Origin of the sequence: Klenkia soli (genome assembly GCF_900103975.1) — a bacterium.
Taxonomy (GTDB): Bacteria; Actinomycetota; Actinomycetes; order Mycobacteriales; family Geodermatophilaceae; genus Klenkia; species Klenkia soli.
The window spans coordinates 241,274-336,070 of the sequence record NZ_FNIR01000005.1 but is presented as its reverse complement, the minus strand read 5'-3'; the positions used below and the strand labels follow the sequence as shown (position 1 = coordinate 336,070).

The 94,797-nt window shown below is 74.5% G+C and carries 94 protein-coding genes, 1 tRNA gene and 1 riboswitch (1 of these 96 running past the window's edge); of the genes, 62 read left to right on the top strand and 33 right to left on the bottom strand.

Annotated features, from left to right (window positions below; all coding sequences use genetic code 11):
- The 10 genes from BLS67_RS10215 to BLS67_RS10170 all read left to right on the top strand — a co-directional run.
- Positions 1-668 (top strand): putative PEP-binding protein (locus BLS67_RS10215; protein ID WP_341350143.1); only part of this gene is annotated, 668 nt, incomplete at its 5' end.
- Between the two features lie 213 nt (positions 669-881).
- Entirely contained in the window at positions 882-1,871 is a 990-nt protein-coding gene (locus BLS67_RS10210; RefSeq protein ID WP_091244159.1) for a sugar-binding transcriptional regulator, read from the top strand.
- Entirely contained in the window at positions 1,868-2,296 is a 429-nt protein-coding gene (locus tag BLS67_RS23770) for a transcriptional regulator GutM (RefSeq protein WP_091244156.1), read from the top strand. Before BLS67_RS10210 ends, BLS67_RS23770 begins: the two co-directional genes overlap by 4 nt.
- Positions 2,297-2,428: 132 nt before the next feature.
- Positions 2,429-3,031 carry a PTS glucitol/sorbitol transporter subunit IIC gene (gene srlA / locus BLS67_RS10200; RefSeq protein WP_091244153.1) on the top strand — a complete coding sequence of 201 codons (603 nt, stop codon included), beginning with the start codon at positions 2,429-2,431 and terminating at the stop codon, positions 3,029-3,031.
- Positions 3,028-3,621 carry a PTS glucitol/sorbitol transporter subunit IIB gene (locus BLS67_RS10195; RefSeq protein ID WP_091244149.1) on the top strand — a complete coding sequence of 198 codons (594 nt, stop codon included), beginning with the start codon at positions 3,028-3,030 and terminating at the stop codon, positions 3,619-3,621. Before srlA ends, BLS67_RS10195 begins: the two co-directional genes overlap by 4 nt.
- 44 nt (positions 3,622-3,665) lie before the next feature.
- Positions 3,666-4,037: a PTS glucitol/sorbitol transporter subunit IIB gene (locus tag BLS67_RS10190; protein ID WP_091244146.1), complete on the top strand. Its 372-nt coding sequence runs from the start codon at positions 3,666-3,668 to the stop codon at positions 4,035-4,037.
- Entirely contained in the window at positions 4,034-4,462 is a 429-nt protein-coding gene (locus BLS67_RS10185; RefSeq protein ID WP_091244143.1) for a PTS glucitol/sorbitol transporter subunit IIA, read from the top strand. Before BLS67_RS10190 ends, BLS67_RS10185 begins: the two co-directional genes overlap by 4 nt.
- Positions 4,459-5,790 (top strand): NAD(P)H-dependent oxidoreductase, encoded by a 1,332-nt coding sequence (locus BLS67_RS10180; protein ID WP_109504736.1) that lies wholly within the window; start codon positions 4,459-4,461, stop codon positions 5,788-5,790. Before BLS67_RS10185 ends, BLS67_RS10180 begins: the two co-directional genes overlap by 4 nt.
- Before the next feature lie 18 nt (positions 5,791-5,808).
- Entirely contained in the window at positions 5,809-6,561 is a 753-nt protein-coding gene (locus BLS67_RS10175) for an IspD/TarI family cytidylyltransferase (protein ID WP_091244140.1), read from the top strand.
- A gap of 1 nt (position 6,562) precedes the next feature.
- A complete protein-coding gene (locus tag BLS67_RS10170; RefSeq protein WP_091244137.1) occupies positions 6,563-6,877 on the top strand; it encodes a hypothetical protein in 315 nt (104 codons plus the stop codon).
- Positions 6,878-6,891: 14 nt separating this feature from the next.
- Here the strand turns inward: BLS67_RS10170 and BLS67_RS10165 are convergent, their stop codons facing one another.
- Positions 6,892-7,548 carry a 2-C-methyl-D-erythritol 4-phosphate cytidylyltransferase gene (locus BLS67_RS10165; protein ID WP_091244133.1) on the bottom strand — a complete coding sequence of 219 codons (657 nt, stop codon included), beginning with the start codon at positions 7,546-7,548 and terminating at the stop codon, positions 6,892-6,894.
- A 71-nt stretch (positions 7,549-7,619) separates the two neighbouring features.
- Here BLS67_RS10165 and cysS point away from each other — a divergent pair, with 71 nt between their 5' ends.
- Genes cysS through BLS67_RS10145 form a run of 4 tightly spaced genes read left to right on the top strand, consistent with a single transcriptional unit; the run spans position 7,620 to position 10,979 of the window.
- Complete coding sequence (cysS, locus tag BLS67_RS10160; RefSeq protein ID WP_091244130.1) at positions 7,620-9,020, top strand: cysteine--tRNA ligase; 1,401 nt, start codon at positions 7,620-7,622, stop codon at positions 9,018-9,020.
- Positions 9,021-9,067: 47 nt separating this feature from the next.
- On the top strand, positions 9,068-10,036 hold the full coding sequence (gene rlmB / locus BLS67_RS10155; protein WP_091244128.1) for a 23S rRNA (guanosine(2251)-2'-O)-methyltransferase RlmB: 969 nt from the start codon (positions 9,068-9,070) through the stop codon (positions 10,034-10,036).
- Positions 10,033-10,404 carry a cupin domain-containing protein gene (locus tag BLS67_RS10150; RefSeq protein WP_091244125.1) on the top strand — a complete coding sequence of 124 codons (372 nt, stop codon included), beginning with the start codon at positions 10,033-10,035 and terminating at the stop codon, positions 10,402-10,404. The genes rlmB and BLS67_RS10150 overlap by 4 nt, the downstream gene beginning before the upstream one ends.
- On the top strand, positions 10,401-10,979 hold the full coding sequence (locus BLS67_RS10145) for a hypothetical protein (protein WP_131801715.1): 579 nt from the start codon (positions 10,401-10,403) through the stop codon (positions 10,977-10,979). Before BLS67_RS10150 ends, BLS67_RS10145 begins: the two co-directional genes overlap by 4 nt.
- A gap of 9 nt (positions 10,980-10,988) precedes the next feature.
- Here the strand turns inward: BLS67_RS10145 and BLS67_RS10140 are convergent, their stop codons facing one another.
- Together BLS67_RS10140 and BLS67_RS10135 are read right to left on the bottom strand one after the other, a co-directional pair.
- A complete protein-coding gene (locus tag BLS67_RS10140; protein WP_242653966.1) occupies positions 10,989-12,257 on the bottom strand; it encodes a DUF445 domain-containing protein in 1,269 nt (422 codons plus the stop codon).
- Positions 12,258-12,398: 141 nt separating this feature from the next.
- Entirely contained in the window at positions 12,399-13,793 is a 1,395-nt protein-coding gene (locus BLS67_RS10135) for a trypsin-like peptidase domain-containing protein (RefSeq protein ID WP_242653965.1), read from the bottom strand.
- Between the two features lie 194 nt (positions 13,794-13,987).
- Between BLS67_RS10135 and BLS67_RS10130 the strand changes: the two genes are divergently transcribed.
- The 3 genes from BLS67_RS10130 to BLS67_RS10120 all read left to right on the top strand — a co-directional run bounded on the left by BLS67_RS10130 (position 13,988) and on the right by BLS67_RS10120 (position 14,793).
- Positions 13,988-14,407, top strand: a complete 420-nt coding sequence (locus BLS67_RS10130; protein WP_091244115.1) for a hypothetical protein — start codon at positions 13,988-13,990, stop codon at positions 14,405-14,407.
- Between the two features lie 18 nt (positions 14,408-14,425).
- Positions 14,426-14,500 (top strand) — tRNA-Thr (locus BLS67_RS10125).
- A gap of 86 nt (positions 14,501-14,586) precedes the next feature.
- On the top strand, positions 14,587-14,793 hold the full coding sequence (locus tag BLS67_RS10120; protein WP_091244111.1) for a dodecin: 207 nt from the start codon (positions 14,587-14,589) through the stop codon (positions 14,791-14,793).
- A gap of 78 nt (positions 14,794-14,871) precedes the next feature.
- Here BLS67_RS10120 and BLS67_RS10115 read toward each other — a convergent pair whose 3' ends face one another.
- Positions 14,872-15,270 carry a DUF5313 family protein gene (locus BLS67_RS10115; protein ID WP_091244108.1) on the bottom strand — a complete coding sequence of 133 codons (399 nt, stop codon included), beginning with the start codon at positions 15,268-15,270 and terminating at the stop codon, positions 14,872-14,874.
- A gap of 123 nt (positions 15,271-15,393) precedes the next feature.
- Between BLS67_RS10115 and BLS67_RS10110 the strand changes: the two genes are divergently transcribed.
- The 4 genes from BLS67_RS10110 to BLS67_RS10095 all read left to right on the top strand — a co-directional run bounded on the left by BLS67_RS10110 (position 15,394) and on the right by BLS67_RS10095 (position 17,651).
- Positions 15,394-16,155 carry a DeoR/GlpR family DNA-binding transcription regulator gene (locus BLS67_RS10110; RefSeq protein WP_091244105.1) on the top strand — a complete coding sequence of 254 codons (762 nt, stop codon included), beginning with the start codon at positions 15,394-15,396 and terminating at the stop codon, positions 16,153-16,155.
- 69 nt (positions 16,156-16,224) lie between these two features.
- Positions 16,225-16,533, top strand: coding sequence for a PTS lactose transporter subunit IIB (locus BLS67_RS10105; protein WP_091244102.1), 309 nt, complete (start codon positions 16,225-16,227; stop codon positions 16,531-16,533).
- 4 nt (positions 16,534-16,537) lie between these two features.
- Entirely contained in the window at positions 16,538-16,984 is a 447-nt protein-coding gene (locus BLS67_RS10100; RefSeq protein ID WP_091244098.1) for a PTS mannitol transporter subunit IIA, read from the top strand.
- 28 nt (positions 16,985-17,012) lie between these two features.
- The gene (locus tag BLS67_RS10095) at positions 17,013-17,651 is read left to right on the top strand and encodes a hypothetical protein (RefSeq protein WP_091244095.1); all 639 of its coding nucleotides are present in this window, start codon (positions 17,013-17,015) and stop codon (positions 17,649-17,651) included.
- 1 nt (position 17,652) lies between these two features.
- Here BLS67_RS10095 and BLS67_RS10090 read toward each other — a convergent pair whose 3' ends face one another.
- A complete protein-coding gene (locus tag BLS67_RS10090) occupies positions 17,653-19,290 on the bottom strand; it encodes a Na+/H+ antiporter (protein WP_091244092.1) in 1,638 nt (545 codons plus the stop codon).
- 95 nt (positions 19,291-19,385) lie between these two features.
- Here BLS67_RS10090 and rarD point away from each other — a divergent pair, with 95 nt between their 5' ends.
- The 5 genes from rarD (at position 19,386) to BLS67_RS10065 (ending at position 26,128) form a co-directional block, all read left to right on the top strand.
- Positions 19,386-20,300, top strand: coding sequence for an EamA family transporter RarD (gene rarD / locus BLS67_RS10085; protein WP_091244089.1), 915 nt, complete (start codon positions 19,386-19,388; stop codon positions 20,298-20,300).
- Positions 20,301-20,343: 43 nt separating this feature from the next.
- The gene (locus BLS67_RS10080; RefSeq protein ID WP_091244086.1) at positions 20,344-20,700 is read left to right on the top strand and encodes a DUF3263 domain-containing protein; all 357 of its coding nucleotides are present in this window, start codon (positions 20,344-20,346) and stop codon (positions 20,698-20,700) included.
- Positions 20,701-20,721: 21 nt separating this feature from the next.
- Positions 20,722-22,320, top strand: a complete 1,599-nt coding sequence (locus BLS67_RS10075; RefSeq protein ID WP_091244083.1) for a LytR C-terminal domain-containing protein — start codon at positions 20,722-20,724, stop codon at positions 22,318-22,320.
- 98 nt (positions 22,321-22,418) lie between these two features.
- Complete coding sequence (locus BLS67_RS10070) at positions 22,419-25,268, top strand: alpha/beta fold hydrolase (protein WP_242653964.1); 2,850 nt, start codon at positions 22,419-22,421, stop codon at positions 25,266-25,268.
- Positions 25,265-26,128, top strand: a complete 864-nt coding sequence (locus BLS67_RS10065) for an ABC transporter permease (protein WP_091244077.1) — start codon at positions 25,265-25,267, stop codon at positions 26,126-26,128. Before BLS67_RS10070 ends, BLS67_RS10065 begins: the two co-directional genes overlap by 4 nt.
- On the opposite strand, the gene BLS67_RS10060 is transcribed toward BLS67_RS10065, so the two are convergent.
- Positions 26,118-26,942, bottom strand: a complete 825-nt coding sequence (locus BLS67_RS10060) for an HAD family hydrolase (RefSeq protein ID WP_091244261.1) — start codon at positions 26,940-26,942, stop codon at positions 26,118-26,120. The genes BLS67_RS10065 and BLS67_RS10060 overlap by 11 nt on opposite strands.
- Positions 26,943-26,974: 32 nt before the next feature.
- Positions 26,975-27,093, top strand: a riboswitch (SAM riboswitch).
- Between the two features lie 12 nt (positions 27,094-27,105).
- Here BLS67_RS10060 and thrC point away from each other — a divergent pair.
- The 10 genes from thrC to BLS67_RS10010 all read left to right on the top strand — a co-directional run bounded on the left by thrC (position 27,106) and on the right by BLS67_RS10010 (position 38,377).
- Positions 27,106-28,383: a threonine synthase gene (gene thrC / locus BLS67_RS10055; RefSeq protein WP_091244074.1), complete on the top strand. Its 1,278-nt coding sequence runs from the start codon at positions 27,106-27,108 to the stop codon at positions 28,381-28,383.
- 128 nt (positions 28,384-28,511) lie between these two features.
- Positions 28,512-29,471 (top strand): GAF domain-containing protein, encoded by a 960-nt coding sequence (locus BLS67_RS10050; protein WP_091244071.1) that lies wholly within the window; start codon positions 28,512-28,514, stop codon positions 29,469-29,471.
- 92 nt (positions 29,472-29,563) lie between these two features.
- Complete coding sequence (locus BLS67_RS10045; protein ID WP_131801714.1) at positions 29,564-30,625, top strand: GAF domain-containing protein; 1,062 nt, start codon at positions 29,564-29,566, stop codon at positions 30,623-30,625.
- Positions 30,622-31,227, top strand: coding sequence for an archaeosortase/exosortase family protein (locus BLS67_RS10040; protein WP_091244065.1), 606 nt, complete (start codon positions 30,622-30,624; stop codon positions 31,225-31,227). Before BLS67_RS10045 ends, BLS67_RS10040 begins: the two co-directional genes overlap by 4 nt.
- Complete coding sequence (locus tag BLS67_RS10035) at positions 31,224-32,990, top strand: glycosyltransferase family 2 protein (RefSeq protein ID WP_091244062.1); 1,767 nt, start codon at positions 31,224-31,226, stop codon at positions 32,988-32,990. Before BLS67_RS10040 ends, BLS67_RS10035 begins: the two co-directional genes overlap by 4 nt.
- The gene (locus BLS67_RS10030; protein WP_091244059.1) at positions 32,987-33,829 is read left to right on the top strand and encodes a choice-of-anchor P family protein; all 843 of its coding nucleotides are present in this window, start codon (positions 32,987-32,989) and stop codon (positions 33,827-33,829) included. The genes BLS67_RS10035 and BLS67_RS10030 overlap by 4 nt, the downstream gene beginning before the upstream one ends.
- On the top strand, positions 33,826-34,944 hold the full coding sequence (wecB, locus tag BLS67_RS10025; RefSeq protein WP_207500463.1) for a non-hydrolyzing UDP-N-acetylglucosamine 2-epimerase: 1,119 nt from the start codon (positions 33,826-33,828) through the stop codon (positions 34,942-34,944). Before BLS67_RS10030 ends, wecB begins: the two co-directional genes overlap by 4 nt.
- Positions 34,945-34,972: 28 nt before the next feature.
- On the top strand, positions 34,973-35,410 hold the full coding sequence (locus BLS67_RS10020) for a hypothetical protein (protein ID WP_091244055.1): 438 nt from the start codon (positions 34,973-34,975) through the stop codon (positions 35,408-35,410).
- 186 nt (positions 35,411-35,596) lie between these two features.
- Positions 35,597-37,222 (top strand): chaperonin GroEL, encoded by a 1,626-nt coding sequence (gene groL / locus BLS67_RS10015; protein WP_091244051.1) that lies wholly within the window; start codon positions 35,597-35,599, stop codon positions 37,220-37,222.
- Positions 37,223-37,372: 150 nt separating this feature from the next.
- Complete coding sequence (locus tag BLS67_RS10010) at positions 37,373-38,377, top strand: iron-siderophore ABC transporter substrate-binding protein (RefSeq protein ID WP_091244047.1); 1,005 nt, start codon at positions 37,373-37,375, stop codon at positions 38,375-38,377.
- Between the two features lie 67 nt (positions 38,378-38,444).
- Here the strand turns inward: BLS67_RS10010 and BLS67_RS10005 are convergent, their stop codons facing one another.
- Together BLS67_RS10005 and BLS67_RS10000 are read right to left on the bottom strand one after the other, a co-directional pair.
- Entirely contained in the window at positions 38,445-39,440 is a 996-nt protein-coding gene (locus BLS67_RS10005) for a Gfo/Idh/MocA family protein (protein WP_091244044.1), read from the bottom strand.
- The gene (locus BLS67_RS10000; RefSeq protein ID WP_091244041.1) at positions 39,437-39,787 is read right to left on the bottom strand and encodes a bleomycin resistance protein; all 351 of its coding nucleotides are present in this window, start codon (positions 39,785-39,787) and stop codon (positions 39,437-39,439) included. The genes BLS67_RS10005 and BLS67_RS10000 overlap by 4 nt, the downstream gene beginning before the upstream one ends.
- Positions 39,788-39,804: 17 nt before the next feature.
- Here BLS67_RS10000 and BLS67_RS09995 point away from each other — a divergent pair, with 17 nt between their 5' ends.
- Entirely contained in the window at positions 39,805-40,092 is a 288-nt protein-coding gene (locus BLS67_RS09995) for a DUF4031 domain-containing protein (protein ID WP_091244038.1), read from the top strand.
- Here BLS67_RS09995 and BLS67_RS09990 read toward each other — a convergent pair.
- Positions 40,052-40,672, bottom strand: coding sequence for an HD domain-containing protein (locus BLS67_RS09990; RefSeq protein WP_091244035.1), 621 nt, complete (start codon positions 40,670-40,672; stop codon positions 40,052-40,054). The two genes, BLS67_RS09995 and BLS67_RS09990, sit on opposite strands and share 41 nt — an antisense overlap.
- On the bottom strand, positions 40,669-41,937 hold the full coding sequence (locus BLS67_RS09985; RefSeq protein ID WP_207500462.1) for an ArgE/DapE family deacylase: 1,269 nt from the start codon (positions 41,935-41,937) through the stop codon (positions 40,669-40,671). Before BLS67_RS09985 ends, BLS67_RS09990 begins: the two co-directional genes overlap by 4 nt.
- A gap of 31 nt (positions 41,938-41,968) precedes the next feature.
- Between BLS67_RS09985 and BLS67_RS09980 the strand changes: the two genes are divergently transcribed.
- On the top strand, positions 41,969-42,778 hold the full coding sequence (locus BLS67_RS09980) for an LURP-one-related family protein (protein ID WP_091244030.1): 810 nt from the start codon (positions 41,969-41,971) through the stop codon (positions 42,776-42,778).
- Positions 42,779-42,968: 190 nt separating this feature from the next.
- On the opposite strand, the gene BLS67_RS09975 is transcribed toward BLS67_RS09980, so the two are convergent.
- Complete coding sequence (locus BLS67_RS09975) at positions 42,969-44,399, bottom strand: glucose-6-phosphate dehydrogenase (RefSeq protein WP_242653963.1); 1,431 nt, start codon at positions 44,397-44,399, stop codon at positions 42,969-42,971.
- Positions 44,400-44,529: 130 nt separating this feature from the next.
- On the opposite strand from BLS67_RS09975, the gene BLS67_RS09970 reads away from it, so the two are divergent.
- The 4 genes from BLS67_RS09970 (at position 44,530) to BLS67_RS09955 (ending at position 47,563) form a co-directional block, all read left to right on the top strand.
- Complete coding sequence (locus tag BLS67_RS09970) at positions 44,530-45,075, top strand: DUF7282 domain-containing protein (RefSeq protein WP_091244024.1); 546 nt, start codon at positions 44,530-44,532, stop codon at positions 45,073-45,075.
- Between the two features lie 83 nt (positions 45,076-45,158).
- Positions 45,159-46,445, top strand: a complete 1,287-nt coding sequence (locus BLS67_RS09965) for an MFS transporter (RefSeq protein WP_091244020.1) — start codon at positions 45,159-45,161, stop codon at positions 46,443-46,445.
- 19 nt (positions 46,446-46,464) lie between these two features.
- Entirely contained in the window at positions 46,465-47,064 is a 600-nt protein-coding gene (locus BLS67_RS09960) for a DapH/DapD/GlmU-related protein (RefSeq protein WP_165617539.1), read from the top strand.
- A gap of 4 nt (positions 47,065-47,068) precedes the next feature.
- Complete coding sequence (locus BLS67_RS09955) at positions 47,069-47,563, top strand: cupin domain-containing protein (protein WP_242653962.1); 495 nt, start codon at positions 47,069-47,071, stop codon at positions 47,561-47,563.
- On the opposite strand, the gene BLS67_RS09950 is transcribed toward BLS67_RS09955, so the two are convergent.
- The 7 genes from BLS67_RS09950 to BLS67_RS09920 all read right to left on the bottom strand — a co-directional run bounded on the left by BLS67_RS09950 (position 47,560) and on the right by BLS67_RS09920 (position 57,696).
- A complete protein-coding gene (locus BLS67_RS09950; RefSeq protein ID WP_242653961.1) occupies positions 47,560-49,323 on the bottom strand; it encodes a DEAD/DEAH box helicase in 1,764 nt (587 codons plus the stop codon). The genes BLS67_RS09955 and BLS67_RS09950 overlap by 4 nt on opposite strands.
- Before the next feature lie 154 nt (positions 49,324-49,477).
- A complete protein-coding gene (locus BLS67_RS09945; protein WP_479723812.1) occupies positions 49,478-50,248 on the bottom strand; it encodes an amino acid ABC transporter ATP-binding protein in 771 nt (256 codons plus the stop codon).
- Positions 50,245-51,192, bottom strand: coding sequence for an amino acid ABC transporter permease (locus BLS67_RS09940; protein ID WP_242653960.1), 948 nt, complete (start codon positions 51,190-51,192; stop codon positions 50,245-50,247). The genes BLS67_RS09945 and BLS67_RS09940 overlap by 4 nt, the downstream gene beginning before the upstream one ends.
- 7 nt (positions 51,193-51,199) lie before the next feature.
- The gene (locus BLS67_RS09935; protein WP_091244010.1) at positions 51,200-52,129 is read right to left on the bottom strand and encodes an ABC transporter substrate-binding protein; all 930 of its coding nucleotides are present in this window, start codon (positions 52,127-52,129) and stop codon (positions 51,200-51,202) included.
- A 98-nt stretch (positions 52,130-52,227) separates the two neighbouring features.
- Positions 52,228-53,913, bottom strand: a complete 1,686-nt coding sequence (locus BLS67_RS09930) for a DNA repair helicase XPB (RefSeq protein WP_091244008.1) — start codon at positions 53,911-53,913, stop codon at positions 52,228-52,230.
- 148 nt (positions 53,914-54,061) lie between these two features.
- Positions 54,062-55,345, bottom strand: a complete 1,284-nt coding sequence (locus BLS67_RS09925) for an SAM-dependent methyltransferase (protein ID WP_091244004.1) — start codon at positions 55,343-55,345, stop codon at positions 54,062-54,064.
- A gap of 110 nt (positions 55,346-55,455) precedes the next feature.
- On the bottom strand, positions 55,456-57,696 hold the full coding sequence (locus BLS67_RS09920; RefSeq protein WP_091244001.1) for a helicase C-terminal domain-containing protein: 2,241 nt from the start codon (positions 57,694-57,696) through the stop codon (positions 55,456-55,458).
- A 50-nt stretch (positions 57,697-57,746) separates the two neighbouring features.
- Between BLS67_RS09920 and BLS67_RS09915 the strand changes: the two genes are divergently transcribed.
- Positions 57,747-58,283 (top strand): GNAT family N-acetyltransferase, encoded by a 537-nt coding sequence (locus BLS67_RS09915; protein WP_207500461.1) that lies wholly within the window; start codon positions 57,747-57,749, stop codon positions 58,281-58,283.
- Positions 58,284-58,374: 91 nt separating this feature from the next.
- Here the strand turns inward: BLS67_RS09915 and BLS67_RS09910 are convergent, their stop codons facing one another.
- Positions 58,375-59,601 carry an MFS transporter gene (locus tag BLS67_RS09910; protein ID WP_091243999.1) on the bottom strand — a complete coding sequence of 409 codons (1,227 nt, stop codon included), beginning with the start codon at positions 59,599-59,601 and terminating at the stop codon, positions 58,375-58,377.
- Between the two features lie 267 nt (positions 59,602-59,868).
- On the opposite strand from BLS67_RS09910, the gene BLS67_RS09905 reads away from it, so the two are divergent.
- Together BLS67_RS09905 and BLS67_RS09900 are read left to right on the top strand one after the other, a co-directional pair.
- A complete protein-coding gene (locus tag BLS67_RS09905) occupies positions 59,869-60,096 on the top strand; it encodes a hypothetical protein (protein WP_091243996.1) in 228 nt (75 codons plus the stop codon).
- On the top strand, positions 60,093-61,739 hold the full coding sequence (locus tag BLS67_RS09900; protein WP_091243993.1) for an AMP-binding protein: 1,647 nt from the start codon (positions 60,093-60,095) through the stop codon (positions 61,737-61,739). The genes BLS67_RS09905 and BLS67_RS09900 overlap by 4 nt, the downstream gene beginning before the upstream one ends.
- Positions 61,740-61,815: 76 nt before the next feature.
- Here the strand turns inward: BLS67_RS09900 and BLS67_RS09895 are convergent, their stop codons facing one another.
- Positions 61,816-62,145 (bottom strand): hypothetical protein, encoded by a 330-nt coding sequence (locus tag BLS67_RS09895; RefSeq protein WP_091243990.1) that lies wholly within the window; start codon positions 62,143-62,145, stop codon positions 61,816-61,818.
- Between the two features lie 148 nt (positions 62,146-62,293).
- Here BLS67_RS09895 and BLS67_RS25050 point away from each other — a divergent pair, with 148 nt between their 5' ends.
- Positions 62,294-62,677 (top strand): cold-shock protein, encoded by a 384-nt coding sequence (locus BLS67_RS25050; protein ID WP_091243988.1) that lies wholly within the window; start codon positions 62,294-62,296, stop codon positions 62,675-62,677.
- 7 nt (positions 62,678-62,684) lie between these two features.
- On the opposite strand, the gene BLS67_RS09885 is transcribed toward BLS67_RS25050, so the two are convergent.
- Both BLS67_RS09885 and BLS67_RS09880 read right to left on the bottom strand, forming a co-directional pair.
- A complete protein-coding gene (locus BLS67_RS09885) occupies positions 62,685-63,239 on the bottom strand; it encodes a DUF2771 family protein (RefSeq protein WP_091243984.1) in 555 nt (184 codons plus the stop codon).
- Positions 63,236-64,798 (bottom strand): MFS transporter, encoded by a 1,563-nt coding sequence (locus tag BLS67_RS09880; RefSeq protein ID WP_207500460.1) that lies wholly within the window; start codon positions 64,796-64,798, stop codon positions 63,236-63,238. Before BLS67_RS09880 ends, BLS67_RS09885 begins: the two co-directional genes overlap by 4 nt.
- A gap of 152 nt (positions 64,799-64,950) precedes the next feature.
- Here BLS67_RS09880 and BLS67_RS09875 point away from each other — a divergent pair, with 152 nt between their 5' ends.
- A complete protein-coding gene (locus tag BLS67_RS09875; protein WP_242653959.1) occupies positions 64,951-65,754 on the top strand; it encodes a DUF3027 domain-containing protein in 804 nt (267 codons plus the stop codon).
- On the opposite strand, the gene BLS67_RS09870 is transcribed toward BLS67_RS09875, so the two are convergent.
- Positions 65,751-65,954, bottom strand: a complete 204-nt coding sequence (locus BLS67_RS09870) for a DUF2530 domain-containing protein (RefSeq protein WP_091243978.1) — start codon at positions 65,952-65,954, stop codon at positions 65,751-65,753. The two genes, BLS67_RS09875 and BLS67_RS09870, sit on opposite strands and share 4 nt — an antisense overlap.
- A gap of 58 nt (positions 65,955-66,012) precedes the next feature.
- Here BLS67_RS09870 and BLS67_RS09865 point away from each other — a divergent pair, with 58 nt between their 5' ends.
- The 5 genes from BLS67_RS09865 to thpR all read left to right on the top strand — a co-directional run bounded on the left by BLS67_RS09865 (position 66,013) and on the right by thpR (position 70,479).
- Complete coding sequence (locus BLS67_RS09865) at positions 66,013-67,509, top strand: NCS2 family permease (protein WP_091243976.1); 1,497 nt, start codon at positions 66,013-66,015, stop codon at positions 67,507-67,509.
- A gap of 57 nt (positions 67,510-67,566) precedes the next feature.
- Positions 67,567-68,001: a MarR family winged helix-turn-helix transcriptional regulator gene (locus tag BLS67_RS09860; protein WP_091243973.1), complete on the top strand. Its 435-nt coding sequence runs from the start codon at positions 67,567-67,569 to the stop codon at positions 67,999-68,001.
- Between the two features lie 68 nt (positions 68,002-68,069).
- On the top strand, positions 68,070-69,419 hold the full coding sequence (locus tag BLS67_RS09855; protein WP_091243969.1) for an MFS transporter: 1,350 nt from the start codon (positions 68,070-68,072) through the stop codon (positions 69,417-69,419).
- A 44-nt stretch (positions 69,420-69,463) separates the two neighbouring features.
- Positions 69,464-69,925, top strand: a complete 462-nt coding sequence (locus tag BLS67_RS23765; RefSeq protein ID WP_165617524.1) for a hypothetical protein — start codon at positions 69,464-69,466, stop codon at positions 69,923-69,925.
- Entirely contained in the window at positions 69,922-70,479 is a 558-nt protein-coding gene (thpR, locus tag BLS67_RS09845) for an RNA 2',3'-cyclic phosphodiesterase (protein ID WP_091244245.1), read from the top strand. Before BLS67_RS23765 ends, thpR begins: the two co-directional genes overlap by 4 nt.
- Here thpR and BLS67_RS09840 read toward each other — a convergent pair.
- Complete coding sequence (locus BLS67_RS09840) at positions 70,467-71,435, bottom strand: aldo/keto reductase (protein WP_091243964.1); 969 nt, start codon at positions 71,433-71,435, stop codon at positions 70,467-70,469. The two genes, thpR and BLS67_RS09840, sit on opposite strands and share 13 nt — an antisense overlap.
- A 27-nt stretch (positions 71,436-71,462) precedes the next feature.
- Here BLS67_RS09840 and BLS67_RS09835 point away from each other — a divergent pair, with 27 nt between their 5' ends.
- Complete coding sequence (locus BLS67_RS09835) at positions 71,463-72,266, top strand: thioesterase family protein (RefSeq protein WP_242653957.1); 804 nt, start codon at positions 71,463-71,465, stop codon at positions 72,264-72,266.
- 19 nt (positions 72,267-72,285) lie between these two features.
- Here BLS67_RS09835 and BLS67_RS23760 read toward each other — a convergent pair whose 3' ends face one another.
- The 5 genes from BLS67_RS23760 to BLS67_RS09810 all read right to left on the bottom strand — a co-directional run bounded on the left by BLS67_RS23760 (position 72,286) and on the right by BLS67_RS09810 (position 78,714).
- Entirely contained in the window at positions 72,286-74,901 is a 2,616-nt protein-coding gene (locus tag BLS67_RS23760) for a hypothetical protein (RefSeq protein ID WP_091243960.1), read from the bottom strand.
- A 2-nt stretch (positions 74,902-74,903) separates the two neighbouring features.
- Positions 74,904-75,569: an ABC transporter ATP-binding protein gene (locus BLS67_RS09825; protein WP_091243957.1), complete on the bottom strand. Its 666-nt coding sequence runs from the start codon at positions 75,567-75,569 to the stop codon at positions 74,904-74,906.
- Positions 75,566-76,249 (bottom strand): ABC transporter ATP-binding protein, encoded by a 684-nt coding sequence (locus BLS67_RS09820; RefSeq protein ID WP_091243954.1) that lies wholly within the window; start codon positions 76,247-76,249, stop codon positions 75,566-75,568. Before BLS67_RS09820 ends, BLS67_RS09825 begins: the two co-directional genes overlap by 4 nt.
- Positions 76,250-76,259: 10 nt before the next feature.
- On the bottom strand, positions 76,260-77,684 hold the full coding sequence (locus BLS67_RS09815; RefSeq protein ID WP_091243951.1) for an MFS transporter: 1,425 nt from the start codon (positions 77,682-77,684) through the stop codon (positions 76,260-76,262).
- A 91-nt stretch (positions 77,685-77,775) separates the two neighbouring features.
- Entirely contained in the window at positions 77,776-78,714 is a 939-nt protein-coding gene (locus tag BLS67_RS09810) for an NAD(P)/FAD-dependent oxidoreductase (protein ID WP_242653956.1), read from the bottom strand.
- 80 nt (positions 78,715-78,794) lie between these two features.
- Between BLS67_RS09810 and BLS67_RS09805 the strand changes: the two genes are divergently transcribed.
- Positions 78,795-79,577, top strand: a complete 783-nt coding sequence (locus BLS67_RS09805; RefSeq protein ID WP_091243944.1) for a TrmH family RNA methyltransferase — start codon at positions 78,795-78,797, stop codon at positions 79,575-79,577.
- Here the strand turns inward: BLS67_RS09805 and BLS67_RS09800 are convergent, their stop codons facing one another.
- Together BLS67_RS09800 and sepH are read right to left on the bottom strand one after the other, a co-directional pair.
- Positions 79,578-80,054, bottom strand: a complete 477-nt coding sequence (locus tag BLS67_RS09800; protein ID WP_091243941.1) for a YflT domain-containing protein — start codon at positions 80,052-80,054, stop codon at positions 79,578-79,580. It lies immediately after the preceding gene.
- A gap of 162 nt (positions 80,055-80,216) precedes the next feature.
- Positions 80,217-81,110 carry a septation protein SepH gene (gene sepH / locus BLS67_RS09795; RefSeq protein ID WP_091243938.1) on the bottom strand — a complete coding sequence of 298 codons (894 nt, stop codon included), beginning with the start codon at positions 81,108-81,110 and terminating at the stop codon, positions 80,217-80,219.
- A 175-nt stretch (positions 81,111-81,285) separates the two neighbouring features.
- Between sepH and BLS67_RS09790 the strand changes: the two genes are divergently transcribed.
- The 3 genes from BLS67_RS09790 (at position 81,286) to BLS67_RS09780 (ending at position 86,489) form a co-directional block, all read left to right on the top strand.
- The gene (locus BLS67_RS09790) at positions 81,286-83,070 is read left to right on the top strand and encodes an N-acetylglutaminylglutamine amidotransferase (RefSeq protein ID WP_091243935.1); all 1,785 of its coding nucleotides are present in this window, start codon (positions 81,286-81,288) and stop codon (positions 83,068-83,070) included.
- 76 nt (positions 83,071-83,146) lie between these two features.
- Positions 83,147-85,000 carry a S9 family peptidase gene (locus BLS67_RS09785; protein ID WP_091243932.1) on the top strand — a complete coding sequence of 618 codons (1,854 nt, stop codon included), beginning with the start codon at positions 83,147-83,149 and terminating at the stop codon, positions 84,998-85,000.
- A 7-nt stretch (positions 85,001-85,007) separates the two neighbouring features.
- Positions 85,008-86,489, top strand: a complete 1,482-nt coding sequence (locus BLS67_RS09780) for a circularly permuted type 2 ATP-grasp protein (RefSeq protein ID WP_091244239.1) — start codon at positions 85,008-85,010, stop codon at positions 86,487-86,489.
- A 44-nt stretch (positions 86,490-86,533) separates the two neighbouring features.
- Here BLS67_RS09780 and serC read toward each other — a convergent pair whose 3' ends face one another.
- Both serC and BLS67_RS09770 read right to left on the bottom strand, forming a co-directional pair.
- Positions 86,534-87,649, bottom strand: coding sequence for a phosphoserine transaminase (gene serC / locus BLS67_RS09775; protein WP_091243929.1), 1,116 nt, complete (start codon positions 87,647-87,649; stop codon positions 86,534-86,536).
- Complete coding sequence (locus BLS67_RS09770; protein WP_091243925.1) at positions 87,646-88,776, bottom strand: citrate synthase 2; 1,131 nt, start codon at positions 88,774-88,776, stop codon at positions 87,646-87,648. Before BLS67_RS09770 ends, serC begins: the two co-directional genes overlap by 4 nt.
- Positions 88,777-88,943: 167 nt before the next feature.
- On the opposite strand from BLS67_RS09770, the gene pdxH reads away from it, so the two are divergent.
- From pdxH to BLS67_RS09745, 5 genes are all read left to right on the top strand, one after another.
- Positions 88,944-89,579, top strand: a complete 636-nt coding sequence (pdxH, locus tag BLS67_RS09765; RefSeq protein ID WP_091243922.1) for a pyridoxamine 5'-phosphate oxidase — start codon at positions 88,944-88,946, stop codon at positions 89,577-89,579.
- Positions 89,576-90,877, top strand: a complete 1,302-nt coding sequence (locus BLS67_RS09760) for an MFS transporter (protein ID WP_091243919.1) — start codon at positions 89,576-89,578, stop codon at positions 90,875-90,877. The genes pdxH and BLS67_RS09760 overlap by 4 nt, the downstream gene beginning before the upstream one ends.
- A gap of 22 nt (positions 90,878-90,899) precedes the next feature.
- On the top strand, positions 90,900-92,072 hold the full coding sequence (locus BLS67_RS09755; protein WP_091243915.1) for a glucose-1-phosphate adenylyltransferase family protein: 1,173 nt from the start codon (positions 90,900-90,902) through the stop codon (positions 92,070-92,072).
- Between the two features lie 175 nt (positions 92,073-92,247).
- Positions 92,248-93,840 carry an ABC transporter substrate-binding protein gene (locus tag BLS67_RS09750; RefSeq protein WP_207500459.1) on the top strand — a complete coding sequence of 531 codons (1,593 nt, stop codon included), beginning with the start codon at positions 92,248-92,250 and terminating at the stop codon, positions 93,838-93,840.
- Between the two features lie 31 nt (positions 93,841-93,871).
- Positions 93,872-94,797, top strand: partial view of an ABC transporter permease gene (locus BLS67_RS09745; protein ID WP_091243912.1) — the 5' portion only. Its footprint extends 16 nt past the window's final position; only the first 926 of its 942 coding nucleotides appear in the window; the start codon lies at positions 93,872-93,874; its stop codon lies beyond the right edge, outside the window.

Genomic DNA, 94,797 nt, shown 5'->3' with positions numbered 1-94,797 from the left:
CCCCGGAGCCGGTGATCGTGCGGATGAGTGACTTCAAGTCCAACGAGTACGCCAACCTGCTGGGTGGGGAGGCCTACGAGCCGCACGAGGAGAACCCGATGCTGGGCTACCGGGGGGCGTCCCGGTACTTGTCGGCGGACTTCGCGGAGTGCTTCGCGATGGAGTGCGCGGCGTTGAAGCACGTGCGGGACGAGATGGGTCTGACGAACGTCAAGATCATGATCCCGTTCGTGCGGACGGTGGCCGAGATCGAGGGCGTGGTGGAGCTGCTGGCCTCCCACGGGTTGGTGCGGGGGGACAACGACCTGTCGGTGGTGATGATGTGCGAGCTGCCCTCCAACGCGCTGCTGGCTGATGAGTTCCTAGACCACGTGGACGGGTTCTCGATCGGCTCGAACGACATGACGCAGCTGGTGCTGGGTCTGGACCGGGACTCCTCGCTGGTGGCGGCGACGTTCGACGAGCGCAACCCCGCCGTGCTCAAGGTGCTGGAGATGGCCATCAGCGCGTGCCTGGCCCGCGGGAAGTACGTGGGCATCTGCGGTCAGGGTCCCTCCGACCACCCCGACCTCGCGCAGTGGCTGGTGGAGCAGGGCATCGAGTCGATGTCGCTGAACCCCGACACCGTCGTCGACACCTGGCTCGCCATCGCCAAGGCCGGCAGCTGACGCACCTCCGGCGGCCCTGAGCGGCCGCAGGACCGCCGCAGGGCGGGTGGCCCACCCCGCCGGGTGGGCCACCCGCCCTGCGTGGTCCCGGCGCCGTGTGCACCGATGTGCAAGAAAAACGGGAAAAAGTGCACGCCCTACTTGTCGGTGACAGCAGTCACATGCCACTCTTCGTCGCGCACAACGGTGCGCCCAACGTGAACGGAGGTGACGATGCCCGCTCCCCGAGAGGTCGAGGCGCTCGTCGCCGCTGCCCGGCTGTACTACCTGGAGAACCTCTCCCAGGCCGAGGTCGCGCAGCGGTTGGGCACCAGCCGCAGCAACGTCTCGCGCATGCTCGCCTCCGCCGTCGAGCAGGGTGTGGTCGAGATCCGGGTCAACGACCCGGCCGGCCGCGAGCGCCAGCTCGAGGACGCGCTCCGCGACCGGTTCGGCCTCCGTTCGGTGCGGGTCGCCCAGCGCACCGCCGTCGGCCACGCCGACGAGCAGGTCGGCACCCAGGCCGGCCGGTTCCTCCTCAGCGAGCTCCGCGACGGCATGACCGTCGCGCTGTCCTGGGGGAGCGCCCTGCAGTCGATGGTGTGGCACACCACCGCCGAGCACGACTACGCGGTGCGGCTGGTCCAGCTCGTGGGCGGGTTGTCGGCGGTGGACAACGAGGTCTCCGGGCACGAGCTGGTCCGGGAGCTCGCCTCCCGGCTGGGTGCCACCTACCGCTACCTGCACGCCCCGGCCACGCTGACGACGGCCAGCGCCCGCGACGCCCTCGCCGAGGAGGCCTCGGTGGAGCAGGCGCTCGCCGAGGCCCGCCGCGCCGACATCGCCTTCGTCGGCATCGGCACGCCGTCCCACGGCTCGTCGGCCTCGGTGCTCACCGCGCTGGCCCTCGACGCCGAGGAGGCCGCCCAGCTGCGCAAGGCCGAGCCGGTCGGCGACATCGCGGCCCGCTACTTCGACGCCCAGGGCGAGCCGGTCATGGGCGCCGTCCACGAGCGCGTGCTCGCGGTCACCCTGGCCGACCTGGCCGCCATCCCGACCGTCGTCGGCGTGGCCTGCGGCCGGGTCAAGGCCGCCGGTGTGCTGGGTGCGCTGCGCGGCCGGCTGATCGACGTCCTCGTCTGCGACGAGAGCCTGGCCCGCGCCGTCCTCGCGCTGGGCCGCGAGACCGACCCCGACATCGACGAGAGCGAGGCCCCCCGATGAGCTGGTGGCTGCTGTTGGTCCCCGTGGTGCTCGGCACCGTCGTTCAGCTGTGGCTGACGGCCAAGCAGACGACCGCCTGGGCGCAGGAGTTGCGGCGGATCCGCCCGCTGGGCGCCACCGCCGTCGGCAGCGGGGGCCGTCGCTACCGCGGCGGCAAGGCGTTCGTCGCCCTCGCGGTCGCCGACAAGCGGGTCACGGGCGCCTTCTCCCTCCGCGGCTTCACCACCTTCGCCCGCCCCGCGCCGCTGCCCGCCCTGGTGGGCGTGCGGCTGGCCGTGGTGGCCGGCGACCGGCCCCTCGAGGGCCTCACGAACTCCGAGCGGATCGCCGCTCGGGAGGCGGCCGGGATGCTCCGGACCGCCCTGGCCGACGGACCCGGTGCCACGAGCCCCGCCGGGCCCCCGGTCAGCGCCGGGACGACCTAGGCCGCCCCCCGGCGAGACCCGCCGGGACGCCGCCCCGCTCCACCGCACGACCGACCCACCGCAGCACCGGGAACGGTCCCTCAGCCGTGCCCGCGACCACCTCACCCACGCTCCCCAGGAGGGACGCCCGCCATGCTCGTTCTGGCAGCAGACGCACCCCAGGGAGAGGACCCCACCGGCTTCTTCGGTGTCCTCGCCCATGCCGCCGAGTGGTTCATCGGCCTGTTCCAGGCCGGTGCCACGAACTTCGTCGGCCTGCTCGTCGGCATCATCCCGCTGCTCATCGTCCTGCTCACCGCCGTCAACGCCCTGGTCCGGGCGATCGGCGTCGAGCGGATCGAGCGGTTCGGCGAGATGGCCGCCCGCCCCGGGATCCAGTGGTACCCCGTGCGGTACCTGCTCCTCCCGGTGCTCTCGGTCTTCTTCCTGACCAACCCGATGTGCTACACGATGGGCCGCTTCCTGCCCGAGAAGTACAAGCCGGCCTTCTACGACTCCTCGGTGTCCTTCGTGCACCCGATCCTGGGCCTGTTCCCGCACGCCAACCCCGGTGAGCTCTTCGTCTACTACGGCATCGCCGCCGGCATCACCACCCTCGGCTTCGGCCTCGGCGACCTCGCCGTCCGCTTCCTGCTCGTCGGCCTCGTCGTGATCCTCATCCGCGGCGTCGTCACCGAGCTCATCACCGCCCGCCTGCTGGCCCGCAACACCCGCAACGAAGGAGTCGTGGCATGAGCGCCACCACCGAGACCCGCAAGCCGAGCAAGGGCGTCGGGGCAGCGAACAAGGCCAGCAGCGTGCTGGTGCGCGTGGGCAAGGCCGTCGGCGGCGTCGTCGGCGTGCTCTACCAGGCTGGCCGCGACACGATCGACACGGTCATCCGCAACATCATCCCGTTCATGGCCTTCGTGTCGGTGATCGTCGGCATCGTCAACTACACCGGCCTGGGCAACCTGCTGGCGAACTTCGTCGCCCCCCTGGCGTCGAGCCTGATCGGGCTGCTGGCCATCTGCATCTTCTGCGCGATCCCCGTGCTGTCGCCGGTGCTCGGCCCCGGCGCGGTCATCGCGCAGGTCGTCGGCGTGCTGCTGGGCACCCGCATCGGGCAGGGCGACATCCCGCCGCAGTACGCCCTGCCGGCCCTGTTCGCCATCAACCCGCAGGTCGGCTGCGACTTCATCCCCGTCGGCCTGGCCCTCGGCGAGGCCGAGCCGGAGACCGTCGAGGCCGGCGTCCCGGCGGTGCTGTTCAGCCGCCTGGTCACCGGACCCATCGCCGTCGTCATCGCGTACTTCGCCAGCTTCGGCCTGTACTCGTCCAACTGACCCACCCCGCACCACCGCACACGACTGCACCAGAGGAGCACGAGATGCCCGAGTACAAGTCCGTCACCATCAGCAAGGGCCGGGGCGGCTGGGGAGGCCCCCTCACCATCACCCCGACCGACGAGCGGCCGCTGGTCTACAGCGTCACCGGCGGTGGCATCCACCCGGTGGCCGCCCGGATCGCCGAGCTGACCGGGGGCCAGGCGTTCGACGGCTTCAAGAGCTCCGCCCCGTTCGACAAGATCGCCGTGGCCGTCATCGACTGCGGCGGCACCGCCCGGGTCGGCGTCTACCCGATGAAGAAGGTCATGACCGTCGACGTCCACGCGACGTCGCCGTCGGGCCCGCTGGCCTCCTTCATCAAGGAGGACATCTTCGTCTCCGGCGTCGGCGTCGCGGACGTGGTCGAGAAGTGACCGCGCCCGAGGTGACGGTGGAGGAGGAGGTCCTCTACTCCTCCACCGTCACCGCGGTCGGGGAGCAGGTCGGCATGTTCGTCGGGGACCACGGCATCCTGGTCCTCTTCGGCGCCGACTCCCCGGCCGAGCTGCACGAGTTCTCCGCGATCCACGAGGCGACGGTGGCCAGCGCCGGCCCGCGCCCCGGTGACGTCGTCGAGCTCGGGAGCACCCGCATCCCCGTGCTCGCCGTCGGCTCCGTCGTCGAGGCCAACCTGGTGAACCTGGGCCACATCGACTTCAAGGCCAACGGCTCGACCGAGGCCGACATGCCCGGCGACTGCAACCTGCCCGTCGGCAGCCTCGTGCTGCCCCAGCCGGGCGACACCTTCCGCATCCTGCGACCGGCCGGCCCGGTCGCCACCCCCGAGGACCCCTCATGAGCTACAGCTCCCGGCTCGCCGCCCTGGCCGCCGAGCGCGGCCGCCCGGTCCGCATCGCGCTCGTCGGTGCCGGCCAGATGGGCCGCGGGTTCGCCGCCCAGGCCCACCGCATGACCGGTGTGCACGTCTCCGCCGTCGTGGACGTCGTCGCCGAGCGCGCCTCCGAGGCCCTGGTCGGCACCGGGCAGCAGCCGGTGATCAGCCGGGACCTCGACGAGGTCGTCCGGGTGGTCGAGAGCGGGGGCGCCGTGGCCCTCGACGACCTCTCGCTGCTCACCGACCTGCCCGTCGACGTCGTCGTCGAGGCCACCGGCGTGCCCGAGATCGGCGCCCAGGTCGCCGTCCGGTGCCTGCTCGCCGGCAAGGACATCGCCACCCTGAACGTCGAGTCCGACGTGACCATCGGCCGCCTGCTGCACGACCTGGCGCAGTCGACGGGTGCGATCTACTCCATCTGCCGCGGCGACGAGCCGGTCGAGTGCAAGATCCTCGTCGACTACGCCCGCGACCTCTCGATGGAGGTGGTCATGGCCGGCAAGGGCAAGAACAACGCGCTGGACCCGACCGCCACCCCGGCCTCGCTGACCGAGGAGGCGAAGGCCAAGGGCATGAACCCGAAGATGCTGTGCAGCTTCGTCGACGGCTCCAAGGCCATGATCGAGATGGCTGCGCTGGCCAACACCACCGGCCTGGGCGTCTCGACCCGCGGCATGCACGGCCCGGCGTCGACCGTGCCGACCCTGCAGGACACCTTCGCCCTCGTCGAGGACGGCGGGGTGCTGGAGAAGGCCGGCGTCGTCGACTACTGCACCGGCCCGGTGGCGCCCGGCGTCTTCGTCGTCGTCCGCACCGACGACCCCTACGTCAACCACGAGCTGTCCTACCTGAAGATGGGCGCGGGCCCGTACTTCGCGCTTTACCGGCCGTACCACCTGGCCAGCGTCGAGGCCCCGCTCACCGTGGCCGAGATGGTCGTCGACCGGCGGGCCAGCCTGACGTCGGAGTTCTGGACCGCCGAGGTCGGCGCGGTGACCAAGGCCGACCTGGCCGCGGGCAGCGTGCTCGAGGGCGTGGGCGGTGCGCACGTGCACGGCCTGATCGAGGACGCCGGCGACTTCGCCGCGGGCAACCGGGTGCCGCTGGGCGTCATCGCCGGCGCGCGGCTGGTCCGCGACGTCCCGGCCGGTGAGTACCTGACCTACGACGACGTCGAGCTGGCGCCGGACTCGGTCATCGTGGCGCTGCGCAAGCTGCAGGACTCGACCCCGGCCGGCACCGCGCCGGGCGAGGCCGACCTGGTGGCGGCGCTGGGCGGCGTCCCGGCCTGACCGTCCTAGGCTGGTCGGGTGACCGGCCAGCCGACCCCGCCGCGGGCAGCCCTCGTGCTGCTCGCGGCGGGTACGGGTTCGCGGACGGGGCACCGCACGAACAAGGTGTTCCTGCCGCTGGCCGGCCGGCGGGTCTTCGTCTGGACCCTCGACGCCACCGCGCACGACCCCGGCATCGGCCCCGTGGTGCTGGTCGTCCGCGCCGACGAGGTCGAGGCCGCGCAGGCCGTCCTGGCCCGCGAGGCCCCCGGCCGCGACGTCCGGGTGGTGGTCGGCGGGGCCAGCCGGCACGCGTCGGAGTGGAGCGCGGTGCAGGAGCTGCTGCCGTCGATCGAGCAGGGGGAGGTGGACGTCGTGCTGATCCACGATGCCGCCCGCCCGCTGAGCGGCCCCCGTCTGTTCCGCGACGTCGCCGATGCCGCACGGCGGCACGGCGGGGCGGTCCCCGGCCGCCGGCAGCCCGGGTTGCTGCACCGCGACGGGCTCGCCGTCCGGGCGGGGGAGGCCGTCGGCGTGCAGACCCCGCAGGGCTTCACCGCCCGCGAGCTGGTCGGCGCCTACCGCGCGGCCGCCGAGGCCGGGTTCGAGGGCTCCGACACCGCGGCCAGCATCGAGCGCTTCGCCCCGCAGGTGCGCATCTGCAACGTGCCGGGCAGCTCGACCAACATCAAGATCACCTACGCCGAGGACCTCTTCCTCGCCGAGGCGCTGCTGGCCCGGTCGTCGTTCGACGTGCGGCGGCTCGGGCCCGGGGCAGCAGGGGGGAGCTGACGTGGAGGAGCCGGAGTACGCCGACCTGACCTGCACGGCCTGCGGCCGCACCGCCGAGCACGAGCTGCGGCACGTGGGCCGGCTGCTGGCCACCACCACCTGCACCGCGTGCGGGCACGTCGTCGAGGTCGTGCCCCGGTCGATGCTGACCGGCTACCTGCACGACCTCGAGCACCGGGTCACCAGCAAGCCGGTGCGCATGGTCCGTCGGGCGCGCCGCGACCCCCTGCGGTTCGCCCGCGAGCTGCCCGGTGCCCTGCTGCGCCAGCCCGGCAAGCTGCTCGACGAGCTGGGCACCCTGCTCCGCGGCCGCTGAGCCCCTGTCGTTCCTCAGCGCTCGCGGAGGCGGCCGCGCAGGCCGTGCAGGCACTCCATGAGGACGACGTCGTCGGCGTCGGTCAGGCGTCGCCCGGCGGAGGGCACCTCGAAGGGCACCACCGTGCCCGCCCCCTCGAGCGCCTCGAGCACCGCGGTCAGGTCGGCCAGCTGACCGGCCTCGGGGAGCGCTGCGGCCAGGACGTCGAGCAGGCCGGCGCCGACCACGACCGGCGAGGCCAGCGCGCGGAGGGCGTCGCGGTCGACGGTGCCCACGACGGCGCCGTCGACGACCTCCTTGACCGTGTCGGTGACCGGCCGGACGCCGACCACCACGGCGCGCGGCCCGGCGGCGGCCAGCAGCTGCACGGCCTCGCGGACCGACGAGGCCGGCAGCAGCGGGCAGTGCGCGTCGTGCAGCACCAGGCCGTCGACGGCCAGGGACCGCCAGTGCTCGCCGGGGTGCAGGCCGAGCGCACCGGCCAGCCCGCGGCCGAGCACGCGCACCTGCACGGTGCCCACGCCGGACAGCGTGTCGACGCCGTGCGCGGGCAGCGGGCGCCCCTGCAGGCGGAGGTCGGTGATGCCCGCGGGGTTCTCCACGACCAGGCCGAGCAGGCCGGTGGCCCGCGCGGGGCCGCGGGAGGGCGCGGGGGCGCCGGTCGGGGGCATCCCGCTCACGTTACCCAGGAGCGTCGGTCGCGCGGACCGGGAGGTCGGGTGGGGTCCGTACACTCCGGGCAGTGAGCCTCCGCCTGTACGACACGGCCGCGCACGCCGTGCGCGACTTCACGCCCCTGCGTGCCGGCGAGGTGTCGATGTACGTGTGCGGGCTGACCGTGCAGGGCCCGCCGCACATCGGGCACGTGCGGGCGGCGCTGGCCTTCGACGTGCTGCGCCGCTGGCTCACCCACGCCGGGCTCGACGTCACCTTCGTCCGCAACGTCACCGACGTCGACGACAAGATCCTGGCCAAGGCCGAGGCCAACGGCGTCCAGTGGTGGGACTGGGCCTACCGCAACGAGCTGGCCTGCACCCGCGCCTACGAGGTGCTCGGCACGCTGCCCCCCACCTACGAGCCGCGGGCCACCGGGCACGTGCCCGAGATGATCGCGATGATCGCCCGGCTGGTCGAGCGCGGGCACGCCTACGCCGCCGGCGGCGACGTGTACTTCGACGTCCGGTCCTGGCCGGCCTACGGCGAGCTGACCGGGCAGAAGCTGGCCGACCTGCAGCCGGCGGCCGACTCCGACACCGACGACCTCAAGCGCGACCCCCGCGACTTCGCCCTCTGGAAGGCGCACAAGCCCACCGACCCGGCCACCGCCTCCTGGGACACCCCGTGGGGACGCGGCCGGCCGGGCTGGCACCTGGAGTGCTCGGCCATGGCGCACAAGTACCTGGGCGCGGAGTTCGACCTGCACGGCGGTGGGCTGGACCTGCGCTTCCCGCACCACGAGAACGAGCAGGCGCAGTCCCGCGCCGCCGGCGACCCGTTCACCCGGTACTGGCTGCACAACGGCTGGGTCACCCTGGGCGGGGAGAAGATGAGCAAGTCGATGGGCAACACCGCCCTCGTCGACGACGTCGTCACCCGGGTGCGCCCGGTCGAGCTGCGCTACTACCTGGTCGCCCCGCACTACCGGTCCACGATCGAGTTCACCGACGCGGCGCTGGCCGAGGCCGGGCAGGCCTACCGCCGGCTGGAGTCCTTCGTCCGCCGGTCGGTCGAGCGGGTCGGGTCGGTCGAGGTCGGGTCGCTGCCGGCGGCGTTCGTCGAGGCCCTCGACGACGACCTCGGCACCCCGGCCGCGATCGCCGTCGCCCACGAGCACGCCCGGGCCGGCAACACCGCCCTGGCCGACGGCGACGACGAGGCCGTGCGCCGCGAGCTCGGCGCCGTCCGGTCGATGCTCGGCGTCCTCGGGCTCGACCCGCTGGACCCGCACTGGGCCGACGGCGGTGCCGACGACCGGCTGACCGAGGTCACCGACGGCCTGGTGCGGTTGGCCCTCGACCAGCGCGCGGCCGCCCGGGCCCGCAAGGACTACGCGGCGGCCGACGCCATCCGCGACCAGTTGACCACCCTCGGCGTCGTCGTCGAGGACACCCCGTCCGGTCCGCGCTGGGAGCTCTCCCGGTGAACCGCACGGCAGCAGCACGATGAGCCACAGGAAGAGGTGACCCGCTGATGGCGGGCAACAGCCAGCGACGCGGCCGATCGGCCGGCGCCGGGAAGAAGACGGCGACCAGCGGCACGGGCGGCAAGAACCGCCGGTCCCTGGCCGGCCGCGGAGCCACCCCGAAGGCCGAGGACCGGCCCTACCACCCGGCGTACAAGGCGGCGAAGCAGGCCGCGGCGCGGCGGGACAACCGGGCCCGGGTGACCAAGCGCAACGAGGAGCAGCCCGAGCTGCTGCTGGGTCGCAACCCCGTGGTCGAGGCGCTGCGCGCGCGGATCCCGGCGACTGCGCTCTACGTGGTCACCGGCGACACCAGCCGCGGCGGCACCGACGAGCGCATCGCCGAGTCCGTGCAGCTGGCCGCCGACCGCGGGCTGCCGCTGCTCGAGGTCGGGCGCGCCGAGTTCGACCGCATGAGCGACGGTGCCCTGCACCAGGGCATCGGCCTGATGGTGCCGCCCTACGACTACGCGCACCCCGACGACCTGGTCGACATCGCCCGCAACGGCAACCGGCCGCCGCTGGTGGTGGCGCTGGACGGCATCACCGACCCGCGCAACCTGGGTGCCGTCGTCCGGTCCGCCGCGGCGTTCGACGCGCACGGCGTGGTCGTGCCGCAGCGGCGGGCGGTCGGCATGACCGCCTCGGCCTGGCGCACCTCCGCCGGTGCCGCGGCCCGGGTCCGGGTGGCCCGCGCGGTCAACCTGGCCCGTGCCCTGGCCTCCTACCAGGACGCCGGTCTGACCACCGTCGGCCTGGCCGGGGACGAGGCCGACATGGACCTGCACGAGTTCACCGGGTTCGCCGACCCGCTGGCCCTGGTCGTGGGCAACGAGGGCACCGGGCTGTCCCGGTTGGTGCGCGAGCGCTGCGACGTCGTCCTCCGCATCCCGATGACCAAGGACACCGAGTCGCTCAACGTCAGCGTCGCCGCGAGCATCGCCCTCTACGCAGCGGCCGCCGCCCGCCGCCGGTGACGTCCCGGCCGGCCACCGCCATCCGGCTGGAGCTGGCCGCCCACCCCGAGGGCGGCTGGTTCCGGCGCACCTGGACCGGGCCGGCCGGGGACGGCGGGCGTCCGCAGGCCACCGCGATCCTGTTCCTGCTGGCGGCGGGGGAGTCCTCGGCGTGGCACACCGTGGACGCCGACGAGCTGTGGCTCTGGCACGGCCCCGGGCTCCTGCGCCTGCACGTGGGGGACGCCGCCGTCGTCCTGGGCCCGGAGGAGCCGCAGTGCCTCGTCCCGGCCGGGGTGCGGCAGCGGGCCGAGCCGGTAGCCGACGAGGTGCTGGTGAGCTGCGTGGTCTCGCCCGGCTTCGAGTGGTCCGGGTTCACCCTCGGATGAGGCCGGGGAGCTTCGCCGAGGCCCTGAGCGAGGAGTGGAGCCGGTGGGTGCTCGAGCACGGCCTGCCCGAGCCACCCGCGGCGCTGCAGGACGGCGAGTCCGTGCCGGTGGCCTGGTGGACCGGGCCGGACTCGGCGGCGGTGCTGCACGTGCGCCGCTGGCCCCCGGAGGACCTGCAGGACGCCGATGACTCCGACGAGCCCTGGACCGAGGTCGACGTCCAGCTGTTCGAGCGGGTCGGCGACGCCTGGGAGACCGGCCCGAGCGGTGGGGCGGGCGGCTGGTCCGCCCCGACCCTGACCGGGCTGGAGGTCGCGGCCGACCACGCGGACCTCGGCGGCGTCGTCGGCGGGTCAGCCGGGGGGCTCGAGCTGATCGCGCTCTGGGGCGAGGCCGGCGCGGCGGCGGCCACGGTGGAGGTCGAGCAGGACGGCGTCACGACCAGCCGCGCCCTCACCGGGACCCCCGGGTGGGTCGTGGTCTCCGGGGCGGTGCGGGGCGGGTTCCGCGCGCGGGTCCGCGACGCCTCGGGACGGGTGCTCGTCGAGGCGGTGGCCCCGCCCGAGGACTGGTGACGTGCCGCGTCAGCCCAGGAGCTGCGCGATCGAGTAGATGACCAGGCCGGCCAGGCCGCCGACGACGGTGCCGTTGACCCGGATCCACTGCAGGTCGCGGCCGACCTGCAGCTCGATGCGGCGGCTGGTCTCCTCGGTGTCCCAGCGGGCGACCGTGGTGCTGACCAGCTCCGCGGCGTCCCCGCTGAAGCGCTGCACGGCCCACCGCGCGGCCCGCCGGGTCTGCTCCTGCACCTTCGTGCGGACCGTCTCGTCCTCGCGCAGCAGGCGGGCGCCCCGCCGGACGACGTCGGCGACCCGGGCCCGCAGCACGGAGTCGGGGTCGTCGGCGGCGGTCAGCAGCGCGGTCTTGGCGGTGCCCCACAGGCCGGCCGACCAGGTGCGGACGGCGGGGTGGTCCAGCAGGTCGGCCTTGAACTCCTCGACCTTCGCCGCGGTCGCCGGATCGGTGCGCAGCGCCTGCACGTAGGCCCGCAGCCGTGCGTCGTAGGAGCGTCGCAGCTCGTGCTGCGGGTCGGCACCGACCTCGGCCAGGAAGCGCTGCACGCCGTCGAAGGCCCGCACGAAGACCCGGTCGTCGACCCAGTCGGGCACCCAGACCGGCGAGGCGTCGGAGAGCTGCGCGCGGAACAGCGACCGGTTGTCGCGCAGGAACCCGGCCAGCCCGGTGAGCCCGGCCGACAGGACGTCCTGGTGCTTGTCGCCGTCGACGACGGCCTCGATCACCCGGGCCAGGACGGGCGCGGCCGGCGTCTCGCGCGCCTTCCGGTCGACCAGCGACCCCACCGCCTCCTGCACCACGTCGTCGTCGAGCAGGTCGAACAACGCCCGGACGGCGGTCCCGGCGTCCGCGGCCAGCCGCTCGGCCCGCCCGGGCGCACCGAGGAACTCGCCGATCCGGCCCGGGACGTCGTAGGCGGCGAGCCGCTCGTCGACCACCGCCGGGGTCAGGAAGTTCTCCTGCACGAAGACGCCGAGGCTCTCGCCGATCTGGTCCTTCTTGCGCGGGATGATCGCGGTGTGCGGGATCGGCAGCCGCAACGGGTGCCGGAAGAGCGCGGTGACGGCGAACCAGTCGGCCAGCGCACCCACCATCGAGGCCTCGGCGGTGGCCCGGACGTAGCCGACCCAGGTGCGGTCGCCGCCGAGCAGGACGCAGGCCAGGAAGACCAGCGCGGCGGCCACGAACAGCCCGGTGGCCAGGCGCTTCATCTTCGCCAGGTCGCTGGCCCGGGCCGGGTCGTCCAGGGCGCCGGTCAGCGGGAGGGGTGCGGCCACGGAGTCCAGCGTAGGGATCGGCTCCGCGGGGCCGCCGTCCTCACGAACGGTGCGCCGACCGCGCCACCGTTCGTGCAGTCGGCCCCCCGGTGATCAGGTCACCTGATCACCGGGGGGCCGGCCGTCCCTCGTCGTCGTCCGTCAGCTGGAGGCGGTGCCCAGGGTGACGTCGACGGTGCTGGTGCTGCTCCCGCGGCGGACGGTCAGCGAGACCTCGTCCCCCGGGGAGGCGCTGCGCACCGCGGCGGTGAGCTCGGTGGACGTGGTGATCTCGCGGTCGCCGACCGCGGTGATCACATCGCCGACCTGCAGGCCGGCCTCCGCCGCCGGCCCGTCGGCGGCGACCTGGGCGACCTGGGCGCCCTCGCCGACCTCGGAGCCGCTCTGCGAGGCGGTCTGCGCGCTCACCCCGAGCAGCGCGTGGGTCGCGCTGCCGGTCTGGATGATCTGCTGGGCGACCCGCTGCGCGGTGTCCGAGGGGATCGCGAAGCCCACCCCGATGTTGCCGCTCTGCGACTCCTGCGAGCTCTGGCCGCTGGCCACCGTGGCGATCGCCGAGTTGATGCCGATGACCTCGCCGGCGGCGTTCACCAGGGCCCCGCCGGAATTGCCGGGGTTGATGGCAGCGTCGGTCTGGATGGCGTCGATGACGGTGGTGTTGGTGTCCGAGCCGGTGGCCACGGCGCGGTCCAGCGCGCTGACGATGCCGGTGGTGACGGTGTTGGACAGCCCCAGCGGTGCGCCGATGGCCACGGCCTGGTCACCCACCTGCACCTTGGTCGAGTCGGCGAAGGTGGCCGGGGTGAGGCCCGACGCGTCGCTGAGCTTGATCACGGCCAGGTCGGAGGTCGGGTCGGTGCCGACCACGGTCGCGTCGTAGAGCTTGCCGTCCGACGTCGTCACCTGGACCGTCGCCGAGGTGGTGCTGCTGTCGAGGGTGACCACGTGGTTGTTGGTGAGCACGTAGCCGTCGTCGGTGAGGACGACGCCGGACCCCGACCCGGAGCCCGACCCGTCGGCGACGTAGACGGTGACCACGCTGGGCTCCGCCTTGGCCGCGGCGGCCGTGGCCGACGTGGCGTTCTGCGGGTCGGTGATGACGACGTTCTGCGCGGCGGTGGCCGACGTGCTCGAGCTGGACGGGTTGCCCAGCAGGGTCACCACGCCGGCCCCGGCGCCGCCGCCGATGAGGGCGCCGGCGGCCAGCCCGGCCACCGCGATCCGCCAGCGACCCGTGCGTCGGGGCGCGGCCGGGGGCAGGGTGCCGGTCGGACCACCGGGGGTGAACAGCGGGGGCAGGCCACCGCCGTGCTGCGTGCCGCCGAAGGGACCACCGGCCGGGACGTCGAACACCGGCTGCTGGACGTGCTGGCCGGTCCACCCCTGGTGGGGTGGAACGGCCTGGGGCGCGGTCGGGTACCGGGGGGCGGCCGGCTGCTGGGGGCCCATGGCCGGGAAGTGCGGCTGCGCCGGCGCGCCCGGGTAGCGGTTGACGTGCTGTCCGTTCTCGTCGCCCGGACGGTGCTGCTCGGTCACTGTGGTTCCTCCCCACGACGCGAGGGCTTCTCCGCTCGCAGGGACCACCATCGGCGCCCCGCGTAGGTGGTGGCTGCACGTGGCCTGTGAGGTGTCTGGACGGCGGGGTCCGCCGGTGCGGCGCCGGCCAATCCGGACCCCCGGGTTGCTGCGAACCCCCGCTGCCCGTCCCGACCCGCGCCGAAGGGGTGCCTGTGCCCGAGCGCCCCGCCGCCGTCCTCTCCGTGGTCGCCATCGCGGTGCTCGCCGTCGTCGCGGCGACCGCCCTGGCCGGGTGGGCCGTGGTGTCGGTCGGGCTGGCCGTGGTCGGCGGCGCGGGTGTGGGGGCCGTGGCCGTGCGGGCGTGGCGGCGGCGCGCCGCGAGCAGTGCGGCGGCTCCCGTGCTCCCGCCGGTGACGACGCTGTCCACCGACCTGCTCGGCCGGGAGTGGCTGCGCACCTCGTCGGCGCTGGGCGGACCGCTCGCGGCCGCGACCCGTCAGGCGGTGGCCACCCGGCGGCAGGACACCCTCGACGAGCTCGAACGACGGGACCCCGCGGGGTTCGCCCGGTGGCTGGCCGACGACAGCCCGGTGAGCCGCAACCCGGCCGAGTTCGTGCACGGCCCCGGGTAACGTGCTCGCGGCACCTGCGCCCCGTTAGCTCAGTGGTAGAGCACCCGCCTTGTAAGCGGAAGGTCGTCCGTTCAATCCGGACACGGGGCTCCACCCGTCGGCCTGCGGAACCCCGGGCGCCGTGTGAGGGTCGGTCGGTGTCCCGGGGTCGGCCCGGGTCCGGGCCAGGGGAGACCAGCATGAGCGACCACGTGTACCGGCTGACCGAGGTCGTCGGCAGCAGCACGACCAGCGTCGACGACGCCATCCGGGCGGCGGTGTCCAAGGCGTCCGAGACGGTGCGCAACATCGAGTGGTTCCAGACCCAGGAGGTCCGCGGCCACGTCACCGACGGCGCCGTCGAGTACTTCCAGGTCACCGTCAAGATCGGCTTCCGCGTCGAATGAGGAAGGACCCGACCGCCCCCCGCAGCGCGCTCCGCGCGCCGCGGGACCCTGCGGTCGGGCCGTACGGGCTGCGCCCGCTCAGTCGTAGGAGCCGGCGCCGTCCTGGCGGTAGCGGGCGCCGCGCTCCACCGCGCGGCGCTCGGCGCGGGCCTCGCGGATCCGTCGCGTCGTGCCCGGCGGCCAGCCGGCCTTCACCGCCCGGTGCTCGCTGGTCTCGGTCATGTAGGCCGCGGAGAACAGCAGCCCGAGCAGCACCCCGCCGCCGCAGGCCGAGACCCGGTAGGCCAGCGGCACGGGGACGACGAGCAGCACGGCCACCAGCACCGGGGTCAGCTGGACCACGGCGCGGAGCAGGTGCCGGCGTGCCCAGCCGGGCCCGGTGGTGTCGGCCAGCACCCAGTCCTTGAACGCCGGCGGGAGTCCGCCGCCGAGGGCGTACCAGGTCCACTGCACCGGGTTGGGGCGTCGGTGGGCCATGGCACCCCTGACCATAGGCGGCTGACGGTCGGCTGTCCGCCACCTGCGGAAGCGCCGATCCGCCTTGACGGGGCCCGTTCGGGCCCGTATGCACGCCTGGAGCCGGTCGAGCAGGGGGAGCGCGTGTACGCGGAGGAACGCCAGGAGCACATCCTGCGGGCGGCCCGGGCCATCGGCCGGGTCGACGTCGGTGAGCTGGCCGTCGAGCTGGACGTCGCCCCCGAGACGATCCGCAAGGACCTCACCGCCCTCGAGCGGGTCGGCGTCCTGCGGCGCGTGCACGGCGGGGCCATCCCGGTCGAGCGGCTGGGCTTCGAGCCGCCGGTGGCCGCGCGCGACGTGGTGCTGACCGCCGAGAAGGAGCGCATCGCCAAGGCCGCGATCGCCGAGCTCCCCGAGGAGGGGGCGGTGCTGATCGACGCCGGCACCACCACTGCGCGGCTGGGCGACCTGATGCCCACCGACCGCGAGCTCACCGTGGTGACCAACGCGCTGTCGCTGGCCGGCCGGCTGGCCGCCTTCCCGAACCTCACCGTCCTGCTGCTGGGCGGCCGGGTGCGCAGCCGCACGCTGGCCTCGGTCGACCCGTGGGCGATGTCGGCCCTGTCGGGCATCTACGTGGACCTCGCGCTGCTGGCCACCAACGGGGTGTCGGTCGAGCGCGGCCTCACCACCCCCGACCCCGCCGAGGCGGCGGTGAAGACCGCCATGGTCGCCGCGGCCCGGCGGGTGGTGCTGCTGGCCGACCACACCAAGGTCGGCCGGGACCACTTCGCCCGGTTCGCCGAGCTCGACGCGGTCGACCTGCTGATCACCGACACCGGCCTCGACGAGCGCACGGCCGCCGAGCTGGCCGAGGCCGGGCCCCGGGTGCAGCGGGTCTGACCCCCCGGTCCCGCCGTCGAGGTGGGAAGCTGAGCCGGTCCTCGTCCCGACGTCCCCAGGAGCTCCACCGTGCCCAGCATCGAAGGCGCCCAGGTCCGCAAGCTCGTCATCGCGTGCGACGCGGGCATGGGCAGCAGCGTGCTCATGGCCAACCAGCTGAAGAAGCGGCTGCGGGACAACGGCGTGACCATCGAGCACAGCCCGATCGACGCCATCCCGGCCGACGCCGACCTGGTGCTCACCCACACCAAGCTGGCCGACCGCACCCGCGCGCACGCCGGCGACCGGCCGGTCGTGGCGTTCACCGACTTCATCGGCGACCCCGCGGTCGACGGCGTCGTGGCGGCCATCCACGGCGGCACGACCATCGACGGCTGACCCGGTGGCCGAGCTCGACGCCCTGCTGCACCCCAGCCGGATCCGGCTGGACGGCCGGGCCGCCGACCGCACCGAGGCCGTGCGGCAGGCCGGCGACCTGCTGGTCGCCGCCGGCGCCGTGACCCCGGCGTACGTGGCCAGCATGCTCGAGCGCGAGGAGTCGGTCTCGACCTACATGGGCGAGGGCGTGGCCATCCCGCACGGCACGAACTCCGGCAAGGAGGCGGTGCTGGCCGATGCGCTGACCGTCGTCCGGTACCCCGACGGCGTCGACTGGGGCAACGGCACGGCCCAGGTCGTCATCGGCATCGCCGCGGTCGGCGAGGGCCACCTGCCGGTCCTGGCCGCGCTGGCCGACGTCCTGGTCGACCCCGAGCGGGCCGCCCGGCTGCGGGCGGCGTCGTCGGTGGACGAGGTGCTGGAGCTGCTCACCGCCGTCGACGAGGACTGATCGCTCCCGGGGCTGGCACGATGCCCCGGTGCACCCGCAGAACCCGTACCCGCCGCCGCCCGGCCTCGTCGCCCCCCTCGGCCCGCCGCAGCGCGTCCCGGCCGGCGCCCGGACCACCGCGGTGGTCCTGCTGGGCGCAGCGCTGGTGGGCCTGTCGACCTTCGGGGGCTACGAGGTCGCGCGGAACGGCGGCGGCAGGTTGCAGGTCCTGCTGTGGTTCCTGCCGGCGATCGCCTGCCTGGTGGCGCTGACCACGCTGCTGCAGGACACCGTCTACTCGGTGCGCTCCGACGGGTGGGTGCTCGAGGGCACCGGCCTGCTGGGCCGGCAGGGCATCGACCTGACCCGGCTGATCTCGGTCACCTCGACCGCGACCGGCCGCGCGGTGCAGCTGGTGCTGCGGGACGACGTCGCGGGGGTCACGGTCGACGCCAACGGCCTGCGCAAGGCCGGGCCCGCGGTCCTCGACGTGGTGGGGCGGGCCGTGTGGGCCGGGCAGGAGCAGGGGCGCTACGTGGTGCCCCGGGCCGCCGCCGGGGTGTGGGGCATGCCCACCCGCCCCGATGCACCGGCCACCGGGCGGACCGGCACCGCGGGGAAGGCGCTGGCCGTCGTCGGGCTGCTGCTCGTGGGCACCGTCGTCGGGGTGGTCCTGGCGCTGGCGTGACTCAGAGCCGGCCGACCCACGAGTTGGCGGTCGCGGCCTCCTCGTAGTCCAGCTCCTGGAGCACGGCGCGCATCACCTCGTCGGCCAGGTGGCCCTTGTCGCGCTCCTCCATCAGCACCCGGCGCTGCACCTGGATGATCTCCTGCCGCACGCGGTGGAAGGTGCGGGCGCGCTTGCGGTCCCGGTCGGTCTCCTCGCTCTCCTCGGCGCGCATCGAGGCCGACATGGACCGGGCCCGGGCCAGCAGCGGCCCGCGGATCCGCTCGGCCACCGCGTGCGCCCGCTCGGCACCCACCCGTTCGGCCAGCTCCTGCTCGAGCTCGGCGACCCGTTCCAGCGCCGCCGCGGTGGCCCGCTCGGCCAGGTGCACCTCGGCGGCGGCGTCGCGACGGGCCTGGTCGGGGTCGGTGACACCCAGCACGCGGATCAGCCAGGGGAGGCTGAGGCCCTGCACCAGCAGCGTGCCGATGGTGACCACGTAGGCCAGCAGCTGCAGCACGTCGCGGTCGGGGAAGTCCTCGGGGACGGCGGCCGCCGCGGCCAGGGTCACCACGCCCCGCATGCCGGTCCAGGAGATGACGGCCTGCTGCCGCCAGCTGGGCCGGTGGGACCGCGACCGTCGGCGCCGCCAGGGCCGGGGCACGCGCCGCAGCGCCTCGACCAGGTACACGAACAGCGGCCGGACGACGACCGCCGTCACCAGCACGGCCAGCCCCGCCCCGGCCAGCGCCCAGTTCGACCGGGCGGAGGCCTCGGCCGACTCCGCGACGTAGCGCAGCTGCAGCCCGATGAGGGCGAAGACGACCGCCTGCAGCAGCAGGTCCAGCGACGACCACAGCGGGCGCTCCTGGAGGCGGCTGGCGTACCCGGCCTCGGGGGAGCGGTGCCCGAGGTAGAGACCGGCGGCCACCACCGCGAGCACCCCGGAGCCGGACAGCTCCTCGGCCAGCAGGTAGGCCCCGAACGGGACGACGACGCCCAGCACGGAGGTGACCACCGGGTCGGCGAGGCGGACCCGCACGAGGTGCACCGCCCAGCCGATGGCCAGGCCGAGGGCGACCCCGACGGTGACGGCCAACCCGAACGTGGCGGCGGCGTCGGAGGCGTCGAGCCCCAGCAGCACCCCGCCGGCGCCGAACACCGCGGCCAGGGCGACCTTGTAGAAGGTCAGCGAGGCGGCGTCGTTGATCAGGCTCTCGCCCGACAGCACGGTCATCACCGGCCGCGGGAGACCCAGCTGCCGACCGATGGCGGCCGCCGAGACGGCGTCGGGCGGCGCCACGACCGCACCCAGCACCAGCGCGGCCGGCAGGCTCAACCCGGGGACGACGGCGTGCGCCACCAGGGCCACCGCGACGGCCGTGACCACCACCAGCCCCACGCCCAGCTGCACGATCGGTCGGAGCAGGGCGCGGAGGTCGGCGTAGGAGACCTCGAGCGCGGCGGAGTACAGCAGGGGCGGCAGGACGACGGCCAGCAGCAGGTCGCCGTCGATGGCGAACTGCGGCACCCCGGGCACGAAGCTGGCGGCGAACCCGACCAGCACCAGGAGCAGCGGGGCCTGCCACCCGAGCCTGCGGGCCAGGGCGGTCACGCCCACGGCGCCGACGGCCAGGGCCAGCAGCGGTGCCACGTCCACGCGGTGGGGTCCTCTCGTCGAGCCGGTGTGCGGTCCCACCATGCCCGGGTCGGTCCGCCCGGGGACTGTCGGACCCCCGACCTAGTGTTCGGGTCATGAGCGAGCGGCGCACCGGGGTCCTCACGGGCCTGGCGGCCTACGGGCTGTGGGGGCTGTTCCCGTTGTACTTCCCGCTGCTCGAGCCGGCCGGCGGGGTCGAGATCGTCGCGCACCGCATCGTGTGGTCGCTGCTGTTCGTCGCGCTGCTGCTCACGGTGCTGCGCGGCTGGGCGGCGGTGCGCCGCGCGGCCGCCGATCGCCGCACCCTGCTGATCCTGGCCGGTGCCGCGGTGCTGATCACCGGCAACTGGCTGACCTTCGTCATCGCGGTCAACGCCGGCCACGTCGTCGAGACCTCGCTGGGCTACTTCATCAACCCGCTGGTCAGCGTGCTGCTGGGGGTCTGCTTCCTGGGCGAGCGGCTGCGGCGGCTGCAGTGGGTCGCCGTCGGCACCGCGGCGGTCGCGGTGGCCATCCTCACCGTCGAGTACGGCCGCCCGCCGTGGATCGCGATCCTGCTGGCCGGCACCTTCGCCACCTACGGGCTGCTGAAGAAGCTGGTCCGCGTCGACGCCGCCCCGGGGTTGTTCCTCGAGACCCTGCTGCTGGTCGGCCCCGCGCTGGTCGTGCTCGTCGTGCTGCAGGCCCGTGGTGGCGGGTCGCTGGGCGAGGCCGGTGCCGGCCACGTCCTGCTGCTGGCCAGCTCGGGCATCGCCACCGCCGTCCCGCTGCTGCTGTTCGCCGCTTCCACGCGGCGCATCCCGCTGTCCACCGTCGGGCTGCTGCAGTACGTCACCCCGCTGATGCAGCTGGCCATCGGCGTCTTCGTCAACGGCGAACCCATGCCGCCGGCCCGGTTGGCCGGGTTCGTGGTGGTCTGGGTCGCGTTGGCGATCTTCACCGTCGACAGCCTGCGGGCCACCCGGTCCAGCCGCCGTGCCCTCCCCGAACCCGCGCCGGCCGGCCTGTGAACGCCGCCCCCGTCCCGCCCGCCACCTGGAAGGTCGTCCCCCGATGAGCAGCGACGCCGCCCACGCCCCCCGCCCCGACGGGTCCGTCGAGCCGGCCCCCCGTCCCGGGGGGCCGGTCGAGACCACGCCGCAGGGCGACGCCGACCCCTCGGGGCTGCCGCGCCGTGAACGCGACGTGCTGGCCTTCGAGCGGCAGTGGTGGCGCTACGCCGGCGCCAAGGAGGCGGCGATCAAGGAGCAGTTCGGGCTCTCGGCGACCCGGTACTACCAGGTCCTGAACAGCGTCATCGACCGCCCCGAGGCGCTGGTCGTCGACCCGCTGCTGGTCCGGCGGCTGCGCCGCATGCGTGCGACCCGGCAGCGGCAGCGCTCGGCCAGGACCCTGGGCGTCGACCTCTGACGCCCACTAGGCTCGATCACCGTGGGGAGGCATGGAGTACCGGACGGTGAGCCGCCCTCGGCTCCCGACGAGCAGCCCACGACCGGCGCCTGGCCCGACGACGACGAGCTGACGACGCTGGGCCGGCGCACCCGGGCCGAACGCCGCCGCGACGGCCAGCTGCCGCGGGGCGAGGACCCCATGTCCGGGCGTGGCCCGGGGGCTCCCGGTGCCGACCAGCCCGCCGGTTCCCGGCCACCGGCCCAGGCCGGCCCGCGCACCTACGTCACCGGCATCCCGGCCGCTCCCGCCCCGCGGCCCGACGTCCCCCGGTCTGACATCCCCCGGTCTGATGCCTCCCGGACGGATGGCCCCCGGCGGGCGGCGCCGGCGCGGGACACCGCACCGCCGGTCAGCCGTGGGCCGGCCACCCCGCCGCCCCCGCCGCCCGCGCGCGGCCCCGGGGCACCCCCGCCGGTGCGCGGCCCCGGTACGCCCCCGCCCCCTGCCGACCGGGCCACCCGCGCACAGCCCACGCCGCCCCCGCCGACGCGGGGCCTGCCCACCCCGGTGCCGCCCCCCGCCGAGCAGGCACCGGCAGCCGGGGGCGAGGGCCCGCGCACGTCGGTGGACCCCCTGCCGGGCAGCCGCCCACCGGCCGCCCGGGCGCCCGAGACCTCCAGCCTGCCGGCCTGGGCGACCTCGCTGGGCCCGCCGACGCCGCCGCCGGGCACCGAGACCGCCCGCGAGACCGCGCCCGAGCCGGCTCCCTGGACCGGCCCCGAGCGCCGATCCGCCGACCGCCCCGAGGGCGTCCCCGCCACGGGGGACCGGCGCGGTGCGCGCACGCACTCGGTGCCCGAGCGGCCCCCGCTCCCCAGCCTGCCCCCGCCCGGTCCGGCGGCCGCGCCCGCACCGGGTCCCACGGCCGGCCCGGGTACCAGCCCAGGAGCGGCGGCCCCCGCGGGCCGGCGGTCACCCGAGCGCTCGACCGAGCCGGGCAGCGGCGAGACCGGGGTCATCGGCGGCCGGGCCGCCAGCCGGGCCGAGCGGCAGGCGGTCGACGTCGTGCGGCGCCGCGAGGAACGCCGGCAGGGCATCACCCCCATCCCGCCGCTGCCCGACGAGGGCCGGCGCGGATCCCGGGGCCTCGTGCTCGGGTTGGTGGCGGCCGTGGTCATCGCCCTGGTGCTGCTGGGGGTGTGGTCCTTCCAGCGCCCCGGCACCGAGGAGTCGGCCAGCAGCGCGCCGGCCACCACCTCGTCCGCCGCGCCGGCCTCCAGCAGCCAGGCGCCGGCCACCTCGGCGCCGGCCCCGACGTCCGCCGTGCCGACCGGCCCGGTCTTCGCGCCGGTCACGGTGCTGAACGCGACCACCGTGAACGGACTGGCCGGGGCCATCGGCGCGGCGCTGTCCGCAGGCGGCTGGGAGATCCGGGGCGAGGACTCCTACACGACCGGCGACGTCGCCGTGACCACCGTCTTCTACACCGCCGGCGACGTCCAGCAGCAGGCAGCCGCGGCCACCCTGCAGGCGCAGTTCCCCGACATCCTCGGCGGTCCCTCCGAGCGGTTCTTCGACGTCGCCGGCGAGCCCGACCCCGGCATCGTCGTCGTCGCCACCGGCAACTGGCAGCCCTGACCCGGCCCGTCCGGCACAGCTCGCGCACAGGTTGCGCGCCGGCGGAACACAGCCCGTCCGCCGTCCGTTCAGCTGCCGTGCGCCCCACCGCCGGGCTCGTGCGTCACCGCCCGCGCTCCGGCGCCCGCGCGGCGCTCGCTGCCCTCACCACCGCCCTGCTCAGCGCCGCCCTGCTGGCGGTGCCGCTCGCCGTCCCCTCGGCCAGCCCGGCTCGGGCCGCCGAGGACGTCACCACCGAGGACGCCACGGTGCCCTCGGGGAGCGGTGAGGACGCCGTCGAGCTCGACACCACCGTGTACGTGCCGGCCTCGGCCACGGGCGACGACCCGGCCCCCGCGGTGGTGCTGGCGCACGGCTTCGGCGGGAGCAAGCAGTCGGTGGCCGACGACGCCCGCGACCTCGCCGGCCGGGGCTACGTGGTGCTGACCTACTCGGCCCGCGGCTTCGGCTCGAGCACCGGGCAGATCGGCCTGGACGACCCCCGCTACGAGGTCGCCGACCTGTCCACGATGCTCGACCTCCTGGCGCAGCGCGACGACGTCCAGCTCGACGCCCCCGGCGACCCCCGGGTGGGCGTGGCGGGTGCCAGCTACGGCGGGGCCCTCTCGCTGCTCGGGGCGGCCTACGACGACCGGGTCGACGCCATCGCCCCCCAGATCACCTGGAACTCCCTGACCACCGCGCTCTTCCCGTCGCAGGCCGGCGCGGTCGACGGCGCCACGCCGGCGGTCACCCCCTCCACCGGCGACAGCGGGGTGTTCAAGCGGCTGTGGTCGGGGCTGTTCTTCGGGGCCGGGTCGGTGCCGACCGGCGACGGCCTGCTCGCCTCGCTCACCGGCGGCGCGACCACCGGCGGCGGCGCGGGCGTCCCCGACGTCGACCCCTCGACCCTGGACTCCGCCGCGGTCGAGCAGGCGTTGACCTGCGGCCGGTTCCGGGCCGACATCTGCGCGGCCTACCAGGTCGCGGCCGCCAGCGGCACGCTCACCCCGGACATCGCCGCCGTGCTCGACCGCTCCTCGCCGGCCGGCGTGCTCGACCGGATCACCGCGCCCACGCTGCTCGTGCAGGGCACCCAGGACTCCCTCTTCGGGCTCGGCCAGGCCGACGCCAACGCCCGCGGCATCGCGGCGAACGGCACCCCGGTGAAGGTCGTCTGGTACGACGGCGGCCACGACGCCAGCGCCTCCGAGGGCGACACCGCCGACCTCCGCGACCTGGTCGCCGGCTGGTTCGACTTCCACCTCCGCGGCGACGGCACCGACCCCGGCACGGGCTTCACCTTCCCGGTGCCCACCGGTGTGGGGGCGGCGGTCGGCAGCGTGCAGGGCGGCAGCCGCACCGAGACGGCCACCGACTACCCGGGCCTGGCCGGTGACGAGGTGCAGCGGACCGACGTCCCGCTGTCGGGTACGACCTTCCCGGTCGTCACACCACCGGGCGGCAACCCGGCGGCCATCACGACGGTGCCCGGCCTCGGCGCGGTCACCGCCGCCCTGGGCGGGACGACGGTCGAGATCCCGGGCCAGTTCGCGGCCTTCGACTCCGAGCCCCTGACCGACGCGGTCGACGTGGTGGGTGCCTCGACGGTCACCCTCGCGGTCTCCTCGCCGACCGGGACCGCGACGCTGTTCGCCAAGCTCTACGACGTCTCGGCCGACGGCAGCCAGACCCTGCCCTCGGGGCTCGTGGCGCCGTTGGCGCTGACCGGGCTGTCGACCGACCCGACCGCGCCCACCGAGGTCGAGGTCACGCTGCCCGGCATCGTGCACCGGTTCGAGACCGGCCACACGATGCGGGTGCTGGTCTCCTCCACCGACCAGGCCTTCGCCGCCCCGGCCGAGTCCGGCGTCTACGCCGTGGGCCTGGCCGACGGCGCCGTGCTGGCCGCGCCGGACGTCGACGGCACGGTCACCAGCACCTCCGGGGCGACCCGCTGGTGGGTGCTGCTGGGGGTGCTGGCCGCCCTCGGCGTGGCCGGGGTGGTCGTCGCGAAGCTCTGGGGCGCCCGGCGTCGACGGCAGCTGTCGGTCGTCGAGCCCGACGGCGAGGACGTACCGCTGCGGTTCACCGGTGTCACCAAGAGCTACAAGGACGGCTTCACCGCCGTCCGCGACCTGTCCTTCGAGGTCCGGCGCGGCCAGGTGCTCGGGCTGCTGGGCCCCAACGGCGCGGGCAAGACCACCTCGCTGCGCATGCTGATGGGCCTGATCCGGCCGAGCGAGGGCACCATCTCGGTCTTCGGCCACCCGGCCACCGCGGGCGCCCCGGTGCTGTCCCGGCTGGGGTCCTTCGTCGAGGGCACCGGCCTGCAGCCGCACCTGTCCGGCCGGGACAACCTCGAGCTGTACTGGGCGGCCACGGGGCGGCCCCTCGAGGACGCCCACCTCGACGAGGCGGTCGAGATCGCCGGCCTCGGGACGGCGCTGGACAAGCGGGTGCGCTCCTACTCCCAGGGCATGCGGCAGCGGGTGGCGATCGCCCAGGCCATGCTCGGGCTGCCCGACCTCCTGGTGCTCGACGAGCCGACCAACGGGCTGGACCCGCCGCAGATCCACGCGATGCGGCAGGTGCTGCACGACTACGCGGCCACCGGCCGCACGGTCATCGTCTCCAGCCACCTGCTGGCCGAGATCGAGCAGACCTGCTCGCACGTGGTCGTGATGGCCAAGGGCCAGAAGGTCGCCGAGGGCACGGTCGAGGAGATCATCGGCACCGGGGGAGCGGTGCTGCTGGTCGTCCAGGGCGACCCCGAGCGCGCCGCCGAGGTGCTCACCGGCCTCGGTGCGACCGTCGAGCGGGCCGACGAGGGCCTGGTGGTCGAGCTGGGTGACCTGTCCCGGGCGGAGGCCGTCGCGGCGCTGGTCGAGGCCGGTGTCGGCGTCGACCAGATCAGCCCGCGTCGTCGGCTCGAGGACGCGTTCCTGTCGCTGGTGGGGGAGTCATGAGCACGGTGCAGTCGACCGGCGCGGTCGCCGGGTACCGGCCCGAGCGCACGCTCCGGCTGTCGGTGGAGCTGCGCCGGCAGTTCAAGCGGCGGCGCACGATCGGCGTCTTCGCGCTGATGGTCGCGCTGCCGCTGGTGCTCATCGCGGCCCTGCAGCTGGGTGCCTCGGAGGACGCGCAGGCCAACAGCCGGCTCAACCTGGTCGACGTCGCGACGGCGTCCGGGTTGAACTTCACCCTGTTCGTGCTGTTCGCCACGACCTCGTTCTTCCTGGTGGTGGTCTACGCGCTGTTCTTCGGCGACACGGTGGCCAGCGAGGCACAGTGGGGGTCGTTGCGGTACGCGCTGGCCACCCCGGTGCCCCGCATGCGGCTGCTCCGGCAGAAGTGGCTGGCCGCGCTGGTGACCAGCGTGGCCGCCCTGGTCACCGTCACCGTGGTCGCCCTCGTCGCCGGCGGGATCGCCTTCGGGTTCGGGGACATCCGCACCCCGATCGGGATCAGCATCGCCCAGGGCGACGGGCTGCTGCGGCTGGCCGGCATCGTCGGCTACCTCGCCGTCCACCTGCTGGTCGTCGGCACGCTGGCGTTCTGGCTGTCCACGATCACCGACGCGCCGCTGGCCGCCGTCGGCGGGTCGGTGTTCACGATGTTCGTCTTCGCGATCCTCGACCAGGTCGAGCAGCTGGGCAGCATCCGTGACTACTTCCCGACCGCGGAGGAGTTCGCCTGGACCGACCTGCTGCAGACCCCGGTCGACAGCGGCGACCTGTACCGCGGGGTCATCCAGTCGCTGCTCTACGCGGCGGTCTTCACCGCGCTGGCCTTCCGCCACTTCGCCCGCCGCGACGTCACGAGCTGAGGGACTCCCGCACGGCCTGCGCCCAGCCCAGGCCCATCGCGCCGTCCGTCGCGGTCGTGTTCGGCAGGGTGGCCATCGCCTGGGCCATGCCGGGGACGGCGGCGCCGTTGGCGGTGACGAACAACCGCCCGACGGCGGGGGCCATCTCCAGGTCGCTGACCGAGTCGCCGATCGCCACGGCGTCGGCGGGGTCCAGGCCGCGGCGGGCGAGGTCCCAGGCGATGGCGTGGCCCTTGCCGATGCCGCGCGGCATCAGGTGGTAGACGTGCGGGTCGCCCTCGACCGCCAGGGTCACCCGTGACGTGCGCGGCACCCGGCCGTTGTCCTTGAGGGTCAGCCACCCCCACCCGCGGTCGGCCAGCCAGGCGTCGACCTCGGCGGTGTCGACCCGCCCGCGCAGCATCGCGTCGCCGGTGTGCGTGGCCGACCACGGCGCGTGCCACTCCAGCCGGCCGGGCCGGGCCGCGAGCAGCGCGTCGACCACGCCGAGGTCGGCCATGACCTCCACCGGGCCGCGTCCGGCGAACTCCGCGGGCAGGTCACCGGTCAGCAGGTGGGTCTCCCGTCCGCCGGCCCAGCTGACCAGGGAGCCCAGCTCCGCGATGTGGCCGTCGACGGCGAAGACACGCCCGGCCTCCTGCAGCTGCGCGTGGGTGCGCCCGGAGACCAGCACCAGGGGGACGCCGGCGGCGTGCAGCTCCAGCAGCGCCGTCCAGGGCCGGTCGGTGAGCTCCCCGGCGGCGGTGTGAACGAACGACCCGCGCGGGCCGACCATCGTGCCGTCGAGGTCGGTGTAGACGATTGCTGCGGGCACGGCGTCCATCCTGCAGTAGGGTCCAGGCGTTCCACTCATCCAGAGGGGCAGAGGGACACGGCCCGACGAAGCCCCGGCAACCACTGCGCGAGCAGCAGGTGCCCCATCCGTCCTGCGCGGGTCGACGACCCCGGCGCAGGGAAGATGAGGAGGTAGTCGTCGCATGACCCTGACCGCACCCGCCCCCACCGGCATCCCGGCCAACCCCGCGCGTGGCCTGGTGTGCCGCAACTGCGGCGCCACGTTCGGGCTGATCGCCGAGCACGCCTGCGCCGAGTGCTTCGGCCCGCTCGAGGTCGACTACGACCCCGAGCTCATGCGCGCGGTCACCCGTGAGCAGATCGAGGCCGGCCCGCACAACATCTGGCGGTACGCCCCGCTGCTGCCCACCGGCCAGGACCCCGCCAGCCGGGTCAGCCTCGACCCGGGCATGACCCCGCTGGTCCGCGCGCAGCGGCTGGGCGACGAGCTCGGCTTCACCGCGCCGCTGTGGGTCAAGGACGACTCGGCGAACCCCACGCACTCCTTCAAGGACCGCGTGGTCAGCCTGGCCGCCACCGCGGCCAAGGGCTTCGGCTACGCGAAGATCGCCTGCGCCTCCACCGGCAACCTGGCCAACTCGGTCGCCGCGCACGCCGCCCGCAACGGCATCCCCTCGTACGTCTTCGTGCCCAGCGACCTCGAGCCGGGCAAGATCGTGCAGTCGGCGGTGTACGGCCAGGCGCTGATCGCCGTCGACGGCTCCTACGACGACGTCAACCGGCTGACCAGCGAGCTGGCCGAGACCGACGAGTTCGAGGACGCCGCCTTCGTCAACCAGAACGTGCGCCCCTACTACGCCGAGGGCTCCAAGACCGTCGGCTACGAGATCGCCGAGCAGCTGGGCTGGCGCATCCCGGCCCAGGTGGTCATCCCCATGGCGTCGGGGTCGCTGCTGACCAAGGTCGACAAGGCCTGGAAGGAGCTGGTGGCCGCCGGCATCGTCGCGGACACCCCCTGGAAGGTCTTCGGCGCCCAGTCGGCCGGCTGCGACCCGATCGCCACGGCCTTCGACAACGGCTGGGACGTCGTCAAGCCGGTCAAGCCCACCGGCATCGCGAAGTCGCTGAACATCGGCAACCCCGCCGACGGCCCCTACGCCCTCGACGCCATCCGCCGCACCGGTGGCTCGGTCGGCCGGGTCGGGGACGACGAGATCGTGGCCGGCATCCGCGACCTGGCCCGCACCACGGGCGTGTTCGCCGAGACCGCCGGCGGGGTGACCACGGCCGTGCTCCGGCAGCTCGTGGAGCGCGGCCTGCTCGACCCGGCGCAGGAGACCGTGGTGCTCAACACCGGTGAGGGCCTCAAGACCCTCGACCCGCTCGCGCCGGTCGTCGGGCCCACCCACCGGGTGCAGCCGTCGCTGCGCTCCCTGCGCGAGGCCGGCCTGATCGCCTGAGGTGACCGACCCGGCCGGCCTCCCCCCGACGGGGGACGCCGGCCGGAGCGCTCAAGGTTCCACCCCGCACGACGATGTAGAACGTATTCGTCCGGAACAGATCCGGACGCATCGCCGCGGGAGGGTCCATGAGCATGTTCGGCTGGTCCGGGGGCGCCGCGGCGGCGGTGCCGCCCGGGCGCGGCTCCGACCTGGGATCGGTCTTCGCGGCGTCGGCCGCGACGGCCGTGGCGGAGCTGAGCGCCACCGAGACCTTCGACGGGTTCGCCGTCGCCCGGATGACCGACCGGTCCTGGACCGGGCTCGCCGCCCGGTCCGGCGCGCTGCCCGACGTCACCGGGCTGTCCTTCCCGGTGGGCCAGAGCGCCTGCCACCACCTGCTGGTCGACCGGCTGCCGGTGCTGGCCCGCGACCTGCGGCGGCACCGCAACCCCGTGCTGCGGACGATGGCCCGCGAGCACGGCGTGACGAGCTACGTGGGTGCGCCCCTCCGGCGGGCGGACGGCCGGCTGCTCGGCAGCGTGTGCGGCTACACCGTCGACCGGTGGGCCGGGTCCGACCCGGGCGGGCTCGCCGGCCGGGTCGGCGACGCGGCCGACGCGCTGGGGCGGCAGCTGTCCGCGGCCCTGGACGCCGTCGCCGACGACCGCCGGGCCGCCTACGACCGGGCCCTCGCCAGCCGGGACGACGTCACCGGCCTGCCCGACCGCCGCGGCTGGGGTCTGCTGCTGCAGGACGAGGACGACCGCGCGCGGCACCTGGCGGAGGACCTCTCGGTCGTCGTGCTCGACGTGGGGCTGGTGCGCTCGGTCCGCGGTGTGCGACGCGCCGCCCACGTGCTGCGCGACGAGCTCGGCGACGTCTCGCTCAGCCGGCTCGGCAACCGGCAGTTCGGCGTCGTCGGCGGGGACCTGGCGCAGCTGGACCCCGCGGCCACGGCGACCCGGGCGCAGGACGCGCTGCGGGCTGCGGGCTACGCCGCGACCAGCGGGTGGGCGGTCCGCGAGCCGCTGGAGAGCGTCGTCAGCACCTGGTGGCGCGCGGAGGACGCGTTGGTGCGCGTGCGGTCGGGGTCGGCCGCCGGCTGACCAGGTGCCAGGTCCCCGGACTCCTGCCGATAGGGAGATCGTAGATCCGGAACGAAAGCATGCGAGAACAGAGGTGAGTGGCGGTGCGCCAGATGGAGTCTCAGGCCCCGGCCGCCCGTGGGTGGGTCGACGAGCTGGTCATCGCCCCGTCGGTGCAGGTGCTCGACACCCGCACGGCCGGACCGTCGCTGCCCGCCGTCGGGTCCGTCTGGTCCCGGGGCACGCTGCCCGGAGCCGACGCGGCCCTGGCGCTGCTGGGCAGCCTGGGAGGTGTGGACGCCTGGGCCGTCACCCGGATCACCGAGGACACCTGGACCGGTCTCGCGGTCCAGACCACCCCGCAGGCCGCTGATCCCGCGTCGCGGTGGACCCGTACCCGGGCCGCCCAGTACGAGGTCGGCACCCCCATCTCGCGGGACCGGTCGCTGTGCCACCACCTGCTGGCCGGCCCGCAGCCGATCACGGTCTCCGACCTGCGCCGCAGCCCCGAGCCCGACCTGCGCCGGATCGCCGACGGCTGGGGCCTGCACGGCTACCTCGGCATCGCGCTGATGTCCCCCGACGGACGCCAGCTGGGTTCGCTCGCCGGTCTCAGCGCCTCCCCGGTGGACCCCGGCGACCGGGACTGGTCGCAGCTGCTGGCCGTGCAGGCCACCGCGCTGCAGGCCTCCCTCAGCGCCGACATCGCGGCCCTGGACGGCAAGCGCCGGGACAGCTTCGAGCGCAGCCTCGAGAGCCACGACGACGTCACGCGGCTCCCCAACCGCCGGGGCTGGGCCGCTCTGCTCGCCACCGAGGAGAAGCTGGCCACCCCGGTCGGTGACCCGGTCGGGCTGGCGCTGGTGGACCTCGGCGTCGTCCGCACGGTCCGCTCGCTGCGCCGGGCGGTGTCGGTGGCCCGCGAGGCCGCCGGCGACGTCCAGTTCGCCCGGGTCGGTCCCCGGCAGCTCGGCATCCTGGCCGGGGGGCACCAGACCTCGCAGGTCGCCCGGGTGTCCAACCTGGTGCAGGCCCGCCTCGAGGGGGCCGGCTTCAGGACGGCGACCGCGCACACCATGCGTTCGGGCGTCGAGCCGCTGGCCACCACCTGGGCGCGGGCGGAGAACGCGTTGGTCCTGGCGCGCCGGGAGCAGGCGCTGGGTCGGGGCCGGTGACCGCGGGCGGGGCCGATGCCCTCCTGCTGGCCGCCGACACCGACCGCACCTCCGACGTCGGCCTCGTCCGTCCCGGCATGGTCGTCGGCGGTGTGCTGACGGTGCTGGCGATGGTGGTCTTCTCCACGCGGCTGCAGGACCTCGAGGCCGCCGCGGCGGTCCCCGGGGCCCGGCTGATCGGCCTGGAGGACGCCCGGCAGGTCGGCCGCTCGGTGCTGTTCACCGTGGACGGGCAGCCCACCGGCATCGACATCACCGTCGGCTGCACCGCGGCGTTCCTGCTGCTGCCCTTCGTCGTGGCGACCACCGTGCTGCTCGCGGTCCGCCGGATCCCGGCCGTGCGCGCGTTCTCCTCCCTGGCGGTCGCCGTCGTCGTGATCCTGGCCGTCAACCAGGCCCGGATGCTGGCGATCACCGCCGGCATGTCCGTCTGGGGCCCCGAGGTCGGCTACGCCCGCACCCACGTGCTGGTGGGCACGGCGGTCAGCACGCTGGGCGTGGTGCTGGCCGGCACCTGCTACCTGGTGGTGCTGCTGCGCGGTACGTACCCCTCGCCGGCGCTGTCGCCGTGGGACGTCGAGGCCGACCGGGCGCCGCGGTGAACGAGGACAACATCGCCCTGGCCGCCCTCAACACCACGGCGTTCATGCTCTGCGTGAGCTTCCTGCTCTACATCGTGTTCATCATGCGGCCCTTCCTGGCCCGCGCGGACAGCGTGCCCGGCAGCCGGCAGGGCTACGACCTGCACTTCGTCGTCCCCTGCCTGGACGAGGAGCTGGTCGTCGGCGGGACCGTGCGGCACCTGCTGGGCACCTTCCCCGAGGCCACCGTCTGGGTCGTCGACGACGCGTCCACCGACCTCACCCCCGACATCCTCGACGACCTGCAGGACCAGTTCCCGGAGCTGCGGGTGATCACCCGCCTGCTGCCCGACGCCCAGCGGGGCAAGGGCGAGGCGCTGAACGCGGCCTGGCGGGCCATCGACGAGTCGCTGCCGGCCGGCGCGGACCGGCACCGGGTGCTGGTCGGCGTCCTGGACGCCGACTCCCGCCTCGAGCGGCTGGGCCCCGACGTGATCTGCGGCTACCTGGTCGACCCGCGGGTCGCCGCGGTGCAGGTGCAGGTGCGCGTCACCGACGACATCGACGGCCTGGCCGCCGCGGACCTGGACATGCTGGTCGACCCGGACGACGACCTGGTCGTCCGGAAGGACTCCTGGCTCGTGCAGCTGCAGGACCTGGAGTTCACCGGCCCGATCGCGGCGATGCAGAGCCTGCGCCGGCGGACCGGCAGCGTGGGCATGGGCGGCAACGGCCAGTTCACCCGGATGGCGGCCCTGGACCGGATCGCCGACGAGTTCGGCACCCCGTGGCACGGGGCGCTGCTGGAGGACTTCGAGCTGGGCCTGCACGTGCTGCTGACCGGCGGGCGCACCGAGTACTGCGACGAGACCTTCGTCGCCCAGACCGGACTGCCCCGGATCCGGCCGCTGCTCCGCCAGCGCAGCCGCTGGGCGCAGGGCGGCATGCAGTGCCTGCGCTACCTCTGGCGGATCATCTGCTCCCCGCAGGTCAGCCTGCCCGGAGCCCTGGAGATCGCCTACTACCTGTGGGTCCCGTGGTCGCAGCTGCTGGGCTCGGTCGTGTTCCCCGCGGCCATGGCCGTGCAGGTCTACTACATGACCCACACCGGTGACGGCGTCGGCTCGTGGTGGTCGGACGGCGCCTGGGGGCTGGTGCCCCTGGCCGCGCTGTTCGGCGTCCTGCCGCACGTGGTCTGGGGTCCGGTCTACCGCTCGCGCAGCGGTGGGTCGGTCAGCCGCCGCCGGGCGGTGGCCCTGGGCCTGCTCAACGTCGCCTACGCCTACCTCCTGCAGGCGGCGGTGTGGTGGGCGTTCACCCGCATCCTGCGCGGTCGGCGGGACTGGAAGAAGACCGCCCGCTCCGAGTCGGGCGGCCCTCCCCGCCCGGGCCCGCCGGCGCCGGGTCGTGCGGTGCCGCGGGCCGAGGGGTCCGTCTTCGCCGCGCTGCCGCCGGGGCCGGCGTGGGCCGAGGGGCAGTTCGCCCCCGCGGAGGCCGCCACCGGCCGGCTGCTGCTCGAGGACCCGCCGACGGCGGCCCAGCCCGCCGTGCCGGGCGGGTCGCGCCGACCGGCCGTCCGGCCGGCCGCACCGCGGTCGACCCGGCACACCCCGACCCCGAACCCGACCACCCCGCCCAGCCCGACCCCGAGCACGCCGTCCCCGGCCGCCGACCCCGGCGGTCCGCGGACCGAGCGCATCCCGCCCGTGCTCACCGCCCGCCCCGACCGGCCGACCCCGCCCCGCGGCCGCCCGTCGCCCACCGACCGGAGAACCGACTCGTGACATCGCTCCACCGCCGCCGCGCGGGCGTGCTCGCCGCCGCGACCACGGCCCTGGTGGTCCTCTGCGCCGGCCCGGCCGCCGCGGACACCTCCGCCGCCTCGGCGACGGCGGCCTCGCTCGTGCTGGCCAACGGCAGCGCGGCGTCCTCCGGCTCCTTCTCGGCCTCCCACGACGGCCAGACGGGGACGACGACCGGCAACAGCGCGCCGGCGCTGTCCGTGCTGGGGTCGCAGACGCTGATCACCTCCGGCGCGCTGGTGCAGAAGGCGGTCGCCCTGGCCGACGGCACCTCCGCGGCGTGCGCCGCCCTGGTCGGGTCCGGCGGCGGGGTGAGCATCGGCAGCGACGGCACCTGCACGGTGACCCCGGGCACCGGCGGGGTGTCGGTCCGGCTGGTCGGCGGGCTGACCCCGGTCGACGTGCTGGCCGACTCGATCTCCTCGCGGTGCACGGCGACCTCGGCCGGGGTGACCACGGCCGGCTCGTCGCTGGCCAACGCCCGGGTGTCCACGGCGGTCGCCATCGGCCTGCCCAGCAGCCCGGCACCCGGGACGAGCGTGTCCGTGCCGGGCGTCGCGACGCTGCTGCTCGGCGGCCAGACCCAGCCGCAGGGCGCCGGCAGCGTGCGGGTCAGCGCCCTCTACGTCTCGTTGCTCACCGGCACCGTCCGGGTCGACGTCGCCTCCTCGACCTGCGGCCTGAACGTGGCCACCGTGCCCGTGCCGGCCTTGCCGCTGTCCGGCTGGACCCTCGTGTCCGCGGCCGTGCTGGGCGTCTGGGGCTACCTCGTCGCGCGCGTCGTGCGCCGGCGGACCCGCGGCGTGGTGCCGGCCCGGTGACCCCGCGGGTCGCCGTGGTGATGGGCACCCGGCCGGAGATCATCAAGCTGGCCCCCGTGGTGGCCGCCCTCGGCCCGGCGGCCCACCCCCTGGCCACCGGCCAGCACTGGGACGCCGACCTCACCGACGTCTTCTTCGCCGGGGTCGGCATGGCCCCGCCTCCGCAGCCGCTGGTCGGCGTCGGGGGTCGGGACCGCGCCGACCAGGTGGCGACGATGCTCACGGGGTTGACCGCGGTCTTCCGCGCCGACCGCCCGGACGCCGTCGTCGTCCAGGGCGACACCAACTCGGCCAACGCCGGCGCGCAGGCCGCCCACCACCTGGGCATCCCGGTGGTGCACGTCGAGGCGGGCCTGCGCTCGTTCGACCGGGCCATGCCCGAGGAGGTCAACCGGCTGGTGATCGGGGCGGTCGCCGACGTGCACTGCGCGGCGACCACGGGCAACGCCGAGCACCTGCTGCGGGCCGGCACCCCCGCCGACGCCGTGCACGTCACCGGCAACACCATCGTGGAGGCCACCCGCCGGGCGCTGCCCGGGCCGGTGCAGCGTGCCGCGGTGCAGGCCGCCCACGGCGTCGTCGAGGGCGGCTACGTGCTGGCCACGGTGCACCGGCCGGAGAACACCGACGACCCCGCGCGGCTGCGTGCCCTGCTGGGTGCGCTGGGCGACCTCGGGTTGCCGGTGCTGCTGCCGCTGCACCCCCGCACCCGTTCCGCGGTGGTCTCGGGCGGGTGCCCGGTGCCGCCCGCCGTGCGGTTGGGCGGCCCGGTCGACCACGCGACGTTCCTGGCGCTGGCGGCCGGCGCCCGGCTGCTGGTGTCGGACTCCGGCGGCGTGCAGGAGGAGGTCACCGTGCTGGGCAAGCCGCTGGTCGTCGTCCGCCGGAGCACGGAGCGCCCCGAGTCGGTGGACGCCGGGTTCGCCGTCCTCGCCGACGCCGGCGGCGTGGCCACGGCCGCGCGGTGGCTGCTGCGACCGGGCTGGCCCGAGGAGCTGGCCCGCACGGCGAGCCCGTTCGGCGACGGCCGGGCCGCCGAGCGGATCGCGGCGCTCACCCTCGCCGCAGCGCACCGCGCCGTGCCGGCCGCCCTGCCGGTCGCCGTCGCGGTCTGAGGCCTCGACCAAGCTGGCGTGCGGGGGGATGGCCACCGCGGAGCGACCGCCGCCCCGACCGCGCTCCTGGGCGCCGGCGCTCCTGGTCGGCCACGTCGTGCTGGGCGCCGGGGCCGCCGCGGTGTCGCTGGTGCTGCTGGCCCTGGGCGCCGACGAGGAGTGGCCGGGCCACCGGGTGGTGGGGGTGGTCGTCGGGTTGCTGGTCGTGGGCGCGGCGGGCCGCCGGCACGGCCCGCGGCCGCAGGCCCGGGGCGGTCGGTGGGCAGCGGTGGCCGGGCTCGTCGTCCTCGGGGTGTGGGTGTGGTCAGCGGTGTGGCTGGCCGGGTTGTCCGGCCCGACGGCCCCGCTGCTGGCCGTCCTGCCGCTCTACCTGTGGCCGTTCGCGCTGCTGGCCGTGGTGGCCGCCGGGGTGGTCGCGTGCCTGGACCTGGCCGTGGGGGAGGTGCTGCACCGGCGGCGGGGGTGACCCCCGTTCTTGCACTCGCCGGGGTCGAGTGCCAGACTCGGACTGGCACTCGGGGTATCCGAGTGCCAACCAGGTCGGACCGGTGAGGTACCGGCGCGTGGGCCGCAGGAGCGTCCACGGCGCGGGTGCCGTCCGTCGCGGGCGCCGCCCGACCAGCAGCGAGCCACGCATGGAGGACACCACCACATGGCCAAGATGATCGCCTTCGACGAAGAGGCCCGCCGCGGCCTCGAGCGGGGCATGAACACCCTCGCCGACGCCGTCAAGGTCACCCTCGGCCCCAAGGGCCGCAACGTCGTGCTGGAGAAGAAGTGGGGTGCCCCCACCATCACCAACGACGGTGTGAGCATCGCCAAGGAGATCGAGCTCGAGGACCCCTACGAGAAGATCGGGGCCGAGCTCGTCAAGGAGGTCGCGAAGAAGACCGACGACGTCGCGGGTGACGGCACCACCACCGCCACCGTGCTCGCCCAGGCCCTCGTCCGCGAGGGGCTGCGCAACGTCGCCGCCGGCGCGAACCCGATGGCCCTGAAGAAGGGCATCGAGAAGGCCGTCGCCGCCGTCTCCGACTACCTGCTCTCGACCGCCAAGGACGTGGAGACCAAGGAGCAGATCGCTGCCACCGCCTCCATCTCCGCTGCTGACCCGGCCATCGGCGAGCTCATCGCCGAGGCGATGGACAAGGTCGGCAAGGAAGGCGTCATCACCGTCGAGGAGAGCAACACCTTCGGCCTCGAGCTCGAGCTCACCGAGGGCATGCGCTTCGACAAGGGCTACACCTCGCCCTACTTCGTGACCGACACCGAGCGCATGGAGGCCGTCCTCGACGACCCGTACGTGCTCGTCGTCAACTCGAAGATCAGCTCGGTCAAGGACCTGCTGCCGCTGCTGGAGAAGGTCATGCAGAGCGGCAAGCCGCTGCTGATCATCTCCGAGGACGTCGAGGGCGAGGCCCTCGCGACCCTGGTGGTCAACAAGATCCGCGGCACGTTCAAGTCCGCCGCCGTCAAGGCGCCCGGCTTCGGCGACCGCCGCAAGGCCATGCTCGGCGACATCGCCATCCTCACCGGTGGCCAGGTCATCTCCGAGGAGGTCGGCCTCAAGCTGGAGAACGCCGGCGTCGACCTGCTGGGCCGCGCCCGCAAGGTCGTCGTCACCAAGGACGAGACCACCATCGTCGAGGGTGCCGGCGACCAGGACCAGATCGCCGGTCGGGTCAACCAGATCCGCGCCGAGATCGAGAAGTCCGACTCCGACTACGACCGCGAGAAGCTCCAGGAGCGCCTGGCCAAGCTCGCCGGTGGCGTCGCCGTCATCAAGGCCGGTGCCGCGACCGAGGTCGAGCTCAAGGAGCGCAAGCACCGCATCGAGGACGCCGTCCGCAACGCGAAGGCCGCCGTCGAGGAGGGCATCGTCGCCGGGGGTGGCGTCGCCCTGGCGCAGGCCAGCTCCGTCTTCGAGAAGCTCGAGCTGACCGGCGACGAGGCCACCGGGGCGAACATCGTCCGCGTGGCGCTCGAGGCCCCGCTGAAGCAGATCGCCGTCAACGCCGGCCTCGAGGGCGGCGTCGTGGCGGAGAAGGTGCGCAACTCCGAGATCGGCTGGGGCCTGAACGCTGCCTCGGGCGAGTACGTCGACCTGGTCGCCGCCGGCATCATCGACCCGGCCAAGGTCACCCGCTCGGCGCTGCAGAACGCCGCCTCCATCGCGGCGCTCTTCCTCACCACCGAGGCCGTCATCGCCGACAAGCCGGAGAAGTCCGCGCCGGCGATGCCGGGTGGCGACGGCGGCATGGGCGGCATGGACTTCTGAGTCCGGCCGTCGGCGTCAGCTGACACCTGCACCACCCGGACGGGCGGTCTTCGCGAGGAGGCCGCCCGTTCGGCGTTCCACCCCTGCGCGGCGCGGGAATAGGGCAGGCTAACCTCATCTGGACGCTTCCGTTCCAGCTCTGGAGTCCCCATGCGCCGCCCCCTGGCCGCTCTCGCGACCACTGCCCTCGCCCTGACCCTCGCCGCGTGCGGCGGGTCCGACGACACCCGCGACGCCGCGCCGTCCTCGTCCGCCGGCGACGGCGCCTTCCCGGTCAGCATCGAGAACCGGTTCGGCACCACGGAGATCCCCGCGCAGCCCGAGCGCATCGTGACCGTCGGCTTCAACGACGCCGACTTCGTGCTGGCCCTCGGCGGCACGCTGGTCGGCGAGCGCGAGCTGATCGGCGACTACGACGCGACCCAGCGCCCGTGGGCGCAGGACGTCCTGCCCGACGAGGCCGTCCCGACCGTCGGCAGCGACGAGCTCAACCTCGAGGCGATCGCCGCCCTGCAGCCCGACCTGATCGTGGGCGTCTACTCCTTCATCACCGAGGACGTCTACGACCAGCTGAGCGCGATCGCCCCGACGCTGGCCCAGACCGACGACTACGCAGACGGCGCCACCCCGTGGCAGGAGCAGACCCTGCTCACCGGCCGCGCCCTGGGCGTCGAGGACGACGCGCAGGCGTTGGTCGACGACGTCGAAGGCCGGTTCTCCCAGGCCGTCACGGACAACCCGGACTTCGCCGGCCAGGACATCGCGGTCGACCTGACCGGTCTCGGCGGCTCGGGCCACTACCTGCTGGGGCAGGACGACCTGCGCACCCAGTTCTTCTCCGACCTCGGCTTCACCGTGCCCGAGACCAGCCAGGAGCTCTCTGCCGAGCGGCTGGACCTGCTCGACGCCGACGTCCTGGTGGAGAACGGCTACGACCAGGCCGCCCTGGACGCCGACACCCTCCTGGCCGGCCTCGACGTCGTCACCGAGGACCGCACGGTGCTGCTGGGCCAGTACTCCAGCGCGATCTCGGCCGCTCTGGGCTTCGGCAGCCCGCTGTCGCTGCCCTACCTGCTCGACCAGCTGGTCGACCCGCTGGCCGCCGCAGCCGACGGCGACCCGGCCACGGTCGTGGAGCAGCCCACCGCCGCCTGACGTCCGGCACCCTCGGCACAGGAACCTCTGCACCCTCTCGCGCGTCGCAGAGGGGGTGCAGAGGTTCCTATGCCTCTGCGGGGGCTTCGGCGAAGGCGACGCCGAGCTGGCCCGCCGCCTCCTCCAGCACGCGCATGACGGCGAGGGTGTCGGCCAGCGGCATCACCGCCGACTCGCCGCGGCCGGCGAGCACGCCCTCGTGCACCTCGGCGATCTCGTGGCTGTAGCCGGTGCCGGTGGCCGGCCGGGTGATCTCCTCCGGCTCGGCGCCGGCCCGGTGCAGCACGATCGTGGCCGGGTGGTGGAACCGCGGCAGGACGTCGATCCAGCCCTCGGTGCCGAACACCCGCGCCTGGCCGGGCAGGGCGTTGCGCAGCGAGGTCAGCAGGGTGGCCGCCCGCCCGTCGGCGTAGCCGAGCAGCAGCGCGGCCTCGGCGTCCACCCCGGTCGGGAAGGTCGAGCCGGTCGCGGTCACGGTGTCGGGGGCACCGAGCAGCAGCTGGGCGAAGCTCACCACGTACACGCCGAGGTCCAGCAGCGCGCCGCCGCCGAGCTCGTGGGCGAACAACCGGTCGGCGGGGTCGAACTCGCGGGCCACCCCGAGGTCGGCCTGCACGCTGCGCACCTCGCCGATCGCGCCGTCGGCGACCAGCCGGCGCAGCTCGACCACGGCGGGCTGGAAGCGGGTCCACATCGCCTCCATGACGAACACCCCGGCGGCGCGGGCGGCGGCCACGACCTCCTCCGCCCCGGCGACGGTCGCGGTGAACGACTTCTCGACCAGCAGGTGCTTGCCGGTGGCGATCGCGTCCAGGGCCACGGCGTGGTGCTGCGGGTGCGGGGTGGCCAGGTACAGGACGTCGACGTCGGGGTCGGCCACCAGGTCGGCGTAGGAGCCGTGCGCGGTGCCGATGCCGTGCCGGTCGGCGAACGCCCGTGCCCGGTCGGTGGACCGGGACCCGACGGCGGTCACCTCCGCGCCGGCCACGTGCTCGAAGTCGCGCACGACGTTCTCGGCGATGCGACCGGGTCCGACGATGCCCCAGCGGGTCGTTGTGCTCACCGGGTCGACGGTAGCGGCGACCCGAAGCGCAGCAGGTTGCCGTCGGGGTCGATGTGCCAGCCCTCGCGGATGCCGTAGTCGGTGTCCACCGGTTCGCCGGTGCGGGGGACGTCGGCCCAACGGCGGGCCAGGTCGTCGGCGTCGGGCACGTGCAGGAAGACGGCGGACGCCGTCCGCAGCGGGTCGTGGTCGGCGACCACCGACAGGTGCAGCTCCACGCCGGCCAGGGCGGCGAATCCGTAGGTGACGTCGTGCCGGCTCACCGTGCAACCCAGCGCGGCGTAGTGCGCCAGTGCCCGGTCCAGGTCGGTCACCGGCAGGATCGGGCACGCCCGGGCATCGGTCATGCTGCGACGATGACACGGTGGCGCTGCTGATCGACACCCCTGTCTGGCCCTGGCGGGGACGGCTGTGGTCGCACCTGGTCAGCGACACCTCCTACGACGAGCTGCACGCCTTCGTCGAGGCCGAGCTCGGCATCCCGCGGCGGGCGTTCCAGGGCGACCACTACGACGTGCCCGAGGAGCTCCACGAGGTGGCGGTCGCCGCGGGTGCGGAGTCGGTGTCCTGCCGGGAGCTGCTGTCTCGGCTGCTGGCCGCGGGCCTTCGTCTCAGGAAGCCCGGGCGCGGAGGAGCTCCAGCTCGGCCGTGAGGTTGGCCCGGGCCGGCGCGGTCCACGGCTGCGCGGTCGGCGTGCGGAACAGCGCGGGCAGGGCCAGCAACGACTCCAGGACGGCGGTGCGACCCGCGGTGAAGGTGGCGTCGTCCAGGTGCCCGTACTCGGCCCGCACCGCCGAGGCGTAGGCCGCGTAGGCCGCCGGCGGCGAGGCCAGCACCGCGAGGTCGGCGTCGCAGAGCACGGCGCCGTCGGCGTCGTCGTCGGCCGGGTCGTGCCCGGCGGTCAGCCGCACCAGCCGGGCCACCTCGGCCAGCCGGTCGTCGGGCACCAGCCCGCGCAGGCCGACCTCGGCCCGCTGCGCGCTGACCTCCTCGTTGTCCGAGGCGGTGGGGTCGTAGGCGACGTCGTGGTACCAGGCGGCCAGCGCCACCGCGGTCGGGTCGGCGGCGTGCCCGGCCAGCTCACCGGCCAGCCCGAGGACGGCGGCCAGGTGCGCCAGGTCGTGGTAGCTGCGGTGCGGTTCGGCCCAGGCGGCCACGACGGCGGCCCACTCGGTGCGGGCGGTGGGGGAGTCCTGCGTCAGGGCGGCGAAGTCCTCGTACCGGACGGTCATGCCTCCACCGTGCACTGCCGCAGCGCGGTCAGCGCGAGCACCCGGGCCACGTGCACCACGTCGGCCACCGGCACCTGCTCGCGCGGGGCGTGCGCCAGCGCCAGGTCGCCGGGGCCGAAGTGCAGCGTGGGCACCCCGGCAGCGGCGTAGAGCCGCAGGTCGGTGCCGGCCGGCACGTACCGCTGCGCCGGGCGGGCGCGCCCCAGGTCGACGACGGCGTCCTGGACGGCGGGCAGCATCGCTGAACCCTCGGGCAGCCGACCGCTGGCGAAGCTGCCGCCCACCCACTCGACCCGGGCCGGGTGGTCGGCCAGCCAGTCGTGCCCGGCGCAGAACCCGGCGACCGCGGCCTCCAGGGCGGCCCGCGCGGTCTCGACCGGCTCGTCGACCTGCACCCCGAACCGGCCCTCGGCGACCAGCCGGTCGGGGACGGTGGAGGACCAGTCGCCGGCGTGGAGGGTGCCGATCGAGATCCCGTAGGGCAACCGGGTGCCCAGGAAGCGGTCGACGTCCCGCTGCCGGGAGGCCTCGAAGGACCGCAGCGCCGCGTGCAGCTCCGCCCACAGCTCGACCGTGCTGACCCCCTGGTCGCGCATGGCGCCGTGGGCGGCCAGCCCGGTGAGGGTGATCCGGAAGGTCAGGGCGCCGGCGTTGGCGGTCATCACCGCCCCGGCGGTCGGCTCGGGGATGATGCAGGCCGCCCCGCGGTGCCCCCGCCGGAGGGTGGCCCAGGCCCCCAGGCCGCCGTCCTCCTCGCCGACCACGCTGTGCACCGCCAGCGGCCGGGCCAGCCGGACGCCGGAGCCGGCCACCGCCCGGGCCGCGGCGAGCGCGGCGACCAGGCCGCCCTTCATGTCGCAGGTGCCCCGGCCGTGCAGCACGCCGCCCTCGAGGCGAGGGGCGAAAGGGTCGCCCGGCCACAGCGCCCGATCACCGGCGGGGACGACGTCGGTGTGCCCGCAGAGCACCAGCCCGGGTTCCCCCGAGCCGGTGCCGACGGTGCCCACCACGCCCACGGCCTCCTCGCGGACCACCTCCTGCCCGGGGGCGTCGGGTGCGGTGACCGCGTCGACCAGGTCGACGTCCCAGACGTCGGTGTCGGCGCCCATGCCGCGCAGCCAGCCGGCCACCAGGTGCTGGGCGTCGGACTCGGCGGGGGTGCCGCCCACCGAGGGGACGGCGACCAGCTCGCGCAGCCGGGCCAGCAGCCACGGCTCGTCGACGGCGTCGAGGACGCGCAGCTCGGCGTCGGTCAGGTGGGCCACGGACCCAGTCTGGCGCACTAGGTTGCACGGCATGTCTTCTCCGCCGCCCCCGCCGGGCTGGTACCCCGACCCCGCCGGCACCCCCGCCAGCCGGTGGTGGGACGGGCAGAACTGGACCGACCACCTCCAGCAGCCCCAGCAGGCACCGCCGCCGCAGCAGCAGTACGCCGCGCAGCCCCAGTACGCGCCGCAGCAGCCCCAGTACGCCCCGCAGCAGCAGTACACCCCGCACCAGCAGGGCCGGTCGGTCCTGCTGGAGCAGGCGGTCCTCGTCGTGCAGCAGAAGGCGAAGCTGATCGAGCTGACGAACGAGTACGCCGTGTTCGACGGCGGCGGCCAGCAGCTGGGCGCCGTCGTCGAGGTGGGGCAGTCGGCGGCGAAGAAGGCGCTGCGGTTCGTCTCCTCGATCGACCAGTTCCTGACCCACAAGCTCGAGGTGCGCGACGCCACCGGGGTCGTCCTGGTGCTGACCCGCCCGGCCAAGCTGGTGAAGTCCCGCGTGCAGGTGGCGCGGGCCTCCGGCGAGCCGGTCGGCGAGATCGTGCAGGCCAACGTGTTCGGCAAGATCCGCTTCGACCTCGTGGTGGGCGGGCAGCTGGTCGGCGCGATCCAGGCCGAGAACTGGCGGGCCTGGAACTTCGCGGTCACCGACCACACGGGTCAGGAGATCGCGCGGATCACCAAGACCTGGGAGGGCCTGGCCAAGACGCTGTTCACCACGGCCGACAACTACGCCGTGCAGGTGCACCGCCGGCTCGAGGAGCCGCTGGCCTCGCTGGTGCTGGCCAGCGCGCTGACGGTGGACACGGCGCTGAAGCAGGACGACCGCGGCTTCGGGTGAGGCGTACGGTGGTCCCCGTCCGGGCCGGGCGATCTGTGTCCCCGGGCTCCACTGGATAACTGCCGCCGGGGAATACCGCTCTCACGAGGCTGGAGCCCCGGATGCGCAACTCGCCGCGAGGCGACCAGCGTCCGGCTCGGACCCCACGCACGACGAAGGCCCCTCCCGCCGGGGAGGGGCCTTCCTCGCATCACTCGTCCGTCTGGCCCAGCAGCCAGCCGCAGGGGGCGGCCAGCTCGTTGGCCGCCGTCGGTCCCCAGGAACCGGCCGCGTAGGGCTGCACCTCGGGCCGGTCGTCCAGCAGCGGCTCGACCGCGGCCCACGCCTTGGACAGCCCGGCGCTCGTGGTGAACAGCGACCGGTCACCGGTGACGACGTCGTGGATCAGCGAGACGTAGGGCGGCAGCGGCGTGCCGCCCTCGATGTCGGCCAGGTCGAGCGAGGTCGTGGTCTGGGTCAGCTCCAGCGACGGGCCGGGCTTCTTGGCCACGAACTGCAGGTCCAGCGAGCCGGCACCGGACAGCGACAGGGAGACCACGTTGCCGTGCCCGGGCACGTGGGTCACCGGGCCGTCGGGCTTGCGCAGCAGCAGCGACACGCGCTGCTCGGAGGCGGCCAGCTTCTTGCCGGTGCGGAGCAGGAACGGGACGCCGTGCCACCGGTCGGTGTCGACCCAGAGCCGGGCGGCCACGAAGGTGTCCGTGGTGGAGTCCGACGGCACGCCCTCGATGTCGGTGTAGCCGTCGAACTGGCCCAGGACGACGTCCTCCTTCGCCAGCGGCCGGAACGCGGCGAGCACCGACTCGCGGGCGTCCTGCAGGGCCTCGGGGGACAGGTCGACCGGGGGCTCCATGGCGACCTCGGCGGCGACCTGGAACAGGTGGGTGACCAGCATGTCCAGCGTGGCGCCGGTGGCGTCGTAGAACTCGGCGCGCTGGGCGACGTCCAGGGTCTCGGGGACGTCGATCTGCACCTGCTGCACGTGCTCGCGGTCCCAGACGTGCTCGAAGAGGCCGTTGGCGAAGCGCAGCACGTGGAGGTCCTGGGTGCCCTCCTTGCCCAGGAAGTGGTCGATGCGGAAGACCTGCTCCTCGTCGAGCACCGAGAGCACCAGCTCGTCGAGCTCGCGGAAGGACTCCGGGCTGGTGCCGTAGGGCTTCTCGTAGACCACCCGCGAGCCCTCGGTCAGCCCGTGCTCCTGCAGCCCCTTGGTGAGCTTCTCGAACGCCGAGGGCGGGACGGCGAGGTAGTGCACGTGCTGGGGGTCGCCGCCCATCTCCGCCTTCGTCTCCTCGAGCACGTCGAGCAGGCTGCCGGGGTCGGTCTCGTCGAACCCGCCACCGGCGAAGCGCAGGTTCTTCACGAAGTCGTCCCAGGGGCCCTCGTCGGGGTGCGGGCCGAACTCGGCCAGCGCGTCGTGCACCCGGCCCTGGAAGTCCTCGTGCGACACGTCGCCGCGGCCGTTGCCGACCAGCCGCCACTCAGGGGGCAGCAGGCCGTACTGGGCCAGCTGGTAGAAGGCCGGCAGCACCATGCGCCGGGCGAGGTCACCGGTGGCCCCGTAGAGCACGAAGATGGTGGGGGGCAGGTCGCTGTCGGTCGTGGTCCCGTTCTCGGGCACGGTGTTCCTCTCGTCGGTGGTTCTCCCGCGGGTGCATGCCCCGCCGACCTGGACGTACGCCTGTGAATCCGGATGAGTCCGCTCACTGCTTGCCGTGTGCAACCCGGGGGCGGTGGGCAACGGGCGGCGCATGACCCCACGACGCCTGCTGATCGCCCTCCCCGCCACCGCCGCCCTGGTCGCGCTGACCGCCTGCGGCTCCGACGACGACGTCACCGGCACCGTGACGTCGGGCAGCGCGGGGTCCACCACCGGCGGGGCCTCGTCGTCGTCGCCGAACGCCGCCGGCGGCGGCATCTCCGCCGCGGCCGCGCTCCAGCTCGAGGACCAGTCCGGCGACGGCGGCAGCGTGCAGGTGGCCTCGGTGACCGCGCCGGAGGCCGGCTTCGTCGTCGTCACCCTCGACGACGACGACCAGCCCGGCGACGACCAGGTGCTCGGCTCGGCCGAGGTGCCCGCCGGCACCACGACCGACGTCGTGGTCGACCTGGACACCCCGGTCCCGGCGGCGACCGGCGACGACGACGGCACGGAGATCACCGCGACCCTGTACGCCGACACCGACGGCGACGGCAGCTGGTCGGCCGGGGACGTCGCCGTCCCCGAGCCCCAGGACGACGGGGACGACGACGACACCGACGTGGTCGACGACGACGCGGAGTACCGCCTCGGCTGATCCCTGTGCGTGCTCGGTGAGCGCGCTGGGACCGTGATCGCTACCGTGACGCAGGTCCCAGCGCTGCACCGAACGGGAGAACCGTGACCACGACCGCAGCACCAGAGACCCAGCACAAGCTGCCGATCAAGACCCTGGTCTCGGCCAGCATCGGCAACGCGGTCGAGTGGTTCGACTGGACGGTCTACGCGACCTTCGTCGTGTACTTCGCCGGTCAGTTCTTCCCCAGCGACAACGCCGCGCTGGCGCTGATCGGGGCCACCTCGACCTATGCGCTGGCCTTCTTCTTCCGCCCGCTGGGCGGCTACGTGCTGGGCCGGTTCGCCGACCTCAAGGGCCGCAAGGCCGGCATGCTGGTGACCATCCTGCTGATGGCCGGGGGGTCGCTGGTCATCGCGGTGCTGCCGACCTACGACGCGGTGGGCTGGCTGGCCCCGGTCCTGCTGCTGCTGGCCCGCATCGCGCAGGGCATGAGCCTGGGCGGCGAGGTCAGCAACGCCTCGGCGTACCTGGCCGAGATCGCCCCGCCCGCGCGGCGCGGGCGCTACTCCGCCTTCTTCTACATCTCCACCGGCACCGCGCTGCTGGCCGCCTCGCTGATGGGCGTGCTGCTGACCAGCGTGCTGGACGAGGCCCAGCTGCAGGCCTACGGCTGGCGGATCGCCTTCGCGGTCGGCGGCCTGCTCGGGTTCGTCGGCATGTGGCTGCGCCGCTCGTTGGTCGAGACCGACCAGTTCGAGGAGAACGCCGCCAAGGCGCGGGCGACGAAGAACCCGCTCATGCAGACCATCCGGCACCACCCGCGGGCGGTGCTGCAGCTGTGCGCGTTCACGCTGCTGTCGACGCTGTCGTACTACACGTTCTTCAGCGCGCTGACGCCGTTCGCCATCAACTTCCGCGGCGCCGACGGCAACGACGTCTTCATCGCCCTCTCGATCGGCACGGCGCTGTTCGTCGCGCTCTGCTACCCGTTCGGCGCGCTGTCGGACCGGGTCGGGCGCAAGCCGCAGATGCTGGTGTGGTCCGGGGCCACGGCGGTGCTGGTCATCCCGCTGTCGTTCCTGGTGCAGGACAACCTGTTCTCCCTGGCCGTCGTGTTCAGCGTGGGCCTGGGTCTCTACGCGATGATGGCCTCGCTGGCGCCGGCGGTGATGAGCGAGCTGTTCCCGACCGAGCTGCGGGCCACCGGCATCGGTTCCTGGTACAACCTCACGGTCGCGCTGTTCGGCGGCACGGCGCCGTTGGTGATCACGGCGCTCTCCGACGCGGGGCACCCGGTGTTCTTCTTCGTCTACGTCGCCGTGGCCGCCGCGATCGCGTTCGGCGTCATCCTCACGCTCAAGGAGACCAAGGGCACCGAGCTGAGGTGACGTGGGGGAGGGTGACCGGGTGACCTCCCGGGTGGCCGTGTGGGCCGGCGTCCTCCTGACCTCCCCGTTGTGGGCGGTGGTCGAGCGCGCCGAGGCCGGCCCCTACCTGCGCCGGGACGCCGAGCGGTTCGTCGACTGCCTGCCCCGGCCGGGGTGGGCGGTGCTGTCGCCGCGCGCCCGGTTCGGTCAACTCGTGCTGCACCACCCCGAGTTCCGCTCGGTCGTGCACTACCGGCTGGCCCCGCTGCCCGCCGTGCTCCGCTGGCTGCTGCGGCGCGCCTACCCGCCGCTGCCCACCCTGCACATCGGAGCGCCCCACGTGGGCCCGGGTCTGTTCGTCGAGCACGGTTTCGCGACGGTGCTGACGGCGTCCTCGGTGGGGGCCGACTGCTGGGTCAACCAGGGCGTCACCGTCGGCCACACCGGCCGCGGCCAACCGGTGATCGGCGACCGCGTGCGGCTGGGCGCCGGTGCGGTGGTCGTGGGTCCGGTCCGGGTCGGCGACGGGGCCGTGGTGGGCGCGGGTGCCGTGGTGCGCACCGACGTCGCGGCCGGCGCGGTCGTCGTGCCCCCGGAGGCGGTCCGGCTCGACGGGCGGGGGCCGGCGGGGGCAAGGTGAGGGCGTGACCGACGACGTCGTCCGCAGTCCCAGCGGGGTCCTCGTACCCGCCTCGATCGACCCCTTCCACCGGGTGCTGCACCACGTCGCGCCGTCCGGTCTGGTGGGGGGCACAGCGCAGACGGCCGGCATGCGCCGGCGCGAGGCGATCAGCGGCGCGACGGTCGGCGCGCGCAACCTCTGGATGGGCCAGACGCACGTGCCCGGGTCCACGAACTCCGGCAACCACCACCACGGTGCGTCCGAGACCGCCATCTACGTCGTCTCGGGCACCCCGCGCTTCGTCTTCCTCGACGTCGAGGGCGACGAGCCGGTCGAACGCGTCGTGCAGACCGCACCCGGCGACTACGTCTTCGTGCCGCCGTGGGTGCCGCACCGCGAGGAGAACCCCGACCCCGAGGTCGAGGCGGTCGTCGTCATCGCCCGCACCACCCAGGAGGCGGTCGTGGTCAACCTCGCCGGCCTCGACTGGTCCGAGGTGCAGCTCCCTCCGGGCTAGAGCATCGTGCGGAGGCGCTCCCGGCGCATGCGCAGGACGTCGACCGATGCGCTGGCCGACGGGGGACCGGGCACCGACTGGCGCAGCTGGGTGTGCACCACCGCGTGCGGGGTGGAGGTCTTCGCCGAGACCCGCGACACCAGCCGGTTGATCTCGCGGCGGAGGTCGGCCGCGTCGCGCCAGCCGTTGGTCTCGTGCTCGTCGGGGTGGTCCTCGACGACCATGAACTCGTCGGTGTCGGCCCGGTGGCTGGCCGCGATCCGGATGCGCAGCTCGTCGTCCCGCTTGCTGAGCAGCTCGGCGGTCTGCTCGGGGGTGAGCAGGCCGGGGATGCCGACGAAGTCCTCCTCGTCGGGGGCCAGCGCCGGCCGGTTGCCCGCGCCGGTGTGCGCGGTGCCGCCGTGCAGCACGTGCGCGAAGCGCGCGTCGGCCTCCAGGGCCTCCCACTTCTGCAGCTCGCCCTCGCGGGGCTCGCGCTCGGGCAGGTCGAGCTGCTCGAGGTCCTCCTCGGTCTTCCGCGGCGGCGGCATGACGTGGTTGCGCTGCTCCTCCATCGTCGCGGCCAGCGCCAGCAGCGGCCGGACGGCGGGCAGGAAGACCGTCGCCGACTCCTGCGGGTCGCGGGCGCGGACGACGCGGCCGACGGCCTGGGCGAAGAACAACGGCGTGCGGTAGCTGGTCATCCAGGCCAGGACGGCGGCCCGCGGGATGTCGACGCCCTCGGAGACCATGCGCACGCAGACGGCGATCCGGGCCGACCCGGTGGCGAACCGCTCGATCTTCTTCGACGCCTTGGGGTCGTCGGAGAGGATCAGCTCGGGTGCCTTGCCCGTGATCCGGCGGACGATCTTGGCGTAGGCGCGGGCGTCGTCCTGGTCGGAGGCGAGCACCAGCCCGGCGGCGTCGGGCATGCCGTGCTCGCGCAGGTGGGTGATGCGCTCGTCCATGGCGGCGATGACGTGCGGCACCCACTGGCCCTTGGGGTCCAGCACGGTGCGCCAGGCGGCCATCTCGACGCTCTTGGTGCCGGCCTCGGTCAGGGAGGCGGCGACCACCTCGCCGGCGGAGTTCCGCCAGCGGGCGGTGCCGGTGTAGGCGGCGAACACCACGGGCCGGACGACGCTGTCGGCCAGCGCCTCCTTGTAGCCGTAGGTGTAGTCGGCGCGCGAGGCGAGACCCACGCCGCGCTCGCCGTCGTCGGCCTCGAAGACGTCCTCCTCGTAGCGCACGAAGGGGATCCGCTCGTCGGCCTTGGTGCGGAAGGGCGTACCGGTCAGGCACACCCGGCGGCGCGCGCTGCCGAAGGCCTCGGCGACCGCCTCGCCCCACGACAGGCCGTCGCCGGCGTGGTGGATCTCGTCGAGGATGACCAGCGTCTTGACCGTGGTGGACCGGGCGGCGTGCAGCATCGGCTTGCCGGCGACCTGGGCGTAGGTGGTCACGTAGCCCTGGGTGCCCGCGCGGACCGGGCCGACGGCGTTGGTCAGGCCGGGGTCGAGCACGATGCCGGCGCGGTCGGCGGCGTCGGCCCACTGCAGGCGCAGGTGGTCGGTCGGGGCGACGACGACGATGCGGGCGATCTCGCGGCGCTGCAGCAGCCGGGCGGCCAGGGTCAGGGCGAAGGTGGTCTTGCCGGCGCCGGGGGTCGCGGTGACCAGGAAGTCCTTCGGGGACTCCTCCTCGTAGCGCTCGAGCGCCTCCTGCTGCCAGGCCCGGAGAGGGCGTGCGCCGGCTGCGTAGACGGGTGCGGGGGAGGCCATGGCGTCGTCCATCTTGACCCGTCCCGAGGCGACACGCCCAGCCCGGGTTGCCCTTCGCCTGCCGGCGGATGTCGTGTAGTGCACCGGCCGGCAGGCCGCTGAGCAGGGCTTCCTCGTGGAGCCGCCGATGATCTGTGGCGAGGGTCTCGCCGGGTCAGAGCACCTTGGACAGGAAGGCGCGGGTGCGCTCGTGCTGGGGGTCGGTGAGCACCTGCTTGGGGTCGCCGGCCTCGACCACGACGCCGTCGTCCATGAAGACCAGGGTGTCGCCGACCTCGCGGGCGAAGCCCATCTCGTGGGTCACCACGACCATCGTCATGCCGTCGGTGGCCAGCCCGCGCATCACGTCGAGCACCTCGCCGACGAGCTCGGGGTCCAGCGCCGAGGTGGGCTCGTCGAAGAGCATCAGCCGGGGCTCCATGGCCAGCGCCCGGGCGATGGCCACCCGCTGCTGCTGCCCGCCGGAGAGCTGGGCGGGGTAGTTGTGCGCCCGGTCGCCGAGCCCGACCCGCTCGAGCAGCTCGACGCCGCGCTGGCGGGCCGCGGCCTTGGCGGTGCGGCGGACCCGCATCGGTGCCTCGACCACGTTCTCCAGCGCCGTCATGTGCGGGAAGAGGTTGAACCGCTGGAACACCATGCCGATGTCGCGGCGCTGGGCGGCGACCTCGCGGTCACGCAGCTCGTGCAGCACCCCGCCCTTCTCGCGGTAGCCCACCAGGTGCCCGTCGACCGACAACCGACCGGAGTCGATCTTCTCCAGGTGGTTGATGCAGCGCAGGAAGGTCGACTTGCCCGACCCGGACGGGCCGATCACGCACATGACCTCGCCCGGACGGACGGCTAGGTCGATGCCCTTGAGCACCTCGGTGCGGCCGAAGCTCTTGCGCACCTGCTCGGCCTGCACCATCAACCGGTCGTCGCTCACGCCGTGCCCACCTGGTCCGCTCGGCGGGCGGCCCGCTGGGCGCGGGTCTCCCGGTTGCCCACGCCCCGGCTGAACCGGCGCTCGAGGAAGTACTGCCCGGCCATGAGCACGCTGCTCAGCGCGACGTACCAGAGGATCGAGGCCACGGCGAGCGGGATGACCTGGAAGGTGCGGCTGCCGATCGCCCGCAGCTGGAAGTTCAGCTCGCTGGTCACCGGGACGGCGATCAGCAGCGAGGTGTCCTTGAGCATCGCGATCGTCTCGTTGCCCGTGGGCGGGATGATCACCCGCATCGCCTGCGGCAGCACGATGCGTCGCATGATCTGGCCGCGGCCCATGCCCAGCGCCGCCGCCGCCTCGGTCTGGCCCGGGTCGACCGACTGGATGCCGGCCCGCACGATCTCGGCCATGTAGGCGGCCTCCGACAGCGTCAGCCCGATCAGGCCGGCGAGGAAGCCCTTGAAGATCTGGTTGCCGTCCAGGCTGAGGAACCGCAGGTCGGCGGAGAAGCCGAACAGGTCCATCAGCTGGGTGTCGAACGGGAAGCCGATGTCGTAGGTGGCGTAGAGCGCGCCGAGGCTCGCCACGAAGAACAGCAGGACGAGGCGGGGGATGGCCCGGAAGAACCAGACGTAGGCCCAGGAGACACCCGACAGCACGGGGTTCGGCGACAGCCGCAGCACGGCGATCACCACCCCGAGCAGCACGCCGAGGACCATGGCCAGGATCGTCATGATCACCGTGGTGCGGGCACCGGTGAGCACCGGGTCGCTGAACATGTTGTCGACCATGAACTGCCACTGGAACACCGGGTTGGTGACCAGCATGTGCACGAACATGGCCACCAGCACCGCGATGACCGCGGCGCCGACCCAGCGCCCCGGGTGCCGCACCGGCACCGCCCTGATCCGTTCCGGGGGCGTCCCCCGCCCGTCCTCGCTCACCGGCTGATCAGCTGACCTGCGGGTTCACGGTGGGGTCGTCGATGGCACCGGCCTCGACGCCCCACTTCTGCAGCACCTCGTCGTAGCTGCCGTCGTCGATCAGCGACTGGACGGCGTCGGCGATGGCCTGCGCGAACTCGGTCTCGGCCTGCGGGACGACGTAGCCGTAGGGGGCGGAGTCGTAGATGTCGCCGGCCAGCTCGAGCTGCCCGTTGGTCTGGGAGACCGCGTAGGCGATGACCGGGGAGTCGGCCAGCCCGGCGTCGTCCTTGCCCGAGACCACGGCGGCGGTGGCGTCGGCCTGCGACTCGTACTGGTCGATGGTGATCTCGGGCTTGCCGGCGTCGGTGCAGGCCTGGGAGCGCGCGGTGACGTCGTCGACCTGCACCGTGCCGGTCTGCACGGCGACGCTCTTGCCGCAGGCGTCGTCGGGGTCGACGTCCTCGGGGTTGCCGCTCTTGACGGCCCACTGCGTGCCGGCCGAGAAGTAGCTGACCATGGTGACCTGGGCCAGCCGGTCGGGGTTGATCGTGAACGAGGAGACGCCGACCTCGTACTTGCCGGAGTCGACGCCGGCGATGATCGAGTCGAACGACGCGGTCTGGAAGTCGACCTCCAGGCCGAGCTTCTGGGCGACCAGGGTGAACAGGTCGACGTCGAAGCCCTCGATGGTCGTGCCGTCGGCGGCCAGGAACTCGCTGGGCGCGTAGGTGCTGTCGGTGCCGATCGTGATCGTGCCGTCCTCGGCGATGGCCTCGGGGACCTGGGCGGCGAGCGCCTCGTCAGCGGAGACGGAGGGCAGGGTCGCGGAGGCCGCGGCGCCCGGTGCATCGCTCCCCTCGTCGGAGGAACCGCCGCAGGCCGTGAGGCCCAGCGCGACGGTGCCGGCGGCGGCGACCAGGGCGAACGAGCGGCGGACGGTGTGGCGCTGGGGCACGGATGGGTCTCCTTCGTCGGGGTGCAGCCCCAGGATCTTGCACCGCGTGCGTTTCCGGCACGAAACGGAGCGCCCGGATCGTTGTCGAACCGGGACGCTCAGTCGGCGGTCGGCTCCACCCAGTCGGGGCCGTTGACCTCGCCGCGGCCGGCCAGGTCGGCGGCGTCGACGATCGTGTACGCGTAGCCCTGCTCGGCGAGGAACCGCTGCCGGTGCGCGGCGTACTCGCTGTCCAGGGTGTCGCGGCTGACCACGGTGTAGAAGTGCGCGGTGCGGCCGTCGGCCTTCGGCCGCAGCACCCGACCCAGCCGCTGGGCCTCCTCCTGGCGGGACCCGAAGGTGCCCGACACCTGGACGGCGACGGCGGCCTCGGGCAGGTCGATGGAGAAGTTCGCGACCTTGGAGACCACCAGCGTCTTGATCTCGCCGGTGCGGAAGGCGGCGAACAGCCGCTCGCGCTCCTTGTTCGTGGTCGAGCCCTGGATGACCGGGGAGTCGAGCGCGGTGCCCAGCTCCTCGAGCTGGTCGAGGTAGGCGCCGATGACCAGCTTCTGCTCCTCGGGGTGCCGCTCGAGGATGCGGCGGATGACCGGCATCTTCGACTGGGCCGTCGCGGCGATCTTGTAGCGCTCCTCGGGCTCGGCGACCGCGTAGGTCATGCGCTCCTCGTCGTCGAGGGCCACCCGGACCTCGATGCACTCGGCCGGGGCGATGTAGCCCTGCGCCTCGATGTCCCGCCAGGGGGCGTCGTAGCGCTTGGGCCCGATGAGGGAGAAGACGTCGTCCTCGCGTCCGTCCTCGCGCACGAGCGTGGCGGTGAGGCCCAGCCGGCGACGGGACTGCAGGTCGGCGGTCAGCCGGAAGATCGGGGCGGGCAGCAGGTGCACCTCGTCGTAGACGATCAGGCCCCAGTCCTGGGCGTCGAAGAGGTCGAGGTGCCGGTACTCGCCCTTCCGGCGGGTGGTGATCACCTGGTAGGTCGCGATGGTGACCGGGCGGATCTCCTTGCGCTCGCCGGAGTACTCGCCGATCTCGTCCTCGGTCAGCGTGGTGCGGGCGATGAGCTCGCGCTTCCACTGCCGCCCGGCGACGGTGTTGGTGACCAGGATCAGCGTGGTCGCCTTGGCCTCGGCCATCGCCGCGGCGCCGACCAGGGTCTTGCCGGCCCCGCAGGGCAGGACGACGACGCCCGACCCGCCGGCCCAGAAGCCGTCGACGGCCTCCTGCTGGTAGTCGCGCAGGTGCCAGTCGGCCTGGTCGAGCTCGATCGGGTGCGCCTGGCCGTCGACGTAGCCGGCGAGGTCCTCGGCCGGCCAGCCCACCTTCAGCAGCGCCTGCTTGAGCCGCCCGCGCTCGGAGGCGTGCACCTGGATGGTGTCGTCGTCGATGCGGGCACCCAGCATCGGGGCGACCTTCTTGCTGCGGGCGACCTCGGTGAGCACGGCGCGGTCGGTGGTGGTGAGCACCAGGCCGTGCACCGGGTTGTTGGCCAGGGTCAGCCGGCCGAACCGGTCCATGGTGTCGGCCACGTCGACCAGCAGGGCGTGCGGCACCGGGTAGCGGCTGAACCGCACCAGGGCGTCGACCACCTGCTCGGCGTCGTGCCCGGCGGCGCGCGCGTTCCACAGCGCCAGCGGGGTGACCCGGTAGGTGTGCACGTGCTCGGGGCTGCGCTCCAGCTCGGCGAACGGCGCGATCGCGGCCCGGCACTCCTTGCTCTGCGGGTGGTCGACCTCCAGCAGCAGGGTCTTGTCGGACTGCACGATCAGGGGTCCGTCGCTCACAGCTCTCCTCCGCGTCGGGTCATCGAGAAGGTAACCGCGCGCACCGACAGGACCTTCCATGCAGGTGGGTTCCGGGGTTGCCGCCCCCTCTGATGCGGGGGAGAGGGCGGGAACCCCGGAACCGGGGACGGCGCCGGACGCCGCAGGCTCAGACCCAGGCGGTGCGGCGCAGCGGGGGCTGCTCGCCGCCGGGCTTCACCGCGAGCACCTGGTCCACCCCCATCGAGCCGCCCTCGAAGGCCAGTGCGCAGGCGGCCATGTACAGCCGCCACACCCGCGCCCGGCCCTCGGTGCTGGCTGCGACGGCGTCGTCCCAGTGCTCCTCGAGGCGCTGCACCCAGGCCCGCAGGGTCAGCGCGTAGTGCCGGCGCAGCGCCTCGACGTCGACGACCTCCAGGCCGCCGGCCTCGATGGCTCCGACCATCTCGTGCAGCCCCAGCAGCTCGCCGTCGGGGAAGACGTAGCGGGCGATGAAGCTGGTGTCGTCCCAGGTGGTCTCGCCGGCGTTCCAGGCGATCGCGTGGTTGAGCAGCCGGCCGCCCGGTCGCAGCAGGCCGACCAGCTGGTCGACGTAGTCGCCGAGCCGGGCGCGGCCCACGTGCTCGGCCATGCCGATGGAGCTGATCGCGTCGAAGGGGCCGTCGTCGACCTCGCGGTAGTCCTGCACCCGGATCTCGACCTTGTCGGTCAGCCCGGCCTCGGCCACCCGCTTGCGGGCCAGCGTGGCCTGCTCCTCGGAGATGGTGATGCCGACGACGTCGGCGCCGTAGCGACCGGCGGCGTGGATGGCCATCGAGCCCCAGCCGCAGCCGACGTCGAGCAGCCGGTCGCCCTCGTGCAGCCCCAGCTTGCGGCAGACCAGGTCGAGCTTGGCCTCCTGGGCGGCGTCCAGCCCGACGTCGGGGGTGTCCCAGACCGCGCAGCTGTAGACCATCGAGGGACCCAGGACCAGCTCGTAGAAGTCGTTGCCGACGTCGTAGTGGTGGGCGATCGCCGCGGCGTCCCGTCGGCGGGAGTGCCGCAGGCCGTGCCGGCCCAGGTCGGCCTCCTCGGCCGGGGGCGCCGGGTCGGTGCCCAGCCCGCCCAGGCCGGCCACCGTGCGGAGCAGGGTCAGCCGCTCGGCGGTGGTGACCGGGCGCATCGGCCCCGTCTCGGCCAGCCGTCCGGCGGAGCTCAACGCCGCGAAGGTCTCGAAGACGTCGTCCTCGACGTCGATGTCGCCGGCCACGTAGGCGCGGCCCAGGCCCAGCTGGCCGGGGGACCACAGCAGCCGGCGCAGGGCCCGCCGGTTCCGGACCGCGATGACCGGGGCGCCGGGCGGACCGGTCACCGAGCCGTCCCACCCGCGCAGCCGCACCGGCAGCTCCGCGCTCCCCAGGACGGTGCCCAGCACCGTCGCCAACCGGTCCGCGACCGTCCGTCCGCCTGCCATGTCCGCACCACCTGTGGAACTCGTTGTTCAACCCAACGACCTGCACAAGTCGATCACCCCGCCGGGCATTCCGGGAGGGGCAGCCATGGTGGTCCTCGCCACCACGCAGGTCAACCGGTCGGGCCGTCCACCAGCTCGACCGACGTGATCCGGTGGACGGCGAAGGTGCGCTGCTCGCCGCGGCCCTCGTCGAACCCGGACAGGAAGCCGCCGCCCAGGGTCAGCGGCTGCACCGTGCGCCGGCTGCCGGAGCCCTGCGCGTCCACGTAGCCCAACCACACGGGCAGCTGCTCGCGCACCGCCCGGGACAGCAGCTCCAGCGTGCTCGCCGTCGTCACGCCCGGGACCTGCCGGGCCGGGTCGGTGCGGCGGGCGGCGAGGGCGGCGTCCCCGGCCCGGATCTCGCGCACGGTCGCCTCGACCTCCTCGGCCCCCAGCGGTCGCGGTCCGGTCGCCGGTCGGCTGCCCGGCCGCGCCGTCGCCCGGGGGCGCCCAGCGGGCCGGGTGAGGACGGCGCCGCCGGCGGACTCGCCGGCGGGGGCGTAGCCGGAGGAGCGCAGGACGGCGAGCACCTCGTCGGCCGGCAGCCCGCTGACCAGGACGCCGGGGGCCAGCCGCCGCAGCTCGGCGCCGGCCGTGCGCCGGTCCGACAGCACCTGGGAGAGCAGGCCGTGGTCGTCGCTGCGCACGTAGCTCTCGATCGCCCCCACCCGCAGCCGGCCGTGCTGGCGGGCGACGTCGTCGACGAGGTAGTCCAACGCCTGCGGCACCGGGGTGCGGGAGGCGCGGGCGAAGAAGTCGTGCAGCTCGGCCGCCGACCACCCCGAGTCCAGCGCCCGCCGGACGCTGCCCTCGCTGACCCGGAACACCGTGGCGCCACCGGAGGACTCGACGTCGGCGACCGTGGCCAGGGTGCGGGCCAGCTCGGCGACCAGCGGGCCGGGCGCGACCAGGGACAGGTCGGGCTGGGCCAGCACGTGGTCGACCGGTTCGGGCAGCAGGCCGCGCATGCCGTCGGCGGCGCCCTCCTCGCCGCCGGTCAGCAGGCCGCGACCGCCGGAGGACAGCCGGCCCTCGACCACGATGCCCAGCCGTTCGGCCTCGGCGACCAGGGCCGGCACGAGCACGAACCGGTCGCTGCGGCGGGGGCTCTGCCAGCGCAGCAGGGCCAGCAGGTCGTCGGTGCTCAGCCCCAGGCCGGGTCGCAGCTCGCCCAGGGTGGTCAGCACCGAGCGCCGCACCGCCGGGACGGTGTGCCGGACGACGTCCGGCGACAGCACGTTCACCGCCTTGCCCGCCGGGTCCCGCTGCCCGACCAGCGCGATCAGCCGCAGCGAGTCCAGCCACGACGCGGCCAGCAGTGCCCACCGCTCGGGCAGCGCCTGCTCGCGCCAGGTGTCGTAGCCGCGACTGGGCAACCACTCGTCGCGGTGCGGACCACCCAGGTCCAGCAACCCGGCGGCGTGGGCCACCTCGATGTGGAAGGCGACCGCCGCCTCGTCCACCTTCAACGCCTTGGCCAGCCGCTTCTGGTCGCGGATCGCCATGCCCCCGCTGCGGAGCAGGCCGGCGGGGTCCTCTTCGAGCGCCGTGAGCAGCTCGCCGACCCGGCCGACGCTCTCCAGCGCCGCCCCGGCCCCGCGCCGGTCGGTGATCTCCGGGTCGCGGTACACCGTCGGCGGCTCGGGCCGGACCCGGGACGGGCCGTAGGGCCGGTCGCCCCGCAGGGCCAGGCCGTACTGCCGGGGCAGCTCGACGGTGGCGGCGTCGACCCGGGTGAGCAGCCCGCGCTGCAGCAGCCGGCGGGCAGGTCCGGCGGGGGAGGTGCCGCGGTTGTCCACCGGCAGCCGGCCCACCGGGTTGTCCCCGGCCAGGGTCTCGAGCACCGCCCGCTCCTCCTCGTCGGCGGTGGCGAGGTCGTCCTCGACGTCGGCCGGGGGAGGGGTGCGCGGCCGGCCCAGCCCGGCGGGGTGCCGGACGGCGCGGCGCACCGGCTCCGGTGCGTGCACGACGTCGTCCCCCCACAGCAGGGCGCGGGCGGTGAGCAGCTCGAGGCCGTCCTCGACCGGCGCCCCGGGCAGGGCAGCCACGAGCTCGGCGCGGGTCAGCCCGTCCCCGGGGGCCAGCAGGACGACGTCGAGCACCTGCAGGGTCGCGGCGTCCAGCTCGTCCAGGGCGCGGTCGACCGAGACGGGGACGGCCAGGCGGGTGGCCAGCCCCACGACGTCCGAGGGTGCCGGTCGGGCGACGTCCGGGCGGAGCGCCAGCAGGGCACCCAGCTGCTCGTCGGTGCGGGTGCGCAACCACGCGGCCAGCGTGGCCGGCGCCGTCGTCCCCTCGGTGGTGGCCATCGGGACAACGCTACGTGCGTCCGGTCGCCCCGGCCTGGCATGGTCGGTCCGTGGACGGTGCGCTGGGCCCCGACGACCCGCTGCCGCGCGTCCGCGTCGTCCACCTGACCGGAGCGGTCCTCGACGCGTTGGCGGTGGGTGACCTCGCCGCCGCGGACCTGGGCAGCCCGGTGCCCCTCAGCGGGTACGCCGCTGGTCCCGCCTGGCGCGGCGTGTGGCGCAGGCGGAGCGAACAGGTCCGCCGGGATCCCGCCGCCGCGGACTGGGTCACCGGTCTGATCTGGGACGAGGACCGCCGGGTGGTCGTGGGCCGGGCGGGGTTCCACGGACCGCCGGACGCCGCCGGGATGGTGGAGATCGGGTACGCCGTCGAGCCCGCGCACCGCCGCCGCGGGTACGCGCGCGCCGCCCTCGAGGCGTTGCTGCGGAGGGCCCAGGAGGAGTCGGCCGTGCGCACCGTGCGGGCCACGATCACGCCGGACAACACCGCGTCGTCCGGCCTGGTCGCCCAGTACGGCTTCACCGCGGTGGGCGAGCAGTGGGACGACGAGGACGGCCTGGAGATCGTCCACGAGCGTGGCGTGTAGTGCTCCTGCCGGCTGGACCTCCCCGCTCGCGACCCGGGTCCTGCCGCCGGTGTGCCGGGCACCGTGTGCCGGATCGTGGGGTGGCTGCAGGTCATGTGGTCTCGTCGGTGTGCGCGACGTGCCGGAGCTGGCGCCAGATGAGGACGACGAACAGCGCCGACCCGACGAAGGCGAACCAGAAGGGTCCGGTCACCCCGAACCGCTGGGCGACCACCCCGCCGATGCCGGCCCCGATCACCAGTCCGCCGAAGGTGCCGACCAGGTTCACGCTGCCCACCCGGCCCTGCAGCTCGCGGGGGACGGCGCGCTGCCGGACGGTGACCGACGTCGTCCCCCAGATGAACGCGTGCGCGCCGAACACCACGAACACCGGCATCGCCACCCACGGGCTGGTGGTCAGGGCCAGCGCCAGGTGGGTGAGGGTCTCGACGACCAGCCCGACGCGCAGCAGGTTGCCCAGGCTGACCCGTGCGGTGATCCAGCCGTAGGCGGCGATCCCGGCGATGCCGCCGGCCGCCTGGGCGGTGGTGACCAGCCCGAAGCCGATCTCGCCGAGCCCGAGCTGCTCCGTCGCGTAGAGCACCAGCACCGACCAAGCGGCGCCGAAGGTCAGGTTGAAGCTGAAGATCGTGAGCACCAGCGTGCGCACGGCGGGGTGGTGCCGCACCCACCGGAAGCCCTCGACGATCTCGGTGTGCACCGCGCCCCGGGTGGCCGGCTCGGCCGGCGGCAGCACGATCCGCGAGACCAGCACCGCGCCCAGCGCCACCAGGACGGCGACCGTCCCGAACGCCCAGGCCGCGCCCGCGGTGAACAGCGCGGCCCCCAGGGGTGGGCCGGCGAGCTGGTTGACCGTGATGAAGCCGGTCATCATCCGGGCGTTGCCCACCGCCAGGTCGTCGCGGTGCACCAGCGTCGGCAGCAGGGTCTGCGAGCTGTTGTCGGCGAACACCTCCGCCGTCCCGAGCACGAACAGCGCGACCAGCACCCCGGCGATCGTCACCAGGTCGGTGGCCACCGCCAGGGTCAGGACGACGAGGACGGCGGCCCGCAGCAGGTCGACGACCACCACCAGCAACCGGCGGTCCACCCGGTCGGTGACGGCTCCGGCCAGCAGCCCGAACAGCAGCGGCGGCAGCCACTGCACACCGGCGGCCAGCGACACCAGGAACGGGTCCCGGGTCAGCGAGGCGACCAGCAGCGGCCCGGCGGCCAGCGCGATCCCGTCGCCCAGGTTCGACGTCCACGACGAGGCCAGCAGCCACCGGAAGCCGACGCCCAGCCGCGCCGGAACGACGGTCTCCACGATGCGCCCCACGGGGAGTCGACCCTAGGCGGCACCGCGCCCGGTGTCGCCGGAGTTCGCCGACGGCGAGACCGGGGGTGGTGACCGATCCCTGCGGGTGGTCGGCCGCGGTGATGGGTCACCACCCCGGAGAACCGGTCACGACCTCGGCGCGGACCGGCAGGGGATGCGCCGCCGTTGCACCGGGGCTGGCGTGGGTGCGTGCGGGGGCGGTCTACTGCACGGGAAGATGTCCCCGAGCGCCGGCGCACTGCCGGCCACGGACGGCGGGAGCCCGGCATGGCCAAGAAGAACTCCAAGAACGCGCACCTGGTCGAGCCCACCTGGGGCCAGTCCGTGGACGGCGGACCGCCGTTGACCGAGCTGATCAGCGAGATGACCGGGTCGCTGTCGCCCTTCGGCGAGGACCACTCCTTCCCGCTGCCGGTGGAGTACCTGCGCTACGCCCACCCGACCGACAAGCCCAACCGGGCCGGCGTCCAGCTCCGTCCGGGCGAGCGGGCATGACCGCCCCCGCGCTGCCGTCCTACACCAGCGGGACCTCGACCGTCCCCCTGTTGGGCGACACCATCGGGGCGAACCTGGACCGGACGGCGGCGCGGGTCGGTGACCACGAGGCGCTCGTGGAGTGCTCGACCGGTCGGCGGTGGACCTACCCGCAGCTGGTCGACGACGTCGACGCCTTCGCCCTCGGCCTGCACGCGCTGGGCGTCGAGAAGGGCGAGCGGGTCGGCATCTGGGCCCCCAACTGCGCCGAGTGGGTCTTCGTGCAGTACGGCACCGCCAAGCTGGGCGTCGTCCTGGTCAACATCAACCCGGCCTACCGCACGCACGAGCTCTCGTACGTGCTGCAGCAGGCCGGCATCTCGGTGCTGGTGGCGGCGCCCGCGTTCAAGACCAGCGACTACCGGGCGATGGTGGCCGAGGTGCGCGACTCGTGCCCCGCCCTGCGCGAGGTGCTCTTCCTCGGCGACCCCGAGTGGGAGCAGCTGATGGCGACCGGCCGGGCCGCCGACCACGGGCTGCTGGCCGAGCGCGAGACCCAGCTGAGCGCCGACGACCCGATCAACATCCAGTACACCTCGGGCACGACGGGCTTCCCCAAGGGCGCCACCCTGACCCACCACAACCTGCTCAACAACGGCTTCTTCGTGGCCGAGGGCTGCAGCTACACCGAGGCCGACCGGGTGTGCATCCCGGTGCCCTACTACCACTGCTTCGGCATGGGCATGGGCAACATCGGCTGCACCTCGCACGGCTCGACCATGGTCATCCCCGCGCCCGGGTTCGACCCCGCGCTGACGCTGCAGGCCGTCCAGGACGAGAAGTGCACCTCGCTCTACGGCGTCCCCACGATGTTCATCGCCGAGCTCGCGCTGCCCGACTTCGCCTCCTACGACCTGTCCAGCCTGCGCACCGGGATCATGGCCGGCTCGCCGTGCCCGGTCGAGGTGATGAAGCGGGTCGTCGACGAGATGGGCATGGCCGAGGTGACCATCGCCTACGGCATGACCGAGACCTCCCCGGTCTCCACGCAGACCGGCGCCGACGACGACCTGGACCGCCGCACCTCGACGGTGGGCCGCACCCACCCGCACCTCGAGAGCAAGGTCGTCGACCCCGAGACCGGGCTCACCGTGCCCCGCGGCACCACCGGCGAGCTGTGCACCCGCGGCTACTCGGTGATGCTGGGCTACTGGGACGAGCCGGCCAAGACCGCCGAGGTGCTCGACGCCGCCCGCTGGATGCACACCGGCGACCTCGCGGTGATGGACGCCGAGGGCTACGTCAACATCGTCGGCCGGATCAAGGACATGGTCATCCGCGGCGGGGAGAACGTGTACCCGCGGGAGATCGAGGAGTTCCTCTACTCCCACCCCGACATCGCCGACGTCCAGGTGATCGGCGTGCCCGACGCCAAATACGGCGAGGAGCTGATGGCCTGGGTGCAGCTGCGCGCCGGGGCCCCCGAGCTCACCGCCGAGGCGCTGCGCGAGTTCTGCACCGGCAAGCTGGCGCACTACAAGGTGCCCCGCTACGTCAAGGTGGTCGAGGGCTTCCCGATGACCGTCACGGGCAAGGTGCGCAAGGTGGAGATGCGCCAGGTCTCCAGCGAGGAGCTGGGCCTCACCGAGGTCGCGACCGCCTGACGGAAGGACCCCCTTGCCCCCCGACCCACGCTCCGCGCGGGCCGGGCCCCTACGAGGGGGCCGTCGGCCGGGTCGCTCAGTCCTTCGACGAGGCCTTGGGACGAGGGGCCAGGCGGGTGATCGCCTTCGAGAGCAGGTTGCCGCCGACCACCCAGACGATCGCCGCGATGAGGGCGTTCACCGTCGCGGCGATCTTCGGGTCGTCGGGGGTGAACAGGTCGCGGGTGAAGGCCCCGAGGTCGTCGCGCACGCCGGCGGTGAACTCCACGATCGGGTTGTCCGGGTTGGCCTCGAACAGCACGAACACCGCGTAGAGCACGATCAGCCCGCCGACGACCGAGGTGATCAACCGGATCGCCGCGGCGAGGGAGGTGACGACGCGGGACGCAGCGTTGCGGGCAGCCATGCGGGCATCGTCGCATCCGCACCCGAGCCCCGCCTACCCGTGGGTAACTTGACCCGCGGGAACTCGGCGGCCGCGGCCGCGGTCCCGGGCTAGCCTGGGCGGCCCGTACCTCCCGGTGCGGTTCTCGACGCGTGACGAAGGAACAGACGTGCCCAGCGGCAAGGTGAAGTGGTTCAACCCGGAGAAGGGCTTCGGCTTCCTGTCCCAGGAGGACGGCCCCGACGTGTTCGTGCACCGCGACGCGTTGCCGGCCGGCACCACCGAGCTCAAGCCGGGCCAGCGGGTCGAGTACGGCGTCGTGGCCGGCCGCCGCGGCGACCAGGCGCTGCAGGTCGTCGTCCTCGACCCGCTGCCCTCCGCCGTCGCGGGCACCCGGAAGAAGCCCGACGACCTGGTCCCGATCATCGAGGACCTCATCCGGCTCCTGGACGGCGTCGGCAACGGGCTGCGGCACGGCCGGCACCCCGACAAGCAGTCCGCCGGCAAGGTCGCCGCCGTCCTGCGCGCCGTCGCCACCGACCTCGAGGGCTGACGAAGGCTCAGCCGGTCGGCGTGGCCGTGGGTGTCGCGGTGGCGGTGGCGGTGGCGGTGGCGGTGTCGGGCACGGCCCGGATGAAGCCGACCGGCCAGGCGCCGGACAGCCCGTTGCACGCGGCGTCGACGGAGTCCTCGACGACCACCAGGTAGAACGACGCGGGGACGACGTCGGAGCTGTTGATGCCGGTGAACACCGTCGTGCCGTCCTCGACGTCGACCTCGCCCAGCAACGTCTTCAGCTGGTCGTCGTAGACCTGCACGCTCCAGCCCTGCTCGGCGACGGCGTCGGAGACGGTCAGCGCGATGGTGCTGTCGGGGGAGACCTCGACGATCGGCGGGGTGCCGGCATAGCGCTCGCCCGAGCCGGCCAGGCAGTACTGGGTGGGCTGCACCGTCACGTCCTGCGGGCCGGCCTGCACCCGCACCGTCGGAGCGGTCCCCGACTCGGAGGAGGAGCCGCTGCTGCCGCCGGCGTTGCAGCCGGCCACCAGCGCCAGGACCGCGATGCCCGTCGTGATGCCCGTCGTGGTGCCCGTGGTCCTCCGTGCGCTGCTCATGTCCACTCCTGTGCCGCCGTCCTGCCGCGGCCACGGGTCGGACGGCGGTGCCCCAGCCAAGCAAGCAGAGCTGTGGCCACGACCAGCAGCCCCGCGGTGACCGCGAAGGCGACGGTCGGTCCGCTCGCCGGCAAGGTGATGCCCAGGGCCCCGCCGAGCACCCAGGCCAGCTGCAGCAGCGTCTCCGAGCGGGCGAACGCCGACGCGTGCTGGGCGCCGGGCACGTCGCGCTGGATGATCGCGTCCAGGGACACCTTGCCCAGCCCCGCCGCGAGGGCGGCGACACCGGCGGTGACCGCGAACAGGGTGATCGAGAAGAACCCGGCGGCCACGGCGGCGGTGGCCACCGCGGCGACGGTGGCCCACAGGACGAGCGAGTCCGGCGACGCGCGGTGCAGCCGCGACCCGATGCCGGTGCCCAGGAAGCTGCCCAGCCCGGCCGCGCCGGCGATCGCGCCCAGCGCGAGCGTGCGCTCCCAGCCGCCGGGCAGCGCCGCCTGGACCAGGAACGCCGCGTAGATGGTGAGGAACCCGCCGAGCACCCGCAGCAGGGCGGCGCTGCGCAACGCGTCGACCACGGCCGGGCTGACCGGGCGCCGACCGCGACCGACCACGGGGATCTCCATCGTCGTCGTCAGCAGGTCGGAGGACTCCTCGCCGGCCGGGACGTCGACGTGCCGCGGCAGCCGGACGGCGAGCACGGCGGCCCCGCCGAACACCGCCGCGATCGTCCACAGCAGCGGCGGGAAGCCCGCGACGACCGCGATCCCGGCGCCGATGCCGCCGAACACGCCCGAGGTGACGAGGCCGAACACCGACGTGCGGGCGTTCGCGCTGGTCAACGACATGGTCGGGGGCAGGACCCGGGGGATGACCGCCGCCCGCAGCACGTTCAGCGCCTTCGACAGCACCAGCACCCCGAGCGCAGCCGGGTAGAGCCACAGCCCGTCGAAGTTGGCCGCCATGACCAGCGCCAGCACGGCCCGGCCGCCCAGGCTCGCGGCCATCGCCCACCGGCGGCCGCGCTGCAGGCGGTCCAGCAACGGACCCAGCAGCGGGGCGACCACGGCGAAGGGCGCCATCGTGACCAGGAGGTACAGCGCCACGTTGCCGCGCTGGGCATCGGAGGACGCGGCGAAGAACAGGGTGCCGGCCAGCGACACGGCGATCATCGCGTCGCCCGCGGCGTGCAGCGCGTTGACCCACAGCAGGTGGGACAGCCCGCTGTCCCCGGCGCCGTCGGCCCGGCTGGCCGCGTTCACCCGGCGGACGGCGGCCACCGTCAGCTCGCGGGACCGGCGCGCGGCCACCCGGGTCACCGTGATCCGGGGCGGTCGGGCACCCAGGCCGGCCGACGCACCGACCGGGGGCGCCACCGGAGCGGTGGGGGAGGGGGTCGGGCGCCACGTGTCGGGCCGGACCGGGTCCGACGGTGCCGCGACGGTCGGCGTCGTCACCGTGGGCGAGTCGTCGCCGGGGGGCCCGGAGGCCTGCGGCAGCGGACGGGTCGGCGAGCGGAGGGCGCGCAGCGGTCCGGTGCGCTGCCGGTCGACGTCCACCCGCGGGGGGCGTCCCCAGCGCCGGACGCGCCTCATCGGCGCGGGCCCCGACCGCTCGACCGCTCGCTCACGACCCCATCGTGCCCCACCACGGGGGCACGCCCGTGCGCCTCGCCCACCCCGGGGCGTGGACGTGGGGCACCATGGAGCGCGTGCCCGCTCCCGATCCCGCCCCCGTGACCGCACCCGCGACGCCCTCGGTCGACGTCCTCACCGCGGCCGTCGAGACCGCGCGTGCCGCCGCCGTCGAGGTCGCCGGGCTGGCCGCCGAGGTCGGGGAGCACCTGGGCACCTCCCGCGAGGCCGTCCCGGACCCCGACGTGCTCGGCGAGGTGCTCACCCACACCTTCGCCGCCAGCCTGCCCGGCTACGTGGGCTGGCACTGGGCGGTCACCCTCGCCCACGTCCCCGGCGACGAGCACGTCACCGTCGACGAGGTCGTGCTGCTGCCCGGCGACAGCGCCCTGCTCGCGCCGTCCTGGGTGCCCTGGCACGAGCGGATCCGGCCCGGTGACCTGTCGGTGGGCGACGTCCTGCCGGTCACCGAGGACGACCCCCGCCTCGTGCCCGCCTACCTCGCCGACGACGACTCGGCGGCCGACCCCGCCGGCATGGTCGTCGCCCAGGAGATCGGCATCGGCCGCGAGCGCGTGCTGTCCGTCGAGGGCCGCCGCGAGGCGCTGGCCCGCTGGAGCTCCGGCGAGTGGGGCCCCACCGCGGCGATCGCCCGGCACGCCCCCGGCTCCTGCGGCGACTGCGGCTTCCTCATGCCGCTGGCCGGCTCGGTGCGCCTCGAGCTCGGCGTCTGCGCCAACGCCTACGCCCCCGCCGACGGCCACGTCGTCACCACCGACCACGGCTGCGGCGCGCACAGCGAGGCCAGCGTCGTCCCCGTCGACACCACGGAGATCCAGCTGACCCCGCTCTACAACACGGACACCTACGACGCCCTCTAGGAGCGCTGCTGCCAGCGCATGAGGGCCAGGCCCAGGACGGCGAGGACGAGGCCGCAGACGCAGGTCCAGACCCACACCGCGTCGACGGGCAGGACGAGCACCACCACCAGGGCGATCGCCCACAGGGCCGCGCCGACGAGCACGACCCGGCGGGTCTCGACCCGCAGCGGCGGTGGCGAGGGGCGGGTCGGGGCGGGCACGGCGGGACTGTAACCAAGCAGAGACCCGCACGCCGGTCACGCATGGCACCCTGTCGCCGTGCCGGACGACACCGAGACCACCGACGCCGCCGCGACCAGTGCCGCCAGGCGGCGCAGTGCTGGTCCGCGGAGCAGGCCGAAGAACGGGCTGGACCGCTACTTCTCCATCAGCGAGCGGCGCTCCACGGTCGGCCGGGAGGTGCGCGGCGGGGTCGTCACCTTCTTCACGATGGCCTACATCGTGGTGCTCAACCCGATCATCCTGTCCGGCGTCGACATCGACGGGAACACCCTGGACTTCGGGTCGGTCGCCGCGGTCACCGCCCTGGTCGCCGGGCTGCTGACCATCGCCATGGGCGTGATCGGCCGCTACCCGTTCGCCCTGGCTGCGGGGCTGGGCATCAACGCCGTCGTCGCCGCCTACGCGGCCACCCAGCTGAGCTGGCCCGAGGTCATGGGCCTGGTCGTGCTCGAGGGCCTGCTGATCACCGTCCTGGTGCTCACCGGGTTCCGCAAGGCCGTCTTCGAGGCGATCCCCGACCAGCTCAAGACCGCGATCGCGGTCGGCATCGGGTTCTTCATCGCCCTCATCGGGCTGGTCGACTCCGGCTTCGTCCGCCGGGCGCAGACCGGCACGGTGCCCATCACCTTCGGCATCGACGGCAGCCTGGCCAGCTGGCCGCAGCTGGTCTTCGTCGTCGGGTTGCTGCTCACCGCCGTCCTCGTCGTCCGGAAGACCCGGGGGGCCCTGCTGATCGGGCTCGTCGTGACCACCGTGCTGGCCGTGGTGATCGAGGCGATCGCGAAGGTCGGCCCGACCTTCCTGGCCGACGGGTCGGTCAACCCCAAGGGCTGGGCGCTGCAGGTGCCCACGCTGCCCGACCAGGTGGTCGGCCTGCCCGACTTCTCCCAGATCGGTCACGTCTCGCTGCTGGGTGGGTTCTCCCGCATCGGCGTGGTCGCCGCGCTGCTCATCGTCTTCGCCCTGATGCTGGCCGACTTCTTCGACACCGTCGGGTCGGTGACCGCCGTGGGTGCCGAGGCCGGCCTGCTCGACGAGCACAACAACCTGCCGAAGTCCCAGCCGGTGCTGCTGGTCGACTCCGTCGCAGCGGCCGCGGGCGGGTTCGCCGGCGTCTCCTCGAACACCACCTACGTCGAGTCCACCGCGGGCGTCGCCGACGGCGCCCGCACCGGCCTGGCGAGCGTGGTCACGGGCGCGCTGTTCCTGGTGGCCACCCTGTTCTCGCCGTTGGTCGACGTCGTCCCCTCCGAGGCGGCGTCGCCGATCCTGGTCATCGTCGGCGCCCTGCTGATCGCGCAGGTGAAGAACCTGCAGTGGGACGACCTGACGCTCGCCATCCCCGCGTTCCTGACCATCGCGCTCATGCCGTTCACCTACTCGATCACCAACGGCATCGGCGCCGGCACGATCAGCTACGTGGTGCTCATGGCCGCCACCGGCCGGGCGCGACGTGTGCACCCCCTCATGTGGGTCGTGGGTCTGCTCTTCGTGGTCTACTTCGCGATCGAGCCGGTCCAGCAGCTGCTCTGAGCCGCGGGCGCCGCTCGGTGTACCTTGAGCGTGGCTAACGAACTGACGGGGTGACGCATGGCGCGGACGACGCTGGACACCGCTGCCCTGGCGCACGACCTGCGACTGGCGGTCATGCGCTTCTCCCGGCGGCTGCGCAACCAGCGGGTGGACACCTCGGTCACCCTCACCCACCTCGCCGCGCTGTCCACGCTGAAGCGGCACGGGGCGATGAGCCCGGGCGAGCTGGCCGGCCACGAGCGGGTGCAGCCCCCGTCGATGACGCGGGTCGTTGTCGCGCTCGAGGGCAAGGGCCTGGTCTCGCGCACCCCGCACCCCACCGACCGTCGTCAGGTCGTCATCGACCTCACGCCGGCGGCCGAGGCGCTGCTGACCGAGGAGGCCCGGGCCCGCGAGGCGTGGTTGTCCGGCCGTCTGCACGCCCTCTCGCCCGAGGACCGGGCGACCCTGCGGGAGGCCGCCCGCATCATGGACGAGCTCGCCGCCGGGTGAGCTGCCGATGACCACGGAGGCGACCGACCACGCCTGACCGCACGAGCACCGCCCCCCGTCGGGCCGGCATGTTCCGCGCCCTCTCGGTGCACAACTTCCGGCTCTACGTCAGCGCGAACCTGGTGTCGATGACCGGCACCTGGATGCAGCGCATCGGCCAGGACTGGCTGGTGCTGCAGCTGTCGGGGGGCAGCGGCACGGCGCTCGGCGTGGTGACGGCGCTGCAGTTCGCCCCCACCCTGGCGCTGAGCTTCTACGGCGGGCTGCTCGCCGACCGCTACGACAAGCGCCGCATGCTGATGGTCACCCAGGGCGTGCTCGGCCTGCTCGCGCTGGCCCTCGCGCTGCTCGTGGCCACCGGCGGCATCGCGCTGTGGCAGGTGTTCGCCCTCGCCCTGGGCCTGGGTGTGGTGAGCTCGCTGGACACCCCGGCCCGGCAGTCCTTCGTGTCCGAGATGGTCGGGCCCACGCTGCTGGGCAACGCGGTGAGCCTGAACTCCACGGTCTTCAACGGCGCCCGGTTGGTCGGGCCCGCCGTGGCCGGCGGGGTCATCGCCGCCTCGGGCGGCAACACGGCCCCGGCCTTCTTCGTCAACGCGGCCAGCTTCGCGGCCACCATCGTGGCGCTGGCCCTCATGCGCGACGCCGAGCTGCAGCACAGCGTGCCGGTGGCCCGGGCCCGCGGGCAGCTGCGGGCCGCGCTCACCTACACCCGGGCCCACCCGGACCTGCAGCTGGCGATGCTGCTGGCGTTCGTGGTCGGCACGTTCGGCTTCAACTCCCAGATCACCATCGCGCTCATGGCCCGGGAGGTGTTCGGGCTGGGCGCCGGTGCCTTCGGGTTGCTGTCGACGGCGTTCGCGGTCGGCTCGCTGTCCGGTGCGCTGCTGTCGACCCGGCGCGATGCCCGCCCGCTGCAGCGGTTCCTGCTGCTGGCCGCGCTGGCGTTCGGCGTCCTCACGGTGGTCAGCGGGCTGATGCCCACGCAGTGGTCCTACGCCCTGCTGCTGGTGCCCTGCGGGGCGGCCGGGCTGGTGTTCAGCGTGGCCTGCAACAGCTTCGTGCAGCTGGGCGTCGAACCGCAGATGCGCGGCCGCATCCTCGCGCTGTACTTCATGTGCTTCATGGGCGGCACCCCGGTGGGTGCGCCGCTGATCGGCTGGGTCTCGCAGCACCTGGGTGCCCGGTGGGGGCTGGTCTCCAGCGGTCTGGTCGTCGTGGTGGTCGCCGTCGTCGTCGGCGCGGTCCTCTCCCGGGGGCGGCACGTGCGGCTGGAGACCCACGTCGCCCCGCCGAGCGTCCGGCTGCACGTCGACGCCCTGCCGGTGGCCGCCGTCGCCGCCGTGCCGACGGTCGGGGCGGCCGTCGAGGAGGCCGGCGCCGAGGCGCCCGGGGCCGAGGTGACGAGCCGGCGGTGACCCGAGGATTGTGGGTCCGGTCACCGGTGTCCTACCGTGCGCACGTGGCCCCCGCCGTCGTCAACGCCTGGTGGGTGCAGCTCGCCGCCGTCATCGCGATGACGGTGGGCACGGCCTGGTTGATGGACCTCACGATGCGCGCGTTCTCCGGCGAGCTCCGCCGTCCCCGTCGCCGACGCCGCGGGCGACGTCGTCCCGGCCGCGGCACGGCGCGCCGGCCGGTCCCGGTGGCCGAGCCGCAGCGGCGTTCGGTGCAGGTGATCGCCGCCGACCTGCGCCGGCTGCGGCGGGAGCTGGCGCTGGTCCCGACCGGGTCGGCGGCCCACCGCGCCGGGGTGCTCGCCGCCTACGAGGACGTCCTGGTCGAGGCCGCCGACTCGTTGGAGGTGCCGCACCGGCTGCGCCAGGCCTGCGCCGGCGAGGAGCGCGAGCTGGAGCGGCTGCGGCTGGCCGCCGCGCTGGCCGACACCGGCCTGGTGATCAGCGACCCCCAGGACCGCGGCTGACCGTCGGGCGCCTGTTCCTCGCGGTCACCCCACCGGCGGCCGTGGTGGCCGCGCTGGGGCGTGCGGTGGACGGGATCCGCGACGCGCCGGGCGCGCCGCGCTGGGCGGACCCGGCGAGCCTGCACGTCACGCTCGCCTTCCTGGGCGACGTCCCGCGGGCCCGGCTGACCGGTCTGCTGTCGGCGCTGGGTCCGGCCGTCGTCGGTTCCCGCGCGGTGACCCTGCAGCTGACCGGGGCGGGCCGGTTCGGCGGCCGTCGTCCGCGGGTGCTGTGGGCCGGGGTCGGCGGGGACGTCGACGCGTTGACCGTGCTGGCCGACCGGTTGGCCGCGGCCGCCCGGCACGCCGGGGTACCGGTGGACGAGCGGCCGTTCCGGCCGCACCTCACGCTGGGTCGCTGGCCGGGCCCGGGGACGCCGGACGTGGGGCTGGTGGACCGGCTGGCCGGCGACCACGGGCCGGCCTGGCCGGTGACCGAGGTGGTGCTGTGGCGGTCACCGGCCGGCCGGCCGCACGAGCGGGTCACCGGCTGGCCCTCAGCTCACCAGGCGTAGTCCTCCGGCGCCGTCCTGTGGCCCGGGAAGACCTCGTCGAGCGCGGCGAGCTGGGCGTCGTCCAGGGTGATGTCGACGGCGGACAACGACGACTCGAACTGCTCCATCGTGCGCGGGCCGATGATCGGCGCGGTGACCGCCGGGCGGCTGAGCAGCCACGCGATGCCCACGTCGGCCGGCGCCAGCCCCCACTCCCCGCAGAGGTCCTCGTAGCGCTGCAGCTGCGGTCGGACCTCCTCGATGCGGGCCTGCGCGCGCTCGCTGGTGCGGCGGTTGCCGGCCTGCTTCGCCAGCACCCCGGCCAGCAGGCCGCCCTGCAGCGGGCTCCACGGGATGATGCCGATGCCGTAGTGCTCGGCTGCCGGGACCACCTCGCGCTCGATGTCGCGCACCAGCAGGTTGTAGATCGACTGCTCGCTGACCAGGCCGGTGAAGTGCCGGTTGCGGGCGGCCTCCTGCGCGGCGGCGAGCTGCCAGCCGGCGTGGTTGGAGGACCCGACGTAGAGCACCTTGCCCTGCGCGACCAGGGTCTCGCAGGCCTGCCAGATCTCCTCCCACGGCGTGCGCAGGTCGACGTGGTGGAACTGGTAGAGGTCGATCCAGTCGGTCTGCAGCCGCCGCAGCGACGCGTCGCAGGCCCGCACGAGGTTGCGGGCGGACAGGAACGTGTCGTTGGGCCAGTCGGTCATCGAGCCGTAGACCTTCGTGGCCAGCACCGTCTTCTCCCGGCGCTCGCCGCCCTGGGCGAACCAGGTGCCGAGGATCTCCTCGGTGCGGCCCTTGCCGGCGGCGAAGCCGTAGACGTTGGCGGTGTCGAAGAAGTTCACGCCCGCGGCGTGGGCGCGGTCCATGATCGCGTGCGAGTCGGGCTCGGAGGTCTCGGGGCCGAAGTTCATCGTGCCGAGGCAGAGGCGGGAGACCGAGAGTCCGCTGCGGCCGAGGTGGGTCTGTTCCATGCGACCCACACTGGCACCCTGTGCCGGGTGCCGCAGAGCTTCGAGTCCGCCACCGCCCTGACCCCCGTCGACGGCGGGTTCACCGCCGAGCTCGACCCGGGCTGGGACGTCGGCGGCGGCATCCTCAACGGCGGGTACCTGCTGGCGGTGGCGGCCCGGGCCGCCGTCGAGGCGTCACCGCACGCGCACCCGGTGGCCCTGTCGGCCAGCTACCTGCGGGTGGCCGCCCCGGGACCGGCCACCCTGACCGTCACCGCCGGCCGGGCCGGCCGGACCCTGCAGCACGTGCACGTCGTGCTCGCCGACGCCACCGGCCCGGCGGTCACGGTCCAGGTGACCACGGCGACGTTGCCCGACGCGACGCCCGACCACCCGGTGCCCCCGCCGGCCGCGACCCCGGTCGAGGACTGCTTCTCCATCGCCGAGCACGCGCACCTGGCGCCGCCCGGGATGCCGGTCCCGGGGCTCTCGCAGCAGGTGGAGACCCGGCTGGACCCGTTGACCGCGGGCTGGGCGCTGGGCGAGTTCTCCGACGAGCCGGTGATCCGGGCCTGGTTGCGGTTCGCCGACGGCCGCGAGCCCGACCCGCTCGGCCTGGTGGCGTTCACCGACGCGCTGCCGCCCACCTCGTGGGCCACCGGTCAGCTGGGCTGGGCACCCACGGTGCAGCTGCAGACCCTCGTGCGGGCGCTGCCGGCGCCGGGCTGGTGCCTGGTCGAGGCCCGTGGCGGGGAGGCCTCCGGCGGCTGGGTCGACGAGGACTACCGGGTCTGGGACTCCACCGGCCGGCTGGTCGCGCAGTCCCGTCAGCTGGCCCGCACCGCCCGGTGAGGTGGGGCGACGAGGTCCTTCACCCGCGGAGGACGCTCGCCGGGTCGGCCCGGTCGGCGGCCCGCTGCCCGTGGAGGGCGGCCAGCCCGGCGACGGCCAGCGCCACCAGCACGGTGGCCGCCAGCGCCGGCCACGGGACGTCGAGCAGCGGCGTGGGTGGCCGGAGGAGGTCGACGTCCAGGCGCCGGTAGACCGCCGCCACGGCGCCGACGGCCAGCGCCCCGCCGAGGACGACCCCGGCGGCGGCGACCCCGACCAGCTCGACCAGCAGCGAGCGCAGGTGCGCCCCGCGCGTGAGCCCGATCCGGCGGGCCATCACGTAGCCGGCGACCCGGCTGCGCGAGCGGGCCTCCAGGTGCAGCAGCAGCCCCGCGGCGCCGATCACGCCGATGAACACGGCCAGCGCGGCGAGGTAGCCGAAGGTCCAGGTGATGCCCAGGAAGTTCGCCGTCCGCCGGACGTCGTCGGGCACCGTGACCGTCACCCGGACCGCCCCCGCGTCCCGCAGGGCCTGCGCGGCCACCGCGACGTCGCCGTCGGTCCACCGCTCGACCGACTGGTCGGCCCCGGCGGTCGGCGGCACCTCGGGCACCCGGTCCCGGGCCACGAGGACGACGGGGTCGCCCGAGCGTCGTCCGGGCAGCACGTCGGCGGTGGCGACCACCTCGACGTCGACCGGGAGGCTCCCCAGGTCGAGCCGGTAGGGCCCGGGCGGGAGCCCGGCCGCCACCACGGGGACGGCGCCGCCCTCGCGGGTGAGGGCCGTGACGAGGTCGTCGAGGGACCGGTCGGCGAAGGAGTCGACCCAGAAGGCGGTGCCGGCGAACGTCGCGGGGTCGACCCCCAGGGTCTGGACGGCGACGCGGTCGCCGTCGGCGCCGGTGAGCGTGGAGTCGGCGTACCGGGTGACGGTGGTGCCGGGGCCGCCCCGGACGGCGGCGGGGTCGACGCGGGTGGCCGTGGCCGCGAAGCCCCCGGCTCCCAGCTGGACGCCGACCTTCGCCGTCAGGGTCGCCGCGGAGCCGGCGGTCAGCGTGGCGGTGTACCCGAGCACCGCGACGGGCAGGGCGACGGCGACGAGCAGCACGGCCGCGGCGCCCCGGGCCGCGGTCAGCCGGTTCACGGCGAGGAAGACCGGGATCCCGCGCCCACCGGCCCACCGGCGCACCCGGGGGAGCGCCGCCGTGAGCAGCCGGGCCAGCAGCACGGCCGCCCCGGCCAGCGCCAGCAGCGGGAAGGCCACCAGCAGCCCGTTGACCTGGGCCACACCTGCCTGCGACACGACGGCGTCCCGACCCTCCAGGAGCAGCCAGCAGCCCCCGGCGGCCAGCAGCAGGGCCACCTCCCACGGCACCCGGGCCGGCCAGCTGGGGGCGGCACCGAGCGGGCGCTCGGCCATCCCCCGGGCCCGGAGCCCGGCGACCACGGCGGCCGCGCCCAGGCCGACGACGAACGCCGCGGCCCCGACCAGCACGGCCGCCGAGGTCGCCCCGGGGTCCAGCTCCGGGGCCGGCCCCAGCGCCCCGACCAGCAACCGGGCCGCCGCCCCACCCAGCGCGGCGCCGACCAGGGCGGGCGCGCCGAGCTCCAGGGCCGCCTTGCCGGCCAACGGCACCGGGCCGACCCCGCGGGCGGCCAGCAGCCGGACCTCCGTCGCCCGGCGGTCGGCCCAGGCGCTCCCCGCCGCGGCCACCAGCACGAGCGCGAGCAGCCCACCGGCGACCGCGACCGGGACGACCGGTCCGCGCAGCCCCTGCTCCAGCTGCACGGCGCGGTCCCGCGCGTCGGCCAGGCGGGGGTCCGGGCCGCCGGCCCCGGTGCCCGCGGCGGCGGTCGCGGCGGCCAGGGCGGTCGCGGTCTGCGCAGCGAGCTCCTCGGCCCGGCTGGCGGTGAGCCGGCTGCCGTCCTCGGGCACCGCGGCGGTGGCCCGCAGCGACCCCCCGACGGCGGCCGCCAGGGCGACCACCGTCTGCGGGTCGGTGGCCAGCAGGAGCGCGGGGGGCGGGGTGTCGGCGCTGGCGGCGTTGGTGAACAGGTCGGCGTGGTCGCACCAGTAGGCGCCGGGTTCGGTGTCGAACAGGTCGGTGTAGACCCCGGCCACGGTCAGGGGTGCGTCGCCCACGGTGATGGTGCCCCCGGCGGAAGCCCCCGCGGCCTCGGCGTAGGACGCCGGCAGCCACACACCCCGGCCACCGGCCCCGGCGACCACCTGCACGTGGTCGAGGGCTCCGGGCTGCCAGAACACCTGTGCGGGCTGGCTGAGGCGCTCGCCCCCGGGGCCGGTGACCGGCACCCCGGTCTGCGGGTTCCCGCCGGGCCCGAGGGAGGACCCCAGGTGCAGCGCGGGCACCGCGTCCTGGCCGATGGATGCCCACCCCGCCCGGGGCGCACCGGCCACGGCCACCGCGGCCTGCTCCCCGACCGGGGCCGGCGCGAAGATCCCGATCGCCGGCCAGGCCGCCTCGGCGCACTGCGGGGCCAGCTGCTCCTGCAGCGCCGCGGAGCGGGCCGAGGAGAGGAACAGCGGGGCGCTGGCCACCGCGCAGGCCAGGATCGCGGTGGTCACCAGGACGGCGAGGACGGCGGCCGGCTGGCGCAGCCCCAGCAGGGGCGCCCGGGTCCACGGCGGGAGCACCCTCACGACGGCGGCCCGTCGGTCAGCTGGCCGTCGCGCATCGACACCACCCGGTCGGCCCGGGACCAGGCGACCTCGTCGTGGGTGGCGACCAGCACGGCGGTGCCGTCGTCGGCGGCGTCGTGCAGGGCGTCGAGCAACCGGTCGGCGTGCTCGCGGTCCTGGTGCGCGGTCGGTTCGTCGGCCAGCAGCAGGGCGGGGCGCAGGACCAGCGCCCGGGCGACGGCGGCCCGCTGCTGCTCACCGAGGGAGACCTGGTGCGGGTACCGGTCGGTCAGGTGGTCCAGGCCGAACCCGGCCAGCAGCTGCCCGGCGAGCGCGGTCGGGGCCGCCGACCGGCGGTGGGGGCCGCGCAGCCGGGCCGGGAGCAGCACGTTGTCCAGCAGGGAGAGGTCGGCGACCAGGCCCAGCGCCTGCGGGACCAGGGCCAGCTCGCCCCAGCCCTGGGCGTCGGGAGCACCACCGCCCCCGACCACGAGCGCCCCGGCGTCGGGGACCTCCCAGCCGCACAGCACGGCCAGCAGGGTGGACTTCCCCGAGCCGGACGGGCCGACCAGCGCCACGACCTGACCGGCGTCCACGACGAGGTCGACGCCGTCCAGCGCGGTCACCGTCTCGGCTCCGCGGGTGAAGCACTTGCGCACCCCCGAGGCCCGCACGGCGCTCACACGAGCCGCCCCTGGTCCAGCCGGACGAAACCGTCGGCGATCGCCATCACCCGCGGGTCGTGGCTGGAGACGACGAACCCCACGCCGTCGGCGGCCAGGGACTCCATGGCCCCGAGCACCCGGACGGCGGCCGCGGTGTCCAGCTCGGCGGTCGGCTCGTCGGCGACGACCAGCGCGGGACCGCCGACCACGCCGCAGGCCACCGCCAGCCGCTGCTGCTCACCGCCGGACAGCTGCACCGGGTGGTGGTCGGCGCGGTGGGCCAGCCCCAACCGCGCGAGCAGCTGCTGCACCTGGTCGTCGTCCACCCGGGCGCCGCGGAGGTCGGCGGCCAGCCGGACCTGCTCGACGGCGGTCAGGTAGGGCAGCAGGTTGTCGCCGGGACGCTGGAACAGGTAGGACACCTGCCGCCGGCGCAGCCGCCGGCGCCCCCGGGCCCCGAGGTGGTCCACCCGCTCGCCGCCGACGGTGACCGACCCGGAGTCGGGGGAGTCGACGCAGGCCAGCAGCCGCAGCAGCGAGCTCTTGCCCGACCCCGACGGCCCGACGACGCAGGTCACCCGGCCGCGGGGGACCTGCACGCTCACGTCGGCCAGCGCGGTGACCGACTCGGTCGCCGTGCGGTAGGTCTTGACGACCCGGTCGCAGGCGGCCGCGGGGCCGGTCGGGGCGAGGGCCATCGCCGGCAGCCTAGGTCGGCTCGCCCCCGGCGGCGAGGGCCGCCGGCACCCCGGCGGCCGGCGGCGGGCTCGTGGCGGTGCCCGGCTCGGGATCGGGGGCGGGGCTGGCCGCGTACGCCGCGGACAGCCGGCGGTAGGCCGGGGTCAGGAACGCCAGGCCGACCACGAGCAGCCCGAGGGCCCCGGTCACCACGAGCACGAGTGCGATGCCGCGGGCCGGACCCGTGCCGAACCAGCTGCCGATCGCGTCCGCGGCGGCGCCGTCGGTCATGGCGGGGATGACGAGGAACTGGGTGATGGGCGCGATCAGGAACGCCGTGAGCGGCGACGCGGCCTGCTCGACGCTCTGCGCGAACCCGAACACCCGGCCCTGGCGCTCGTAGGGCACCACCCGCTGCAGCACGGTCTGCTCGGCGGCCTCCGCGAACGGCATGACCAGCATGAACGCCGCCATCGCCACCGTGAGGGTCAGCACCGACGAGACCAGCGGGAAGAGCATCGTCCCGGCCCACATGACCACGTTGGCCAGCAGCAGCAGGCGGATCGGGCGGCTGCCCAGCCCGATCCGGGCCACGAGCAGGCCCCCGAGGACCAGCAGCGCGGACAACGCGCCCCAGAGCAGGCCCCAGGTCTGCACCGACACCAGCGACAGGCCGTAGGGGTCCATGAGCGCCATGAACCCGCCGCCGAGGAAGTTGTTGAGGCAGGAGAACAGGATCAGCGGCAGCAGCCCGGGGACCCCGCGGACCAGCCGCAGCGTGCCCCGCAGGTCCACCCCGGCGCCCGCGTCGGACCCGGTGGTCACCACCCCCGGCTCGGGGAGGTGCACCCGGGCGAGGTGGCCGACGGAGACCGCGAGGACGGCGAGGGCCAGCACCAGCACCGCGGTCATCCCGCCGTAGGCGACCAGGAGCCCGCTGATCACCGACGTGACCAGCATCGAGGCGCCGGTGACGGTGCCGACCAACCCGTTCGCGCGGTCCCGCCGGTCGGCCGGGACCAGGAGGGTGACCAGCGTGGGCAGCGCGATCGACCGCGGGTTGCCCGCGATGACGCCGAGCATGAGCAGCACGACGAACACCCACAGGGGCACGCTGGCCACCGTCGTGAAGGACGCGTCGGGCGCCAGCAGCAGCACGGCGAGGGACACCGCGTAGAGCACCGCGGAGGCGACCGCCGAGGCCTGCATCACCGCGTGCTTGCGGTGGTGGTCGACCAGGCTGCCGAACCAGATCCCGGTGGACGCCGTGGCCACCAGGAAGATGCCGGCGATCAGCCCGGTGCCGAACACCGAGCCGGTCTCGAGGAACACCCAGAAGGTCAACGCGAACCACACCGTGCAGTTCATGACCGAGACCAGCAGGTTGTTGCCGAGCACGTGCGCGAAGGCCCGCTCGGGGGCCGACGAGAGGTCCAGTGCGGGGGTGCGGCTCATCGCGGGCTCCTCCTCGGGGCGGGACGGTCGCAGTGAGGACGTCTCCGGTGCCCGAGGATCATCGGTCGGGGGTACGACGACCCCGACCTGCTCAGCCGCGGGCGAGCTCCTGACCCAGCAGGTGGCCCGAGGTCCAGGCGCTCTCGACCTTCGACGGCGCCGACCACCCGTCGCCGCAGATGCCGATGCCGTCGGCCAGGTGGAAGGGCGCGCGGCGCGGGTCGGCCGGCTTGGCGAAGGTCCAGCGGTGCACGTGCGTCCACGCCGGTTCGGGCAGGTCCAGCAGCGCGCAGACCGCGGCGGCGACCCCGGGGCCGGCCGCGGCGGGCTCGGCGAGGTGGCCGGCGGCGAAGGCGGGGGTCGTGTGCGCGACCAGCACCCCGGCGCCGTCTCCTCGCCGGTCGCCGTCGTCGGCGATCCACTCGAGGCTCGGGTGGTCGTTGACGAAGACCCCGTGCAGGTCGGCGGCCCAGCGGCGGTCGGCCCACCCCAGCACGACCGCGAGGGTGGCCTGCCACCCGCGGGCGTCGAGCACCCGCTCGGTCGGCGACCCCGGGTCGAGCAGCCGGCGGGCCTGCGGGTCGGGCAGCGCGAGGACGACGGCGTCGGTCGCCTCGCCGTCGACGACCGGGCCGGCGCCGACCTGCTGCACCGTGCGCCCGCTGGTGAGGTCGAGGTCGCGCGCCAGGTCGACCACGAGCGAACGCAGCCCGCCGGCGGCCCCGTAGCGCATCGGGCCGGTCTTCCGGTCGGTCAGCCCGTCGGGTCCGGCGACGGCGAAGGTGTCGGTCCACTCCCGGGCCACCCCGCGGTCCACCCAGTCGGCGACGACGTCGGCGAACGCGGTGCCCGCGGTGGCGGTGAGGTAGGAGGCGCCGAGGTCGACCACCCGGCCGTGCAGCTCGCGGCCGGCCATCCGCCCCCCGGGGCGGCGTCCCCGGTCCAGGACCCGGACCGGCCGGTCGGCGTCGCGCAGGGCGCTGGCGGCGGCGATGCCGGCGATGCCGGCGCCGATCACGGTGGTGGTCACACGTCCCACAGTGCGCGCCGGGTGGCCGACCTGCAGTCCGAACGCGGGTCCGCCGGGCGCGGCGGGCATGATCGGCAGCCGTGCCCGAGCTGATCACCGACCCGCGCGATCCCCGGGTGGCCGACTTCCACGACCTGCACGCGGGGGACCGTCGTCCCGGTACGGCGCGCGGCACCGGCCCGGTGGTGGTCGAGGGCGTCACCGCGGTCGAGCGGCTGCTGACCACCGGGCTCGCGCTGCGGGCGGTCTACGGCGTCGCCGGGCGGCTGGCGGCGCTGGACCTCCCCGCGGGCGTGCCGGCCTACGAGGCGGACAAGTGGGTGGTGTCGGAGACCATCGGCTTCCGGCTGACCCGGGGCGTGCTGGCGTCGGCCGAGCGGCCCGCCCAGCCCGAGCTGGCCGACGTCCTGGCCGGCTCCCGGCGGATCGCGGTGCTCGAGGGGCTCAACGACCACGAGAACATCGGGTCGATCGGCCGGTCGGCCGTCGCCCTGGGCATCGACGCGCTGCTGCTGGACCCGACCTGCGCCGACCCGTACTACCGGCGGTCGGTGCGGGTCTCGATGGGCCACCTGCTGACCCTGCCGGTGCGGGTGCTCACCGACTGGCCCGGCGACCTGGAGCGGGTGCGGGCGGCCGGCTTCACCACCGTCGCGCTGACCCCGGGCGCCGAGGTCGACCTGAGCTCGCTGGACCCGGCCGAGCACCCGCGGACGGCGCTGCTGCTCGGCGCCGAGGGTCCCGGGTTGTCGGCCGGGGCGATGGCGGCGGTCGACGTGCGGGCGCGCATCCCGATGCGCTCGGGCGTGGACTCCCTCGGCGTCGCGGCGGCCGCCGCCGTCGCCTTCGCCCAGCTCAGGTGATCAGCCCTTGAGGCTGAGGCGAGCCAGGTGGGCGCGGGCCTGCTCGGCGAACTGCGGGTTGCAGAGCACGTCGTAGCGGCCGGCGACGATCTTCTGGCCCGTGGTGGCGAAGTCGCGGCGCCCCCGGGTGGCGGCGTAGCCGGCCACGCCGAACAGCGCGCCGAAGACCAGCCCGATGACCAGGCCGGTGAGCACCGAGCTGATCCAGCTGGAGCCGTCGGGGGCGAAGATGCCCAGCAGCAACCCGACGAACAGACCGAACCAGGCGCCGGAGGCAGCACCGGCGCCGGCGGCGCGGCCGTAGGTGAGCCGACCCACGACCTGCTCGACGGAGCGGAGGTCGGTGCCGACGATCTGCACGTTCTCGACGGGGAACTGCTCGTCGCTGAGGTAGTCGACCGCGCGCTGCGCCTGGGCGTAGTCGGCGTAGGTCCCCACCTGGACACCCCCGGCGGGCATGGAAACCGAAGCGGTCATGGTCGTCGTCCTCCTCGTGCTGCGGCGTTGTTGCCGAGACCAGCACTACCCGGAACGCGCAGCTCGGACACGGAGTGCCCGATCACAGGTGACGTGCTGGAACGGCCCCCTCGCAGGGTCCCGGGCCGCGCGGAGCGTGGTTCGGGGGGGCGAGGGGGTCCTTCAGCGGTGGCGGCGGACGCCGAAGACGATGTCCTCCCAGGCCGGGATCGCCGCGCGGGGGTCCTCGGCCTCGGGGTCGACCCGGTCGAGGACGACGGTGTCGTGCTCGGGGCCGCCGTCGCCGGACAGCAGGACGTCGACCGGGCTGCCGTCGACGGGCACCACGTTGCGCACCTCGTCGTCCTCGGCCGCCTCCGGCTCCTCGGCGGCGTCCCAGGCGTCCTCGACGGGGACGGCGGCGATGGTGCGGCGGGGGCCCGGTGCCGCCGGCAGGCCGGCCGGGACGTCGGGGACGACGCGCACCAGGCGGGTGCCCTCGGCGAAGTCCATCGTGGTGGCGTCGACCGGGGTGACGGTGCGGGTGGCGGTGTCGTAGCTCCACTTGGTGGTGCCCGACTTGTGGCCGGCCTTCCAGGCTGCGCGGACCTGCCAGGTGCCGTCGTCGGTGCGGTGGGAGTCCCAGCGGACGGCGTCCAGGTCGGCGCCCAGCAGCCGGAGCCGGTCGGACATGAACTGCTCGAGGGCGACGGCCGGCGTGCCCTCGGACAGCCGCACGCGGGCCCCCTGGGCCTGCTCGGCGACCCGGGCGCGCTCCTGCAGCACCGGGTGGGCGAACCGCATGATCCGCTCGACGGAGGTGCCCGAGGCGTGCGCGACCTGCTCGGGGGTCTCGCCGGCCCGGATGCGGGACTGGATCACCCGCGGCGACAGCGCGTTGGCGGCGTCGAGCTCGATCTGGCCCATGCGCTGCGCGTCCCCGCGGGACGCGGCCTTCAGGCGGTCGTCGATCGGCAGGTAGAAGCGCTCGCCGTTGTCGATCGAGTCGGGCACGTCCGCGGCGAGGACCAGGCTGCGGCCGTCGTCGGAGAGCGCCACGAGGCGCAGGGTGCGCATGGGTAGACGACCTCTCGGATCTTCGACGGCGGACAGGGACCAGGAACGAGGCTAACGGCGCCGCCCGGGCCACCGCCGCCGGACACGCCAGATCCGCGACATGCCGCGGCAACACGGAGCGGGCAGGGTGGGTGCTTCGACGACCCCCGGTGCGCCGGGGCGAGGGGAGTCGCTCGTGTGCGGCATATCGGCCGAGATCAGGTTCGACGGCGGGGTGGCCGACGTCGGCGCCGTGGCCGCGATGTGCGACCAGCTGGCCCCCCGCGGCCCCGACGGCTCGGGGGTCTGGCAGTCCGGCCCGGTGGCGCTGGGCCACCGCCGGCTGAAGATCATCGACCTGACCGATGCCGGCGCCCAGCCGATGGTCGACCTCGAGCTGGGCCTGACCTGCGTCTTCAACGGGATCATCTACAACTACCGCGAGCTGCGCGAGGAGCTGCGTGCCGAGGGGTACCGGTTCGCCTCCACCAGCGACACCGAGGTGGTGCTCAAGGCCTACCACCGCTGGGGCACCGCGTTCGTGGAGAAGTTCCTCGGCATGTTCGCCGTCGTGGTGGTCGAGCGCGGTACCGGCCGGGTCGTCGTCGCCCGGGACCGGCTGGGCATCAAGCCGGTCTACCTCAGCCGCGGGCCGGGCAGGGTGCGGATCGCCTCGAGCCTGCCCGCGCTGGTCCGGGCCGGCGGGGTGGACACGAGCATCGACCCGGTCGCCCTGCACCACTACCTGAGCTTCCACTCCGTCGTCCCCGCGCCGCGCACGATCCTGGCCGGGGTGGGCAAGCTGCCGCCGGCCACGGTGCGCACCTACGAGGCCGACGGACGCGAGTCCGACCACGTCTACTGGACGCCGGTGCACGAGCGCCGTGCCGAGCTCGCCGGCCTGTCGGCCGTCGAGTGGCAGGACCGGGTGCTGGACAGCCTCCGGACGGCGGTGCGCCGCCGGATGGTCGCCGACGTCCCGGTCGGCGTCCTGCTGTCCGGGGGGCTGGACTCCTCGCTGATCGTCGGGCTGCTGGCCGAGGAGGGGCAGCGCGACCTGGCCACCTTCTCCATCGGCTTCGAGGCGGTCGGTGGCCGCGAGGGCGACGAGTTCGCCTACTCCGACGTGATCGCCGAGCACTTCGGCACCGACCACCACCGGCTGCTGGTGCCCACCGCCGACGTGCACGCCGGGCTGGACGGCGCGATCGGCGCGATGAGCGAGCCCATGGTCAGCCACGACTGCGTGGCGTTCTACCTCCTCTCCCAGCAGGTCAGCCAGCACGTCAAGGTGGTGCAGAGCGGGCAGGGCGCCGACGAGGTGCTCGCCGGCTACGACTGGTACCCGCCGTTGGACGGCGTCCCGGTCGACCGGGCCGTCGAGGCCTACGCGGGCGTGTTCGTCGACCGTCCGCACGCCGAGCTGGCCGGCATCCTCACCGACCGCTGGCTGCTGACCGAGGACGTCAGCCGGGCGTTCGTGGCCGACCACTTCGCCCGGCCCGGCGCGGACACCACGCTGGACCGGGCGCTGCGGCTGGACTCGACGATCATGCTGGTCGACGACCCGGTCAAGCGGGTGGACAACATGACCATGGCCTGGGGCCTGGAGGCCCGGGTGCCGTTCCTGGACCACGAGTTCGTCGAGCTGGTGGCCGCCGTCCCGCCCGAGCTCAAGCTGGCCCAGGGCGGCAAAGGCGTGCTCAAGGAGGCCGCCCGCGCGGTCATCCCGGCGCACGTCATCGACCGGCCCAAGGGCTACTTCCCGGTGCCGGCGATCATCCACCTGGAGGGCGAGTACCTGGCCAGCGTCCGCGCGGCCCTGCACGCCCCCGAGGCCCGGGAGCGCGGGCTGTTCCGCACCGACTACGCCGACCGCCTGCTGGCCGACCCCAACACCCACCGGACGACGCTGGGCAGCAACCAGCTGTGGCAGGTGGGGCTGCTGGAGCTGTGGCTGCAGCGGCACGGCATCCGCTGAACCGCAGCGCCGATAGGAACATCTGCCGGCCCGCGGTGGCTGCCCCGGCGAGAAGCACACGACACCTGGAGGTGGCATGACCCGGCCCGAGACCGCCCTGCAGACCTCATCCGGTCTGCCCACCGAGGTGCGGCTGGCGCTGACCCAGATCGCCGCCGCGCCCGGCACCTGGTGCCCGGCCCTGGCCGCGGACGGCGAGCGGGTGGCCTACGTGGCCGACCGCAGCGGCCGCCCTCGGCTGGAGGTCGCGACGCTGGACCAGCGCACGCCGCCGGCGGTGCTGTCGGGTCCCGACCAGGAGGTCGTGTCGGTCGCGTGGTCGCCCGACGGCGAGTGGTTGGCCTACCTGGTCAGCCCGGGTGGGTCGATCTGCGCCGAGCTGTGGGTGGTGCGGCCCGACGGCTCCGACCGTCGGCTGGTCGCGGGTGAGGACCCCCGCTGCACGGTGTTCGCCGGCGGCTGGACCGCCCGGCCGGGCCACTACGCCTGCACGATCGCCGACGGGCCGGGCGCCGACGTCGTCCTGGTCGACGTGGTCTCGGGTGCCCGCCGCACGCTGGCCACCGGCGGGTTCCTGGCCGTCACCGCCGTGGCCGCCGACGAGTCCCGGCTGCTGGCCCGGCGGGGTCCGCGCGGCTGGCGGCACGTGGTGCTGATCGACGTCGCGACCGGTGAGCAGCGGCGGGTCGTCCCGGCGGACGCCGCCGGTGGCCGGCAGAGCGAGGACGGCCGGTTCGCCCCCGACGGCCGGTCGGTCTACCTGCGGGCCGCCCAGCCGGGGGAGCTGGGGGAGGACCGCACCGCGCTGGTCGTCGTCCCGTTGTCGGCCGACGGCGAGCCGGGGGTCGCGCAGGTGATCGTGCGCCGGCGGGACGCCGACCTCGACGGCTACGCGGTGCGCGCCGACGGGACGGTGCTGTGCGTCTGGAACGCCGACGGCAGCACCGAGGTCGACGTGCGACGGGTCGCCGACGGCGAGGTGGTCGCCCGCGTCGCGCTGCCGCTGCCGGTGATGCCCGGCTGGTCGCTGGCCGCCGACGGGTCGTCGCTGGTCGCCGAGCTCACCGGCCCGGGGGCCCCGCGCAGCCTGCACGTCGTGGACCTCGCCTCGGGGTCGGTCACCCGGCTGCCCAGCTCACCGCGGCTGCCCGACCACGACCTGCTGGTCGCCCCGGTGCGGCACCACTACCGCGCCGCCGACGGCCTGGAGCTCGAGGGCTGGCTCTACACCCCGCCCGGCACGGTCGGCCCGAACCGCACCGTGGTCAGCTTCCACGGCGGCCCCGAGGGGCAGGAGCGACCGGCCTGGTCACCGGTCGCCCAGGCGCTGGTCGCCGCCGGGTTCACCGTGTTCGCCCCGAACGTGCGCGGGTCCGGCGGTCGGGGCACGGCCTTCATGGGCCTGGACGACGTCGGCGCCCGCGAGGCCTCGTTCACCGACGTGGCCGACACCGTCGCGCACCTGGTCGACGCCGGCATCGCGGTGCCGGGTCGGGTGGGCGCGCACGGCTGGTCCTACGGGGGCTACCTGACCCTGGTGGCGCTGACCCGGTGGCCCGACCTGTTCGCCGCCGGGGTGTCGCTGGCCGGGATGAGCGACCTGCGCAGCTTCTTCGCCGGGACCGAGCCGTGGATGGCTGCGGCATCGGTCACCGAGTACGGCGATCCGGTCACCGACCGCGAGATGTTGGCCACGATCAGTCCGATCACCGCGCTGGAGGCCTTGCGCTCGCCGGTCCTGCTGGCGCACGGTGATCGCGACACCAACGTGCCCGTCGCGGAGTCCGTGCAGGCCCACCAGGCGTGCACGGCCCTCGGCAAGTCGGCGGAGCTGCTCCTGCTCCCCGGGGAGGGCCACACCGTCGTGGGCCGGGAGAACCTGGTGACGTTGACCGAGGCGATAGCGGAGTGGTTCGACCGCTGGCTGTGAGGTGCGCGTGACCGGCACGACGGGACTGTTCGAGCACTACCGGTCGACGACCGTCGACGAGGCGGTCGACGACGAGGGCGCCCTGCGGCCCGGCTACGGCCCGGTGGTGCCCGCTCTGGAGGAGCTCGGCGGGGTCGGCCTGGCCGCCGCGGTGGGCGAGATGGGTCGGGAGCGCCGGGCCCGCGGGGTCGTCTTCGGCACCTTCGTCGACGGCGAGCTGGTCGAGCAGCCCTTCCCGCTGGACCCGCTGCCCCGCCTGGTGCCGGCGGGTGAGTGGGCGCACCTGGCCCGCGGGGTCGAGCAGCGCACCCGCGCGCTGAACGCGTTCCTCGCCGACGCCTACCGGCCGGCCGGTCGCCGCCGCGGCGACGGCCGGGACGCCCGCCCGGAGGCGGTGCAGGCCGGGGTGCTGCCGGAGTGGCTGGTCACCCGCAGCCCGGGCTACCGGCCCGGCGCCGTCTCCCTCGCCGGCCCCGGCCAGGCCCGGGTGACCGTGGCCGGGCTGGACCTGCTGCGGGCCGCCGACGGGTGGGTGGTGCTGGAGGACAACCTCCGGGTGCCGTCGGGCCTGGGCTACGCGATCGTCAACCGGGACAGCGCCCGGGCCGCGCTGCCGGCCCTGTTCGACGGGGTGCCCGGGCTCGCCGAGCCGCACGAGGCGGTGGTGGTGCTGCGCGCCGCGCTGGCCGACGCGGCGCCGCCGGCCTGCACCGGGACCCCGCAGCTGGCCCTGCTCACCGACGGGCCGGTGAACACCGCCTGGTTCGAGCACCGGCTGCTGGCCGAGGCCATGGGCATCCCGGTCGCCACCCCGGACACGCTGTGGGCCCGGGCCGACGGCGGGGTCGAGGTCGCGGTGGACGGCGAGCGGGTGCCGGTCGACGTCCTCTACCGGCGCTTCGACGAGGACGACCTGGCCGCGCACCTGAACCCGGTCGGCACCCCGCTGGACGTGCTGCTCGGCGAGGCCGTGCGGGCCGGGCGGCTGGCGCTGGCCAACGTGCCGGGCAACGGCGTCGCCGACGACAAGGCCACCTACTGCCACGTGCCGGCGATGATCCGGTTCTACCTGGGGGAGGAGCCGGTGCTGGACACCGTGCCGACCTGGGTGCTGGCCGACGCCGGCGACTACGCCGCGGTGCGGGACCGGCTGGGCGAGCTGGTGGTGAAGCCGGTGGACGGCTACGGCGGCCAGGGCGTGGTCTTCGGGCCGACCTGCTCGGCTGCCGAGCTGGCCGAGCTGCAGGCCGAGGTCGCGGCCACCCCGCACCGGTTCGTCGCCCAGGAGCCGGTCGACTTCTCCACGGTGCCCACGCTGGTCGACGGCGTGGTGCAGCCGCGGCGGGCCGACCTGCGGGTCTTCGCCGTCGCCGGCTCGGCCACCCGGGTGGTGCCGGCGCCGCTGACCCGGGTGGCCCTCGAGGAGGGCTCGCTGCTGGTCAACTCCAGCCGCGGCGGCGGCAGCAAGGACACCTGGCTCCTGCCCTGACCCACCGGATCCCGGAAACCGCCGCGGTTTCCGGGATCCGAGGGCTACAGCTGGCCGACGACGTGGTCGATGCAAGCGGTCAGCGCGGTGACGTCGTCGGGGTCGACGGCCGGGAACATGCCCACCCGCAGCTGGTTGCGGCCCAGCTTGCGGTAGGGCTCGGTGTCGACCACGCCGTTGGCCCGCAGCGCCTTCGCGATGGCCGCGGCGTCGACCGACTCGGCGAAGTCGATCGTGCCCACGACCTGCGAGCGGTGCGCCGGGTCCGCGACGAACGGGGTGGCGTACTCGCTCGCCTCCGCCCACTCGTACAGGCGCGAGGAGGAGTCCTGGGTGCGGGCGACGGCCCCGGACAGCCCGCCCAGCCCGTTGAGCCAGTCGAGCTGGTCGGCCAGCAGGAACAGCGTGGCCACGGCCGGGGTGTTGTACGTCTGGTCCTTCGAGGAGTTGTCGACGGCGATCGACAGGTCGAGGAACCCGGGGATCCAGCGGTCCGACGCCTTGATCTCGGCGACCCGCTCGAGCGCCTTCGGGCTCATCAGCGCCAGCCAGATGCCGCCGTCGGCCGCGAAGCACTTCTGCGGGGCGAAGTAGTAGACGTCGGTCTCCAGCACGTCGACCGGCAGACCACCGGCACCGGACGTGGCGTCGACCAGGACGAGGGCGTCGTCGTCGGCCCCCTCGGGACGGCGGACCGGGGCCATCGCGCCGGTCGAGGTCTCGTTGTGCGCCCAGCCGTAGGCATCGACCCCGGCCACCGCCTCGGGCAGCACGACCGAGCCGGGGGCGGCCTTGGTGATGACCGGGTCGGCCAGGAACGGCGCCTCGGCGACGCCCGAGGCGAACTTCGCGGAGAACTCGCCGTAGGTGCCGAACGCGGCGCGGTCGCGGATCAGGCCGATCGCGGCGGCGTCCCAGAACGCGGTGGTGCCGCCGTTGCCGAGCACCACCTGGTAGCCCTCGGGCAGGTCGAACAGCTGGCCCAGGCCCTCGCGCACGCGCCCGACCAGTCCCTTGACCGGCGCCTGGCGGTGCGAGGTACCCATGAGCGCAGCGCCCTCGGCGGCGAGCGCGGCCATGGCCTCGGGGCGGACCTTGGACGGGCCGCAGCCGAAACGGCCGTCGGCGGGGAGCAGCTCGGCGGGGATCTGGATCGTCATGCGGGCGCGGCTTCGTTGATCGACTTGGTCTGCACCGTCTCCCAGCCCTCGACGGCCTCGGGCTTGCGGGGGTCGGGGCCGACGTAGCGGGCCGACGGGCGGACCAGCCGGCCGGTCTGCTTCTGCTCCAGGATGTGGGCGCACCAGCCCGCGGTGCGAGCGCAGGTGAACATCGAGGTGAACATGTGGCTGGGCACCTCGGCGAAGTCCAGGACGATCGCGGCCCAGAACTCGACGTTGGTCTCGACCGGCCGGTCGGGACGGCGCTCGCGGAGCTCCTTCAGCGCAGCGTTCTCCAGGGCGAGGGCGGCGTCGAAGCGGGGGGCGCCGAGCTCCTGGGCGGCGCGGCGCAGCACGCGGGCGCGGGGGTCCTCGGCGCGGTACACCCGGTGGCCGAAGCCCATCAACCGCTCCTTGCGGTCGAGCAGGTCCTTGACGTACTTCTCCGCGTCGCCGGTGCCCTCGACCTCGTCGAGCATGTGCAGCACCCGGGAGGGCGCGCCGCCGTGCAGCGGGCCGCTCATCGCGCCGATCGCGCCGGACAGCGAGGCCGCGACGTCGGCGCCGGTGGAGGCGATGACCCGGGCGGTGAAGGTGGAGGCGTTCATGCCGTGCTCGGCGGCGGAGGTCCAGTAGGCGTCGACCGCGGCGACGTGCCGGGGGTCGGGCTCGCCGCGCCAGCGCACCATGAAGCGCTCGACGATCGTGGAGGCCTCGTCGACCCGCTTCTGCGGCACGGCCGGGACGCCGATCCCGCGGGCGGACTGCGCCACGTAGGACAGCGCCATGACCGCGGCGCGGGCCAGCTCGTCGCGGGCCTCCTCGTCGGTGATGTCCAGCAGCGGGCGGTAGCCCCAGATCGGGGTCAGCATCGCCAGCGCCGCCTGCACGTCGACCCGGACGTCACCGGTGTGCACCGGGATCGGGAACGGCTCGGCGGGCGGGAGGCCCTCGCCGAAGCGGCCGTCGACCAGCAGGCCGAAGACGTCGCCGAACGTCACCTTGCCGACGAGGTCCTCGATGTCGACGCCGCGGTAGCGGAGCGAACCGCCGTCCTTGTCCGGCTCGGCGATGGTGGTCTCGAAGGCGATGACGCCTTCCAGACCCGGTACGAAGTCGTCCGCCATCCTGCATGCTCCTCTGCGCGCGGGACCCGTGCGCCACTGGACGCACGACTGCCGACAACCTAGGTCAACGCCCGGCGGCGGGCGCACCCGGACGGTCCCGCCCAGCGGGAGGTGCGACGGGTGTCACAGCTGGTCGTGCGGTGGTTGCAGGGTGGGAGCATGAGCGGGTGCCCGACCTGACGACGATGCGCCGCGACTACGACGAGGGCAGCTTCTCCGAGGACACCCTCGCCGACACCTGGCTGGCGCAGTTCCAGCGCTGGTTCGACGACGCCGTGGCCGCCGACCTGCCCGAGCCCAACGCGATGGTGCTGGCCACCGCCGACCCGGACGGCGCCCCGGACGCCCGGGTGGTGCTGCTCAAGGGCCTGTCGGACGACGGCTTCGTCTTCGTGACCAACGCGGGCTCGGCCAAGGGTCGTCAGCTGACGGACGACGACCGGGTCGCCCTGGTCTTCCCGTGGCACGCCCTGCAGCGCCAGGTCCGGGTGACCGGCACGGCGACCCCGCTGGACGACGCCGGCTCCGACGCGCTGTGGGACCCCCGTCCCCGGGGCGCCCAGCTGGCTGCCGCCGCCACGGTGCAGTCCTCGACCGTGGGCTCCCGCGACGAGCTGGTGACCGCGTTCCGCGAGCTGGAGGAGCGCACCGAGGGGAAGCTGCCGCGGCCGGCGGGCTGGGGCGGCTACCGGGTGCGCCCGCGGACGGTGGAGTTCTGGCAGGGCGGCCACGACCGGCTGCACGACCGGCTGCGGTTCACCCGCACCGACGCGGGCTGGTCCGTCGACCGACTCGCTCCATGACGTCCCCGATCGACGGCCCCGCACCCGAGGAGACCCCGACCCGCACGAAGCGGCGCGGGTTCGCCATCGACACCACGCCGCTGCGCGTCCCGGCCTACCGGCGGCTGTTCGGCGGCATCACCGTCACGATGCTGGGCCAGCAGATGACGCTGGTCGCCGTCCCGTACCAGGTCTACGCGATCACCGGCTCGTCGCTGCTGGTCGGCGTCACGTCCGTGGTCGCGCTCGTGCCGCTGGTCGTGTTCGGCCTGCTCGGCGGGGCGATCGCCGACGCGATGGACCGCCGCCGGCTGATGCTGATCACCTCGATCGGGGCCGCGGTCACCAGCGCGCTGCTGGCCGTGCAGGCCGGCCTGGGCATGCGCTCCCTCGCCGTCCTGTGGGTGCTGACCGCGCTGGTCTCGGCGTTCTCGGCGGTCAACCAGCCCACCCGCAGCGCCGCCATCCCGGCCATCGTCGGGGCCGAGCTGGTGCCGGCGGCCAACGCGCTGGCCATGACCGTGCGGCAGATCGGGGTCATCGCCGGGCCGCTGCTGGCCGGCGTGCTGATCGGGCAGGGCGAGCTGTTCCTGACCTACGTGGTCGACGCGGTCGGCTTCGCCGTCGCCGTCCTGCTGGTGCGCGGGCTGCCCCCGCTGCCGGTGGCCGGCGCGGCCGCGAAGCTCCGGCTCGGTGCGGCCGTGCGGGGCGTGGGGGAGGGCTTCACCTTCCTGCGCACCCAGCCGGTGCTGCTGATGACCTTCGTCGTCGACATCATCGCGATGCTCTTCGCGTGGCCGCAGGCGGTCTTCCCGCAGCTGGCCGCCACCGAGTTCAGCGGCGACGCCAACAGCCTGGGCTGGCTCTACGCCGGCATCTCGCTCGGCTCGCTGGTCATGGGTCTGACCAGCGGATGGGTCTCGCGGGTGGACCGGCAGGGCGCGGTGGTGCTCGGCGCGATCGCGGTGTGGGGCGTCGCGATCATCGGGTTCGGCTTCGCCGGGTCGCTGTGGTTCGCCGTCCTGTGCCTGGCCGTGGCCGGCGCCGGGGACATGGTCAGCGCCGTCCTGCGCTCGTCGATGCTGCAGCTGGCGGCCCCCGACGACATGCGCGGGCGCATGCAGGGCGTGTTCATCGTGGTCGTGGCCGGCGGGCCGCGGCTGGGCGACCTGCGGGCCGGGGCGCTGGCCAGCGCGTTCGGCGTCTCGGTGGCGATGTGGACCGGCGGGGTGGTCATCGTGGTGGCGATGGCGGTCGTCGCGGTCGCCGTCCCGTCGTTCTGGCTGTTCCGGGCCTCGCGGGCGGCGCGTACGACCTGACCGCCGCGGGCACTGGAGGTGGATGGCCCTCACCAAGATCCTCGTGCTCGTGCTGGCCGGCGGCGCCGGCGGGCGCCTCGAACTGCTCACCGAGCAGCGGGCCAAGCCGGCGGTCCCGTTCGCCGGGGTCTACCGGCTGATCGACTTCCCGCTGTCCAACTGCCAGCACTCCGGCATCGCCGACGTCCGGGTCGCCGTGCAGTTCCACCCCACCTCGCTGGCCGACCACCTGGCCAACGGTCGACCGTGGGACCTCGACCGCACCACGGGTGGGCTGATGACCCTGCCCCCGTTCCGCGGGACCGACCGCGGCGGCTGGGCCACCGGCACCGCCGACGTGCTCTGGCGGCAGGCCGACCTGGTCCGCGAGGCGGCCCCGGACGCACTGGTCGTGGTCAGCGCGGACGCCGTCTACGAGCTGGACTACCGCGAGGTCGTCGAGGAGCACCTGGCGTCGTCCGCCGAGGTCACGATGGTGACCACCGAGGTGGCCGCGGACGACGCCGCCCGCTACGGCATCGTGCAGGTCGACGGCGACCGGGTCACCGACTACGCCTACAAGCCCGACCACCCGGCGACGACGACGGCCACCAACGAGGTCTTCGTGTTCACCCCCGGCGCCACGTTGGACCGGTTGGAGGCGCTGGCCGCCGACGCGGGGGAGGACGGCGTGGGCGACCTCGGCGACGGGCTGCTCCCGGCCCAGACGGCCGACGGCCTGGCGCGGGCGCACCGGCTCGCGGGCTACTGGCGCGACGTCGGCACCGTGGCCGCCTACTGGCAGGCGCACATGGACTTCGTGGCCCCCGAGCCGCCGATCGACCTGGACGACCCCGCCTGGCCGCTGCACACCCGCGGCGGCCGGCACTCGGCGGCCCGGTTGCTGCCCGGAGCGGCGGTGGAGTCCTCGCTCGTCTCGGGCGGCACCCGGGTCGCCGGCGCGGTGCGCGGCTCGGTGCTGTCGCCCGGCGTGGTCGTGGAGGAGGGGGCGACGGTGACCGACTCGGTGCTGCTCCCCGGGGTGCGGGTGCGGTCGGGAGCCCGGGTGCACAGGGCGGTGCTCGACGACGGCGTGGACGTCGGTCGCGGGGCCGAGGTGGGCGGGGACGGGGACGTCGCGCTGGTCGGGCTGGCGGCGCGGCTGGCCGACGGCAGCCGGGTGGCAGCTGGAGGGCGGTACCCCGAGCAGGACTGAGCGTGGCGCGGGCCACCTCCTTGACGTGGCTCACACCAATGCATGACACTCTGCCTGTCGATCGCTGAGCCAAGTGTCATGGGAAGGTTCCCGGACCCTGCTCCCCGGATGATCCTCCGGTCCCGGCCCAGCGCGCGCAGCCCCGCTGTCGGACCGCTCGATGAGGAGCAACCCCATGCCCCGCCCCACCCTCCGTCCCTCGCGACGCCGCTGGGTGGCCGTCGCCGCCCTGGCGCTCGTGGCCACGCTCACCGCCTGCACGTCGCAGTCCTCCGGGGGAGGTGGCGCAGGGGGCGACGCGAGCACCCTGCAGCTGCAGTTCCCGGGCGCCCCGATCAGCCTGAACCCCGCCCTGGGCGGCAACGGCGGGTCCTCGGTCTTCACGATGCTGGCCTACGACCCGCTCATCTACCTCTCCGGCGACGGCGACCTGGTGCCCGACCTGGCCACCTCGTGGGACTACGTGGGCGAGGGCAACACCGTCTTCGAGCTGCAGCTGCGCGACGACGTCACCTTCTCCGACGGCAGCCCCATGGACGCCGACGCCGTCGTCGCCTCGATGGAGTACTTCCTCCAGGCCGGTGGCTCGCTGGCCGGCCAGGTGGGCGACGTCCAGTCGGTCGAGGCGACCGACGAGTCGACCGTGCGCGTCACCTACGGGCGGCCCAACCCCGACGCCGCCTCGACGATGACCCAGTACTTCGGGCTCGGCGTGGTCATCGGCCCGGCCGGCCTGGCCGACCCCGACTCGCTGCTGAACGCCTCGCAGGGCACCGGGCAGTACACCTACGACGCCGGCTCCTCGGTGACCGGCGACCGGTACACCTACCAGCGCAACGACGGCTACTGGAACCCCGACGCCCAGCAGTACGACACCGTCGTCGTCCGGGTCATCGGTGACCCGAACGCGGTGCTGTCGGCCGCGCAGACCGGCCAGCTCGACGTCGCCGAGGGCGACACGAGCACGCTGTCGCTGGCCCAGGACGCCGGCCTCGGCGTGGTCACCGCGCCGTTCTTCAACTGGTCGCTCGTGCTGGCCGACCGCGCCGGCACGATCAACCCGGCCCTCGCCGACGAGCGCGTGCGGCGGGCCATGGGCTACGCGCTGGACCGCGACTCGATCGCCGGCGCCCTCGGGCCGGACACCTTCGCGCCCAGCACGCAGGTGATCCTCCCGGACCTCGACGGCTACGTGGACGACGACGCGGCCGGCTACGACTTCGACCTGGACGAGGCCAAGCAGCTGATGGCCGAGGCCGGCTACGCCGACGGGTTCTCGATGACCCTGCTGACCCAGCCCGTCCTCGACCCCAACACCGCCATCTCGCAGGCGGTGGCCAGCGCGCTCGGCGAGATCGGCATCACCGTCGACCTCCAGGTGGAGTCCACCGGCGTCCCGGCGTTCATCCAGGCCGGCACCTCCGACCGGTACGAGGCGCTCATGTGGCCCTCCGCCGGGGCGGACATGGCGCAGGTGACCAACCAGATCCTGGCGCCGGGGACGGTCTTCAACCCCTTCGACAGCACCGACCCGCAGGTGCAGGACCTGCTCGGCCAGGCCTTCGCCGCCACCGGTCAGCAGCGCACCGACCTCTACGAGCAGGCCAACGAACGGCTGGAGCAGCTGGCCTGGGTCGTGCCGGTGATCTCGACGCAGAACATCTACTACGTCGCCGAGGACATCACCGGGGTCACCGCGTCGGTGCAGAACCCCAACCCGATGCCGGTCGCCCCCGAGGCCGACCTGGCCTGGCGGCCGGCCTCGTGAGCCCGGCGGCACCGCAGCGCGGGAGGACGCCGTGCTGAGGATCGTGCTGCGGCGCCTGCTGTGGGCGGTGCCGCTGGTGCTGGGCGTCTCGCTGGTGGTCTTCCTGCTCGCCTCGCTGGTGCCCGGTGACCCGGCCCGCACCATCCTGGGCGAGTCGGCCACCCCCGACGCCGTCGCCGCCCTGCGCACCGAGCTCGGCCTGGACCGGCCCTGGTACGAGCAGTACCTGAGCTGGCTGGGCGGGCTGGCGCACGGCGACCTGGGCACCTCGGTGTTCACCGGGGAGCCGGTGACCACCGCGCTGAACAGCCGGCTGGCCGTCACCCTCGCCCTGGTGCTGACCACGGTGGTGGTCTGCTCGGTGGTCGGGGTGGCGGTCGGCGTGGTCGGCGCGCTGCGCGGCGGCATCACCGCCCGGGTGCTCGACGTGGTGTCCCTGGCCGGCATCGCGCTGCCCAGCTTCTGGGTCGCGCTGGTGCTGGTGTCGGTGTTCGCGGTCAAGCTGCGGTGGTTCCCGGCCACCGGCTACGTCTCGCCCGACCAGTCGCTGGGCGGCTGGGCCTCCTCCCTGGTGCTGCCGGTGGTCTCCCTCGGCCTGCTCGGGGTGGCGGTCATCGCCAAGCAGACCCGCGACGCCGCGCTCACCGTGCTGGAGAGCGACCACGTCGCGGTGCTGCGGGCCAACGGCCTGCCCGAGACCCGGCTCGTGCTCGGCCACGTGCTGCGCAACGCCTCGATCCCGGTGGTCTCGGCCATCGGGGTGGTGTTCGTCGGCAGCCTGGACGCCACGGTGTTCGTGGAGAACGTGTTCGTGCTCCCGGGCCTGGGCAGCCGGGCCACCCAGGCCACCGTCGACCACGACGTGTCGGTGATCCTCGGCATCGGGGTCTACTTCACCCTCGTCGTCGTCCTGGTCAACCTGCTCGTGGACGTGGCCTACGGGCTGCTCGACCCGAA

Coding starts and splice junctions, on each gene's coding strand:
- BLS67_RS09950 (WP_242653961.1), bottom strand. CDS start 49,323: ATGGCCTCCCCCGCACCCGTCTACGCAGCCGGCGCACGCCCTCTCCGG.
- BLS67_RS10020 (WP_091244055.1), top strand. CDS start 34,973: ATGGCCACCGCGGAGCGACCGCCGCCCCGACCGCGCTCCTGGGCGCCG.
- BLS67_RS09800 (WP_091243941.1), bottom strand. CDS start 80,054: ATGACCGCTTCGGTTTCCATGCCCGCCGGGGGTGTCCAGGTGGGGACC.
- BLS67_RS10120 (WP_091244111.1), top strand. CDS start 14,587: ATGAGCGACCACGTGTACCGGCTGACCGAGGTCGTCGGCAGCAGCACG.
- rlmB (WP_091244128.1), top strand. CDS start 9,068: ATGGCGGGCAACAGCCAGCGACGCGGCCGATCGGCCGGCGCCGGGAAG.
- BLS67_RS10165 (WP_091244133.1), bottom strand. CDS start 7,548: ATGCCCCCGACCGGCGCCCCCGCGCCCTCCCGCGGCCCCGCGCGGGCC.
- BLS67_RS09770 (WP_091243925.1), bottom strand. CDS start 88,776: ATGGCGGACGACTTCGTACCGGGTCTGGAAGGCGTCATCGCCTTCGAG.
- BLS67_RS10180 (WP_109504736.1), top strand. CDS start 4,459: ATGAGCTACAGCTCCCGGCTCGCCGCCCTGGCCGCCGAGCGCGGCCGC.
- BLS67_RS10010 (WP_091244047.1), top strand. CDS start 37,373: ATGCGCCGCCCCCTGGCCGCTCTCGCGACCACTGCCCTCGCCCTGACC.
- serC (WP_091243929.1), bottom strand. CDS start 87,649: ATGACGATCCAGATCCCCGCCGAGCTGCTCCCCGCCGACGGCCGTTTC.
- BLS67_RS09895 (WP_091243990.1), bottom strand. CDS start 62,145: ATGGCTGCCCGCAACGCTGCGTCCCGCGTCGTCACCTCCCTCGCCGCG.
- BLS67_RS09840 (WP_091243964.1), bottom strand. CDS start 71,435: ATGGAACAGACCCACCTCGGCCGCAGCGGACTCTCGGTCTCCCGCCTC.
- BLS67_RS09755 (WP_091243915.1), top strand. CDS start 90,900: ATGGCCCTCACCAAGATCCTCGTGCTCGTGCTGGCCGGCGGCGCCGGC.
- BLS67_RS23770 (WP_091244156.1), top strand. CDS start 1,868: ATGAGCTGGTGGCTGCTGTTGGTCCCCGTGGTGCTCGGCACCGTCGTT.
- thrC (WP_091244074.1), top strand. CDS start 27,106: ATGACCCTGACCGCACCCGCCCCCACCGGCATCCCGGCCAACCCCGCG.
- srlA (WP_091244153.1), top strand. CDS start 2,429: ATGCTCGTTCTGGCAGCAGACGCACCCCAGGGAGAGGACCCCACCGGC.
- BLS67_RS10050 (WP_091244071.1), top strand. CDS start 28,512: ATGAGCATGTTCGGCTGGTCCGGGGGCGCCGCGGCGGCGGTGCCGCCC.
- BLS67_RS10065 (WP_091244077.1), top strand. CDS start 25,265: ATGAGCACGGTGCAGTCGACCGGCGCGGTCGCCGGGTACCGGCCCGAG.
- BLS67_RS10190 (WP_091244146.1), top strand. CDS start 3,666: ATGCCCGAGTACAAGTCCGTCACCATCAGCAAGGGCCGGGGCGGCTGG.
- BLS67_RS09980 (WP_091244030.1), top strand. CDS start 41,969: ATGTCTTCTCCGCCGCCCCCGCCGGGCTGGTACCCCGACCCCGCCGGC.
- BLS67_RS10210 (WP_091244159.1), top strand. CDS start 882: ATGCCCGCTCCCCGAGAGGTCGAGGCGCTCGTCGCCGCTGCCCGGCTG.
- BLS67_RS09905 (WP_091243996.1), top strand. CDS start 59,869: ATGGCCAAGAAGAACTCCAAGAACGCGCACCTGGTCGAGCCCACCTGG.
- BLS67_RS09920 (WP_091244001.1), bottom strand. CDS start 57,696: ATGGCCACCACCGAGGGGACGACGGCGCCGGCCACGCTGGCCGCGTGG.
- BLS67_RS09855 (WP_091243969.1), top strand. CDS start 68,070: ATGTTCCGCGCCCTCTCGGTGCACAACTTCCGGCTCTACGTCAGCGCG.
- BLS67_RS10195 (WP_091244149.1), top strand. CDS start 3,028: ATGAGCGCCACCACCGAGACCCGCAAGCCGAGCAAGGGCGTCGGGGCA.
- BLS67_RS09750 (WP_207500459.1), top strand. CDS start 92,248: ATGCCCCGCCCCACCCTCCGTCCCTCGCGACGCCGCTGGGTGGCCGTC.
- BLS67_RS09760 (WP_091243919.1), top strand. CDS start 89,576: ATGACGTCCCCGATCGACGGCCCCGCACCCGAGGAGACCCCGACCCGC.
- BLS67_RS09970 (WP_091244024.1), top strand. CDS start 44,530: ATGACCCCACGACGCCTGCTGATCGCCCTCCCCGCCACCGCCGCCCTG.
- BLS67_RS09885 (WP_091243984.1), bottom strand. CDS start 63,239: ATGAGCAGCGCACGGAGGACCACGGGCACCACGACGGGCATCACGACG.
- BLS67_RS09820 (WP_091243954.1), bottom strand. CDS start 76,249: ATGGCCCTCGCCCCGACCGGCCCCGCGGCCGCCTGCGACCGGGTCGTC.
- BLS67_RS09815 (WP_091243951.1), bottom strand. CDS start 77,684: ATGAGCCGCACCCCCGCACTGGACCTCTCGTCGGCCCCCGAGCGGGCC.
- BLS67_RS10115 (WP_091244108.1), bottom strand. CDS start 15,270: ATGGCCCACCGACGCCCCAACCCGGTGCAGTGGACCTGGTACGCCCTC.
- BLS67_RS09925 (WP_091244004.1), bottom strand. CDS start 55,345: ATGGCAGGCGGACGGACGGTCGCGGACCGGTTGGCGACGGTGCTGGGC.
- BLS67_RS09860 (WP_091243973.1), top strand. CDS start 67,567: ATGGCGCGGACGACGCTGGACACCGCTGCCCTGGCGCACGACCTGCGA.
- BLS67_RS10145 (WP_131801715.1), top strand. CDS start 10,401: ATGAGGCCGGGGAGCTTCGCCGAGGCCCTGAGCGAGGAGTGGAGCCGG.
- BLS67_RS09990 (WP_091244035.1), bottom strand. CDS start 40,672: ATGACCGTCCGGTACGAGGACTTCGCCGCCCTGACGCAGGACTCCCCC.
- BLS67_RS09900 (WP_091243993.1), top strand. CDS start 60,093: ATGACCGCCCCCGCGCTGCCGTCCTACACCAGCGGGACCTCGACCGTC.
- BLS67_RS10045 (WP_131801714.1), top strand. CDS start 29,564: ATGGAGTCTCAGGCCCCGGCCGCCCGTGGGTGGGTCGACGAGCTGGTC.
- BLS67_RS10080 (WP_091244086.1), top strand. CDS start 20,344: ATGAGCAGCGACGCCGCCCACGCCCCCCGCCCCGACGGGTCCGTCGAG.
- groL (WP_091244051.1), top strand. CDS start 35,597: ATGGCCAAGATGATCGCCTTCGACGAAGAGGCCCGCCGCGGCCTCGAG.
- BLS67_RS09785 (WP_091243932.1), top strand. CDS start 83,147: ATGACCCGGCCCGAGACCGCCCTGCAGACCTCATCCGGTCTGCCCACC.
- BLS67_RS10000 (WP_091244041.1), bottom strand. CDS start 39,787: ATGACCGATGCCCGGGCGTGCCCGATCCTGCCGGTGACCGACCTGGAC.
- rarD (WP_091244089.1), top strand. CDS start 19,386: ATGAGCGAGCGGCGCACCGGGGTCCTCACGGGCCTGGCGGCCTACGGG.
- sepH (WP_091243938.1), bottom strand. CDS start 81,110: ATGCGCACCCTGCGCCTCGTGGCGCTCTCCGACGACGGCCGCAGCCTG.